The 110,593-nt window shown below is 64.5% G+C and carries 119 protein-coding genes (1 of these 119 running past the window's edge); 44 read left to right on the plus strand and 75 right to left on the minus strand.

Annotated elements, in window-relative coordinates:
* Positions 1 to 9: 9 nt before the first annotated feature.
* From I6E04_RS02335 to I6E04_RS02345, 3 genes are all read right to left on the minus strand, one after another.
* Positions 10 to 1,521, minus strand: coding sequence for a YfcC family protein (locus I6E04_RS02335; RefSeq protein ID WP_235421561.1), 1,512 nt, complete (start codon positions 1,519 to 1,521; stop codon positions 10 to 12).
* A 469-nt stretch (positions 1,522 to 1,990) separates the two neighbouring features.
* The gene (locus I6E04_RS02340) at positions 1,991 to 2,656 is read right to left on the minus strand and encodes a pentapeptide repeat-containing protein (RefSeq protein WP_235421562.1); all 666 of its coding nucleotides are present in this window, start codon (positions 2,654 to 2,656) and stop codon (positions 1,991 to 1,993) included.
* Positions 2,656 to 3,558, minus strand: coding sequence for a TIGR02452 family protein (locus I6E04_RS02345; protein ID WP_235421563.1), 903 nt, complete (start codon positions 3,556 to 3,558; stop codon positions 2,656 to 2,658). Before I6E04_RS02345 ends, I6E04_RS02340 begins: the two co-directional genes overlap by 1 nt.
* A 373-nt stretch (positions 3,559 to 3,931) precedes the next feature.
* Here I6E04_RS02345 and I6E04_RS02350 point away from each other — a divergent pair, with 373 nt between their 5' ends.
* The 7 genes from I6E04_RS02350 (at position 3,932) to I6E04_RS02380 (ending at position 10,271) form a co-directional block, all read left to right on the plus strand.
* Entirely contained in the window at positions 3,932 to 5,212 is a 1,281-nt protein-coding gene (locus tag I6E04_RS02350) for a glycosyltransferase family 4 protein (RefSeq protein WP_235421564.1), read from the plus strand.
* Between the two features lie 49 nt (positions 5,213 to 5,261).
* On the plus strand, positions 5,262 to 6,311 hold the full coding sequence (gene trpS / locus I6E04_RS02355) for a tryptophan--tRNA ligase (RefSeq protein WP_235421565.1): 1,050 nt from the start codon (positions 5,262 to 5,264) through the stop codon (positions 6,309 to 6,311).
* Between the two features lie 47 nt (positions 6,312 to 6,358).
* Positions 6,359 to 7,180 (plus strand): HAD-IIB family hydrolase, encoded by an 822-nt coding sequence (locus I6E04_RS02360; protein WP_235421566.1) that lies wholly within the window; start codon positions 6,359 to 6,361, stop codon positions 7,178 to 7,180.
* A 55-nt stretch (positions 7,181 to 7,235) separates the two neighbouring features.
* Positions 7,236 to 7,454 (plus strand): DUF6485 family protein, encoded by a 219-nt coding sequence (locus I6E04_RS02365; protein WP_235421567.1) that lies wholly within the window; start codon positions 7,236 to 7,238, stop codon positions 7,452 to 7,454.
* 342 nt (positions 7,455 to 7,796) lie between these two features.
* On the plus strand, positions 7,797 to 8,129 hold the full coding sequence (locus tag I6E04_RS02370) for an MGMT family protein (protein ID WP_235421568.1): 333 nt from the start codon (positions 7,797 to 7,799) through the stop codon (positions 8,127 to 8,129).
* Between the two features lie 197 nt (positions 8,130 to 8,326).
* The gene (locus I6E04_RS02375) at positions 8,327 to 9,841 is read left to right on the plus strand and encodes a Y-family DNA polymerase (RefSeq protein ID WP_235421569.1); all 1,515 of its coding nucleotides are present in this window, start codon (positions 8,327 to 8,329) and stop codon (positions 9,839 to 9,841) included.
* The gene (locus I6E04_RS02380; RefSeq protein ID WP_235421570.1) at positions 9,834 to 10,271 is read left to right on the plus strand and encodes a YolD-like family protein; all 438 of its coding nucleotides are present in this window, start codon (positions 9,834 to 9,836) and stop codon (positions 10,269 to 10,271) included. Before I6E04_RS02375 ends, I6E04_RS02380 begins: the two co-directional genes overlap by 8 nt.
* Positions 10,272 to 10,329: 58 nt before the next feature.
* On the opposite strand, the gene I6E04_RS02385 is transcribed toward I6E04_RS02380, so the two are convergent.
* The gene (locus I6E04_RS02385) at positions 10,330 to 10,716 is read right to left on the minus strand and encodes a heavy-metal-associated domain-containing protein (RefSeq protein ID WP_235421571.1); all 387 of its coding nucleotides are present in this window, start codon (positions 10,714 to 10,716) and stop codon (positions 10,330 to 10,332) included.
* Between the two features lie 169 nt (positions 10,717 to 10,885).
* On the opposite strand from I6E04_RS02385, the gene I6E04_RS02390 reads away from it, so the two are divergent.
* The 5 genes from I6E04_RS02390 (at position 10,886) to I6E04_RS02410 (ending at position 15,660) form a co-directional block, all read left to right on the plus strand.
* A complete protein-coding gene (locus tag I6E04_RS02390; RefSeq protein WP_235421572.1) occupies positions 10,886 to 11,563 on the plus strand; it encodes a DUF3793 family protein in 678 nt (225 codons plus the stop codon).
* Positions 11,564 to 11,604: 41 nt separating this feature from the next.
* Complete coding sequence (locus tag I6E04_RS02395; protein WP_235421573.1) at positions 11,605 to 12,024, plus strand: flavodoxin; 420 nt, start codon at positions 11,605 to 11,607, stop codon at positions 12,022 to 12,024.
* 219 nt (positions 12,025 to 12,243) lie between these two features.
* Positions 12,244 to 12,882 carry a lactate utilization protein gene (locus I6E04_RS02400; protein ID WP_235421574.1) on the plus strand — a complete coding sequence of 213 codons (639 nt, stop codon included), beginning with the start codon at positions 12,244 to 12,246 and terminating at the stop codon, positions 12,880 to 12,882.
* 55 nt (positions 12,883 to 12,937) lie between these two features.
* Positions 12,938 to 14,179: an iron-containing alcohol dehydrogenase gene (locus I6E04_RS02405; protein ID WP_235421575.1), complete on the plus strand. Its 1,242-nt coding sequence runs from the start codon at positions 12,938 to 12,940 to the stop codon at positions 14,177 to 14,179.
* Positions 14,180 to 14,421: 242 nt separating this feature from the next.
* Positions 14,422 to 15,660: a glycoside hydrolase family 3 protein gene (locus I6E04_RS02410; RefSeq protein ID WP_235421576.1), complete on the plus strand. Its 1,239-nt coding sequence runs from the start codon at positions 14,422 to 14,424 to the stop codon at positions 15,658 to 15,660.
* A gap of 18 nt (positions 15,661 to 15,678) precedes the next feature.
* On the opposite strand, the gene I6E04_RS02415 is transcribed toward I6E04_RS02410, so the two are convergent.
* From I6E04_RS02415 to I6E04_RS02425, 3 genes are all read right to left on the minus strand, one after another.
* A complete protein-coding gene (locus I6E04_RS02415; protein WP_235421577.1) occupies positions 15,679 to 16,551 on the minus strand; it encodes a deoxyribonuclease IV in 873 nt (290 codons plus the stop codon).
* 357 nt (positions 16,552 to 16,908) lie between these two features.
* On the minus strand, positions 16,909 to 17,280 hold the full coding sequence (locus tag I6E04_RS02420) for a methylated-DNA--[protein]-cysteine S-methyltransferase (protein WP_328225332.1): 372 nt from the start codon (positions 17,278 to 17,280) through the stop codon (positions 16,909 to 16,911).
* Positions 17,281 to 17,356: 76 nt separating this feature from the next.
* Positions 17,357 to 18,385 (minus strand): 3-deoxy-7-phosphoheptulonate synthase, encoded by a 1,029-nt coding sequence (locus I6E04_RS02425; protein WP_235421578.1) that lies wholly within the window; start codon positions 18,383 to 18,385, stop codon positions 17,357 to 17,359.
* Positions 18,386 to 18,569: 184 nt separating this feature from the next.
* Here I6E04_RS02425 and I6E04_RS02430 point away from each other — a divergent pair, with 184 nt between their 5' ends.
* Positions 18,570 to 18,851: a GNAT family N-acetyltransferase gene (locus tag I6E04_RS02430; RefSeq protein WP_235421579.1), complete on the plus strand. Its 282-nt coding sequence runs from the start codon at positions 18,570 to 18,572 to the stop codon at positions 18,849 to 18,851.
* A 584-nt stretch (positions 18,852 to 19,435) separates the two neighbouring features.
* Positions 19,436 to 20,659, plus strand: a complete 1,224-nt coding sequence (gene queA / locus I6E04_RS02435) for a tRNA preQ1(34) S-adenosylmethionine ribosyltransferase-isomerase QueA (RefSeq protein ID WP_235421580.1) — start codon at positions 19,436 to 19,438, stop codon at positions 20,657 to 20,659.
* Positions 20,660 to 20,754: 95 nt separating this feature from the next.
* On the opposite strand, the gene I6E04_RS02440 is transcribed toward queA, so the two are convergent.
* The 5 genes from I6E04_RS02440 to I6E04_RS02460 form a co-directional block, all read right to left on the minus strand.
* The gene (locus I6E04_RS02440; protein WP_235421581.1) at positions 20,755 to 22,365 is read right to left on the minus strand and encodes a peptide chain release factor 3; all 1,611 of its coding nucleotides are present in this window, start codon (positions 22,363 to 22,365) and stop codon (positions 20,755 to 20,757) included.
* A 159-nt stretch (positions 22,366 to 22,524) separates the two neighbouring features.
* Positions 22,525 to 22,968 (minus strand): hypothetical protein, encoded by a 444-nt coding sequence (locus tag I6E04_RS02445; protein ID WP_235421582.1) that lies wholly within the window; start codon positions 22,966 to 22,968, stop codon positions 22,525 to 22,527.
* Positions 22,920 to 23,231: an MFS transporter gene (locus I6E04_RS02450; RefSeq protein ID WP_235421583.1), complete on the minus strand. Its 312-nt coding sequence runs from the start codon at positions 23,229 to 23,231 to the stop codon at positions 22,920 to 22,922. Before I6E04_RS02450 ends, I6E04_RS02445 begins: the two co-directional genes overlap by 49 nt.
* Before the next feature lie 286 nt (positions 23,232 to 23,517).
* Positions 23,518 to 25,008 (minus strand): S10 family peptidase, encoded by a 1,491-nt coding sequence (locus I6E04_RS02455; protein WP_235421584.1) that lies wholly within the window; start codon positions 25,006 to 25,008, stop codon positions 23,518 to 23,520.
* Between the two features lie 196 nt (positions 25,009 to 25,204).
* A complete protein-coding gene (locus I6E04_RS02460; RefSeq protein WP_235421585.1) occupies positions 25,205 to 26,047 on the minus strand; it encodes a LysR family transcriptional regulator in 843 nt (280 codons plus the stop codon).
* A 147-nt stretch (positions 26,048 to 26,194) separates the two neighbouring features.
* Here I6E04_RS02460 and I6E04_RS02465 point away from each other — a divergent pair, with 147 nt between their 5' ends.
* Positions 26,195 to 27,103 carry an aldo/keto reductase gene (locus tag I6E04_RS02465; protein ID WP_235421586.1) on the plus strand — a complete coding sequence of 303 codons (909 nt, stop codon included), beginning with the start codon at positions 26,195 to 26,197 and terminating at the stop codon, positions 27,101 to 27,103.
* Positions 27,104 to 27,151: 48 nt separating this feature from the next.
* Positions 27,152 to 28,030 carry an aldo/keto reductase gene (locus tag I6E04_RS02470; RefSeq protein ID WP_235421587.1) on the plus strand — a complete coding sequence of 293 codons (879 nt, stop codon included), beginning with the start codon at positions 27,152 to 27,154 and terminating at the stop codon, positions 28,028 to 28,030.
* A 74-nt stretch (positions 28,031 to 28,104) separates the two neighbouring features.
* Here I6E04_RS02470 and I6E04_RS02475 read toward each other — a convergent pair whose 3' ends face one another.
* The 4 genes from I6E04_RS02475 to I6E04_RS02490 all read right to left on the minus strand — a co-directional run bounded on the left by I6E04_RS02475 (position 28,105) and on the right by I6E04_RS02490 (position 31,489).
* Positions 28,105 to 28,725 (minus strand): DNA-3-methyladenine glycosylase I, encoded by a 621-nt coding sequence (locus tag I6E04_RS02475; protein WP_235421588.1) that lies wholly within the window; start codon positions 28,723 to 28,725, stop codon positions 28,105 to 28,107.
* Positions 28,726 to 28,853: 128 nt separating this feature from the next.
* Entirely contained in the window at positions 28,854 to 29,654 is an 801-nt protein-coding gene (locus I6E04_RS02480) for a class I SAM-dependent methyltransferase (protein ID WP_235421589.1), read from the minus strand.
* Between the two features lie 93 nt (positions 29,655 to 29,747).
* Positions 29,748 to 30,194 (minus strand): GNAT family N-acetyltransferase, encoded by a 447-nt coding sequence (locus tag I6E04_RS02485; RefSeq protein WP_235421590.1) that lies wholly within the window; start codon positions 30,192 to 30,194, stop codon positions 29,748 to 29,750.
* Between the two features lie 59 nt (positions 30,195 to 30,253).
* Positions 30,254 to 31,489: an MFS transporter gene (locus tag I6E04_RS02490; protein WP_235421591.1), complete on the minus strand. Its 1,236-nt coding sequence runs from the start codon at positions 31,487 to 31,489 to the stop codon at positions 30,254 to 30,256.
* 117 nt (positions 31,490 to 31,606) lie between these two features.
* Between I6E04_RS02490 and I6E04_RS02495 the strand changes: the two genes are divergently transcribed.
* Positions 31,607 to 32,122, plus strand: a complete 516-nt coding sequence (locus tag I6E04_RS02495; RefSeq protein WP_235421592.1) for a nitroreductase family protein — start codon at positions 31,607 to 31,609, stop codon at positions 32,120 to 32,122.
* A gap of 60 nt (positions 32,123 to 32,182) precedes the next feature.
* On the opposite strand, the gene I6E04_RS02500 is transcribed toward I6E04_RS02495, so the two are convergent.
* The 3 genes from I6E04_RS02500 to I6E04_RS02510 form a co-directional block, all read right to left on the minus strand.
* Positions 32,183 to 33,610 carry an MFS transporter gene (locus I6E04_RS02500; RefSeq protein ID WP_235421593.1) on the minus strand — a complete coding sequence of 476 codons (1,428 nt, stop codon included), beginning with the start codon at positions 33,608 to 33,610 and terminating at the stop codon, positions 32,183 to 32,185.
* Positions 33,611 to 33,778: 168 nt separating this feature from the next.
* On the minus strand, positions 33,779 to 34,645 hold the full coding sequence (locus tag I6E04_RS02505; RefSeq protein ID WP_235421594.1) for a hypothetical protein: 867 nt from the start codon (positions 34,643 to 34,645) through the stop codon (positions 33,779 to 33,781).
* A 98-nt stretch (positions 34,646 to 34,743) separates the two neighbouring features.
* Positions 34,744 to 35,850, minus strand: coding sequence for an AI-2E family transporter (locus tag I6E04_RS02510; protein ID WP_235421595.1), 1,107 nt, complete (start codon positions 35,848 to 35,850; stop codon positions 34,744 to 34,746).
* A gap of 158 nt (positions 35,851 to 36,008) precedes the next feature.
* On the opposite strand from I6E04_RS02510, the gene I6E04_RS02515 reads away from it, so the two are divergent.
* Positions 36,009 to 37,133, plus strand: coding sequence for a hypothetical protein (locus I6E04_RS02515; protein ID WP_235421596.1), 1,125 nt, complete (start codon positions 36,009 to 36,011; stop codon positions 37,131 to 37,133).
* Between the two features lie 27 nt (positions 37,134 to 37,160).
* On the opposite strand, the gene I6E04_RS02520 is transcribed toward I6E04_RS02515, so the two are convergent.
* From I6E04_RS02520 to I6E04_RS02540, 5 genes are all read right to left on the minus strand, one after another.
* Entirely contained in the window at positions 37,161 to 38,066 is a 906-nt protein-coding gene (locus I6E04_RS02520; protein WP_235421597.1) for a sensor histidine kinase, read from the minus strand.
* 495 nt (positions 38,067 to 38,561) lie between these two features.
* Positions 38,562 to 39,446 (minus strand): hypothetical protein, encoded by an 885-nt coding sequence (locus tag I6E04_RS02525; protein WP_235421598.1) that lies wholly within the window; start codon positions 39,444 to 39,446, stop codon positions 38,562 to 38,564.
* A gap of 80 nt (positions 39,447 to 39,526) precedes the next feature.
* Positions 39,527 to 40,555 carry an ABC transporter ATP-binding protein gene (locus tag I6E04_RS02530; RefSeq protein WP_235421599.1) on the minus strand — a complete coding sequence of 343 codons (1,029 nt, stop codon included), beginning with the start codon at positions 40,553 to 40,555 and terminating at the stop codon, positions 39,527 to 39,529.
* A gap of 148 nt (positions 40,556 to 40,703) precedes the next feature.
* The gene (locus I6E04_RS02535; RefSeq protein WP_235421600.1) at positions 40,704 to 41,090 is read right to left on the minus strand and encodes a winged helix-turn-helix domain-containing protein; all 387 of its coding nucleotides are present in this window, start codon (positions 41,088 to 41,090) and stop codon (positions 40,704 to 40,706) included.
* Positions 41,033 to 41,431, minus strand: coding sequence for a response regulator transcription factor (locus I6E04_RS02540; protein WP_235421601.1), 399 nt, complete (start codon positions 41,429 to 41,431; stop codon positions 41,033 to 41,035). The genes I6E04_RS02535 and I6E04_RS02540 overlap by 58 nt, the downstream gene beginning before the upstream one ends.
* A gap of 170 nt (positions 41,432 to 41,601) precedes the next feature.
* On the opposite strand from I6E04_RS02540, the gene I6E04_RS02545 reads away from it, so the two are divergent.
* The gene (locus I6E04_RS02545; RefSeq protein ID WP_235421602.1) at positions 41,602 to 41,976 is read left to right on the plus strand and encodes a hypothetical protein; all 375 of its coding nucleotides are present in this window, start codon (positions 41,602 to 41,604) and stop codon (positions 41,974 to 41,976) included.
* A 30-nt stretch (positions 41,977 to 42,006) separates the two neighbouring features.
* On the opposite strand, the gene I6E04_RS02550 is transcribed toward I6E04_RS02545, so the two are convergent.
* Positions 42,007 to 42,816: an alpha/beta fold hydrolase gene (locus I6E04_RS02550; RefSeq protein WP_235421603.1), complete on the minus strand. Its 810-nt coding sequence runs from the start codon at positions 42,814 to 42,816 to the stop codon at positions 42,007 to 42,009.
* Between the two features lie 60 nt (positions 42,817 to 42,876).
* On the opposite strand from I6E04_RS02550, the gene I6E04_RS02555 reads away from it, so the two are divergent.
* From I6E04_RS02555 to I6E04_RS02575, 5 genes are all read left to right on the plus strand, one after another.
* Positions 42,877 to 43,368 (plus strand): GNAT family N-acetyltransferase, encoded by a 492-nt coding sequence (locus tag I6E04_RS02555; RefSeq protein WP_235421604.1) that lies wholly within the window; start codon positions 42,877 to 42,879, stop codon positions 43,366 to 43,368.
* Between the two features lie 250 nt (positions 43,369 to 43,618).
* A complete protein-coding gene (locus I6E04_RS02560) occupies positions 43,619 to 43,987 on the plus strand; it encodes a GntR family transcriptional regulator (protein ID WP_204618117.1) in 369 nt (122 codons plus the stop codon).
* A gap of 39 nt (positions 43,988 to 44,026) precedes the next feature.
* Positions 44,027 to 44,947: an ABC transporter ATP-binding protein gene (locus I6E04_RS02565; RefSeq protein WP_235421605.1), complete on the plus strand. Its 921-nt coding sequence runs from the start codon at positions 44,027 to 44,029 to the stop codon at positions 44,945 to 44,947.
* Positions 44,948 to 45,673, plus strand: coding sequence for an ABC-2 transporter permease (locus I6E04_RS02570; protein WP_235421606.1), 726 nt, complete (start codon positions 44,948 to 44,950; stop codon positions 45,671 to 45,673).
* A 543-nt stretch (positions 45,674 to 46,216) separates the two neighbouring features.
* Positions 46,217 to 46,513, plus strand: a complete 297-nt coding sequence (locus tag I6E04_RS02575) for a DUF2442 domain-containing protein (protein WP_235421607.1) — start codon at positions 46,217 to 46,219, stop codon at positions 46,511 to 46,513.
* A 257-nt stretch (positions 46,514 to 46,770) separates the two neighbouring features.
* On the opposite strand, the gene I6E04_RS02580 is transcribed toward I6E04_RS02575, so the two are convergent.
* The 15 genes from I6E04_RS02580 to I6E04_RS09930 all read right to left on the minus strand — a co-directional run bounded on the left by I6E04_RS02580 (position 46,771) and on the right by I6E04_RS09930 (position 59,126).
* Positions 46,771 to 47,154 (minus strand): hypothetical protein, encoded by a 384-nt coding sequence (locus I6E04_RS02580; RefSeq protein ID WP_235421608.1) that lies wholly within the window; start codon positions 47,152 to 47,154, stop codon positions 46,771 to 46,773.
* Between the two features lie 84 nt (positions 47,155 to 47,238).
* The gene (locus tag I6E04_RS02585) at positions 47,239 to 48,060 is read right to left on the minus strand and encodes a TipAS antibiotic-recognition domain-containing protein (RefSeq protein WP_235421609.1); all 822 of its coding nucleotides are present in this window, start codon (positions 48,058 to 48,060) and stop codon (positions 47,239 to 47,241) included.
* A 187-nt stretch (positions 48,061 to 48,247) separates the two neighbouring features.
* A complete protein-coding gene (locus I6E04_RS02590; protein WP_235421610.1) occupies positions 48,248 to 50,749 on the minus strand; it encodes a transglutaminase domain-containing protein in 2,502 nt (833 codons plus the stop codon).
* Between the two features lie 235 nt (positions 50,750 to 50,984).
* Complete coding sequence (locus I6E04_RS02595) at positions 50,985 to 51,329, minus strand: HigA family addiction module antitoxin (RefSeq protein ID WP_268830296.1); 345 nt, start codon at positions 51,327 to 51,329, stop codon at positions 50,985 to 50,987.
* Positions 51,304 to 51,582, minus strand: a complete 279-nt coding sequence (locus I6E04_RS02600) for a type II toxin-antitoxin system RelE/ParE family toxin (RefSeq protein WP_235421612.1) — start codon at positions 51,580 to 51,582, stop codon at positions 51,304 to 51,306. The genes I6E04_RS02595 and I6E04_RS02600 overlap by 26 nt, the downstream gene beginning before the upstream one ends.
* Before the next feature lie 222 nt (positions 51,583 to 51,804).
* A complete protein-coding gene (locus tag I6E04_RS02605) occupies positions 51,805 to 52,137 on the minus strand; it encodes a hypothetical protein (RefSeq protein WP_235421613.1) in 333 nt (110 codons plus the stop codon).
* Positions 52,138 to 52,140: 3 nt separating this feature from the next.
* Complete coding sequence (locus I6E04_RS02610) at positions 52,141 to 52,599, minus strand: helix-turn-helix transcriptional regulator (RefSeq protein WP_235421614.1); 459 nt, start codon at positions 52,597 to 52,599, stop codon at positions 52,141 to 52,143.
* A 248-nt stretch (positions 52,600 to 52,847) separates the two neighbouring features.
* Positions 52,848 to 53,630, minus strand: coding sequence for an ABC transporter permease (locus I6E04_RS02615; RefSeq protein WP_235421615.1), 783 nt, complete (start codon positions 53,628 to 53,630; stop codon positions 52,848 to 52,850).
* A gap of 9 nt (positions 53,631 to 53,639) precedes the next feature.
* Positions 53,640 to 54,476, minus strand: a complete 837-nt coding sequence (locus tag I6E04_RS02620; protein WP_235421616.1) for an ABC transporter permease — start codon at positions 54,474 to 54,476, stop codon at positions 53,640 to 53,642.
* Positions 54,469 to 55,443: an ABC transporter ATP-binding protein gene (locus I6E04_RS02625; RefSeq protein WP_235421617.1), complete on the minus strand. Its 975-nt coding sequence runs from the start codon at positions 55,441 to 55,443 to the stop codon at positions 54,469 to 54,471. Before I6E04_RS02625 ends, I6E04_RS02620 begins: the two co-directional genes overlap by 8 nt.
* A gap of 217 nt (positions 55,444 to 55,660) precedes the next feature.
* Complete coding sequence (locus tag I6E04_RS02630; RefSeq protein WP_235421618.1) at positions 55,661 to 56,608, minus strand: sensor histidine kinase; 948 nt, start codon at positions 56,606 to 56,608, stop codon at positions 55,661 to 55,663.
* A complete protein-coding gene (locus I6E04_RS02635; protein ID WP_235421619.1) occupies positions 56,605 to 57,360 on the minus strand; it encodes a response regulator transcription factor in 756 nt (251 codons plus the stop codon). Before I6E04_RS02635 ends, I6E04_RS02630 begins: the two co-directional genes overlap by 4 nt.
* Before the next feature lie 452 nt (positions 57,361 to 57,812).
* Positions 57,813 to 58,502, minus strand: coding sequence for an MFS transporter (locus I6E04_RS02640; protein WP_235421620.1), 690 nt, complete (start codon positions 58,500 to 58,502; stop codon positions 57,813 to 57,815).
* A complete protein-coding gene (locus I6E04_RS02645) occupies positions 58,427 to 58,894 on the minus strand; it encodes a DNA-3-methyladenine glycosylase I (RefSeq protein WP_235421621.1) in 468 nt (155 codons plus the stop codon). Before I6E04_RS02645 ends, I6E04_RS02640 begins: the two co-directional genes overlap by 76 nt.
* A gap of 85 nt (positions 58,895 to 58,979) precedes the next feature.
* Positions 58,980 to 59,126: a TipAS antibiotic-recognition domain-containing protein gene (locus I6E04_RS09930; RefSeq protein WP_289614661.1), complete on the minus strand. Its 147-nt coding sequence runs from the start codon at positions 59,124 to 59,126 to the stop codon at positions 58,980 to 58,982.
* Positions 59,127 to 59,313: 187 nt separating this feature from the next.
* On the opposite strand from I6E04_RS09930, the gene I6E04_RS02650 reads away from it, so the two are divergent.
* Positions 59,314 to 59,604 carry a DUF6110 family protein gene (locus I6E04_RS02650; protein WP_235421622.1) on the plus strand — a complete coding sequence of 97 codons (291 nt, stop codon included), beginning with the start codon at positions 59,314 to 59,316 and terminating at the stop codon, positions 59,602 to 59,604.
* An 8-nt stretch (positions 59,605 to 59,612) separates the two neighbouring features.
* Positions 59,613 to 61,688 (plus strand): heavy metal translocating P-type ATPase, encoded by a 2,076-nt coding sequence (locus I6E04_RS02655; protein ID WP_235421623.1) that lies wholly within the window; start codon positions 59,613 to 59,615, stop codon positions 61,686 to 61,688.
* A 128-nt stretch (positions 61,689 to 61,816) separates the two neighbouring features.
* On the opposite strand, the gene I6E04_RS02660 is transcribed toward I6E04_RS02655, so the two are convergent.
* The 3 genes from I6E04_RS02660 to I6E04_RS02670 are packed head-to-tail and all read right to left on the minus strand — an operon-like array spanning position 61,817 to position 66,163.
* Complete coding sequence (locus I6E04_RS02660; protein ID WP_328225336.1) at positions 61,817 to 62,578, minus strand: DUF6796 family protein; 762 nt, start codon at positions 62,576 to 62,578, stop codon at positions 61,817 to 61,819.
* Positions 62,579 to 62,593: 15 nt separating this feature from the next.
* Complete coding sequence (locus I6E04_RS02665; RefSeq protein WP_235421625.1) at positions 62,594 to 64,327, minus strand: ABC transporter ATP-binding protein; 1,734 nt, start codon at positions 64,325 to 64,327, stop codon at positions 62,594 to 62,596.
* A complete protein-coding gene (locus I6E04_RS02670; protein ID WP_235421626.1) occupies positions 64,328 to 66,163 on the minus strand; it encodes an ABC transporter ATP-binding protein in 1,836 nt (611 codons plus the stop codon). It abuts the gene before it with no gap.
* Between the two features lie 127 nt (positions 66,164 to 66,290).
* Between I6E04_RS02670 and I6E04_RS02675 the strand changes: the two genes are divergently transcribed.
* Both I6E04_RS02675 and I6E04_RS02680 read left to right on the plus strand, forming a co-directional pair.
* On the plus strand, positions 66,291 to 67,280 hold the full coding sequence (locus I6E04_RS02675; RefSeq protein WP_235421627.1) for a helix-turn-helix domain-containing protein: 990 nt from the start codon (positions 66,291 to 66,293) through the stop codon (positions 67,278 to 67,280).
* Positions 67,281 to 67,448: 168 nt separating this feature from the next.
* Positions 67,449 to 68,408 (plus strand): Fic family protein, encoded by a 960-nt coding sequence (locus tag I6E04_RS02680; protein WP_235421628.1) that lies wholly within the window; start codon positions 67,449 to 67,451, stop codon positions 68,406 to 68,408.
* 249 nt (positions 68,409 to 68,657) lie between these two features.
* Here the strand turns inward: I6E04_RS02680 and I6E04_RS02685 are convergent, their stop codons facing one another.
* The 7 genes from I6E04_RS02685 to I6E04_RS02715 form a co-directional block, all read right to left on the minus strand.
* Positions 68,658 to 69,050 (minus strand): MmcQ/YjbR family DNA-binding protein, encoded by a 393-nt coding sequence (locus tag I6E04_RS02685; RefSeq protein WP_235421629.1) that lies wholly within the window; start codon positions 69,048 to 69,050, stop codon positions 68,658 to 68,660.
* A 66-nt stretch (positions 69,051 to 69,116) separates the two neighbouring features.
* A complete protein-coding gene (locus tag I6E04_RS02690; protein ID WP_235421630.1) occupies positions 69,117 to 69,650 on the minus strand; it encodes a GNAT family N-acetyltransferase in 534 nt (177 codons plus the stop codon).
* Positions 69,651 to 69,840: 190 nt separating this feature from the next.
* Complete coding sequence (locus I6E04_RS02695) at positions 69,841 to 70,374, minus strand: methylated-DNA--[protein]-cysteine S-methyltransferase (protein ID WP_235421631.1); 534 nt, start codon at positions 70,372 to 70,374, stop codon at positions 69,841 to 69,843.
* Between the two features lie 2 nt (positions 70,375 to 70,376).
* Positions 70,377 to 70,736: an antibiotic biosynthesis monooxygenase family protein gene (locus I6E04_RS02700; protein ID WP_235421632.1), complete on the minus strand. Its 360-nt coding sequence runs from the start codon at positions 70,734 to 70,736 to the stop codon at positions 70,377 to 70,379.
* A gap of 55 nt (positions 70,737 to 70,791) precedes the next feature.
* The gene (locus I6E04_RS02705; RefSeq protein ID WP_235421633.1) at positions 70,792 to 71,121 is read right to left on the minus strand and encodes a nucleotidyltransferase family protein; all 330 of its coding nucleotides are present in this window, start codon (positions 71,119 to 71,121) and stop codon (positions 70,792 to 70,794) included.
* Between the two features lie 116 nt (positions 71,122 to 71,237).
* Positions 71,238 to 71,531: a hypothetical protein gene (locus I6E04_RS02710; RefSeq protein ID WP_235421634.1), complete on the minus strand. Its 294-nt coding sequence runs from the start codon at positions 71,529 to 71,531 to the stop codon at positions 71,238 to 71,240.
* Positions 71,510 to 72,064 (minus strand): helix-turn-helix transcriptional regulator, encoded by a 555-nt coding sequence (locus tag I6E04_RS02715; protein WP_235421813.1) that lies wholly within the window; start codon positions 72,062 to 72,064, stop codon positions 71,510 to 71,512. Before I6E04_RS02715 ends, I6E04_RS02710 begins: the two co-directional genes overlap by 22 nt.
* Before the next feature lie 253 nt (positions 72,065 to 72,317).
* Between I6E04_RS02715 and I6E04_RS02720 the strand changes: the two genes are divergently transcribed.
* From I6E04_RS02720 to I6E04_RS02730, 3 genes are read left to right on the plus strand one after another with little or no spacing between them, the layout of a single operon-like run.
* The gene (locus tag I6E04_RS02720) at positions 72,318 to 72,530 is read left to right on the plus strand and encodes a type II toxin-antitoxin system Y4mF family antitoxin (protein ID WP_235421635.1); all 213 of its coding nucleotides are present in this window, start codon (positions 72,318 to 72,320) and stop codon (positions 72,528 to 72,530) included.
* The gene (locus I6E04_RS02725; RefSeq protein WP_235421636.1) at positions 72,530 to 72,787 is read left to right on the plus strand and encodes a HipA N-terminal domain-containing protein; all 258 of its coding nucleotides are present in this window, start codon (positions 72,530 to 72,532) and stop codon (positions 72,785 to 72,787) included. The genes I6E04_RS02720 and I6E04_RS02725 overlap by 1 nt, the downstream gene beginning before the upstream one ends.
* On the plus strand, positions 72,788 to 73,816 hold the full coding sequence (locus I6E04_RS02730; RefSeq protein WP_235421637.1) for a HipA domain-containing protein: 1,029 nt from the start codon (positions 72,788 to 72,790) through the stop codon (positions 73,814 to 73,816).
* A gap of 18 nt (positions 73,817 to 73,834) precedes the next feature.
* On the opposite strand, the gene I6E04_RS02735 is transcribed toward I6E04_RS02730, so the two are convergent.
* From I6E04_RS02735 to I6E04_RS02745, 3 genes are all read right to left on the minus strand, one after another.
* Positions 73,835 to 75,184 carry an FtsX-like permease family protein gene (locus tag I6E04_RS02735; RefSeq protein WP_235421638.1) on the minus strand — a complete coding sequence of 450 codons (1,350 nt, stop codon included), beginning with the start codon at positions 75,182 to 75,184 and terminating at the stop codon, positions 73,835 to 73,837.
* 222 nt (positions 75,185 to 75,406) lie between these two features.
* Positions 75,407 to 76,270 carry an AraC family transcriptional regulator gene (locus tag I6E04_RS02740; RefSeq protein WP_235421639.1) on the minus strand — a complete coding sequence of 288 codons (864 nt, stop codon included), beginning with the start codon at positions 76,268 to 76,270 and terminating at the stop codon, positions 75,407 to 75,409.
* Between the two features lie 124 nt (positions 76,271 to 76,394).
* Positions 76,395 to 77,276 carry a DMT family transporter gene (locus tag I6E04_RS02745; protein ID WP_268830312.1) on the minus strand — a complete coding sequence of 294 codons (882 nt, stop codon included), beginning with the start codon at positions 77,274 to 77,276 and terminating at the stop codon, positions 76,395 to 76,397.
* Positions 77,277 to 77,417: 141 nt separating this feature from the next.
* Here I6E04_RS02745 and I6E04_RS02750 point away from each other — a divergent pair, with 141 nt between their 5' ends.
* Both I6E04_RS02750 and I6E04_RS02755 read left to right on the plus strand, forming a co-directional pair.
* Entirely contained in the window at positions 77,418 to 77,981 is a 564-nt protein-coding gene (locus tag I6E04_RS02750) for a TetR/AcrR family transcriptional regulator (protein WP_235421641.1), read from the plus strand.
* A 100-nt stretch (positions 77,982 to 78,081) separates the two neighbouring features.
* On the plus strand, positions 78,082 to 78,405 hold the full coding sequence (locus I6E04_RS02755) for a DMT family transporter (RefSeq protein ID WP_235421642.1): 324 nt from the start codon (positions 78,082 to 78,084) through the stop codon (positions 78,403 to 78,405).
* Between the two features lie 82 nt (positions 78,406 to 78,487).
* Here the strand turns inward: I6E04_RS02755 and I6E04_RS02760 are convergent, their stop codons facing one another.
* Together I6E04_RS02760 and I6E04_RS02765 are read right to left on the minus strand one after the other, a co-directional pair.
* Positions 78,488 to 80,176 carry a PH domain-containing protein gene (locus I6E04_RS02760; RefSeq protein ID WP_235421643.1) on the minus strand — a complete coding sequence of 563 codons (1,689 nt, stop codon included), beginning with the start codon at positions 80,174 to 80,176 and terminating at the stop codon, positions 78,488 to 78,490.
* Complete coding sequence (locus tag I6E04_RS02765; RefSeq protein ID WP_235421644.1) at positions 80,173 to 80,652, minus strand: PH domain-containing protein; 480 nt, start codon at positions 80,650 to 80,652, stop codon at positions 80,173 to 80,175. The genes I6E04_RS02760 and I6E04_RS02765 overlap by 4 nt, the downstream gene beginning before the upstream one ends.
* A gap of 207 nt (positions 80,653 to 80,859) precedes the next feature.
* Between I6E04_RS02765 and I6E04_RS02770 the strand changes: the two genes are divergently transcribed.
* The 4 genes from I6E04_RS02770 to I6E04_RS02785 all read left to right on the plus strand — a co-directional run bounded on the left by I6E04_RS02770 (position 80,860) and on the right by I6E04_RS02785 (position 83,378).
* A complete protein-coding gene (locus I6E04_RS02770) occupies positions 80,860 to 81,348 on the plus strand; it encodes a prolyl-tRNA synthetase associated domain-containing protein (RefSeq protein WP_235421645.1) in 489 nt (162 codons plus the stop codon).
* Positions 81,349 to 81,474: 126 nt separating this feature from the next.
* Positions 81,475 to 81,894: a hypothetical protein gene (locus I6E04_RS02775; protein WP_235421646.1), complete on the plus strand. Its 420-nt coding sequence runs from the start codon at positions 81,475 to 81,477 to the stop codon at positions 81,892 to 81,894.
* Positions 81,895 to 82,072: 178 nt separating this feature from the next.
* Positions 82,073 to 82,492: a helix-turn-helix domain-containing protein gene (locus tag I6E04_RS02780; protein ID WP_235421647.1), complete on the plus strand. Its 420-nt coding sequence runs from the start codon at positions 82,073 to 82,075 to the stop codon at positions 82,490 to 82,492.
* A gap of 151 nt (positions 82,493 to 82,643) precedes the next feature.
* On the plus strand, positions 82,644 to 83,378 hold the full coding sequence (locus I6E04_RS02785; protein ID WP_235421648.1) for a TVP38/TMEM64 family protein: 735 nt from the start codon (positions 82,644 to 82,646) through the stop codon (positions 83,376 to 83,378).
* Positions 83,379 to 83,403: 25 nt separating this feature from the next.
* On the opposite strand, the gene I6E04_RS02790 is transcribed toward I6E04_RS02785, so the two are convergent.
* Positions 83,404 to 84,009, minus strand: a complete 606-nt coding sequence (locus tag I6E04_RS02790) for a helix-turn-helix domain-containing protein (protein WP_235421649.1) — start codon at positions 84,007 to 84,009, stop codon at positions 83,404 to 83,406.
* A 182-nt stretch (positions 84,010 to 84,191) separates the two neighbouring features.
* Between I6E04_RS02790 and I6E04_RS02795 the strand changes: the two genes are divergently transcribed.
* The 3 genes from I6E04_RS02795 (at position 84,192) to I6E04_RS02805 (ending at position 85,678) form a co-directional block, all read left to right on the plus strand.
* Entirely contained in the window at positions 84,192 to 84,554 is a 363-nt protein-coding gene (locus tag I6E04_RS02795; protein ID WP_235421650.1) for a DUF2200 domain-containing protein, read from the plus strand.
* An 80-nt stretch (positions 84,555 to 84,634) separates the two neighbouring features.
* Positions 84,635 to 85,339 carry a DNA alkylation repair protein gene (locus I6E04_RS02800; RefSeq protein ID WP_235421651.1) on the plus strand — a complete coding sequence of 235 codons (705 nt, stop codon included), beginning with the start codon at positions 84,635 to 84,637 and terminating at the stop codon, positions 85,337 to 85,339.
* Positions 85,340 to 85,459: 120 nt separating this feature from the next.
* Positions 85,460 to 85,678: a helix-turn-helix transcriptional regulator gene (locus I6E04_RS02805; protein ID WP_235421652.1), complete on the plus strand. Its 219-nt coding sequence runs from the start codon at positions 85,460 to 85,462 to the stop codon at positions 85,676 to 85,678.
* Between the two features lie 13 nt (positions 85,679 to 85,691).
* Here the strand turns inward: I6E04_RS02805 and I6E04_RS02810 are convergent, their stop codons facing one another.
* The 4 genes from I6E04_RS02810 to I6E04_RS02825 all read right to left on the minus strand — a co-directional run bounded on the left by I6E04_RS02810 (position 85,692) and on the right by I6E04_RS02825 (position 88,284).
* Positions 85,692 to 86,363, minus strand: coding sequence for an alpha/beta hydrolase-fold protein (locus I6E04_RS02810; protein WP_235421653.1), 672 nt, complete (start codon positions 86,361 to 86,363; stop codon positions 85,692 to 85,694).
* A 2-nt stretch (positions 86,364 to 86,365) separates the two neighbouring features.
* Entirely contained in the window at positions 86,366 to 86,806 is a 441-nt protein-coding gene (locus I6E04_RS02815; protein ID WP_235421654.1) for a hypothetical protein, read from the minus strand.
* 240 nt (positions 86,807 to 87,046) lie between these two features.
* Positions 87,047 to 87,634 (minus strand): epoxyqueuosine reductase QueH, encoded by a 588-nt coding sequence (locus tag I6E04_RS02820; RefSeq protein WP_235421655.1) that lies wholly within the window; start codon positions 87,632 to 87,634, stop codon positions 87,047 to 87,049.
* The gene (locus tag I6E04_RS02825) at positions 87,631 to 88,284 is read right to left on the minus strand and encodes a DUF3267 domain-containing protein (RefSeq protein ID WP_235421656.1); all 654 of its coding nucleotides are present in this window, start codon (positions 88,282 to 88,284) and stop codon (positions 87,631 to 87,633) included. Before I6E04_RS02825 ends, I6E04_RS02820 begins: the two co-directional genes overlap by 4 nt.
* A gap of 230 nt (positions 88,285 to 88,514) precedes the next feature.
* Here I6E04_RS02825 and I6E04_RS02830 point away from each other — a divergent pair, with 230 nt between their 5' ends.
* Positions 88,515 to 90,578 (plus strand): class I tRNA ligase family protein, encoded by a 2,064-nt coding sequence (locus I6E04_RS02830; RefSeq protein ID WP_235421657.1) that lies wholly within the window; start codon positions 88,515 to 88,517, stop codon positions 90,576 to 90,578.
* A gap of 122 nt (positions 90,579 to 90,700) precedes the next feature.
* On the opposite strand, the gene I6E04_RS02835 is transcribed toward I6E04_RS02830, so the two are convergent.
* Positions 90,701 to 91,543: a putative RNA methyltransferase gene (locus I6E04_RS02835; protein ID WP_235421658.1), complete on the minus strand. Its 843-nt coding sequence runs from the start codon at positions 91,541 to 91,543 to the stop codon at positions 90,701 to 90,703.
* 301 nt (positions 91,544 to 91,844) lie between these two features.
* On the opposite strand from I6E04_RS02835, the gene I6E04_RS02840 reads away from it, so the two are divergent.
* Positions 91,845 to 92,402 carry a GNAT family N-acetyltransferase gene (locus tag I6E04_RS02840; RefSeq protein WP_235421659.1) on the plus strand — a complete coding sequence of 186 codons (558 nt, stop codon included), beginning with the start codon at positions 91,845 to 91,847 and terminating at the stop codon, positions 92,400 to 92,402.
* A 24-nt stretch (positions 92,403 to 92,426) separates the two neighbouring features.
* On the opposite strand, the gene I6E04_RS02845 is transcribed toward I6E04_RS02840, so the two are convergent.
* The 5 genes from I6E04_RS02845 to I6E04_RS02865 form a co-directional block, all read right to left on the minus strand.
* Positions 92,427 to 94,049, minus strand: coding sequence for an ABC1 kinase family protein (locus I6E04_RS02845; RefSeq protein ID WP_419179985.1), 1,623 nt, complete (start codon positions 94,047 to 94,049; stop codon positions 92,427 to 92,429).
* A gap of 155 nt (positions 94,050 to 94,204) precedes the next feature.
* Entirely contained in the window at positions 94,205 to 94,639 is a 435-nt protein-coding gene (locus tag I6E04_RS02850) for a hypothetical protein (protein ID WP_235421661.1), read from the minus strand.
* Positions 94,640 to 94,806: 167 nt separating this feature from the next.
* Complete coding sequence (locus tag I6E04_RS02855; protein ID WP_235421662.1) at positions 94,807 to 96,447, minus strand: C69 family dipeptidase; 1,641 nt, start codon at positions 96,445 to 96,447, stop codon at positions 94,807 to 94,809.
* Between the two features lie 141 nt (positions 96,448 to 96,588).
* Entirely contained in the window at positions 96,589 to 97,788 is a 1,200-nt protein-coding gene (locus I6E04_RS02860) for a sensor histidine kinase (protein WP_235421663.1), read from the minus strand.
* A 25-nt stretch (positions 97,789 to 97,813) separates the two neighbouring features.
* On the minus strand, positions 97,814 to 98,500 hold the full coding sequence (locus I6E04_RS02865; protein ID WP_235421664.1) for a response regulator transcription factor: 687 nt from the start codon (positions 98,498 to 98,500) through the stop codon (positions 97,814 to 97,816).
* A 215-nt stretch (positions 98,501 to 98,715) separates the two neighbouring features.
* On the opposite strand from I6E04_RS02865, the gene I6E04_RS02870 reads away from it, so the two are divergent.
* On the plus strand, positions 98,716 to 99,432 hold the full coding sequence (locus I6E04_RS02870) for a M15 family metallopeptidase (protein WP_235421665.1): 717 nt from the start codon (positions 98,716 to 98,718) through the stop codon (positions 99,430 to 99,432).
* Positions 99,433 to 99,713: 281 nt separating this feature from the next.
* On the opposite strand, the gene folD is transcribed toward I6E04_RS02870, so the two are convergent.
* From folD to I6E04_RS02915, 9 genes are all read right to left on the minus strand, one after another.
* Positions 99,714 to 100,571, minus strand: coding sequence for a bifunctional methylenetetrahydrofolate dehydrogenase/methenyltetrahydrofolate cyclohydrolase FolD (gene folD / locus I6E04_RS02875; protein WP_235421666.1), 858 nt, complete (start codon positions 100,569 to 100,571; stop codon positions 99,714 to 99,716).
* Between the two features lie 644 nt (positions 100,572 to 101,215).
* Positions 101,216 to 102,883 carry a formate--tetrahydrofolate ligase gene (locus I6E04_RS02880; protein WP_235421667.1) on the minus strand — a complete coding sequence of 556 codons (1,668 nt, stop codon included), beginning with the start codon at positions 102,881 to 102,883 and terminating at the stop codon, positions 101,216 to 101,218.
* A gap of 111 nt (positions 102,884 to 102,994) precedes the next feature.
* A complete protein-coding gene (gene ruvB, locus I6E04_RS02885) occupies positions 102,995 to 104,077 on the minus strand; it encodes a Holliday junction branch migration DNA helicase RuvB (protein ID WP_235421668.1) in 1,083 nt (360 codons plus the stop codon).
* Complete coding sequence (ruvA, locus tag I6E04_RS02890) at positions 104,077 to 104,697, minus strand: Holliday junction branch migration protein RuvA (protein WP_235421669.1); 621 nt, start codon at positions 104,695 to 104,697, stop codon at positions 104,077 to 104,079. Before ruvA ends, ruvB begins: the two co-directional genes overlap by 1 nt.
* Complete coding sequence (gene ruvC, locus I6E04_RS02895; RefSeq protein WP_235421670.1) at positions 104,694 to 105,218, minus strand: crossover junction endodeoxyribonuclease RuvC; 525 nt, start codon at positions 105,216 to 105,218, stop codon at positions 104,694 to 104,696. Before ruvC ends, ruvA begins: the two co-directional genes overlap by 4 nt.
* A gap of 127 nt (positions 105,219 to 105,345) precedes the next feature.
* A complete protein-coding gene (locus I6E04_RS02900; RefSeq protein WP_235421671.1) occupies positions 105,346 to 107,328 on the minus strand; it encodes a nitrilase-related carbon-nitrogen hydrolase in 1,983 nt (660 codons plus the stop codon).
* Between the two features lie 138 nt (positions 107,329 to 107,466).
* Entirely contained in the window at positions 107,467 to 107,826 is a 360-nt protein-coding gene (locus I6E04_RS02905; protein ID WP_235421672.1) for a desulfoferrodoxin family protein, read from the minus strand.
* Positions 107,827 to 107,930: 104 nt separating this feature from the next.
* Entirely contained in the window at positions 107,931 to 108,404 is a 474-nt protein-coding gene (locus I6E04_RS02910) for a universal stress protein (protein WP_235421673.1), read from the minus strand.
* A 136-nt stretch (positions 108,405 to 108,540) separates the two neighbouring features.
* Positions 108,541 to 109,338, minus strand: a complete 798-nt coding sequence (locus I6E04_RS02915; protein WP_235421674.1) for an ABC transporter ATP-binding protein — start codon at positions 109,336 to 109,338, stop codon at positions 108,541 to 108,543.
* A gap of 111 nt (positions 109,339 to 109,449) precedes the next feature.
* Between I6E04_RS02915 and ilvA the strand changes: the two genes are divergently transcribed.
* Positions 109,450 to 110,593: the 5' portion of a threonine ammonia-lyase gene (gene ilvA, locus I6E04_RS02920; protein WP_235421675.1), read on the plus strand. It continues 77 nt past the right edge of the window; 1,144 of the gene's 1,221 nt are visible here — the first part of the coding sequence; its start codon is at positions 109,450 to 109,452; its stop codon lies off the right edge, out of view.

The following is a 110,593-nucleotide window of genomic DNA, read 5'->3' on the forward strand; positions in this document are numbered from 1 at the left end:
GCGTGAACGTTACAGCACCATCAACGCACCGGTCGTGATGACGACGCTCGCCACCGCGATCACGATGATGGGCACGAGCGCCCACTTGAGCCAGGTGGGATACTGCACGCGTGCGAGCAGCAGGCCGGGCAGGAACACCGCCGTGGGGCTGAACAGGTTCGCCAGGCCGTTGGCAGCGCAGAAGATCGCGATGATGACCTCGGGCGGGAAGCCCAGGTTGGCGGCCAGGGGCCCGAGGATGGGCATAGAGATGGTCGCCAGGGCCGAGGTGGACGTGATGACCACGGACAGGCCCAGGTACACGAGATAGCACAGCGGACCGAAGACGAGCGCGCTCGTGCCGGCGAGGGCCGCCGACGCGTTGTCGAGGATCACGATGTCCAAACCGGTCTCGCCCATGAGGATCGAGATGGCGCGCGACAGGCCGACCATGAGGGCGACGCCGATCATGTCGCCGGCGCCGTCGAGGAAGCCGTCGACGATCTCGTTCTCATGCAGGCCGCCCAGGATGCCGATGATGATCGCCATGATGAAGAACCACACGGACGCGTCGTTGAAGTACCACTCACCGATGGGGTTGCCGGTGAGCAGGCCGCTCCACGGCATGACCGACCAGGCCTCGGCAGCCTCGTCGTAGACGCCACCGGCGGTGAAGATGGTCACGCCGAAGTCCTCCCAGGGGATGAAGCCGCAGATCATGACCACGAACGACAGGCCGAACAGCGCGAGCGCGATCTTGCGCTTGGGGGTGAACTCGAGCGTCTGGGTCGTGGCGGCGTCGGCGTCCTTGCCGTACGCCTCCTCGGCGGCCTTCTGCTCTTGCAGCGACAGGATGGTCGAACCCTTGTCACGACGCACGCGGTTGGCGTAGCGCAGGATGAAGAACAGGGCGATCGCATAGCTCACCACGGTGAGGATGAGGCCGAGACCGATCACGATGGCCTGGTTGGCCTCGATGCCCACGCTGGACAGCGAGTCGATGGCGACGCCCACCGCGAAGGGGTTGACCGTGGAGCCGAGGCAGCCCACGCCGGCGCCGAGCAGCACCGCGGCGCTCGCGACCATCGTGTCGAAGCCCGCCGCGAACAGCGTGGCCGACAGCAGGGCGTAAAACGGGATGGTCTCCTCGCAGAAGCCGTAGGTGGAGCCCATGACGGCGAAGACCGCCATGATGGCGGCGATGAGCACCGTCTCGTGACCGTGAAGCGCACGGACGAGCGCGGCGATACCGGCGTCGAGGGCGCCGAGCTTGTTCACGATGCCCAGGCAGCCGCCGAGCAGCAGCAGGAACAGCGAAACCTCGATACCGTCGAGGAAGCCCGAGATGGGCGACACGAGGATGTCGGACAGCGATGCCGCCGTGATGTCGGGAACGACCTGCGCCAGCAGGATCGTCGCCACGCCCACGAGCAGCGTGATGACGATGAGGATGGTGTACGAGGAGATCATGACCTTCTGTTCGGCCTGTTTCCCCTCGTTCGGCTCGAGCTCGATGTCCGAGCCGGTTTGGTTGGATGCCATACGAACCTCCGTTGGTTTTCCAATACAACGCGCATAATAGTACCGCGATTATGCATGTTGGGTCGCGAGAATAATGCGACACCCGATTATTTATGCGTAGCATTTGTGCTGCTACAACCTATCGTGGCGAATGGTAATGGCGCTTTTCCACGCTAAAGAATGCAAGGTCATATGCATATTTCCATGGGTTGGTTGGGGACGTGCTCGTTTCAACCCATCTCGTTTACGGTTGGTTGGGGACATGTTCGTTTCAACCATCGCGTTTACGGTTCGGTTTTGAGCGGATACCCCGAGTAGAAAGGCCCAGGAGTGCAGAAGACCTGCAGGTGGAGAGCTCGGTGCTTTGACGTCTACTCGGAAGAGCCCTCCAAAACCGAACCGTAAACGGGAACGTCGGAAACACCGGCTCAAAAACGGCGGCAAAGCACGCATGCGCATCCCCCGCGTCCCGTCGACAGCTCAAACGCCGTCAATCCTCGGCGATGCGGACACCCAATAGCTCGGCCAGGGCTAGCGCCTGCTCGGGGCTGACCGTGCAGCCGCGAAGCTCGCGGTAGTCGGCCGAAAGCACGGGCGCCGCAAACGTGCAGCTCGATACATCGATGCCGAAAAGCGGGGTACCGAACACATCGAGCCGCGTCAAGTCGCACCCGTCGAGCTCGACATGCTTGAGCTTGGCGCGCTGCATCGCCGCCTCGCAAAAACGCGTGCCGACCGCGCGCAGTCGGTCGATCGAGCTCTCGGACAGGTTCGCGTAGCTCAAATCGCACGATGAGAACAGCGTGCTCGCGATGCGTGCCTGCGCCAAGCTGAGTCCCGGCCCCGAACAGTCGACGACATCGACGCGGTTCAGCCATGCGCGGTCCATGGAGCAGCGGATAAAGCGACATCCGGAAAAGCGCACGTCGCGAAACGTGCAGCCCGAGAAGTCCACGCCCTCGAACAGGCAGCCGCGGAACAGCGCCGTCTCGAAGGTCGCCTCGTTCGCCTCCTCGTAGCACAGCTCGTGATCGCACAGCACGGTGTTGGACACCAAGGCGTCACCCTCGCCCATGCGGCCGCGCAGCTCGTCGATATCCATATGGAAGCCGAGCGTGTCGGGCACGCCGGCAAAGCCTCGGGGGGCACGACCCATTACAGGTACTTCCGCCAATCGTCCTCATCCTCATCGTCGTCCTGGACGACCTGCGCGGCAGCCGCAGCGCGCGCGGCCTGCGCCTCGGCGAACGACTGCTCGTTCTTGTCGGGGAACGCGGCGAACGCATGCTCGAAGCGCGCCAGGTTGTCGTCGTAGCGCGTCCGCGGAATGGCGAAGATGACCTCCTCGAGCGCATGCGTACCAGAGGCGAGCTCCTCGCGGAACATCTCGGCGACCATGCTCGCATCCCAGCCGAACACGCCGCAGCCGTACGCGCCCAGCACGGCCTTCTTCTTACCCTGGGCATCGATGAGGGCGAGCGCGAACGCGATGCGGTCACGCATCGTCTGCGTCAGCATCTCGTCGGAGACCTTGTAGTCGGCGCGGGCGCGGCGGGCGTTGGGCGCGGCGGCCACGATGACGTCGGCGTAGGCATGGATGCGGTCGCGGCCGAAGCGCACGGCGGGCACGACCAGCGCGCGGTTGCGGTACAGCTCGCAGTTGAGGTTGCGGCGGCGGTTCTCGGTGTACCAGTCGCCGAAGCGCTCGAGCACGTTATACAGGTAGGACTCGGTGCACAGGGCCTCCTCCTGCGCCATCGTGCCGCGGATGTAGCCGCCGCCGGGGTTCACGAACGAAGCGAAGTCGAGTACGGCCAGATCGCAGAACTCAGCGCGACCGCGGCCGTTTTCCAAGATGGCGGAGACGGCATCGGTCGCCATGATGCTGACCTTCGGCACGCAGCCCTCCTCGGGAGCAGCCGGCTGACGGTCGTAGCGCACCGTCCCCTCGAACGAGCGGTCGATCTCGCGCCCATAGCGGGCGGCCATCTGCTCGGTGTGCTTCTTGGCGGCGTCCGCACGCGCCATCTTGCGGGGGTTCCTGTTGCGCTCAGCCATAGTCCACGCTCCTTAGCCGTATGCCGTGCGAGCGGCTCATTCATAGTCGACATGATAGACGAAACGGACACGTCCCGCCCGCAGGAATACGGGGACCGGCGGCAAACGGACCGACACGCCGCAGACCTCCCCCATGTCCCATTTTTCTCCTGCCCCCTTTTGGGACATGTCGAACACCGCGCGCGGTCGCGCTCCCGCGGAATATCTGGTGTGACGGTGTTGCCGGCATGTTCTGCCGACGTGTCGCACAACCTTGTGTATCATGGGTTGGGTCGTCGCGGTCGGATGTACGGATGTACGGTCGAACCTGCCCGGAACCACCGCGCGGCATCGATCTGATGGACGTCTCGTACCTTTGGTGGAACGGTTGCACATGGATTTCGTCGTGCCCTACATATGCGTGGCGGCCGCCGCGTTCATCACCACCTTCGCGTGCGTGCCGCTCGCCAAGCGCCTCGCCATCCGCTTGGACGCCGTCGATTATCCTGCCAAACGCCGCATCAACAAGACGCCCATCCCCCGCATGGGCGGTGTCGCGGTCTTCGTGGGATTGGTCGTGGCCTTTATCGTGCAGCTGCTCGGCACGTGGCACCTGGGATGGCCGCCCGTCTTGATCTCGCACCCGAGCATGACCGTCAACTACCCCATGCTCGCCGTGTCCTTCCTGCTCATCTTTCTGACCGGCGCCATCGACGACGTGGTCTCGCTCAAGCCGCGCGTCAAGCTCGCCGGGCAGGTCCTGGCCGCCGCGGTCGCCGTCGCGGGCGGCACCGTGATCCACTCTATCGTCAACCCCATGGGCGGCGCGGACATCCAGCTCGGGTGGATCGGCTACCCGATCACCATCGTGTACCTGGTCGCCTACAGCAACATCATCAACCTCGTCGACGGCCTGGACGGCCTGGCATCGGGCATCTCGGCCATCGCCGGCCTCTCGATGTTCTCGTTCGCCGTGCTCGCGGGCCGCGTCGACGCCGCGGCGCTCGCCATCGCGCTCGTGGGCTGCTGTCTGGCGTTTCTGCGCTACAACTTCCATCCCGCCAGCATCTTCCTCGGCGACTCGGGATCGCTGCTGCTGGGCTTCGCCCTCGGGTCGATCTCGCTGCTGAACGTCTCGCGTACGGCAGCTCTCACCTCGCTCATCATCCCGCTCATCGTGGCGGGCGTCCCCATCCTGGACACGTTCGCCGCCATCGTGCGCCGCATGCGCGGACGCGTGAGCATCGGACAGGCGGACAAGGGCCACATCCAGCACCGTCTCATCCAGGAGGGCTACGACCAGCGCCAGGCGGTGCTGTTCATCTACGCGTGGTGCATCCTGCTGTCCGTCGGCGCTGCTCTGATCAACCAGGTCGCCGTGCCGTTCCGCGTGGCGATCTTCATCGTGCTCACGCTCTGCTCGATCGCCTTCGCCGTGCGCCTGCACCTGTTCGAGCCGGTGCTGCGCCACCACTACAACCCCAAGACGCACCAAGACGAGCTCGTCACCCCCGACGACCCCGCCTTTGCCGAGGAGGAGCGCGCCCAGCGCGAACTCAGGCGCGAACAGCGCGAGCAGTACCGCGAGATGGCCGAGAAGGTCCTGCATCCCACGCGCGGCGGCAAGCACGCGTCGCACGGCCATCGCGCACCCGACCGCAAGAAGCACCGGTAACACGCCTCTCACTCCCCCATCCGACCCATCCGTCAAAAGGAGATCGACTATGCCCAACGAACGCAGCTACGAAACCGCCCTCGAGCGCAGCGACAAGATCCGCGCCGACCTCACGGAGAACCCCGGCAAGTACACCATGCTGACCGGCGACCGCCCCACCGGCCGCCTGCACCTGGGGCATTACTTCGGCACGCTCAAGGGCCGCGTCGAGCTGCAGGACATGGGCGTCAAGACCAACGTCCTCATCGCCGACTACCAGGTCATCACCGACCGCGACACCACCGAGCACATCGCCGACAACGTGTACAACATGGTCATGGACTACCTCGCCTGCGGCATCGACCCCGACAAGACCATGATCTACGCGCATTCCGCCGTGCCGGCATGCAACCAGCTCATGCTGCCGTTCCTGTCGCTCGTCTCCGAGGCCGAGCTGCAGCGCAACCCCACGGTCAAGGCCGAGATGGAGGCCTCCGGCCATGAGCTCACCGGGCTTCTGCTCACCTACCCGGTGCACCAGGCCTGCGACATCCTGTTCTGCAAGGGCAACGTGGTGCCCGTCGGCCGCGACCAGCTGCCGCACATCGAGCTCACCCGCCTGATCGCCCGTAAGTTCAACAACCGCTACGGCAAGGTCTTCCCCGAGGTCGACGCCCTGCTGTCCGAGACGCCGCTTCTGCCCGGCCTCGACGGCCGCAAGATGAGCAAGTCCTACGGCAACGCCATCTCGATCTCGATGACGGCCGAGGAGACCGCCAAGCGCATCAAGAAGAGCCAGACCGACTCCGAGCGCATGATCACCTTCGATCCCGAGAACCGCCCCGGCGTGTCCGGCCTGCTGTCCACCGCCGCGATCTGCACCGGTCGCTCCGAGATCGAGATCGCCGAGGAGATCGGCATGGGCGGCTCCGGCCAGCTCAAGAAGTACGTGACCGAGGCCGTGAACACCTACTTCGCGCCCATCCGCGAGCGCCGTCACGAGTTCGAGAACAACCTCGACTACGTGAAGGACGTGCTCCACGAGGGCAACCGTCGCGCCAACGAGATCGCCGAGGCCACGCTCGCCGAGGTCCGCGAGGCCATGGGGATGGTCTACTGACGAAACCCGTCTTTCACGCGCCCCCGATACGCACCTGAGGAGGAACGATGTACCGACTCGTCGCTTCTGACATGGATGAGACGTTTCTGGGGGCGCAACATCGCGTGCCGCCCGCGAATATCGAGGCCCTCGTACGCATGCGCGAGCTCGGCATCCTGTTCGTGCCGAGCTCCGGGCGCCCCTACGGCTCCATCATGGACAGCCTGTCGAGCATCGATCCCGCGCTGCTCGAGGGGAGCTACGTCATCTCGTACAACGGCGGCTTCATCAACCGCGTCGGCGACCCCGAACCGCTGCTGCGCACCGTGATGGACCGTGCGAGCATCGAGCGGCTCTATCGCTACGCCGTCGCGCATCGCATCTGCATGCACGTCTACACCGAGAGCGGCACGATCTTCACGCAGTTCCTGAACGAGACCGAGCGCCGCTACGTCGCCAACCTGTCCGGTATCGTCGAGCTCGACGACACCCAGGACGCGCTCGAGCTCGCCGGCGACGAGGAGTTCCCCAAGATCATCTTCATGGATCCCGTGTTCGACCGCGCCAAGGAGCTCGGCGAGCGCCTGAGACCCACACTCGACCCGCAGCTCGTGGACATCACCCACTCCTCCAACCGCTACGTGGAGTTCGTCCCCCATGGCGTCGACAAGGGCACCGGCCTGGCCCATCTCGCCGACATGCTGGGCATCGGGATGGAGCAGACCGTGGGCGTGGGAGACTCAGCCAACGACCTCGCCATGATCCGTGCGGCGGGCCTGGGCGTCGGAGTCGCCAACGCCTCGGCCGACATCCTGCCGTTTTGCGACCTCGTCCTTGGCGCGTCCGCCGATGAGGGAGCCTTTTGCGAGCTGCTGGAGCATATCATCTAGATATCGGGACACCGACGAACCTACCTCCCCGCACACGTCTTGAAAGGAGCCGGTCATGTCCGAGGTACCGTTTTGCACCTGCACCGATCACGCCTGTCCCTGTCACCCGGTGAACCACGATCGGGGCTGCACGCCGTGCATCGCCAAGAACCTGCGGCAGCATGAGGTGCCCAGCTGCCTGTTCCGCGCCGTTTCGCCCGACAAGCTTCCCGAGGATGCCGACGACTGGTCATGGGAGAGCTTCGCGCGGCACGTCCAGGCCCATCTGGGATAGCCGCACGACCCGTTCCTTCGGTCCGCACCCCCCCGCCCGCGCATCACACACACGTGAAGGCGCCCGCCATCTGTCGGGATGACGGGCGCCTTCGAGACACAACGATGATCGCACAGAGGGGAGGGATGCAATCATGTGACGAAGGGAGGTCTATTTCATCGCCTGTACCTCCTGCTTCGTTGAGTTAACTATAGTGAACTATCCAGAGGGTGTATAGCGTTGCCGCGCGATTCACAGGCTCTCCATAAGTTAACCGACCGAAACTTATTCGCGAGTCTGACCGGCTTCCGAGGTCGTGCGCTGGCATAATGGAAGGTGCACCGCGCACCGAAAGGATTCCCCATGGGCGAGACATCACAACGAGACGGCTTCTTCTCGCGCGTCTACGAGACGGTCGAGCAGATCCCCGAGGGTTTCGTGGCGACGTACGGCCAGATCGCCAAGCTCGTCGGCGAGCCGCGGCGTGCCCGATACGTGGGATATGCCCTGCATGCGAACCCCCGTCCCGGCGAGATCCCCTGTCATCGCGTCGTCTTCGCCGACGGGCGCATCTGCGAGGGTTTCGCGTTCGGCGGACCCGAGGCGCAGCGCGCCCTGCTCGAAGACGAGGGCGTGGTCTTTCGCGACGACACGCACGTCGACCTTGCGATGAGCCGCTGGCCGGCGGGACTCTGAGCGCGGCTCGGACCATGCCGCGATTCTATGGAGAATCGCGCGCGGCCGAACGGCGCCGGCCTCCCCTCGCCTTCCCTACCGGCGGATACGAAAACGACCCGTACGTCCGCCTGCGCGTTTGACTTTTGTCCACGCGGCCCTCTATTATCGAACAAACGTTCCAGAACAGATGTTTGCTATCGAAGGAGGGTCGGGCCGTGAACGAGCGCAGCGACGGCAAAGTCTACCTATGCATCGACCTCAAGACGTTCTACGCGTCCGTGGAATGTGCCGATCGCGGGCGCGACACGCTGACCTGCAACCTCGTGGTGGCCGACCCCGACCGTGGACGCACGACCATCTGCCTGGCGGTATCCGCCGCCATGAAGAAGCTCGGCGTGCGCAATCGCTGTCGCGTGTTCGACATCCCGGAGAACATCGACTACATCATGGCCAAACCGCGCATGCGCCACTACATGGAGGTGTCGGCCAAGATCTACGGCATCTATCTGGAATACGTGAGTCCCGAGGACATCCACGTGTACTCCATCGACGAATGCTTCATCGACGCCACGCCCTACCTTTCGCTCTACCACACGACGGCACGTGCGTTCGCCCGGGAGCTCATGGATGCCGTGTTCGCCCGCTGCGGTATCCGCGCCACGGCGGGCATCGGGACCAATCTGTTCCTGGCCAAGGTGGCGCTCGACATCACGGCCAAGCACGTGGACGACGGCATCGGCTACCTCGATGAGGAGCTGTTCCGCCAGCAGATCTGGCGCCACCGCCCCATCACCGATATCTGGGGTATCGGCCCGGGCATCGCGGCGCGGCTCGCCAAGTACGGCGTGGCCGACCTCATGGGCGTGGCGGCGCTCGACGAGCGGATCTTGTACCGCGAGTTCGGCGTGAACGCGGAATACCTCATCGACCATGCCCACGGCGTGGAGCCCTGCACCATCGCCGAGATCCACGCGTACGTGCCCGAGGCGACCTCCATCACGAGCGGGCAGGTGCTGCCACGCAACTACAGCTACGACGAGGCGCGCACGGTGCTGCGCGAGATGGTGGACGCCTCGGTGCTCGACCTGGTGGCGAAGCACGCGGTATGCGACGGCATATCGCTGTATGTGGGGTATGCCAGCGACCAGCGCGACCTGGCGCGCCTGGGTGCGAGCGGCAGCGCGCGGATCACCGACAGCTGCGGCGTGGAGCATGCGAGCGACCATGGGTTGCTCCCCGATACCGTCAGTGCGCCCCATGGAGCGCAGGGCACCTCATCCTACAGCGCCGACGGCATACGCGCGCGGCAGGCCCTTCGCGACCCGGACGCCGCCTCGCCGAGCACCGTGTTCACCGGCGAGCACGGCAGGCGCACCGTCCGGGGACGCCGCGCCTATGGGTACGCCGAGGCCTCGCGCAAGCTGGGCGAGCGCACCAACTCCTTCAAGCGGCTCATGGCGCGCTTCGATGCGCTGTATACCGAGATCGTCGACCCCGCGCGGCCCATCAAGCGCGTGAACATAGGGTTCGGCGGCCTGCTGCCCGAGGAGTTCGCGACAGTCGACCTGTTCACCGACGTGCAGGCCGAGCAAAGCGAGCGCGATCTTGCCGACGCCATGCTCGCCGTGCGCGGCAAGTACGGCAAAAACGCCCTGCTGCGGGGCACGAGCTACAAACAGGGCGCCACGGGACGCGAACGCAACGAGCAGGTGGGAGGCCATCATGCCTGAGAACCCGAAAACGCGACGGATGGCGTCGCCCTGGGGAAACTTGGAGTTCACGCCGGTCGAACAGCCCGCGACGGTTCCGGGCGGTGCCTCGCGCGATCGGGCCACGCGGCGCGCCGACGGGCGACCGCGCGCGAGCCGTGCGGCCCAGTTCATGCCCTTCGCGGCGTTGACCGGCTACTACGACCTCGTGCGCGAGCAGGAGCGCATCGTGGAGCCCCGCCACGAGCTCACCGATGAGGAAGGCGAGGAGCTTTCGCGCGCCATCATGCAGATGCGCCGCGGCGACCTCGTGCGCATCACCTACTACGACCGCGGGGGATACAAGACGCGCGCCGGCGTCATCCGCGCCATCGAACCCGAGCGCCGTCGGCTGTATCTGGGGGACGACATGATCCCCTTCGACGACATCTGGAAGCTCTGGCGGCCCTGAGGCCGACGTCGCGGTCGCGGCGTCGTGGTCGCTGAAACGGGTGCGCGGGCGGCGGGTACTAAGGTCGCAGGACGCGGTACCCGGCGTCCCGCACGGCGGCCTCGTAGGCGGAGATATCGATCGGTTCCTTGGAGTGGATATGCGCGGTCTTCGTCGCGAGGTCGACCGTGGCCCACGTACCGGGCACGCTGTTGAGCGCATCGGCGACGGTGGCGGCGCATCCCTGGCAGCTCATGCCCGCGATGGAAAGCTCGACCTCGAACGGATAGCGCGACTCATCGACGTCGGCGGCTGCGGGCCCACGGTGTCGGCGAGCTGTCGCGCCGTCCGAGCAGCAGCTCTGTCCCCGCATCAGCCCTGCGAGCGCTCGGCGGACCCCCACCACCAGCCCGATGGACACGATAACGAACACGATGATGTTGCCCGGTGTGAAAACGTCCTCCATAGCGATCCCTTTCGCTCGATACGGACCTGATATGCGGCCCGGTTCCCTCACTATACTCCGAAATGCAAAAAATGTTTGCTGTGGGTTACTTTTTTCTTGACCCTGATCGTTTTCCGCTATAAGTTACTTGTGGTTAACTTGTTAGTCCGCATGCGCGTCAGGAGGCCGTATGACACGAACGATCGACACGCCCACCCTCGAGGGCGCACTCGTGCGTCACTGCTCCCCTACGCTCGCGGCTCTGAAACCGGCGAGCCTGTTCACGTTTCCGGGCAACTTCACCGAAGGGACGCATGGGGCGCGGAACAGGGCCGCGCTTCGCGACGCGGTCGATACATGCGCAGACCAGCTTGCACCCGCCACGATCGCGATCCGCGTCCTCGCATGGCGCGCCTGTGGAGCCTTGGTCTATGTATACCGACCGCAGGCGCTCGAAGCGTACCTGCGCGACCCACGGGCGACGAAAACGCTCGCGCGGCTCGGCTATGATACCGCTTCGCTCGAGAACAGCCTGCGCATGCTCGGCGAACAGCTGCAATCCATGCGGGAACCGAAGCGCACGAGGACGCGGACGGACAGCTCCGCCTGCCCCTGCACGAAGCGCGGATGCAGCTCGGGCTTTCCACACGAGCTGGGATTCTTCCTCGGCTATCCCTATGAGGACGTCATGGGATTCATCGAGCACCACGGGCGCGACTATCTGGCGGCGGGCCCCTGGAAGGTCTACGCGGACCTCGAAGGCGCACTGGCGACGTTCGAGCGCTTCCGGCGATGCGCGGCCGCCTACGCACGCGCCCATCAGCAGGGCTGCCGGCTCGCGCAACTCGCCGTCTCCCCCACACGGTAACCGTCCGACAGAGGGTCGGACTCGATAGAAAGGATCGATACATGAGCAAGATCGCAGTCGTCTTTTGGAGCGGAACCGGCAACACCGAGGCGATGGCGCAAGCCGTCGCCGACGGTGCGAGCGCCAAGAACGCCGAGGTCGACATCGTGCAGGCTTCCGATTTCGGTGCGGATGGCGTTGCCGGCTACGACGCCATCGCGTTCGGCTGCCCCGCCATGGGTGACGAGGAACTCGAGGGCGACGAGTTCCAGCCGATGTGGGACGACGTCAAGCCGGAACTTAGCGGCAAGACGATCGCCCTGTTCGGCTCCTACGACTGGGGCACGGGCGAATGGATGGATACGTGGAAGGACGACGCGGAGGAGGCCGGCGCCTCTATCGCCGGAACCGTCATCGCCAACAACGAGCCCGACGATGAGGCCATCTCCGCCTGCAACGACCTGGGGGCCTCCCTGGCGTAACCGGCTCTCGGCACGCCGCGAAAACCGGCGTGCTCCCCGACGGTACGCCAGCTTGGCACGATACGAATAGCATCGGGAATTGAGATTCGCCCTGTCGCCTCGACGCGGCAGGGCGAATCTCGTCGAGGAGCCACGATACGCGGTCCATCGCTTTGGGCATCCCGTCCGCCCATCGGGGGTACAATCGACTCGATGCACGCGCGAAAGAGAGGGGAACCCATGGAAGACACCAAGCACGCCTCGTACCGCACCACCGCGGCGACCGTCATCAAGAACCTCAAGCGTCGCAATATGGAGGGCTATTACTGCGAGACCTCCGAGGAAGCCGTCGAGCTCGTGCGCAGCATGATCCCGGAAGGCGACTCCATCACCTGGGGCGGCACCTCCACCTTCACCGAGACCGGCGTGAAAGCCGCACTCGAGCAGGGCAACTGGCGCATGATCGACCGCACGACGGCGACCACGCCCGAGGAGAAGCGCGAGATGTGGCGCGACCGCACCTCGGCAGATTGGTTCTTCATGAGCGCGAACGCGCTCACCGTCGACGGCGAGCTCGTGAACATCGACGGCAACTCCGACCGCCTGTCGCTGCTCCTCCATGGACCCGAGCACGTCATCGTCCTCGTGGGCATGAACAAGCTCGTCGCCGATGTCGACGCCGGCTTCAAGCGCGTTCGCACCATAGCCTGCCCGCTCAACGCCGCACGTCTCCATACGAACACGCCCTGCGAGGTCGCGGGTGTATGCTCCGAGTGCCATAGCGAGCGCTGCATGTGCTGCCAGATGGTCGTCACGCGCCATTCGCGTCACGAGGGGCGCATCAAGGTCATCCTCATCGGCGAGAGCCTCGGATACTAAGGTCGATGGCGGCATGGGCACCGGGCCCGCCGCCATGTAAGCGAAAGGAATCCTTGTGAACGATTTCAAGTTCTACTCCCCCACGCGCTTCGTCTTCGGTCGCGGCGTCACCGACCGCACCGGCGAGGAGATCGCGGCCCTTGGATGGAAGCGCGCCCTGATCGTTTACGGCCAGGGCTCCGTGGTCCGCACGGGCACCCTCGACCGCGTCAAGGCGTCGCTCGACGCGGCGGGCGTGGCCCACACCGAGCTCGGCGGCGTGCGCCCCAACCCCGAGATGGCCTCGGTGCGCGAGGGCATCGCGCTCGCCCGCGAATTCGACGCCGATGTCATCGTGCCCGTCGGTGGCGGTTCGGCCATGGACGCCGCGAAGGCCATCGCGCTCGGCGCGGTATACGACGGCGACGCGTGGGATTTCTGGCGCAAGCGCGCCACGCCGACCGACCGCCTGCCGCTCGCCTGCGTGGTCACCATCCCCGCGTCGGGTTCCGAGGCGTCCAACTCGTGCGTGATCAGCAACGACGAGGAACACCTCAAGTGCGGCCTCAACACCGACCTCAACCGTCCCGTGCTCGCCATCATGGACCCCGAGCTCACGTTCACGCTTCCCCCGTACCAGACGGCCGCCGGTGTCACCGACATGATCGCCCACATCATGGAGCGCTTCTTCTCGGGCCAGCCCGCGGTCCCCGTCACCGACAACATCGCGTGCGGCATGATCCGCGCGGTGATCGAGGCCGCCCCGCGCGTGATGGAGAACCCCGAGGACTACGACGCGCGCGCCAACATCATGTGGGTGGGAACGCTCGCCCACAACGGCCTGGCCGGCCTCGGCATGGGCGTGCCGGGCGGCCGTGACGGCGACTGGACCTGCCATGGCCTGGAGCACGAGCTGTCCGCGTTCGACACGACCATCACGCACGGCGCCGGCTTGGCGGTGATCTTCCCCGCATGGATGCGCTATGTGTGGCGCGAGCACCCCGAGCGCTTCTTGGAGTTCGGCAGCCAGGTTTTCGGCATCGAGCCGGTCGACCCCGAGGTCGACGACCTGTCCGATATCGACGAGGAGATCACCCCCGAGCGCGCCGTCGAGGATGCGGTCGAGGCCACCATCGACGAGCTGCAGGACTTTTTCGTCTCGCTCGGAATGCCGCGCACGCTGTCCGAGTTCGGCATGACCGAGGACGATATCGAGAAGCTCATGCCCGGCCTCACCATCAACCGCGGCGAGCTGTTCGGCTCCTTTAAGAAGCTGACGCTCGACGACGCCCGCGCCATCTACCGCAGCGCCCTGTAGGCGCCTGCCGGCGACAACCTGCTGATCTCGAGGGCCCGCCGATGCGGGCCCTCGTCGTTTTAGGTGCGCTCGGCCTGTCAAGGCGCGGCTACGCGGTCGGACGCGCGACCCATCCACGACCGAAAAACGCACCTGTTTAAGTAACAAATCGACATACAACGGTTGAAGGACTTGCCATCGGGTGGGTGCACATGGGATGCTAAGGCACAACCGTACTCGAATCGCAGAACCTGGGAGTCAGCATGTCAGCAACGAGCAAACCCATCACCCGCCGCGGCGTCCTCGCCGCCGGAACCGCCGCCGTGGCGCTGGGGCTGAGCGCATGCGGCGCATCTTCGTCCGATGGTTCGGAACCGCTGTTGGGCATCGAGCTGCCCGAGATATTCGACAAGCCGGGACAGCAGGCCGAGGAGGAGCCGTCCCGTGTCGAAAGCCTCCTGGCGACGATGACGCTCGAGCAGAAGGTGGCACAGCTGTTCTGCGTGACGCCCGAAGGGCTCACCGGCATCGATCAGGCGGTTGCCGCCGGGGACACGACCGCGGCGGCACTGGCGAACATCCCTGTGGGCGGCTTGGCGTATTTCGGCCAGAACATCATCGGCGAGCAGCAGCTTCGTGACATGCTGAGCGCAACCTACGAGCACGCTTGCGCCGCAGGTGCCGGCATCCCACCGTTTTTGTCGGTCGACGAGGAGGGCGGTCCGCTCGTCGCGCGCGTCGCCAACTCGGGATACTTCGACGTGCCGTCGTTCCCGAGCATGATCGAGATCGGTGCGACCCAGGACACCTCGAAGGCGGCCGAGGTCGGCGAGACGATCGGCACCTACCTTGCCGACATCGGTTTCAACCTCGACTTCGCACCCGATGCCGACGTGCTCACGAACCCCGACAACCCCGTGATCGGCGAGCGTTCCTTCGGCAGCGACCCCGACCTTGTCGCGCAGATGGTGGCGGCCGAGGTCGAGGCCATGCACGAGACCGGCGTGGCGCCGTGCGTCAAGCATTTCCCCGGCCACGGGGACACCGCCGGCGATTCCCATACCGGCGCCGTCTACACCGAGCGCACGCGAGAGGAGATCGAATCCTGCGAGTTCGAGCCGTTCCGTGCCGCCATCGACGCCGGTGTACCCCTCGTCATGGTCGGCCATATCGAGACGCCGAACTTCGCGGCGGACGGACTGCCCGCTTCGCTCTCCCCGACCATGATCGGGGATGTGCTGCGCGGCGATCTCGGTTTCGAGGGGACCATCATCTCCGACTCGTTCGCCATGGGCGCCATCACGCAGAACTACACCGCGGATGAGGCGGCCGTGCAGTTCTTCGCCGCCGGTGGCGACATGCTCCTCATGCCGGAAGACCTCCAGCTCGCCTACGACGGTGTCCTGGAGGCCGTGAGCGCGGGAACCCTGTCCGAGGAGCGTATCGACGAAAGCGTGATGCGCATCCTCACCGCCAAGGAAAACCTGGGGCTCCTCGACTAGGGAAAATAGGGACAGGCACTAATTTCCCACCTGGAGGGAGCGAAGGAGCTTGATCTCCTCCGCGTATCCCGGCAGCTCGTTGGGTGTCTCCAAGATGAACGGCAGGTCGCGCAGGGCAGGGTGCGACACGATGCGCGCAAGCACCTCGGGGCTGCCGCCGAGCTCGGGCGCCCCCAGGTAGCCCTCCCCGATCTTGGCGTGGCGATCCTTGTGGGCGCCGCGCGGATTCTTGGAATCGTTGATGTGCACGGCGTGGAGCCGCTCCAGCCCTATGACGCGATCGAGCTCGTCGAGAACGCCGTCCACGTCGTCGATGACGTCGTAGCCTGCATCGCTCACATGGCAGGTATCCAGGCACACGCCCAGGTGGTCGGCAAGTTGCGGCGCACGGTGGGCGACGCCGTCGATGATCGCCGCAAGTTCCTCGAACGAGCGGCCGACCTCGGTCCCCTTACCCGCCATCGTCTCGAGCAGCACGGTCGTGCGCTGCCCCTCGAACATCACGTGGCACAGGGTGTCGACGATGAGCTCGATGCCGCGCTCCGCCCCCTGACCCACATGTGCGCCGGGATGGAAGTTGTAGTAGTTGCCCGGCAGCACCTCCATACGTTGCAGGTCGTCGGCCATGGCCTCGAGCGCGAACTCGCGTGCACGCTCCTTTGCCGAGCAGGGGTTGTACGTGTAGGGCGCATGGGCGACGAGCGGGCCGAACGCATGGTCGTCTAAAATGCGCTGCAAGGCCGCCACATCGTCGAGATCGATCGCTTTGGCGTTGCCACCTCGCGGATTGCGCGTGAAGAAGGCGAACGTGTTCGCGCCGATGGAAAGGGCCGTCTCGCCCATGGCGGCGAACCCCTTGGACGTGGACAGATGGCAACCGATCGTGAGCATGGCGGACCCTTTCGCAGACGTTTTGGCGCACATCATTGTACGGCTGCCCGCGCCGCGACGGGCGATTCGACAGCGCTTTTCCGCATGTGGATAGATTAGTTCGCGCAACAGGTATTTTCTCAGGGATTGTGAATAGAAATCGCCGCGCAGCCGATTCCGAACGGACGGCACCGTTCTAGGGCGCGATTTTTCGGTCTCCCTTCCCCACCGCTCCGATACCCGTGAACAACGTCGCAGGAACCAACTGGGAAAACGACAGCGTTCTACCGCCGATGGGAAGATCGCACCGAAAAATCGCGCCCTAGACGTATACACGCCAAAATCGGACCGGATTCGCGCGGTCCGAAGGCGATGCGTCTAACGCCCGGCGCCCTCGAGCGCCAATAACGCCCGTTTGCGCTTCACCCCACCGGCGTATCCCGCGATCGAGCCATCTGTACCCAGCACGCGGTGGCAGGGCACGATAATCGATATGGGATTACGTCCGATGGCACCACCGACTGCCCGCGCCGAGGTGCGCGAACCGAAGCGGCGCTCGTATTCGCGCGCGAGCGCACCGTACGTCGTCGTGCGACCATAGGGGATCTCAAGCAGAAGCCGCCACACGCGCCGCTGGAACGGCGTGCCCATCAGATGGAGCGCGGGTAGCGGGAGCGGCGGCACGGCGGCAAAGTAGGAATCGAGCCATGCACATGCCGCGAGCAGCGCGCCGGCTCGCCTCTGACGCAAACGGCTCCGCATCGTCCATGGACATATCAAGCGGCTCCTCGCGCACGTTGCGGCACATGGGCGAACGCAGCCCGCGCTATACGCGGTCGGCGATCTCGAGCACCAGACGTTCGGTCTTCTCCCAGCCAAGGCACGCGTCGGTGATGGACTTGCCGTACACGCCACCGTCCACCGGCTGGTTGCCGTCCTCCAGGTAGCTCTCGACCATGAAGCCGCGCACGAGCTGGCCGATCGCCGGCGAGCGGCGGCAGGAGTCGAGCACCTCCTTCATGATGCGGATCTGCTCGAGCGGACGCTTGCCGGAGTTATCGTGGTTGCAGTCGATGATCGCCGCGGGGTTCACGAAATCGGCCTCGGTGTACTTGGTCGCCAGGCGCTCCAGGTACTCGTAGTGGTAATTCGGGTAGTTGAGCCCGTCCTCGCCGATGTAGCCGCGCAGCACCGCATGGGCGAGCTTGTTGCCCGTGGTCTCGACCTCCCAGTTGCGGAACAGGAAGGTCTGCGGCTGCTGGGCGGCATAGATGGAGTTGAGCATCACGTCGGTCGAACCGCCGGTGGGGTTCTTCATGCCCACGGGCATGGGAACGCCGGACGCCACGAGGCGGTGCTCCTGATTCTCGACCGAGCGGGCGCCGACCGCGATGTAGGCGAGCAGGTCGATGAGGTACTGGTAGTTGGAGGGATAGAGCATCTCGTCGGCCGTGAACATGCCGGTCTCCTCCACCACGCGCAGGTGCATGCGGCGGATGGCCTTGACGCCCTCGAGCAGGTTGGGCGCACCCTCGGGGTCGGGATTGTGCAGCAGGCCCTTGTAGCCGGTACCCTTCGTGCGCGGCTTGTTGGTGTAGACGCGCGGGACGATGACGAACCGGTCGCGCACGCGCTCGGCAAGCGCGGCCAGGCGCGAGGCGTACTCGAGCACCGAGTCCTCGCGGTCGGCCGAGCACGGCCCGATGATAAGCAAACGCCGGGAATCCTTGCCGGTGAGCACGTCGGCGACCTGCGCGTCGAACGCGGCCTTCTTTTCCGCCATCGAAGGCGAAAGCGGCATCTCCTCGCGGATCTCCTTGGGGATGGGCAGCAGGCGCTTGAACTTCATCGACATGGGCGGCTCCTCGGCATACCGGAAATAAAAGGGATAACGGCGATTATGACGGCAACCACGCTTGCCCGCAACAGCCGACCGCTCGCCTGTTTCGAGCACGTTACCGTATCACGCCGGCACCGGAGGAGCCGTGCCGACAGGGTACAACGGTGTGACCGACAGCTTTTGGAAAGGTTGGCAGGCTATGGATAACCCTCAGATCGAGATCCACTCGAACGCGGTCCAGTACGTCGACGCGCAGGGACGCGTGCTGGCAGAGGTCACGTTCCCGGTGCTCGACGGCGATATCGTCGAGATCAACCATACGTTCGTCGACACGTCGCTGCGCGGCCAGGGCATCGCCGGCAAGCTGCTCGAGCACGTAGCCGAGGAGCTTGAGGAGACGGGGCGCCGCGCGCACCCCACGTGCAGCTACGCCGTCTCCTGGTTCGAGAAGCACCCGGAGAAGGCCGCGCTGCTCGCGTAAGGCGCCGCCACGGCAAAGGAGGTGCCCGGCGCCGCACGCCGGGCACACACGAAGGGCGACCCCGCATCCCTGCGAGGTCGCCCTCTTGCTCTCTATTAGGGTGGACTCACCTTCGATCCTCTACCGGAGGAATGGGGACTATACGTGCCTTTGGGCGGCCCTGCGGTCCCTTCATCGGTCCCATCCGACATATCGTCGGGAAACCTTGCGCTCTGACCGGGCGCCACCGGAAAACCTAGCGGACCTCGGATACCTCGGAGCCGATCCCAAAGGCTTCCGCTATCTGCTCTGTGCCCATTGGACTCGCCTCCTTACCTCGGTCGCTTCCTCGTTGCGACTGCCTGTCTTTTCATTGCTATATATGCCCATCCACCCCCGTTTTATACAGTTCGGTGAAATTACGTCCGACGTTTTTTCACGCCGCACGCCAGCGGTGAGACGGTGCCTGCCGTTATTTCACGTCGGCCCATCGACCGTCGCGTACGTGATGATGGTGTCGGGGTCGGCCGCGCGCGAGTCTCTTGCGCTAGGATAGACGACGTTGCACGTTCGCCGCGCATCGCGGCTGGCGAAAGAGGATATCCATGCGCACCGACGATTTCGATTACAACCTCCCCGAGGAACTCATCGCCCAGGCTCCCGCCGAGCCGCGCGACAGCTGCCGCCTGCTCGTGCTCGACCGCCGCGGCACGGCACACGAGGGCGACGGACGCGTCGCGCTTGCGCACGGCGGCACCGTCGAGCACAAGATCTTCCGCGACATCATCGACTACATCGAGCCGGGCGACGTGCTCGTCATCAACAAGACCCGCGTCATGCCCGCACGCCTCATCGGCCGCAAGGCCAAGACGGGCGGCGTCGCCGAGACGCTGCTGCTGCGTCGCCGCGAGGACATCGATCCTCTCGGACACGTATGGGAATGCCTGGTCAACCCCGGCAAGCGCCTGAAACCCGGCGCGGTCATCGAGTACCGCGCGGGCGGCGCGCATGCGCCCGAATCGTCGCCGGTCGTGCTGACCGGCGAGGTCACCGATTTCGTGCCCGAGAGCCGCGGCGGCCGTCTCGTGCGCTTCACGCCGGCAGGCGAGGGCCCGACGGGCGAGTCCCGCACGCTCGACGAGGCGATCCATGCCGCGGGCCATGTCCCCCTGCCGCCCTACATCACCGATTACGCAGGCGACCCTGAGAAGTACCAGACCGTCTACGCCATGAAGGAGGAGCACTCCGCCGCGGCACCGACGGCGGGCCTGCACTTCACGCCCGAGCTCATGGAGCGCATCGAGGCCAAAGGCGCGCGCTTCGTCGCCGTCGAACTCGAGGTCGGTATCGACACGTTCCGCCTCGTGGAGGAGGACGACCCCACGCAGCACGTCATGCACACCGAGCGCTACCACGTGCCGGCCGAGGTCGTCGACGCCGTGCACGAGGCCAAGGCATCCGGCCATCGCGTCATCGCGGTGGGCACCACGGCGGTCCGCTCGCTCGAAAGCGCTTTCGATGCCGACGCGCCCGCGGCGAACCCGCCTGTGTGCGCACGCTACTTCGAGGGCCGCACGGACGGCGCCGACACCTTGCGCCGCGGCGACATCTGCGTGCGCGCCGACGCGACCACGAACCTCTACCTGATGCCCGGCTCGACCTACCACGTGGTCGACGCCCTCATCACGAACTTCCACGTGCCGCGCTCCACGCTCATGATGCTCGTCTCGGCCTTCGCCACGCGCGACCAGATCATGGACGCCTACGCCGAGGCCGTCTCGCAGCGCTACCGCTTCTTCAGCTTCGGCGATGCGATGCTCATCCAGTAAACATCGCGGCTTGCGCGCCTTATGAATACGCCGCCGGACCCATCGCGGGTCCGGCGGCGTTCTTTGTATGGCGAAACGGTGGAACAGGCTGGCACCTAGAACGTCACGTTGCCGAACTCCGACAGCTTGAGCGTCGGGTTGTGGTCGGTCGCCCAGTCGACGTTCCACGGGCTCGTGAACAGCAGGAGCTTGCCGCCGCGCATGTCCTCGACGCGCAGGGTGTCGCGCGTGAGGTTGAGGGCCGCCACATCCACCTCGCCCGGCTCGTTGGCGACCCAGCGGATATCCGTGTAGCCGAGCGGCTGGCGGCGCACCTCCACGCGGTACTCGCTTTTGAGGCGCTGCTCGAGCACGTCGAACTGCAGCGTGCCCACCACGCCCACGATGACGCTTTCCATGCCGGCGCCGAGCTCGCGGAAGATCTGGATGGCACCCTCTTGGGCGAGCTCCTCCATGCCCTTCACGAACTGCTTGCGCTTCATGGTGTCAACCTGGGACACACGCGCGAAGTGCTCGGGCGCGAACGTCGGGATACCGGAGAACTGCACGCGCTTCCTGCCGCTGCAGACGGTATCGCCGATGGAGAAGATGCCCGGATCGAACAGGCCCACGATGTCGCCGGCGAAGGCCTCGTCCACCGTAGCGCGGTCGTCGGCCATCATGGCGGTGCCGGTCGCGAGCTTGATCTTGCGGTTGCCCTGCACGTGGAAGGCGTCCATGCCGCGCTCGAACTTGCCCGAGCAGATGCGCAGGAAGGCGATGCGGTCGCGGTGGTTGCGGTCCATGTTGGCCTGGATCTTGAAGACGAAGCCGGAGAAGTCATCGGTCGGCTCCACGGGCTCGCCCGTGAGCGCATCGGTGTGGGCGGACGGCGCGGGCGCGAGGCGCAGGAAGTCCTTGAGGAAGGGCTCGACGCCGAAGTTGGTGAGCGCCGACCCGAAGAACACCGGGGACAGCTTGCCTGCGCGCACAGCCGCGAGGTCGAACTCGTCGGCGGCGCCGTCGAGCAGCTCGATGTCGTCCATGAGGTTGCGGTGGTTCTCGGCGCCGATGAGCTCGTCCAAGGCGGCGTCGCCCAGCTCCGCCTCGATCTCGTTCACCTTCTTGGAGGCGTTGGCGCGGCCGTCGCCCTCGAAGGCGAGCACGTGGCGGCTCGCGCGGTCGAAGACGCCGCGGAAGTTGCGACCCGAGCCGATCGGCCAGTTCATGGGGCACGTGCCGATGCCCAGCACGTTCTCGATCTCCTCCATGAGCTCGAAGGGATCGCGGATCTCGCGGTCGAGCTTGTTCACGAAGGTGAAGATGGGGATGCCGCGAAGCGCGCATACGCGGAACAGCTTGACGGTCTGCGCCTCGACGCCCTTGGCGCCGTCGATGACCATGACCGCGGCGTCGGCGGCCATGAGCGTGCGGTAGGTGTCCTCGGAGAAGTCCTGGTGGCCCGGGGTGTCGAGGATGTTCACGCAGCAGCCGCCGTAGGTGAACTGCAGCACCGAGGAGGTAACGGAGATGCCGCGCTGCTTTTCGATGTCCATCCAGTCGGACACCGCGTGCTTGGAGCTGCTCTTGCCCTTGACCGACCCGGCGGACTGGATGGTGCCGGTGTAGAGCAGGAGCTTCTCGGTGAGCGTGGTTTTACCCGCGTCCGGGTGCGAGATGATGGCGAAGGTGCGACGCGAAGCGATCTCGTCGGCGATGCTTGGCATGGATATCCCCCTTGCGTGCGATTGACCGTGGGTATTGTAGCCGCAAGCACCGCCGCGCGCGAATCCCTCACGCGAAAACCGCGGGTCCGCCCCGTTCGGAGCTCGCCGTGGGAAAATAGTGCCTGTCCCCATTTCCCCGTGGGAAATTGGGGACAGGCACTATTTTCCCACGCGGGCGGCGAGGACCGTGAGGACGGCGCCGGCAAGCGACAGCGCGGCGAACACGGAGAACGCGAACGCGAAGCCCTGACCGAATAGCTCCGCCCCGCCCTGCGCATAGGAGGCGATCGGACGACCCGCGAGTGCGCTCATGTGGCCGTACAGCAACGCCGTGCCGCCGGTCACGCCCACGGATATCCCCAGGTAGCGCACGAGCGACACCACGCTGCCGGCAAAGCCCAGGTGCTCGCGTCCGACCGAGCCCATGACGAGCGAGTTGTTGGGCGACTGGAACAGGCCGGTCCCGACCGCCATGACGAGCATGCCGCCCACGATGACGGCAAGCGGTGCCGTCGTCGGCAGGTATCCGGTACATGCGATGCCCACCGCATAGATCACCAGGCCCACGCAGCATGGCAGCGCGCTGCCGATACGATCGGACAACGTGCCGCGACGAGGGCAGGCAGGGTCGAGGAGAGACCGCACAGCGCAGAGCCCGCGGTAAAGAGCGCCACGCCGGCCTGAAACAGACGCACCTTGCCGAACGTGTCGCCCATACGCCCGAAGATGAGCACCGTGGCACAGCAGACCAGCAGGTAGACGGTCGACACCCATTGGATACCGGCGGCCGTCGCCGCAAGCTCGCGCTGCATGACGGGCAACGCGATGTTGACGATGCTGCTGTCGAGCGTGGACATGAACGTCATGGCACGACGGTGAGGGGAACCACCCATTTGTTGGGGTGACGAGCGTCGGTTGCGACTTGAGGGCGCACGCGAAACCTCCCAGGAGAGCGCGGACAGATCCACGCGCCTGGAAACGCGCCTCCTCGACGTGCAACGCCGGACGCTATCGCGGCGGACAGGGCAGCCGCGATGGGCCCGCCCATCATACCACCGACAAGATGGTGCCAGGTACAAACTTGTCGGCTGCGACAAGTTGGGGCCGTGTTCAATCTTGTCGCAAACCTGTCGAAGCGCCCGCTGGGCGAGGCTATCGCACGAACGCGGCGAGGTCGCGACCGAGGACCTCGAGCGTCGGCTCGTCGACGTACGCCATATGGCCGCAGCTGTAGAGCTTGAGCTCCACGCGCCGCTTGAGCTCTTCCGGCAAAAACAGGCACGACAGGTCGCGCACCACGTTCCAATACGGTGTGGCGGCGTCGTAGCGGCCGCCGATCACCAGCATGCGCATGGTCGGGTTGTGCTTGAGCGCCGCGGCGATGTCATAGGCAACGTTGGGCGCGGCCGCCCTCATGCCCGAGTCCGGGGCCGCATGCGAGCGATCCCACGTGATGCCGATCTTGGGGAAGTTGCTCAGCGGGTAGATCGGCGCGCCCGCGAACCCGATTTCCTGCAGATGCCGACGGAACGCCGCGTTCCACGCCGGCTCCACGGCATCGGAGGAGGCGTCGCTCATGATCGGCGTGGTCCCACCCAGCGACGTACAGGGCGCATGCGTGGTGAAGCGCGTGTCGAAGCGGCCCGTGACGAGCCCCTCGTCCGCCAGCAGCGTGCGGCGGAACGTGTCAAGATCGATACGCAGGTTGTTGCGCTCGATGATTTCCGCCGAAAGCCCGATGCGCTGCGACATCTCCGCCGCCAAGGAGGTTTTCTCCTCCGGCGTCAGGCGGTCGCCGCGCAGCAGCGCCGGTCCGTACACGCGCTCGGAGAAGTCCATCGCCTCGTCGAACCATGAGGCCTCGTCCGTGCCTTCGCCCGCCTTGCCGAAGTGGCGCGCGGTCGCCGCGTAGGTAGGAAACAGCCCCATGAAACCCAAGTCGGAGCCGGGCATCTTCTGGACCCAGTCGAACACCGACGAGAGCATGATGACACCGGTGACCGGTATGAAGCGTTCGGCAAGTACGCGCATGAGCACGGCGTTGCGGACCGTACCGTAGGACTCGCCGAACAGATAGACCGGATCGCCCCAACGGCCGTTATCGGTCAGCCACGCCGCGATCGCCCGTGCGAACGTGTCGGCATCGCCGTCGACGCTCCACATGTCCTGCGCGTGGGTATCCTCGGCGATCACCGAGTAGCCAGTGCCAAGCGCGTCGAGGAACACCAGGTCGCTTTGGCGCAGCAGCGTCGCAGGGTTGTCCTCGACACGGGGCGTTGCAGGCAGATGGTCCAGACCGTCGGTCACGACGCGACGAGGCCCGATGCCGCCCACGTTGATGGGGACCGACGCACTGCCCGGACCGCCGTTGTAGCAAAAGGTGACCGGGCGGACCGCGGCGTCCTGAGGTCGCTTTGCCACGTATGCCAGCGAGAACATCTTGCCCATGAGAGCGCCCGTGTCCGTGCGGACATCGATATAGCCCGCGGTGGCAGTGTAGTCGATATGCTCGCCTGCGCACTCCCACACCATGTCCGCGCTCGCCGCGTCAGGCAGGGGCAACCGACGCTCGGCATCAACCGTATACGCCACATCCGGCGTGCCCGCGCTCCCCTGCCGCTCGACACCCTGTTGCTCTGCCATGTCGGACCTCCTTGTAGATCGATCTGCTATCGACACCTTAACACCGATTCGGCGCAACGGCCCTTGCGATGAGATCGCCGCAGGTTTGGGAAAATGGGGACAGGCACTTTTTTCCCAAACCAAGTGGGAAAAAAGTGCCTGTCCCCATTTTCCCGGTGCCTGTCCCCATTTTCCCGGTGCCTGTCCCCATTTTCCCTTAGCTGGACTGGACCCAGGAGAACAGGCGCGCGGCGATGTCCGCCGCGTCGGCGCGAGCGACAAGGTGGAACACGGCATGGGCGCCTTCGTCCACGATGGGCACGACGGCACGACCGGGCACCGGATCGCTTTGAAAGGGGGCGTCGGTGATGAACGTGCAATATGGCGTCGAATAGGAGAGCTGCGTGAAGACCACGCGGTCGCGCTGCTCGATGTAGGTGGCGTCCGGAATTTCGCGGTCGACGATATCGCGCCAAAATCCGATCTCGGTCATGATGAGGAAAGTCTCGCCGGCAAGGTCGGCGAAGGTCACCTGGCGGCGCGCCGCGAGCGGGTGGTTCGGAGGCAGCGTCACCGAGAGGTTCTCGCGCATGAGCTCGCACGATACAAGACCCGGCCGATGTGGCGGGTCGAGCACGATGCCGAAGTCGAAAGCCCCCTCCACCACGCCGCGCCGCACTGCGTCCTCGTCGACGATCTCCGAGGTAAGCGTCTCGCGCGGAAAGCGCTCGACCATAAGCCCCGTCAAGCGCCACACGGGCGCCGGCGCCACCGACGCCACGCGCAGGGCGTGCGCGCGCTGGGCCGTAGCCGCCACCGCTTCGCGCATAAGGCGCTCGTCGCGCAACAGCTCGCGTGCCCAATCCACGGCAACACGGCCGACGTCGTTCAGCACGACGCGCCTGCCCTCGCGCTCGAACAGCGAGCAGCCGAGTTCCGTCTCGAGCCGCTGGATGGAGCGGCTGAGCGCCGGTTGCGATATATGCAGCTCCTCGGCCGCGGCGGACATGGTGCCTAGGCGCTCGATCGCCTCGAGCTGTCGCATCTGCTCAAGCTCCATTGCGCCCCCTCCTTCAAGTCGCCTGCTCAGTCATGTGTTATTTATGCGTTTAACGCATATAAATAGCGCCACTATGCATTGTACTTCTCAACGAATGTGCAGGACACTTGCATTGTAAGCAATACCGCGCAGAAAGGAATACCGCATATGGCTGCATCAGTTCCCACCTTTGCCCTCGCAAACGGACGTGCGATTCCCGCCATGGGCTTCGGCGTCTATATGATGAGCTCCGAGGAGGTGCGCGAGTATCTGCCCCAGGCGCTCGAACTCGGCTACCGCCACATCGATACGGCGAACGCCTACTTCAACGAGGTCGCCGTGGGCGAGGTCATCCGCGGCTGCGGCATTTCGCGCGAGGAGCTGTTCGTGACCACGAAACTCTTCCCGCAGAGTTACCCGTACGAGCAGTGCGCCGCCGACATCGACGCCACGCTCGCGCGCTTGGGCCTCGACTACGTCGACCTGCTGCTCTTCCACCAGCCCTATGGCGACTACGTCTCGGGCTGGCGCGCCATGGAGGAGGCAGTCGCCGCCGGCAAGGTTCGCGCCATCGGCCTCTCTAACTTCCCGGTGCACAAGATCGACGAGATCCTCGAGGTCGCGACCATCAAGCCCGCGGTACTGCAGGTCGAGATCAACCCCTACTGGAACCAGCACGAGCTCAAGGCGGCGATGGCCGAGAGCGGGCTTTCCGACATGGTGTACGAGGGCTGGTACCCCCTCGGCCACGGCGACGCCGCCCTGCTCGCCGAGCCCGTCTTTGCCGAACTCGCCGCTGCACATGGCAAGACGCCCGCGCAGATCGTCCTACGTTGGAGCTACCAGGAGGGCAACGTCACCTTCCCCAAGACGCTCAACCCCGCGCACATGGCCGAGAACCTCGACATCTTCGACTTCGAGCTGAGCGAGGCCGAAATGGCACGCATCGGTGCCCTGCCGCAGCGCCCCTACTACGAGGTGCCTGAGAAACCGCCCGCGTTCGTGCTGACGGTCAACGACTACAGCAAGCAGGCGACGTCCGGCCCCCGCTCGCCGATGCGACCGGACGGCGAGTAGCGGCGCCCGTACGATACGCGGCCCCGTTTCAGGAAGAAAGGATCACCCATGCTCTACAAGACCCTCAACAACGGCGTGAAGATGCCCGTGCTCGGCTTCGGCGTGTACCAGACGCCGCCGGAGGACACCGAGCGCTGCGTGGCGCAGGCGCTTGATGCCGGGTACCGCCTGATCGACACCGCACAGGCCTACGGCAACGAGGAGGGCGTCGGTGCCGCGGTGGCGGCCAGCGACGTCCCGCGCGACGAGATCTTCATCACATCCAAGATCTGGGTGTCGAACATGAACTACGAGCGCGCCGCCGCCTCGATCGACGAGACGCTCGCCAAGCTCGACACCGACTACATCGACCTCATGCTGCTCCATCAGATGATGGGCGACTATCCGGGCGCCTACCGCGCGATGGAGGACGCCTACCGCGCCGGCAAGATCCGCGCGGTCGGCGTGTCCAACTGCTACCCGGAGCGCCTCGTGGACCTCTGCGCGCTCGCCGCGGTGCCGCCCGCGGTGAACCAGATCGAGACACACCCGTTCCGCCCGCAACGCGAGGCGCATGAGCTGATGGAGCGGCTCGGCGTGGCGCACGAGGCCTGGGCACCGTTCGCCGAGGGGCAAAACGGCATCTTCACGAACGAGGCGCTCGCCGGCATCGCCGCCAAGCACGGCAAGACGCCTGCACAGGTCGTGCTGCGCTCGCTGCTGCAGCAGGATGTGATCGTCATCCCCAAGACCGTGCACGCCGAGCGGATGGCGGAAAACATCGACCTCTTCGACTTCGAACTCGACGCAGACGACATGGCCGCCATCGCCGCGCTGGAGGACCCCAGCTTCCCCAAGATCTTCGACCACTTCGATATCGATACCGTAAGCTGGCTCTTGAACGACCTCGTGAAGACCCAGCAGCTGGGCGGTGCCACCCTGTACTAGCGACAAGATGGGGCCGGGTACAAACTTGTCGGGCTTGATCGAAAGGGAGAATAGCGGCTGTCCCCATTCTCCCGCTAGCCGTAGTAGTGGATATCGCGCTCAAGGTAGCGACGGCGCGTGACCGTCGGGTTCGCGTCGCTGATCTGCCGGTAGCGCGGGCAGTCCTCGGCGTGGTCGTTGATGATGCCGCAGGCTTGCAGGTGCGAGTAGACGACCACCGGCCCCAGGTACTTGAAGCCGCGGCGCTTGAGATCTTTCGAGATCTTCGCCGAAAGCCCGTTGCTCACCGGAATGTAACCCTGGGCGTGTTTGTGGTAGAGGATCGTCTTATTATCCGAAAAGCCCCACAGGTAGGCCGAGAAGCTGCCGAACTGCTCGCGCACCTCGAGAAAGCGCCGCGCGTTGTCGATGATGGCCTCGACCTTGCGGCGCGACCGAATCATCCCCGGCGTCGCCAGGATGCGCTCGATGTCGCCCTCGCCGTACGCCGCTACGCGTTCGTAATCGAAGCCGTCGAAGCACCCGCGCAGAATCTCGCGCTTCTGCATCATCATGTTCCAGTTGAGCCCGCACTGCATGACCTCGAGCGAGAGGAATTCGAACTGCCCGACGTCGTCGTGCAGCGGCACGCCCCACTCCTCGTCGTGGTAACGGCGCGTGATCTCGCTCGATCTATCCCAATCGCAATAGGACATCGTCATCCTCCGACAAGATCGAGTCCGACAAGATTGTACCTGGCACCATCTTGTCCGGTCGGGTGGGAAAATAAGTGCCTGTCCCCATTTTCCCGCCTGGGAAAATGGGGACAGGCACTTATTTCCCGTTACTTCTCGGCGCAGGTGGCCCAGAAGGTGGGGATGTCGAGCTCATGCAGCCTGCCCTCGCCGTTCGTGTCCTCGTACAGGTCGAGCAGGCGGAAGCCCGCCTGGATCTGCCCGCGAATCTGCTCGTCGAGCGTGTGCGAGAACTGCATGCCCCACTCGGCGAGCTCGCCCTCAGGAATGAGCGAGGGGCTGCGCAGCGGATTGAACGGCAGAGCGCGCACGATGCGCTCCTCGTCATCATCCACCACGTAGTTGAAGCCGTTGTCGAGGCCGGCGAGCAGGCGTCCTCCCGGCGCCAGCACGCGGAAGCACTCGCGCCAGACCGGCAGGACCTCCTCGATGTAGCAGTTGGAGACCGGGTGGAAGATCAGGTCGAACTCTCCGTCCTCGAACGGCAGCGGACGCGTCATATCGGCGCGTACGCAGCGAATCTCATAGCCCTCGCGCTCCGCCATCGCCCGCTCCGAGGCGATCTGCTTCTCGGAGTAGTCGAGCACCGTGCATGCAGCGCCCATCGCGGCGAAAATCGGCATCTGCTGACCGCCGCCCGCCGCGAGGCCGAGCACGCGCTTGCCGCGCATGTCAGGGAAAAACCAGCTGCGCGGCACCTCGCGCGTCGCTGTGAGCAGCATGGACCAGTCACCCGCGAGTGCCGCCTCGTAGCGCTCGTGCGAGATGGGCGTTCCCCACTGCCAGCCGTCTTCAATCCACTGGTCGATGATCCGTGCGTTGAAGTCGGTATACGAGTCAGCGGGCACGGCTTCTTCCGCGCCCGTACCTCCGTGTTTCTGTAATCCCATATCCACTCCTTATGGCCGACAAGATGGGGCCGGGTTCGATCTTGTCGCGACAAGATGGGGTCAGGTTCGATCTTGTCGGGTTCGATCCCGTCGCTACCGGCGCATGAACAGCAGCGGGTACGGCGCACCCTCGCCGTCGGTGTCGGTGCGGCGGTAGGTCGTAAAGCCCATGCGCTCGTAGAACCCGACTGCCTGCGGGTTCTGCTCGTTAACGGAGACCTCGGTCGCCCCGTAGCCGGCAACCGCACGCTCAATCAGACTGCGGCCGATGCCCTGTCCGCAGCACGCAGCGGAGACGAAGAGCATCTCGATAAAGGAGCCGTCCATGCCGAGGAACCCGACCGGCTCGTCATCGCGCGTGCACACGAGCAGCGTGGGCACACCGGCAATGGCCTGCGGGACCATCGCGCCGATGCGCTCGACCTCGCCCTCCGGCAAAAAGTCGTGCGTCGCGCGGACGGATCCCTCCCATACCGCGACGAGCGCCTCCACAAGCTCGGACGTACGATCGACCGCTTCGATCTCAACGATACACAGCATAGACCTGCTTCTTTCAACAACAGGATGCGACAAGATTGAGCCCGGCCCCATCTTGTCGGTTACTCTTCAATCGTGCGGATGCTGGGGATCGCCCAAGTCGCCATAGCGAGCAGCGCCATGGCGATGCCCGCGCCCGCAAACCAGGCCGGCGCGCCCACGGCATCGGCGAACAGCGACGAGACCGTAAGTCCCACGGGCATCGCCCACGACATGATGGCGCCGTACAGACCGAACACGCGACCCAGGTACTCGGGAGGGATCTTCTCCTGCATGAGGGCGGTCTGCGGGCCGGAATAAAACGGCGAGCTCAGACCCATAAGGAAGCTCATCGCCAAAATCAGTAGGTAGCCATTTGCACCGAGTATGCCCGCCACGAACGTCGCCACGCCGTAGAGGGACGTGGCTGCCACCACGGTGAGCGCGCGGTTCTTGAAGCCGCCCGTCGAGGCGAGCAGCGCCGAGCCAGCAATCATGCCCACCGAGAACACGATCTCGGCCGTCGCGGCATCGGTCGTGGTGCCGCCGAAGTGATCGAGCGTCATGAGCGGGAAGAGCGCCGCAATGGGCGAGAACACGAGCGTGAACACGAATCCGCACCACAGCAGCGCGAACAGACCCCGATAGCCGCGCAACACGCGATATCCGGCAGCTGCCTCGCCAACGAGCGCACGGACCTGCGCTGCGATACCGATACGTCCCTCCCCCGACGGAGTCTGTGCCCCGCCCACGTCGAGCCGCGCTACAAGCACGGCCGCCGTGGCGAACAGCGCGCCGACAACATCGAGGGCAATCATGGCCGTAAGGCCCCACAGCGGGTAGATGACCGCCGCGATGGCCGCTCCCAGAATGTAGCCGCCCGACTGCACCGCCTGCGTGACGCCCGCCAAGCGAGTCAGGTACTCGGCCGGCGCCACGAGCGGCGTCAGCGCCTGGAACGCCGGTGTGTGGAAGGCGCTGCCAATGGCGCGGAAGAACAGCGCCACGATGACTACCCAAACCGGCAACGCGCCCGTCATCGATACGAGCGCCACGATGGCGCTCACCGCAGCGATGAACAGGTCAGCGCCGATGAGCACCCGCTTGAGCGGCAACCGATCCACGATGGCACCGGCGAAGGCACCGAACAGCGCCAGCGGCAGAAAGCCCGCAAGCGAAGCCAGCGACAGCATGCTTGCGGAATTGGTCGCAAGCGTGATGTGCCATATGAAGCCCATCTGCAAAAAGGAGCTCGTAAGCACCGAGACGAGCTCGCCGCCCCACACGCAGGCGAGCTTTGCCTGCCATGACCGATTCATCTGTGCCCTCCCTTTCAACTCGGAACACATCATATCCGATGTGCACACGACCAAAAGTGACCTGCCCCCCTTTTGGCTACAATCGAAGTGCCACCCCCATAAAGAAAGGAAGCGCATATGGAATTCAGCGATGTGATCAAGAACCGGTATTCCTGCAAGAAGTACGACACTGCGCGTCAGGTGACGCCCGAGCAGCTCACAGCAATCTTCGAGGCGGGTCGCGTGGCGCCCACGGCCAAGAATCTGCAGGAGCAGCACGTCTACGTGCTGCAGAGCGAGGCCGACCTCGCGCTCATCGACGAGCTCACCCCGTGCCGCTACGGCGCGCCGACGGTGCTCGTCGTGGCCTTCGACACGAAAAACGTCTACACCTACCCGGGCGACGAGCGCGATTCGGGCTTCGAGGACGCGGCGATCGTGGCGACACACATGATCCTCGCCGCCACGAACGAGGGCGTCGACAGCTGCTGGCTCAACCGCTTCGACCCGGCCGAGGCCAAGGCGAAACTCGGCCTGCCGGAAAACGAAGAAATCCTCATGCTGCTCGACCTGGGCTTTGCCGCCGAGGGCACAGGCCCGCTCGCGAACCACGCCAGCCGCAAGCCGCTCGAGGAAACCGTCACCTACCGCTAAATGACAAGAAGGGGCCAGGTCCAAACTTGTCGCGACAAGATCGTACCTGGCCCCAACTTGTCACCTCCGGTCTATCACCAGGGTGCGCACGAGCGAGATGACGAGCGCGACGGCGACGAGTGCCGCCAGCAGGTGGAACACCGTCGCCAAGCCGTGCATGAAGAGCTCGGGCCGGTCCGCCACGAAGCTCGACACGCGATAGCCCGCCTCGGCGCTCATGGTTCCGTACAGCACGCCCGTGGAGATGGTGATGCCGAGCGACTGGCCCAGGTAGCGCATGAGATTGCCGAGCGACCCCACGAAGCCGAGCATCTCGGGTTCAGCATGACCCATGATCAGCGAGTTGTTGGGACTCTGAAACATGGCGCTGCCAAGCGAGGTGAACATGAGCATGGGCACGATCCGCGCAATCGGCGTGTCGAGCGCGAGCGTCGAGAGCCCGAGCAGGCCAAGGGCGAAGACGACCTGTCCGGCAAGCGTCGGCTTGATGCAGCCGATCCTGTCGGACAGGGCGCCCGAGAGCGTGCCGATCGTCGCGTTAACAAGCGGATAGCACGCCATCACGAGGCCCGCCACACCGGGCTCGAGGCCAAGCGCGCTCTGCAGGTAGAACGGCATGATGATCGTCACGCCGGAGAGCCCCAAGAACACGAGCACCATCGCGATGAGGTCGATGTCGAAACTCGCGTTGTGAAAGACCCGCAGCTGCACGAGCGGCTCTGGCACGCGACGCTCCACCGCGATGAATGCCGCGGCCAGCGCCAGCCCGCCCGCGAGCATGCCGAACTCCAACGGACCGGCACCGCCCTCCATAAACGTGATAGCGGCGAACACGAGCAGGATGGCGGGCACGACGAGCAGCGCTCCCGGCACATCGAGCGCATGCTTCTCAACGGGTCGACGGTTGGGCAGCGCGAACGCTCCGATCGCAAACGACAAGATGCCAATGGGGATGTTGATCACGAAAATCGACTCCCAGGGGAACATCGATACCAGCACGCCGCCGACCGTGGGGCCCGCCATGGCACCGAGTGCCGTGAACGTTGCCACGAGACCCAGCGCGCGTCCGCGGCGTTCAGCGAAAAGCTCCGTGATGATGCCCTGGTTGTTGGCGAGGCTGCATGCCACGCCGAGCGCCTGCACCGCACGCGCCGCCACGAGCAAGGGCAGCGTCGACGACAGCGCGCAAAGCGCCGAGCCTGCCGTGAACAGCATGACGCCCGCCTGAAAGACGCGCGCCTTGCCGACCATATCGCCCAGTCTGCCGAACACGAGCAGAAACGCGCAGGTCACCACCAGAAACGCACTCGACACGAGCTGGATTTCGGTCGCCTCGACGCCGAGTTCCGCCTGCATGGTGGGCAACGCCACGTTGACGATGGTACCGTCGAGCACCTCCATGAAGGTCATGCAGAGGATAGCGAACAACGCCAGACCGCGGCGCGGCGTGCGTATAGGTTGGTTCCCGTCGGACAAGCGGTCGGTCATCGACCCCACCCCTTTCCATCACGACACACTGAGGCACCACTTTACCACCCTCTTTTGCTGCCGATAGGCATGCGTCATAGCGAAGCGGTGCGACCCCTGTCTCTCGCTTCCCGGCAACCTGCCGCGACAAGAATGAACCCGGCCCCATCTTGTCACGGTGCCATCTTGTCAGCGCGGGCGACGGCCGATGCGGAAACGCAGCTCGTCGTCGCGGCGCTCGACAAGACGACCGGTCGCCGCCAGTGCAAGCCACAGGCCCATGACCAGCAGGAACAGGCAGACCAAGCTGCCGAGCGAGCCCTCGACGACGTCGCGCGAGATGCCCTCGGGAAGGCGCTCCCATGCCACGCGCGAAAGCAGCACCGTCTGTAAGGCGAAAATCGAGATCAGCGCGCTTGCCAAATTGAGGGCGCGGACACCTTTCACCGCGAGCGTCTCGAGCCTGCGGGCGCGCGCCAAGTTGACGATCGCGAGCACGATCATGACGAAGGCGTAGCCCGCGTACCCGTAGATGAGCGCGCCGGGATAGACCGCCCCGCTCCCCTGCAGCACGAGCCGCGCGACTGTACCCGACATGGCCATGACCGCCAGCACGAGCACCACGCCAACTTGACGGCAGCGCCTGAGCGAGTCGATGGTCTCGAGGCGGTCCTCGGCGGCAACGCTCATGAGCGCCCCGGAGGCAAGATAGGATTTGCACATGTTGAGTACGGCCATCACGACGCCCACCGAGATCGTCCAGATCGAACGGGCGAAAAGTCCGGCGACGATGCTCACGACGGCGAATGCCACGTGCAGCGCGCCGATCAGCAGCCCGATCGTCATGGCGCGAGCTTCGGGGTTGTCGATGAGCGGATGGGGAACCACGCTGCGCACGACGGCGCCGACGCGCGAGACCCGACGAAACGTGACGGCACCGGCATGATCGGCGACGGGCACGCCGGCCAACCGGCACAGCAGACGCGACACGCGACGCTTAAGACGCGTGCGGAGGCGAGCGCGCACGCGACTATGCGTCTCGACGATGATGCGCACGTCGCACCTCCTCGCCTATCGGTTGGTTGGGGACGTGTTCGCCTCATCCCCTTCCCCATCGTCATCATACCCGCAACGTGCGGGCTCGCCGAGGCGCCCTACCGGGACGGCCCGGTGCCGTACACGTCGTTTCGCAGCAGGCGATAGGCGACCGCGGCCAGCGGCACGCCCACGAACATGCCTGCGATGCCGAATGCGCCGCCACCGACCGTCACCGCCGCGAGCACCCAGATTCCCGGCAGCTGGATGGACGAACCCACCACATGCGGATAGATCAGGTCGCCCTCGAGCTGCTGAAGCACCACGATGAAGATGAGGAAGATGAGCGCCTGCACGGGCGAGACCATCAGGATCAAAAACGCGCCGATCGCTCCGCTGATGAGCGCGCCGACGATGGGAATCAGCGCCATGAACGCCGTGAGCGCCCCGATCATGAGCGGATACGGCAACCCGAGGATGAACATACCCACCGCGCACAGCACGCCGAGCACGACCGCCTCGGTGCACTGGCCCACCAGGAATCGATGGAAGCAATCGTCCGCGATCCCGAGCACGTAGCGGACGCGCATGAGGACGTCGGCGCTCAGATAGCGCTCCATGATCAGGTCGCGCTGGACGGCAAGGCGCTCCTTGTTGAGCAGCACGAAAAGCGCGAAGATGACCCCGAGGAAAAACGTCGCCGTGCCGGAGACCACGCCCGACACCGCCCCGACCACACCGGACATGACCGCGCCGGCAAGATCGCTCACGTGCGACTTCCAATCGAAGGCCTCGAGCGACGCGTTCACGCTGTTCACCAGATCGGGCGTGATGAGGTCGCTCTCCTCGAGCCAATCGAACAGCGTGACGGTCGCCACGGGAACCTCGTCGATCAGCAGGCGCACGCAATCGATGAGCTGGGGCACCACGAGCCACAGCACCGCCGTGGCCACGACGACGAGCGTGAACAACGCCGCGATCAGGCTGATCGCCGGCCGCAGCCGGCATATGATGAGGCCGTCGTTTCCGGGCAGAAGATGCCGCTCGTAGAAGCTCATGAGGATGTTCAGCGGATACGCGAGCACGAGCCCGAGCACGAGCGGCGCCACCGCGCTCACGATCAGCCCGACGAAGCCGGCGATGTTCGGCCAGTAGTAGATGCCGAGGTACACCGCGAAAGCGGCAAGGGCGATCAGGGCGATCGTGCGTCCTGTCGGTTGGTTCATGAAACCCCCTCGCATGGGAAATAAGTGCCTGTCCCTATTTTCCCATAGCCGAGCGCGATGCAAGGCGGTACATATGCCGAATCGCTGCAACCGAAGCCGTCTGAACCGCCGCAGCGCAGCTATCATGCAAACAAGACGGCTCGCGCAAGGGGGACATCATGAACGAAAACGTCACGAGGAATGAGCGGCTGCTCATCCAGTGGTACTACGCCATGGTGCCGCTCGCGCAACGCGGTTTCAGGTACATCATCGTCGTGATGGCCGAATTCCTCTTGCTCAGCATGCTCGACGACCTCGTGTTCCACAATCCGGGCATGTACCTCGTCGGGCTCATCGCCATGCTCGCCATCGTGATCGCATTCACCTTCGTGAAGTGCTACGCCCTGCTCGCCTCCCGCGTGGACCTCAACAGGAAAACGTGGAACTCCGTCACCGGCAAGGCACGGGCGGCAAGGCGTCGCAAGACGGAAGTCGCCCAAGACGACGACTTGGACGACGGCAAGCGCCGCGCGAAAATCGGTCGGCGCGGAACGCAATCGGTCTTCACCTTCCGCGAGGACACCGACGGCCTCATGCGCGCCGCGTGGAGGATCGCCGAGCCCCTCGGCATACCGCTGCCCGACCCCAAGCGCTTCCGCCGGGTCGTCCTTGCCGCAGCCCTCGTCCTGCTCGCGGCCGTCTACGTGCCCCATTACATCGGACGTGCCGCGACCATGCAGCGGCAGACTGAGGTCGCAGCCCAGACGACGCGCGCGATCGCGGCATCGTTCGAGGAGGCCGGGCTCGACACCTTTGCGCCCGATCCTACCGACGAACATGAAAAGGTCAGCTACTACGTCACCGGCGATATCGTCGACGAGATGGGCACCGAAACCGGCTCCGTGCGGGTGGATGTCGACAACGCTGGCCGCGTCATCGAGGTTTGGTACTCGATCGACCTCGACCCTGCGGCAAGCGCCGCCGACAACCTTGCACGCATCGAAAGCGACCTTGCGCTCATGCACGGCGCGGTTGAGGCGGCCGAACCGGCGGCCCTTGTCCCCGGACTCGTGACCGCCGGCGAGCTGCCCCGGGAATTCGAGGACGCCTTCATTGCGGCAGACATGAAGGAGGGCTTCTCCCTCGACCACTACGACGTCGAATCCGCTATCGTCGATGACGCCGAGCTGCGTTTTATGTTCGTCGCCGGCGCCGAAGACACTTGGGACGGAAGCGACGAGTGCTATGTCTCGCTCACCGTCGAGGTTGACGACGAGTTTCTCATGGAGTCGCTTCCCCGGTAACGGGCACCGAAAAGGCGCTATCGGACGTTACCGGGACGCGCGCATGGCAAGCGTGATGGTAAGGATACCGTCCCTCACCTCGGCCGCGATGTCCATCCCCATGGCCCGGGCCAAGTTCGCACAGATCGCAAGCCCCAAACCGCTGCCGGCAGCGCCTCGTGTCGCATCCGCCTGGTAGAAGCGATCGAACAGCCGCGCCGCTTCGATGGACTCCGGATTCGCGACAGCGTTCGAAACGCTCAGCTCAACGCGATCGCCCTCGCGCCGTGCCGAAACCCTCGGGGCTGCCGAGCCGTGCCTCAGGGCATTCACCACGAGATTCGTGAGGACGCGAGCGAGCGCGTCGCGGTCTGCCTCGACGGCTGCAACGGTGTCTTCGAAGATAACCTGCGGCTCCCATCCTCGCTCCTCGAAGGTCGGATACTGCCCCAGCAAGACCTCCTCCACGAAGGGCTTGAGCGCCACGGGTTCCAGCGTGAGCGCAAGGTCCGGATCGGTCGACTTCGTGTAGGCGAAGAGCTGGTCGAGCAGCTCCGTCGTGGCGTCGATGCGCGCCGCCGCAGCGTCCAGATGCCGCGCACGCTGGACGGCATCCGCCTCGTCGCACGCAAGCTGCAGATAACCCTTAGCCCCCATGAGCGGCGTGCGGATGTCGTGGGAAAGCGCCGAGAGGTCACGTTGGAACTCCTGCTGATGTCGCAGCGCCTCGATATGCGCCTGCGCGCTGCGGTCGAGCTCGGTGTTGATAGCGTCCGCCAGATCCGTGACGCCCGGCGCGCCACCCGCCGTCACGCGCATGTTGCTCTGCGGGCCGCGCTCGCGCAGAAAGCGCGCGATGCGGCGCACCTCACCCACGTAACGTGCCCCGGCGAGCAACGATCCCATGCCCAACCCGATCACGACCAAGGCGATAGCGACCAGACCGGTATCCATGAACCCTCCCAACACATCGCCTTTTCGTTGCACCTGGTGCCATTGTGCCGAAAACGATCGGTTATGACCATCTGCCGATGTCATGACGCGGCGAACGGCGGACGATCCGGCGTCCGCATGGCGGCCTTACGTGACTCGCACGACTCAACATGGGCCCTTCCATCCCAATCTGGACAATCTGTTCAGATATGAAGGTCCAGGAGTGCGGCTGATCGCATCTGACCGCCAAAAGAGCCGTAAATATTGTCATGAGCCCTTTTGTTTTGGCCGTTCTGTATGATATGTCCGTTTGAATTCGCCATTTTTCTCATATGGACACCGTCATATCGAGCGCGAAGCCCCGCTTGGCGCCAGAGAAACCTTCATATCTGAACAAATTGTCCAGTCACAGCGGATACCCATCCCGCACATCCCAAAATCCCGGCAGCGGCCGCCCCGCAGACGCCACAGCATCCGCGGAGCGGCCGTAAAACGCCCGACAGGCGCGCATGCCATCTAGATATCGCGCTTGCGGGAGATGAAGAGCACGACGGCGCCCGCGGCGACGATCCAGATGATACCTGTGAGAACGGCCTGAATACCCGGGTCGACGGTAAAGGCACGGCTTGCCTCTCCCCAGATATCGATCGACGCGTTGAAGAACAGCTGCCCACCCTGGCTCAGGTTGTTGAGCGCGGTGGAGGGCATCCATGTGGCGAGCGTCTCGAAGACGGGTGCCAGCGGCTCGAGGAAGCGCAGCACACCGCCGGAAGAATACGCGAGACCCATGAGCATCTGCGGCACGACCGAAGCGGTGAAGCAGAAAGCGCCGATATAGCTCACCGGGCTCACGCGGGTCGCATACACAAGGATGAGCGAGCACGCGGAAAGCGCCCAGGTGTTGAGCCAAAAGCCCAGGAACCAGCCGATGACCTCGACGGGACCCTCCGACGCGGCGAACTCCGGATGACCCGCTGTCATGATCGGCAGAAACGCCAGCGCGACGACGGTGGCGAACAGGATGACCAGCGCGGACAGCACGCCCGCGAACAGCAGCTTGCCGACGATATATGAAAGCCTGCCCGAACGTGCCGAGAGCACGGACTTGATGTAGCCGCACTTGAACTCGGCCAGGGAATGCTCCACGACCATGAACGCCACGCAAAGCGGCACGAGGCCGTTCAGCATGTCGGCGAAATACACCGTGAGCGAGGTCTTGGTCACCACGTTGCCGATGGTGCTGCCGGTCATGTCGACATACATCTGGCTGTTCGCAAAGGCCACCAGGGCCATGACGATACCATAGGCGGCGAGGATCGCAATGCCGTACTGCCAAAAGCTACCGCGCAGGCCGCGCGGGCGGGTGATGCGGTACAGGTCGGATTTGATGAGGTTCAGCATGGTCTTACCTTCCTTTGCGGCGGGGGAACAAAGCGGGAACGAGTTCGACGAGCAGGTCGATCAGGCAGTCGAGCATCGTCCTACCTCCCTGCTCGCATATGCGATGGCGTGTAGGCAACCTGGCCGGCGCCGCCGTCCATAAGCTCCACGAAATAGTCCTCGATATCGCGCTCGAGCACCGAAAGCTCCAGTACCACCTGGTCGGCTTCGTGCAGGATGTGCGAGACATCCTCGACCGACGGCGCACCGGATGCCGCGGGGTCGGTCGCCGCACCGCCGAAAGCCGCGGTGGCACGACGTGCTCCCCCTCCGATCACGATGGCCTGATCGGGCTCCACGCGAAACGTCGAGGCCGGCAGGCGCTCCTCGAGGATCGCCAGTGCGCGGGCGGGGTCGGCTGTCCGCACGCGCACCGAGCTTCCGCAGGTGGCGTGCAGCTCCTCGTCGGTGAACTCGCGCACCATGCGACCGGCCGCGATGACGCCGAAGCGCGTGCACACGCGCATGAGCTGGTCGAGCACGTGGCTCGAGATGACGATGGTCACGCCGCGTTCCCGGTTGAGCCTCACGAGCGAGCGGCGCAGGTCGCGCGTGGTCTCGGGGTCCATGCCGTTGAACGGCTCGTCGAGCAGCAGCAGGTCGGGCGAGCCCACGAGCGCGAGCGCGAGGCCCAGGCGCTGCTTCATGCCCTGCGAGAACTTTTTGACCTTGCGCGCACCCGCCGCCTCGAGACCCACGAGCTGAAGCAGTTCGCCCACCCGCTCGCGTGGACGCACCACGCCCATCGCGAGCGCCTTCATCATGAGGTTCTCGCCTGCGGAGAAGTTGGGCATGACGCCCGGCTCCTCGATGAGCGCGCCGATGCGCGAGGACCCGCCCGAGAAGCTGCCGGCGCGACCAGCGCCCGTCTCGCCGCTGCCGAACAGCGCGAGCTCGCCTGAGGTCGGGGTCGTGAGGCCGGCGATCATCTTCATGGTCGTCGACTTGCCGGCGCCGTTCTTGCCGACGAAGCCGTAGATGTCGCCTTGGGCCACCTGCATATCCAGGTGGTCGACGGCAAAGGCCTTCCCGTATCGCTTGGTGAGGCCGCGGATATCGATCACGTTCATGGTTGCTCCCATCTGCTGCGTCCGCGGGCGGACCGCCGTTGTCGGCACCCGTTCCCGCTTGTCGCCTATGAGTATGGGAGGCGACCTTTGAGCATGTCTTATCTGAAGTTTAAGAAAGGTTAAAGGATGCGCGGCGAACCGCTTCCGATCAGCCTTCCTGCAGTTTGAAGCCCATGCCCCACACCGTCTTGATGTAGCTGTCGGTGCCGCTCGCCTTGAGTTTGGCGCGGATGTTGGACACGTGCACGTTCACCGTGTTGTCGTCGGCCGCGTACGGTTCGCCCCATGCCCGCTCAAACAGCTCCTGCTTGGAGAAGACACGCTTGGGATGGGAGATGAGCGCCTGGAGGATGTTGAACTCGATGCGCGTGAGCTCCACCGGCTCGCCCGCCACCGTAAACGTGCGCGCCTCCGGATCGAGTTCCCACGTGCGGAAACGCAACGCACTCGAAGACTCGCTGTTCGCCGTGCCGTCTGCTACGTCGCCACCCGTGCCGGCAAGCCCGCGATGCCGCAGCTGCACCTCGATGCGCACCACGAGCTCGTCAAGGTCGAACGGCTTGGTGAGGTAGTCGTCCGCCCCGAGCTTGAGCAGGTCGATGCGGTCGGAGGCCGCCGTGCCGCCGAGATGACGATGATAGGCACGCGCGCATCCCGCTCGCGGATGAGGGAGACGAGTTCCTCCCCGTTGAGACCCGGCAGCATGAGATCGGAGACCACAATGTCGAACGGGAACACGTCGCCGCTGGCGAGCAACCGCGCCTCGCTGCCGGAGAAGGCCTGGGTGCACTCCATGCCATGCCGCGCCAGATGCGTGGCGACGATCTGGTTGATATCGGCATCGTCCTCGACGAGCAACACGCGCACCGCGCCCATACCCAACTCCTCCATAACCATGAGAACGGCTCAGTTGTCACCATTTTGCCTCATGACCCAAAGCCATGACAGTGACAAGATTGTACCTGGCACCATCTTGTCGCCATCTTGTCGAGGCGTAAAATAACCCCTGGGGTATTTTTACATGTTGAACGCCGCGAAGGAGCACGATGATCGGCAAGACGCTGGAGAAAGCCGCGGCTGCTGGAGCTGCGACGATGTGGATCTGTCCCACCTGCGCGTGGGCCGACATGGGCCTTGTGCAGAAGACCACACCGGAGGGGACGATCGCCTACTTCGATTTCGACGGTATCGGCTACGCGCTCATCATCGTCATCGCGCTCGTTTTGATCTTCCGCGGGCAGCGCAAAGCGCTGAAGCGCATGGCTGCGGGTAAGCGGCGCGCCCGGCGCGGCGAAGCGGCCTCTGGAGAACCCGCCGACCCCGGCGCGGAAGCCCTTGCCGCCGTCGAACGCCTCAAGCAGGCCGAGCAGGCCGCCCGCGCACCCAAGAAGCGCGTCATGCGACACAAAACGGGAAAATAGGGACAGTCCCCATTTTCCCAACGCCAATCGTCACCCGATATCCGCGACGAATCGCTCGATCAGCATGTTCACATACTCCGGCGCATCGGTGTTGGCGTTATGACCCGCACCTTCGATCCATCTCATGGGAAGGCCCGTGCGCCTTTCCCATGCTCGGTTGTAGCGCTTGGCCGAACCCGCAGCGTCATGATCGCCGCACATGAGAAGTGCGGGGCAGTCGATTCGATACGGCCGATCCGCTAGTACGGCTTCTGCAAGTGCCCGGTAGCCGCAAACGGCAAGATCGATGTACTCCCGTTTAGAGTAATCGCTCATCATCTGACGCATCAGCTTCTGCCCGTACGCGCTGGTCGCACAACCGCGCGAGCCGATATCGAGCAGCATCTTCCAGGGAATCGACTGGTAGATTGCGCGCGTGTGCTTAAGCGCCCACAGCTCCGCCGCCGTGTAGTATGCGCGCTGCAACGGACAGGAATCGATGGAGATGAACCCGGCGGCCTCACCTGGATACAAATCGAGATACGCCTGCGCCACGTAGCCGCCCATCGACTGCCCGATGAGCACGGGTTGCGTGAATCCCTCACGCTGCAGGATCGCGCGCAGTAATTGGGCAAGATCGGCCATGCCCCATCCGAGCTTGAACGGTCGCGACGATCCATGCGAGGGAGGATCCCACACCAGACAGCTCATATGCGGTACGAAATGCTCGATCTGCTTGTCGAAAAGCCGATGGTCCGCTGTAAGTCCCGGAAGGAACACGAGTTGCGGCGCTTTCGCGCGACCGCATGACGTCCAATAGCGGACGATTCCGCCGTCGGCCGAAAACTCCTGCCCGAGCATGAACCTCTCCTATCGTGGGAAAATAGGGACAGTCCCCATTTTCCCACACAGGAGCACATCGTGAGTGACATCATCATCATCCGGCAGATCACGGCCGACGACGACGCGGCCATCGCTGCCATCATACGCGCGAATCTCGAGGCATACCGTCTGAACATCCCTGGGACGGCGTATTTCGACCCGGAGCTCGACCATCTGAGCACCTACTACGATGCCGCTCCAGACCGCCGCGCCTATTTCATACTGACCGATGCCGCAGGCACCGTGCTGGGCGGTGCCGGCCTAGCGGAGTTTTCCGGGTTGGACGCATGCGCCGAACTGCAGAAAATCTACCTGACAGATTCCACCAAGGGCAAGGGGCTGGGATATGCCCTCGCCCGTGCCGTAGAAACGCGTGCCCGCGAGCTCGGCTATCGCCGCCTCTACTTGGAAACCCACACCGCGCTCGACGCCGCCATCCACCTCTACGAGCGCCTCGGTTACCAGCGTATCGAGCAGCCTGTGCCCACCGTCCACACCACCATGGACCGTTTCTACCTCAAAGAGCTGTAACGGCAACCGACAACTTGGGGCCAGGTCCAATCTTGTCGCCCACGCGGGCGACAAGATTGGACCTGGCCCCAAGTTGTCGGTTGCACCTGTGTATAGGTGAGTATATACTGTGCTTGTCTGGTATATACACTATACCCAAGGGGATGCGATGCCGACGTCAGTCGCCTCCCCGCGCGTGCACGGGGACGCCCGTGGACGCGGCACCCCGGCTGAGGGACGCCTTGCCGGGCGGCACGAAAGGAAACCGATCTTGGAAATCATCATCTCGAACGCAAGCAGCAAGCCCATCTACGAGCAGATCACGGACAGCATCAAAACCGCGATCCTCTCGGGCGAGCTCGCTGAAGGCGAGCAGCTCCCCAGCATCCGAGCGCTCGCCAACAGCTTGCGCGTGAGCGCCATCACCACCAAACGCGCCTACGCCGACCTCGAGGCCGCCGGCTTCATCGAGACGGTGCAGGGCAAGGGCAGCTTCGTCGCCGGTGGCAACGCCGAGCTCATCCGCGAGGAGCAGCTCCGCCAAGTGGAGGCGCACATGGCCCGCGCGATCGACGCCGGCCGCGCCATGGGGCTCACCGACACCGAGCTCACCGAGATGTTCGCGCTCGAACTGGAATAGGCGCCCGCCGCAGGCGAACGCCGCAAGAAAGGACCGGCCATGTCAGCTATGGCATCCGATATCACCTCCGGCACACCCCTCATCGAGGCGCACGGACTCACCAAGCACTACCAGGACTTCTCGCTTCAAGGTGTCGACCTCACCGTGAATGAGGGCGAGATCGTGGGGTTCGTCGGCCAGAACGGCGCCGGCAAGTCCACGACCATCAAGGCGCTCCTGGGCCTTACCGCCCTCGACGGCGGCATCGCCCGCATCCTGGGCACCGACGTCAACGACCTCGCACACGGCACCGCCGCCGCGAGCATCAAGGAGCAGATCGGCGTCGTCTTCGATACCGTGTCGATGCCCGGCCACCTGTGCGTGGCGGACGTCGGCCGCGTGCACGCCCGCGCGTTCGGCCAGTGGAGCCAGCACGTATTCGACCAGCTCGTGCGCGAGTTCGGCCTTGCCCCCGACAAGCAGGTGAAGGACCTGTCGCGCGGTATGGGCATGAAGCTCAGCCTCGCGTGCGCCCTTTCCCACGGTGCCCGCCTGCTCGTGCTCGACGAGGCCACGGCAGGACTCGACCCCATGGCGCGCGACGAGATCCTCGACCGTCTGCGCACCTTTGTGGAGGAACCCGGTCGTGCCGTCCTCATGAGCAGCCACATCACGAGCGATCTCGAGAAGATCGCCGACCGCGTCCTGTGCATCGAGGACGGCCGCATCGTGTTCGACCTTGCCAAGGACGAGATCACCGACGAGATGGGTATCGCCCGTTGCCGTGTGGCGGAGTTCGAGGCGGTCGCCGCATCGGGCATCATCCCCGAGCGCGAGCTGCGCTACCGCAGGCACGACTACGGCATCGACCTGCTCGTTCCCGACCGCTTCGCGTTCGCGCGGCAGTTCCCGAACATCCCCGTCGACCACATGACCATCGACGACTACATGACGCTGACGCTGAAAGGTGGTGTGCGATAGATGAAGCGCGCATACCTGATTGAAATGACCGTTATCCGCGACTACGCCCGTCAGCTCTTCGGCCTGGGTATCTTCGTCGGCTTGTGCACGAGCCTGGGCATGCAGAGCATCGTCGCCATTCCCGGTGTGCTCACCTGCATGTACTTCATCATGGGGACCATCGCCGGCTCGGCATACGACGAGCAGAACAACTGGGGGCTTTACCGACTCACCATGCCCATCAGCCGCCGCGACGTGGTGCTCGGGCGCTACGGCGTCATCGTGACGCTCGGGCTTCTGGGCATGCTCGCGGGCTTCATCGCCACGATCGCGCTCTCGTTGATCGCCGGCGTGGTCCCGCTGCCGGGAGATCTCTCGAGCTCGCTCGGACTCACACGGGACAACGTGCAGGCGATGGTGTTCTCCTGCGCGGTCTGCACGATCATCGGCTCTGCCGTCGCGAGCATCGAGACGCCGGTCTATTTCCGCCTGGGCCAGACGAAGGCGACCCAGTGGATCCCGATGATCTCCGTGTTCCTGTTCATCGGCCCCATGGTCATCCTGGGTGCCACCGGCGGACTCGACAACTTCGCCGGTATCGCCGACGCGGTCCGGGGCCTGTTCGCCTTCATCGAAACGCCCGTCGGCGTGGTGACGAGCATGGCGGTCGCCATCGCGCTCGCGTGCATCATCCTCGGCATCTCCGCCGCCGTCTCGCTCAAGTTCTACGAGCAGCGCGAGCTGTAGCGACAAGTTGGGGCCAGGTACAATCTTGTCGCTGGGTTGGTTGGGGGACGTGTTCCATCCAACCCATTTAGTTCAGATAACACCGTCCGCCGTGCAGCCATCCGGTAAGCACGGCGGAAGCCTCTGACAAATTGGCCAGACTCAAACCTGTCGCCTCCGAAACTTCACCCGATGCCCTATGAATTCGATGCCGTCGAGACCGCCAACGGCAGTCGGTCCCCGACCGATTCCAGTCAATGTTTCCAATTTGCAGATAATGCAAATTACTCAACTGACCAGCCATATTCCAAAAGACATCACCAATAGGACGTGCGCCAACTTGCCAAGCCACAAGTTGGCGCCGGATTCAATTATGTCAGCCCCATCTCAGCGCAGCCCTCCCCTTGCACGAGACCCCGGCGCAACAATCGGGTACCATAAAACCAACAATCGTTCTTGCGTGGACGGAGCTGCATCGAGATGAGCTCATGCAGAACTGGGAACTCGTCGCCTCCGATCGACCGCTCCTTCAGATTCCACCGCTCATGCAGGAGGTAAAAGCACATGGAGTACATTCCCTCTGTGGTGCAGGCGATTCCTGGCGACAACCATACGGTCTTCGCCTACTTTTCCGATGGATCGATTCATCACGTCGACGTGAGCCCTCTTATCGCTCGAGGGGGAGTGTTTTCGCAACTGAATGACGAGAAGCTGCTCCGCGATACCCTTACCGTTCTTAACGATACTGTAGCTTGGGACATCTCCGGGAACAGGGATGAGACCACCTGCATCGATCTGGACCCTTGGAACATTTACGAGAATTCTCCCGTCGTCGCCGACCCTTTAGAGTTCGTCGCGTAAAGGAGCAGATTGGCTCCAAGTACCAGCTTGCCACCCTATCGGGGGCAGTTGTCGCATTATTTGAGACAACTGCCCCCGATGCCAAATACATGTGCATCAATCGAGACTGCAGGAGGTGGTAATATGCAGAAAATGCATATTACCACCTCTGACCAGCCATCTTCTGAACTTCAGTGTTGAGCGACAAGCCGGTATCAAGTGCACGCCCCGCCCCAATTCTCTTCGCGACAAGTTCGTGCCAAGTCCAACCCTGTCACCTACGCTGACGGCCTCAGCTTCGCCGCAAGCTCCGCGAAGTCCATGCGGCTCTGGGCGAAGGCGGTCATATCGAGGTTCAGCTGCTCGGCCCGCGTGAGAACATGCCGGTTGATGCACGCGTCAAGCTGGTCGTCCTCATCCGGAAGGGCGGAGGTCACGTTGCGGCACTCCATGAACGCACGGAAATAGCGGACTCCGAAGCGGCGCTGCGACACGGCGTCGGTGTGGATGCCGTCGGGGTTGCACGACAGCCCCTCGGCGGACACGAGATAGCACCTGGGCTCATCCTCGACGAACCGGCGCATCTCGTCGTTGATCTGCTCGTACTCCACGGCACTGAGACCGAATCCGCTTTTGCCCAGAAAACCGGGCAGCTCTCCCATCACGAAGACAAGTTGGTGCCAGGTACAAACTTGTCAGAAGGCGACAAGTTGGTGCCAGGTTCAAACTTGGCGCCCCGACACGGGTCACGCGCACGCGTAAATCGCGTCGCGCAGGAACTGTGCCGCTCCTGGCGCCACCTTCTCGTAGTAGGCGCGGAACCGTTCGTCGGAGACGTAGCCGTCCGCCAGGCCCTTGTGGGCCTCGGGCGTGTAGAGCCCATCCGGCCAGTACATGCGCAGCCAGTGGCCGTGCATCGCCACGAGCTTGCGCGCCTCCGGGCCCGCCGGGTCCCCCGTCTCCATCGCGCGGCGCAGCTGCTCGTTGATGGCGAGCTCGAGCTCGTCGGCCCGCAGGTGCGCTGCCTCGCCCATTGCCACGTACTTCTCGTTGGCGGCGTCCACCACCTCGTCGCCGTAGGCAGCACGAGCCTCCTCGCCGTAGGTCTCCTCGTTTTCGGCTACCTCACGCCAGCGCTTGAGGTGTGGCAGTAGCGTCGCCATGAGCGACACCGCCTCGTCGAGGGAGACGCCGAGGGCCTTGGCCTCCATGGGGGCCGTGGCCTCGATGAACTCGTCCATCGTCATGCCCTTGGCGGTGAAGTCGCCGTGGTCGTAGCAGTACTTGCAGAAGTCCGCGCTCTTGGAGCCGTCCGCCTCGGTGCCGTGCAGCTCCTCGTCGGGGATGGGCATACTGCAGCACTGGCAGTAGTAGCTCATGGGCATGTCGAAGAAGCGCTCGAGCGGCACGCCGAAGGTGACGCAGATGAGCTTGACCATGTCGATCCCGGGTGTCGTCTCACCTTGCTCCCAGCGACTTATCGCCTGCCGCGTCACGTAGAGTCGGCGCGCCATCTCTTCCTGCGTGATACCCGCCTCCTTGCGGATGGTCGCGATAGTGTCCTTCATGGGCATGGGGTCCTCCTTGCTCGGGGTTTGCCTCGGCTTCTCTTGCAAGCCCATTGTCCCGAGCAGCCCCGCGCCGCACAAGAAACAGCCTGTTGCGCGACCACCCACCTGCAAACGCGCGACATACCGCCCCGGTTATCGCGCACCCCCGATGCCCGCTTGCCCGTCCGCAAGCAGGGGGCTTCAATCAGGCCGAGAGCAGGCTTGGGTCGATGTAGTCGGAGAGCAGCGTGTCGGCCATCCAGGACGAATTGTACGAGCGGCCCTGGAGCGCCGGGTCGTCCTGGGCGAGCATCAGGTACTCGTCGGACGAGGTGGTGTTGGACTGGTCGCCCGGGTCGTTCCAGGTCGGGTCGACCACGACCCAGCTGCCGTCGATGTTCACGAGGTTCCAGGCGTGGTCGGTCGCGTAGACGCCGGGCTGCGGTGGCACGTTGCCGGACGCGTACACCGACTCGAGCCCGGCGCGGTCAGCGAGGAGCTTGAAGGTCTGCGCGTAGCCGGAGCAGATCGAGCCGCCGTCGAGGATGAGCGTGCGCACGGTGGACGGGTCCTGGGTCGCGGCGTCCATCGAGAAGCTCCCGGAGCTGATGGCGTCGTAGTTGTACCAGAGGTTCTCGGCGATGTAGTCGTTGATGGCGCGCACCTTCTCGGCGTCGGACATGCCGTCGTCGATGATATCCGCGACGATCTCGTCGGCCTTGTCGCTCACCTGCTGGCGCTGCTCGTTCAGGACGTCCTGGTCGTTGACTTGCTCCCACGGGGTCAGGCTGGTGACGGTGAGGAGCATCCTGCCGTCGCGGCGCGTCACCTGGTAGGTGGGGTTGCCGTTGAAGATGAGCGGGTTCTGGGCGCACGCCTCGAAGAGCGCGTCCGCGACGTTCGTGGTGCCGGCCGCGTTGGCGTAGTCGGTGACGTCGATGAAGGTGTTGCCCGCGAGCAGGTTGGCCGCGATGTAGCGCACGAGGTCGGAGGAGGCGTTGACCTCGTAGGGCACGTCGGGCATCGTAGTGGAGGGCTGCTGGCTCGCCTGGACGGCGTCCCAATCGATGCCGTCCTCGGCGTCGATGCGCGTGGGGATGCCCGACGGCGAGTTCTCGCGCTGGAGCTCGTCGAGCGCCTGCGTGGCCGCCTGCTTGACCGACTCGATACCGCCCGGCCAGTACGGTGCGAGCACGCCCAGCTCACCGGAGAGCGCGGTGCCCGGCACCGTGTAGGGGATCACGTACATGTCGACGTTGCCCGTGGTGAGGTGCTGCTCGTCCGGGCCGTACGTGAGGTGCTCGTTGTCGGTCCGCGCGTTGTCGTAGTCGAGCTGGAGGCGCTGGATGCCCACCGTGCCGTCGGCCATGGAGACGTACTCGAACAGGCGCCACTTCATGTAGCCCACCGGGTCGGTGGCCTGGTCGGGCTCGGTGTCCGATCCCTGGTATATGAGCGCGGTGTAGGTCGCCGAGTCAATCGGCATCCTGCCCAGGAGGTCGTTTATGTTCCGGAAGTCGAAGGGCGACTGCTCGTCGTCGGGGCCGACCGCGATGACCGAGACGGACGCGTCCTTGACGTGCTCGGCGTTGGGAACGTAGTCGGCGACCTCGAGGCCCTGCTGCCCGGCGGCGGCGTCCTGGCGGTTCTCGAGGATCTCGTCCTCGGATTCGCCGACGAGCAGCTCGTCGAAGCGGCTGTTCTGCTGGAAGGTCCCGGCGACGCCGTCGTCCTGCATCATTTGGTTGAACTCGGCGGAATCGGCGTCGTAGTCGGCCGTGTCGATCGAGGTGTCCTGCGTCGAGGCGAGCAGGTCGTAGATGTAGCGGTCGAGGGAGCTCGTCGACGTCTCGTCAACGGCCGACAGGTAGACCTCGTAGTGGTCGGCCCCCTCGACCGGGTCCCACGAGACCGAGAGCGTGCCGGTCCCGGTCACGCTGATCTGCACGTTATCCGGCTCGGCGAGCGCGTCCTCGTCCTTGTCGACGTCGTTGGCGACCGTGAAGTAGGTGACCTCGGGCTTGTCGAGCTTCTCGCCGTCCGAGCCTATGTAGCGGACCAGGTAGTAGCCGCCGAAGCCGTACCAGCGCCCGAGCGGGACGAACTCGTCGGACTCGGCATCGTCGAGGTGGAAGATGTCGATCGCGTCGGTGTCGTTGCCGTTCTCGTCGCGCACGCGGGGGTCGGCGGGCGACACGTAGAGGGCGTTCTCCCCGTCGTCGCTCTCGAACATCGAGACCGTCGTCGGGAACTCGTGCGAGAACGAGCTGTCGGTGTAGACGCGCACGGCGTCGTAGGGGTTCGTGTTGCCGATCTGGTCGAAGCTGTCGAAGGTCATGTCGATGCCGTCGTCGAGCGGGAACTCGAACTCATAGCAGTCGTCGAGGTCGAGCTGGGCCTCCTGCAGGCTGTACTTATCGGGGTCGAGGGCGCTGTAGTACGCCGGCCCGCCCGACGCTCCCGCGCCGCCACCGGAGCCACCGGAACCGCCCGAGACCATGGGGAGGACGACGAAAATGCCGAGCGCGGCGACCAGCACGACCACGACCGCTACCGCCACGGCGATCGGCAACACGCGCCGCTTGGGGCCAGGGGGCGTCGGAGATGCGGGCGCCTTGTCGGAGCTGGGGTCGTCGAGCTTGGCTCCGCACGCCGGGCAAAATCTCGCATCGTCGGAGATGGGCTGGTTGCAGTGAGGGCAGAGCATGTTGCCTCCCTAGGTCGTCTGGCTGTTCCCATTGTATTCCGCCGTCGCGAGCTCCCCCGCGTGTTTTGGAAACCTTTACGCAGCGTTCCGCATGGGAAGCAGACACCCTACTCGCAGATATGGCGAACGTAATGGCATCGCCACGATATGGGTACCGGGAGAGCCTTACCTCTATACCCGCATCACGATCAGGCACGGATTGCGTCGCGCAGGATACGGGCGCCGAATCGGCCCATTAGAGAACAGCGGCAACCTGCGACCAGGGCTTGATCTTCTTAAGCTCAGGCTCTAGCTTACGCCGAGCAGCCTCGATGTCGTATGCCGCCTGAGCGCGAAGCCAGTATCCATCAGAGAGCCCGAAGAAGCGGCACAGCCGAAGATCGGTGTCCGCGGTAACAGAGCGCCGTCCTAGCACGATCTGTCCGATGCGCTGCGCAGGGATGCCCGTCTCCTTCGCTAGGCGATACTGGGAGATTCCCATGGGGTCAAGAAACTCTTCTTTAAGGAGCTCCCCCGGAGTAACAGGGGTAAGCAAGCTGTCGCTCTTCCGTTGCTCAGTGATAGTCGACGATCTCGACATCTTCGACACCTCCCTCGACCCAGCGGAAGCAGATTCTGTACTGGTCGTTGATGCGAATGCTGTACTGTCCATCCCTATCACCCGCCAACGCTTCCAATCGATTTCCCGGAGGAACACGCAAATCCGAGAGCAGCTGCGCAACCTGTAGCTGCCGCACCTTGCGCAGGGCAACGCGCTCGAATGCCGCAAACCGCGGTACGCGGAACCCATTGGCAAGTCTCTCCGCATCCGCATCTTTGAACGACCGTATCATAGTATCGCCTCGCGTTACTAGTGTCAATAGCGCGTTCATAGTATAGAACATATGTTCGTCTATATCAAGAAACGAGATACTCCATGATGCGATGCCTGCGCATGCCCGGCTTCCGTCCTGCCCTTCGGACGCGTACGAAGGTGCGGAGCTGATGCATTACCTTGTGATTATGAGAATCCGGCACCAGGTACTGGATCCTCGCTGGAAGCGCTCTCGGTGCACCTACTCCTCGATGCTGGAGATGCCCTCCAAGCGCACGGCAACGAACTGCGTGCCATCTCCCTGCTTGAACGGGCGCTCCACGAGCACCCACTCGTCATCCACATCGACAACGGTCCCGTCGAGCACCGCAGAGCCGACGGCGGGATTGGCTTCGTCGAGCATGAGCTTGCACGAGGTGCCCCGCCGCCGCTTGAGCTGCTCGCGCAAGCCGCTCGAAAGAGCACCCTCGCGCGCTGCCAGGCGGCGCAGGTCGCGCTTCGTGGGCATCCACACATAGAGTGCGATGACGAAGCCGAAGGTCAGCATGGTGATGACTTGGTAAAACGTATCCATGGCTCACACTCCCGTCGTCGCGATGCCGTCGATATCGCGCAGGTCGATCAGGCGGACGACACGCTCCTCATCGACCTTGAGCGACCCCAGGCGAGGGCGCTTGACCGTGCAGGCCACGCGCAGCCAGCCATCGGAAACGTCGAGCACCTCGGCGTCGAGCAGGGCGCTCCCATCACCCGCGTACGCCACCGTGACCGTGCGACCAATGAACGCGCGCGGCACATGGATGTCGCACGTGCGCCTCTGCCCGCCCGAGCTCACCACGTCCACCTCGTCGCTCACCAAATCGTCCAAGGTGACACCGTAAAGCCGGGCGAGCTCCGCGGCCTTGTCGAGCGCGGGCGACCCCTGACCCAGCTCCCAGTTGCTGATCGTTTGACGCGACGTACCGATGGCAGACGCCACCTCTTGCTGGCTCATGCCGGCTCGGCGTCGGAGCGCCGCGAGCTTATCGCCGATCATGCCCGCCTCCTTGCGTAGGGAAGCCTGTATCACCAGCTATTGTTCCTCATGTTGGGGCTTAGCGCGAGCAAATTCCTTGGGCAATGCCGCAAATGACCTTGGCGATGCCGTCGGGGACCGAGCAGCATCCCCAGCTGCCATATGGCATCGCGCCCCTCAGCTCCGTTGACCTGACCACCTTGATCGAGGCAAACGCCCTGCAGGATGGGTTCGCCAGCACGTTACGCGACGGGGATGCCTGCGCGGGCCTACCGCGCGCGCCGGCCGCGCGAGACGCGTTGGCGACCGCTCCGTGCCTTGCCACCACCGTCGGGAACCGAGCAGCAGGCGATCGCTACCGTCACCGCCACGCACACGGCAAGCACCGCCGCGCCGACGACCGGGTTATACGAAACGATGCCCGACCCATCGATTGGCACGTAACCGATGAGTCCAAACGCTGCCGAGGGCGGGTACACGTCGGCGAGGTTTTGACCAGCGACGAAGATGCCCACAAAGCCGTAGCAGAAGGCAACGAGCACCCCGATGAAGAACTTGCCGCGCCACCGGGCAAAGAGCGCGATGATAGGCGCGAGCGCCAGGAACTGCAGCGCATTCAAGCCGATGATCTGCGCCGCCCCGCGCACGAGCGTCGCCGCCGTGAAATCCGCCGGATGCACCCATGCAACCGACAACGTCACCGAGCACAGGAGGCTAAACACCCCGAACGCGATGGCGGCGAGCCATGCAACAACGAGCTTCGCGGCAAGCAGGCGCCGCCAGCTCACCGGAACGCAGAAGAGCGATTTCAGCGTATCGTCCGTATACTCGCGATCGATGATGAAGCCGCCGATGAGCGTGACGGTGAACGGCATGATGTAGGAGAAGTTTGCCCAGATAAGGTTCGAGACGTAATCGGCGTAGGTGCACGCCCCGTCAAAAAGGCTCGTCGAGGCCGCATACGCCGCACCCAGCACCACGGTCACCGCGCCGAACCACAACACGTTGTAACGCTTGAGCTTCATGAACTCGCACAGAATGAGCGCACCCATGTGAACCTCCTACTCCCGCGCCCGACCATAGAGCCACACCGCAGCGGCGCAACATATAGCGCCTTCGGCAACGAGCAGCACTGCGGCCACGACGGGCGAAAACGGCAGCGCCAACAGCTCACCGAGATACCCCAGAAACGATGCGTGCTGCACCACGCCGAGAAACCAAGTTCCCACGAGCGGCACGGGTAGGAGCGCGAGCGGCATGGGCACGCCCCGGATGTTCACGTACCAGATCATCCACCCGATGAGCGCGTAGAGTACGATCGCGATGATGGTGAACACGTAGCCGCGGTTCATCGCAACGAGCACCACGATCACGGGCAGCGTCGCGAGGAAGATCAGCACACCCACCCCGAAGGCGAGCGCGCACGCAAGCGACACGTCGGAGTAGACGTTGACGATGAGTCCGCCCACGAGCGATCCCGCGAGGTTCATGAGCGAGTAGGCCATCGACAGGATGAAGATGCATATAAGCTTCGCCGCAAGCAGCCGCGAGCGCGAAATAGGCACGGCGAGCAGGTTCTTCATGGTGCCATTGTCCTCCTCTTGGAAGAAGAGCATCACCGCCACCACACCGAGCACCGCCGGATGGAAGAGCAGCTCGCTGAAATACACGTTTGCTGAGAAGAGCTGCAAGAAGACCTGCTGGTCGCGCGACATGACCGCCGTGAGCGGCAACGGGAAGAGGAGCGCCAGCGCGAGCACCGCAAGCACGAGCTTCTTGCGCTTGAGCTTGGCGAACTCGCAGGCTACGAGCGTGGCGATGCCCGACGCCGAGACAGGCGTGCGATACGGGTTGGCAACTGTCGGGCGCCCTGTGCCACTTGAACGCGTGCTAGGCAATGCCCTCACCTCCCGTGACCCGCTTGAAGTAATCCTCGAGCGTCGCTTCGTAGAGCGTCACCTCGCGTACGCCCACAGCCTCGGCGACGAGCTCCGCCACGAGCGACTCCACGGCGAGCGTCGTGTCGAACACGCGAATCTCGCCATCGCGCAAGATGCGGTAGGCACCCGCCGCAACATGCCGGTCGAGCACGAGCGCCGCGCGCCCCGTATCGCCCACCTTGAGACGCAGGTAGCGGGTGTTCTTCTCCTCAAGATCGCCCAGGCTCTCCTCCTCAAGCAGATGACCGTGGTCGATGATGCCGATATCGTCGGCCAGAAGCTCGATCTCGGAGAGGATGTGACTCGACACGATGATGGTCTTGCCCTGCTCGGTGGAGAGCCGCTTGATGAACGCGCGCACCTCGGCGATGCCGATGGGATCAAGACCGTTGATAGGTTCGTCCAAGATGAGCAGCTCCGGATCGTGCATGATGGCGAGCGCGATGGCAAGCCGCTGCTTCATGCCGAGCGAATACTGGCTGAAAAGCTTCTTGTCGCGGTAGGGCAGCCCCACGACCTCGAGCGCCCGCATCACCGCATCGGGTCCGGGGATGCCGCGCAGCCGCGCGAAGATGCGCAGGTTCTCGGTACCGGTGAGATTGGGGTAGAACCCCGGGCTCTCGATGAGCGAGCCCACACGCGGCAGCACCTCCGCGGCATGGCTGGGCATCGAGAGCCCGAACACCTTCGCCTCCCCCGCCGTGGGCGACGTGAGCCCCAAGAGCACCTTCATCGTGGTGGTCTTGCCCGCGCCGTTGCGACCGAGCAGCCCGTAGATGCGCCCACGCCGCACGTGCAGGTCGATGCCATCGACCGAGCGCTGCTCGCCGTAGACCTTCGTAAGCCCGTGCGTCTCGATCACCAGGTCGTTCGCCGCTTTAAACCGACGGCCACTCGAAGCCACCCGTCGTGCATGCTGTGCCATACAAACCTCCTTGTCACGCATCTGTGCGTACAAGAAGATTCTCGGGCACCGGTCTTACGGCAACCTTGCGGAGAAACGCATGCAAGCTAACGCTTTTGAAAGGTTGGGCGCTTTCGACCGAGCTTCCCGGCATGCAGGGTGCGCGTTGACGGATGCATTCCGCGCGGCACCCACGCGCGGCACGGTAACATCGAACGTCGCGTTCGCCCTGCGGAGCTCAACCGCGCGGCGTCTCAGGTAGATGCGGGAGCACGATGCGAAACGTCGTACCCTTCCCTACGCAGCTCGCAACCATGATGTCGCCGCCTCCGGCGCGCGCGAGTTCGCGGGCGATGGAAAGACCGAGACCCGAGCCCGACCGTCGCGATGCATCGGCTGTGTAGAGCCTCTCAAAAATGTGCGCGCAGTCATGCGGCGCGATGCCGACGCCATCATCTGCGACCTGAATCGTTACAAGGCCGGCGCCCGCGCGCTGCAACGAGACCGTCACTTGGCGCGCCCGCGCATGCTCGAGCGCGTTGCCCAGCACGTTCGAGACGATCCGTTCGAGGGCGCGCGCATCCGCCAGAGCGCAGCACGGGCCATCAGGGATGTCTGCCACCAGCTCAACCCCCGCTTCCTCGAAGCGCACGACCCAGCCCGCCAGAATGCGCCGCACCTCCTCGGCAACGTCGAACTCCGCAACGGCAAGCGGAAACTCACCCGCCTCCAGCCGGCAATACTCGAAGAGCTCGTCGGTATACCGTTTGAGGTCGCGCGCCTTGGCAACCGCCGTTGCCACATAGGCACCAGCATCCGTGCCGAGCTCGCCCGCAAAGCGCCGCTCGAGCGCATCGAGGTAGCCTATGAGCGAGGTAAGCGGCGTGCGCACATCGTGCGACAAACTTGCCATCACACGCTGGCCTGCAGCCTCATGCCGCGCCAGCTCCGTCAAACGCTGCTCGTAGCTCGCCACCACCCCGTTAGCGGCAAAGACCGCTGGCGCCAGCACGTCACCGGGGCGGGCCAGAAGGCGACGGTTGCCGTTGCCCACGGCGACCTCTGCAAGCGTAGCGGCGAGCGCCTTCGCCTGCTGATGCGCCCGATACAGGCACGCCGCAAGCACCGCAGTCGCCGTTGCCAGCAGAGCGCACAGGGCGCCGAGCGCCCACGCAAGCGGCGTCACCGGCCTCGCCCCTCGCCGGAAGGAAGAACCGCAACGCGTGCCGTGCGGGCAAACCGGTACCCGATGCCGCGCAGCGTCTCGATCGCGTCGGGCACGCCCGCGCCTGCGAGCGCGCGACGCAGTCGGCTCACCGCAACCGTCACCACCTCGCCATCGACCTGCGCTTCGTCTCCCCACACCGCATCGAGCAGCTGCGCCTTGGTTCGCACGACGCCGGGATGCGCCGCAAGCGTGATGAGCACGTCGAACTCGCGGCGCGTGAGGGCGAGCTCCGTCCCGCCCACCGCAACGCGGCGGCGCGCTGGGTCGACCACAAGGCCCGCTTCCGCAGGCTGCCCATGAAAGGACGCCGCAGCCCCCAGCGTGCGCCAACCCGCATAGCGGCGCACCAAGGCGTAGACGCGCGCGAGAAACTCGTCGGGGTAAAACGGCTTCATGAGGTAGTCATCTGCCCCGGCGCGCAGCATCCGCACCAAGAGGTCGTGCTCGTCGCGCGCGGTCAAGATGAGCACCGGCACGTCGCTTACCTGTCGAATCCGTTCGAGCACCTGCTCGCCGGACAGCCCGGGCAGCATCATATCGAGGACAACGAGCTGGAACTCCCGCCCCGCAAGCGCGGCAAGTCCTTCCTCACCGCAGGAGCTGCGCACAGCGCCAAACCCCTCGCGCGCAAGCTCATCGGCGAGCAGGCGCGTCAGGTCCCCATCATCGTCGATCAGCAATACCCGATACTGCGATACGCTCTCAATCATCACGCGCCCCCAGAAGCATCGTCACAGCCGCCTGAGTCAAGCATACCCCGTAAACCTTGCGACAACCTTACGCGGAGCGCTTGAACCCTAGCAGCAGGTACCAGATTCCCAAGGTGTGACATTCCGTCAAACCAAGCGGATTCGAGCCACCGTGCATGAGCAGCTCGCCTGAGGCGGTGCAGGGCGTACGCCGTGCCGTCGAAGAGCATCATCGATATGCCGAATGCTTGGAATCATCCATGTGATCACGGCAAGCACAACCATCGACGTCCCCGCGCCCACAAACCAAGCCGGAGCCCCAACGACATCTGCAAAAAGCGATGATCCGGCGAGGCCGAGCGGCAGCGCCCATGACATGATGGCTCCGTACAGGCCAAATACGCGGCCGAGAAACTCGGGCGGTATCTTCTCCTGCATGAGCGCCGTTTGCGGGCCGGAATAAAATGGCGAGCTCAGTCCCATGAGGAAGCTCGCAACAAGAAAGAGCAGAAACCCGATCGCACCGAGCATGCCCACCCCGAGCGTCGCCGCCCCATAGAGAGCCGTCGTCGCCACCACCGTAAGCGTGCGGTTCTTGAACCCGCCCCATGAGGCAAGCGTGCGGAGCCCACGATCATTCCTACCGAGAACACGATCTCCGCCGTCGCTACATCGCCGGTGGTACCACCGAAGTAATCGAGCGTCATGATGGGAAAGAGCGCGGAGATGGGTGAGAGCACGAGCGTGAAGGCAAATCCGCTCCACAGAAGCGCGAATAGACCGCGGTAGCAGCGCAAGACGCGATAGCCCGCAGCCGTCTCGGAGGCGAGGGAGCGCGCTTGGGCGAGTAGGCCGACCGCATCGGAAGATACCCCGGTGGAACCATCTGCCGCCGCCCCGCCCACATCGAGCCGCGCCGCGACAATCGCTGCGGTGGCGAACAGCGCGCCCGCCACATCGAACGCGATCATGGCGGTGAGTCCCCATAGCGGGTAGATGATCGCCGCAATCGCCGTTCCCAAGATGTAGCCGCCCGACTGAACCGCCTGCGTCACGCCCGCGAGCCGCGTGAGGTGCTCGGGCGGAGCTAGGAGCGGCGTAAGCGCCTGGAATGCCGGCGTGTGAAACGCGTTGCCAATGGCGCGGAAGAAAAGCGCCACCATGACCACCCGTTATAGAGAATCGTCTTGCCGTCCGAGAAGCCCCAGAGGTACGCGTCGAAGCTGCCGAACTCCGCGCGCACGCGCTGGAAGCAGCAAGCGTTGTTGATGATGGCCTCGATCTTGCGGCGTGAGCGGATCATCCCCGGTGTCGCAAGGATTCGCTCGACGTCCTCCGAGCCAAACGCCGCGACGGTGTCAAAGTCAAAGCCCGCAAAGCACGTACGAAACACCTCGCGCTTGAGCAGCATCATGGTCCAATTGAGACCGCACTGAATAACCTCGAGCGAGAGGAACTCGAACTGCCCGCGGTCGTCGTGCAGGGGCACGCCCCACTCCTCATCGTGGTAGCGCAGGCAGAGCTCGTCGACGGTATCCCAATCGCAATAGGACATGCTCTCCCCCGTTCTTACCGATTGGCATCAAATCCATTATCTGACACGGAGGGAGGTTTCGACCAGAAGAGGTTCGAACGCACCATCATGCGCATGCATGGATGGCATCCCGAAGGAACTGCGCCGCGCCCGGCCCCACCTTCTCGTAGTAGGCGCGGAAACCGTACTCGAGTTTCTCGAGAAAGCCGGTCTCGAGGTAAATCGAAGTCGACGGACCGACATCACCTTCCATCCAGCATGAGTCGAGTTAACGGCTCTGGACGAAACCCGGTTCCGACTCGGCACCAACATGTTCCCGCACGCATCCTTGCGGAGAAATCCGTTCCCAGAAAACCCCTTTCTTTCTCAGAAAAGTGAGCTAAAGTAAACTTGGATTTGTTTAAGTCGGTGTACTTTTGGTACACACGAAGGGAGCCGCAATGAGCGCATTGAAATTGCTCAAAGGGACGCATGGTCTGTTGCTGGGGGCAGGCGTGGTTATCGGATCGGTCGGCATCAAGATGCTGACGAGTGACTCCGCCAAACGCGTCTACGTCAAAGCCGTCGCCGCAGGAATGCGCGCCAAGCACGCATGCGAGGACACATTCGAGAGTGCACGCGCCGAGGTGGACGATATCGTCGCCGAAGCGGCCTACCTCAACGAGACCGCCTACGGTTCCGAAGCAGAGTCGGACGTCGAATCCGGCGAGCCTGCCCCCACGGAAGCGTAAACAAGACCGTGAGGTACACCATAGACCACGAGCTGCCGCGACGAGTACGGCTGACCCTTGCCGACCGCGTCTCCGTATCCGACGCTGCCGTCTTGGAGCCGATGCTCGCGTCTTGGGCCGACGTGGAGCGCGTTCGCGTCTATCCGCGCATACGCTCCGTTGCCATCTGGTGCCGCAGCGAACTAGCAAAAGCCGCCCTGCTCGGAAGGCTTGATGCGCTCACGCCCGCGCAGCTTGACGCCGCACGTGCCCAGACGTCGGGCACCTTGCCACCCGTCGATACGCCCGTCGTCCGCAACATCGCCCGCCTTGCCGGTGCCCACCTCTTGCGACGCTGGTTCATGCCTCCCGCGCTCCGGACAATCTGGGCAGCCATGCACTACCTTGGGTTTTTGCGCGCGGGACTGGCGTCACTCGCTCGCGGCAAGCTCGACGTACCGGTGCTCGACGCCTCGGCGATAGGCCTTTCGTTCGTCAAGCGTGACCCCAAAACCGCCGCGAGCACCATGTTCCTGCTCGATCTGGGCGATGCGCTCGAGGAGGCGACCCGCGCGAAATCCGAGCACGAGCTCATTCGCTCGCTTATGGCGATCCCCCAGAACGCGCGGCGTCTAGAGGATGGCGAAGAGGTCATCGTGCCCGCGCAGAGCCTCCGCGCGGGCGACCTCGTCGTGGCGCGCACCGGTATGCCGGTGTGCGTGGACGGCGTGGTGGAGCACGGCTTCGCCCTTATCAACCAAGCGGCGCTCACCGGTGAGCCGCTCGCCGTGGAGCGCACTGTTGGCGACGACGTCTTCGCCGGAACCGCGGTGGAGGAAGGCGAGATCCTCATCCGCGTGGGCGCCGAGCCCGCCTCGACCAAACTGCGCTCCATCGTAAGCCTCGTCGAGGCGTCCGAAGCGCTCAAAAGCGGGGTGCAGACGCGCCGCGAAAACCTCGCTGACCGCTTCGTGCCATGGAACTTCCTGCTCGCGGGCATCGTCGCGGCAACGACCCGCAGCCTCACCAAGTCCTCCGCCGCCCTCATGGTCGACTACTCGTGCGCGCTCAAGCTGACCTCGTCCATCAGCGTGCTCGCGGCCATGCGGCAAAGCGCGCAGGAGGGTATGACCGTGAAGGGGGCCAAGCACTTCGAGGCGATCGCCGCCGCCGACACCATCGTGTTCGACAAGACGGGTACGCTCACCGAGGCCACGCCGCGTGTGGCGCAGGTGCTCGCCTTGGAGCCCCACTGGACGCAAGACGAGGTTCTGCGCGTATCCGCCTGCTTGGAAGAGCATTTCCCCCATCCTGTGGCGCGTGCCGTAGTTGCCGCCGCGGCGGCACGCAGCCTCGAGCACCGTGAACGCCATGCCGAAGTTGCCTACATCGTGGCACACGGCATCGCCTCCGAGCTCGATGGCAAGCGCATCGTCATCGGGAGCAGGCATTTCGTGATGGAAGACGAGCACATCGGCGTCTCTCCCGAGACGGAAGAACTCGTCGAGCGCGAGCTCGAGGGCCTCTCCCCGCTCTACCTTGCTCAAGACGGCAAACTGGTAGGCGCCATCGGCATCGAGGACCCCCTGAAGTCCGGCGCATCCGAGGCGGTCGCCGCCCTGCGCGCGCAGGGCATACGCCACGTCATCATGCTCACCGGCGACAACGAGCGCACCGCCGCCCGCATCTCCGCCGAAGCGGGCATCACGGAGTTTCGCGCCAACCTCCTTCCCGAGGACAAGCACGCCTATGTGGAGGAGCTCGTGCGCCAGGGACGACACGTGATCATGGTGGGCGACGGCGTCAACGACGCCCCGGCGCTTTCAGCCTCCGATGTCGGCATCGCCATGGGCACAGGCACCGCCATCGCCCAGGAGGTAGCCGACATCACGCTCGCAACGGGCGACCTGAGTGCCGTCGTGCGCCTCCGCGAGCTGAGCTGCGCGCTCATGGGCCGCCTCGACCGCTCGTTCGCCGCCATCATGGGAATCAACTCCGCCCTGCTTGCAGCGGGTATCGCCGGCATCATCCAGCCCCAGACCTCCGCGCTGCTGCACAACGGGAGCACCATCGCGCTCGCCGCAAAGAGCGCTTGCCGGCTCTAAGCACAAGCATTTACCCCGTCCCACCAAACGCCCGGTCGCGCGCATGACACATAGCGTCATACGTGCGACCGGGCCATTCTGAAAGCTTCCCGGAGAACAGCTCGATGCGGAATTGAGGGCGGGGCGCCTCACGAACCGGCAGCCATCAAGAAGAAGAGCATCGCGGCGAACATGATGGTGAAGACCAGGTTGCTCCATCCGCCGAAAAGCACGCAGCGCGCCGGCTGCGGCACGTGCATCCACACGAGCCCGAAAAACGACATGACAATGGGCGTGAAGACCACGAACCATGCCGGAAACACCGTCTGCCCCAGCACGATGGCAATACCGAGCACAACAAAACCGAGGTACATCGGGGCGGTGGCTAGTCGCATGATGAGCATGATGTTGGAAGAAACCTCGTCATAGAGATCCTCGCGCCCCGCCCTGGCGATAATGGGGAGATAGACGTACTGCGCGTGATAGGCGCCCCCGCAGACGAGCGCGAAGGCGAGCAGCGCCGCGGCGATCCAGACAAGCCATGCATACGCGCCCTGGGCCGTGAAGGGAAGCGCTGCGAAGCCCGCAACATAGAGCGCCGCGGCAACGGGGCCGAGCGCACCCCCCGCTTTGATACGGCCGGCGGGCATATCGCGCATGATGCGCATATACGGCCTAAGCGAGCCGTCCATATCATACGTTCCGGTCGTGAAGTAAAGCAGCATATCGCCTGCGAACATCAAAAGCGAAGCGACGAAGCCGAGAACCAAAAGCAGGTGCAACAAGGGCATGGCGCCTCCTACCGCGAGAGCTCGCGCTCCTCTAGAGTAAGTCAAGCCTAACATACATCGGAAAACATGCGGGTTCTGGACGTCATCGAATCCCGCAACGTTCAGAACCCGCGCATTCATTGAGCGATGGCCCGCCTACAGCGCCCAGCTCGCGCTCTCGGTCTGCAGGCGCACCATACGGGCGAAAAGTCCGTCGCGCGCCAGGAGCTCCGCGGGACTCCCCTGCTCGGCCACGCGGCCGCCTTCGAGCACCACGATCTTGTCCGCCGCCTGAACCGTGCGCATGCGGTGGGCGATCACGATGACGGTCTTGCCGGCGAGCAACCGGGAGAGCGCCTCCTGGACCTTCGTCTCGTTCTCAACATCCAAGCTCGCCGTCGCCTCGTCGAGCAACACGATCGGCGCATCCTTGAGCAGCGCGCGGGCGATGGAGATGCGCTGCCGCTCACCACCGGAGAGCTTGGAGCCGTTCTCACCGATCATCGTGTCGTAGCCTTCCGGCAGCCTGCTCACGAACTCGTCGCAATTGGCGGCACGGGCGGCAGCCAGCACCTCCTCGTCGGTGGCGCCACGCCTACCCAGGCGGATATTGCCCATCACCGTATCGTCGAAGAGCAGCACGTCTTGGAAGACCACGGCAAAATCGCGCAGCAGGACCTCCGGGTCTATGGTAGCCACATCCACACCGCCAACGGTGACACGACCCGCATCGGCATCCCACAGGCGCGCCGCCAGACGCGCGCAGGTGGACTTGCCGGAACCGGAGGGCCCCACGAGCGCCGTGACCTCGCCCTCGCGCGCGGTAAACGTCACGTCGTCGAGCACCTTCTCGCCGCCGCCGTAGGAGAACGACACGTCCTCGAAGCGGATGTCATGGCCTGCCGGATCATAGGCCTCCGAGCCCTGCGCGAGCGGCTCCTCGAAAAAGCTCTTCATGCGCGCCGCCGCCGTCTTTGCCGAGAAAAGCTCCGCGATGAGCATGAGGCACTGGTCGAAAGGCGCGTAGATGCGACTCACCACGATGAGGAAGGCGAACAGCGTCATGAACGTGCAGGAGCCCTCCAGGATGAAGGCGGCGCCGGCGAGAACCGTCGTCGCAAGGCCCAGACGCAACACGATCTGCGCGCCGTTCACGCAGACGCCGCAGGCGATCTCGGAGCGGGCCGCCTGACGCTCGGCGGCGTCTACGTCGGCGTGGATGTGCTCGAGGTAGCGGTCCTCCTGGTTGGTGGCCCGCACCTCACGCACGCACTCGAGCGCCTCCTGGATGTCCTCAGAGGTGGCAAGGCCGCGCATGCGCGTCTTCTCCATCATGGGCTGAAGCGTGCGGCGCGCGCCGAACAGGATCGCCAGACCCACCGGGCAGCTCCACAGCGACGCCACCGCGAGCCGCCAATCGAACGCAAAAAGCCCCACCGCTGCCACGACGAGCGTGACGTAGGCTCCGTAGAGCTCGGGCAACACGTGGCTGTAGGCGTGCTCGGTGGTCTTGACGTCGGTCATGAGGGTCTCGGTGAGGTCCGCCAGGTCGCGGCGGCCGAAGAAACCCAGGGGCAGCTTGCGCAGGCGCTCCGCCAGGCCGATGCGCTGCCGGCCGCTCTCCTTGTAGATGACGCCGTACTGGTAGTAGTAGGCCCAGTACTCGGTCACGAAGAGCACGACGGCGAAGACCGCGACGGCAAGCACGTAGGGTGCCGACGCGGGCAGTGGTGCGCCTTGCGTAAGGTGCGCCACGAGCGCCTCCATAAGCTGATAGATGATGCCCACCCCGCCGAAGATGACGAGATTCGAGGCCGCCGTCCACACGGTACCGAGCTTGACGTTGTGCATGCCCTCGTCGGTGAGGGCGTATTTCTCCTGGATACTCATCTACTCCACCTCCTGGGCACTCGTGATGCGCCAGCTCACGGACCGCTCGTAGTCCGCCCACATGCGGGCGTACAGGCCGCCTGCGCGCAGCAGCTCGTCATGCGTGCCCTGCTCGACCACGCGGCCGGCGTCCAGCACCACGATCTTGTCGGCGTTCCGCACCGTGGAGAGACGGTGGGCGATCATGAGCACCGTGCGGGGCTCGCCATCGCGTCCACGTGCAAGCCGCCTGAAGGCCGCCTGGATCTTGACCTCGTTCTCAGGATCGGCGAAGGCGGTCGCCTCGTCGAGCACCACGATGGGCGCGTCCTTCAAAATCGCGCGGGCGATCATGAGGCGCTGCACCTCGCCTCCGGAAAGATGTGCTCCGCCGGTGCCCACAAGCGTGTCGACGCCCTGCGGTAGCTTTTCCAGAATGTCGGAGCACTGGGCCGCCTCGAGAGCGGCGAGCACCTCGTCGCGCGTCGCTTCGGGGCGCGCAGCGCGCACGTTTTCCAGCACCGTTTGCTTGAACGGCCTGTTCGCCTGAAATACGAACGCCACGCGGTCCATGAGGTCATGCGGATCCATATCGCGCACGTCCACGCCGCCGAGCTCAACACGCCCAGAGCTGACATCCCAGAAGCGCGGGACAAGGCTCGCCGCCGTGGTCTTGCCGCCGCCGGAGGGCCCCACGAGCGCCACGGTGGCGCCCGCCGGAACATCGAAGCTCACGCGATAGAGCGCGGGCGCCTCCGCGCCCTCGTAGGTGAAGGAGACGTCCGCGAAGCGGATAGCGTTGCCCTGGGGCGTGCAGGGGTGCGCGGGCGCCGAGATGACGGGCGCGGCGAGCACCTCCTCCACGCGGGAGACCGCGTCAGCTGCGGACTGGAAGGCCTCGGACATGAACATCACGCGCGTGACCGCGGTGGGGATCACCGCCGCGAAGATCGCGTAGAACGCGAAGTTAGCGACGAAGCGCGCGAAGTCCCCCTCGCCCGGGGCGAGCAGAATCGCCGCGGGCACAAGGAAGATTGCGACGCCGTTGATGACCGTGAGCGAGAGCGACTGCGGCGTCTGGCACCATTTGACCGCATAGTCCTGCGCGAGGCGGGTGAACTCGTCGATGGCGTCGTGAAACGCCTTGAACGAATAGACTGTCTGCTGGAACACCTTGACCACGGGGATGCCGCGCACGTATTCGGTGCCTGTCTTGTTCATCTTGACGAGCGACTCCATGTAGCGCGTCATGAAGTCCATGCCGCGACCGCCCATCATGTAGAAGATGCAGCCGAGCGAAACGACCACCGACGCCAGGCACGCAAGACCGAGCCGCCAATCGAACACGAAGAACAGGGCCAGCATGCCGAGGATCATGGCCACGGACCCCGCCGTATCCGGCAGCTTGTGGGCGAGCAGGCCCTCGGTCTCCGCGGCGCAGCCGTCCACGACACGTCGCAGCGCGCCGCTCGCATGGGTATCGAAATACCCCAAGCTCGCGTGCATGAGGTGGTCCGTGGTGCGTTTGCGCATGTTGGACGCGCAGCGGAACGCCGCGAGATGCGTGCACATGAGTCCCGCGAAGTACAGCAGGATACTCGCGACCGAAAGCCCGAACGCCCACCAGCCGTAGACGGCGATTCCCGTGGCGGCGCTCCAGTCGGGCGCCACGGCTATCAGGTCGCGCGCCACGAGCCAGATGCAGATGTACGGACCGAAGCTTATGAGCATCGACGCCGCCGAGAGCGCGCACCCGATGTAGGTGAGCGCGCGGCGCGGGCCTGCGAACGAAAGCAGCCGTCCGATGGCGCCCTTGCTGCGCGCGTTACCCGCGGTGGCAGCCTGCGAATCAGACATATCGTCCCCCTAACCTATCGGTTTCTTGATTGGCAATCCCGTGCACCGTATCATGTTGTACGTACTGTGTTAGTCTTGGTTAACTGCAATGAGACGAACTCGCAAAAGGGGTGGACGTTTCCTCAAGATGATCGGCGTGAAGGACATGCCCCGTGAGCTCATCGCGCTCTTCGAACCGCAAGCGGAGCAACTTGGCATACAGCTCGAACAACATGGCGGCATCTGGACGGGAGCCGCCACAGGCGGTGCCGCGCGCGGGACGATGTGGCTCCACGCGCCCTCACCGTACTGCCTCGTGCTCAGCCACGACGTCACGCCATGCAACGACATGCCCCTGTTCGAAGGGTCGTTAGGGCCCTACGCCTGCGTCTGCATGCTGGGCGAGGACGCGCTCGCCTGCTCGAAGGACTGCGGCCTTGCCATCAGGCCCATCGGACGCGCGCTCCACGGTTGTCACACGCTGACCGAGCTTGCCACGTTCGTCGAGCTCGAGCCCCGCTCGCTATCAAGCAGCTTGGTTGCGGGGCATACGTATCGCTCGCAATCCATTATCATGCTGCCCGAATTCTTCGACGAGCTGGACCGGCGCTACCCCGGGGAGTACCGGGGGCTCTTCCCCCTGTTCGACGGGGCATGGGGTGCAGCCGCCGAGCGCGCCATCAGACGCGCCCTCGCCGACATACCCGCACGCCCTCCCCTTCATCCCGGCGGCGAACTGGGACTCCTGTCGACCGTCACCGCCCTGATTTCCTCGCTTTCGGCGGACCGCCCCCCTGCTGCTGCCGAACCCGAAACGGAAGCGCTCGCGCTGCGCGCACAGGAACTCATTTCCGAGGCAATCGAAGCAGGCAATGCGCCGCCATCCATCGATAGCGTGGCGAAGAGACTGTATGTAAGCCGCTCCCGACTCTGCGAGACGTTCCGGCACGTGACCGGGCAGAGCATGGGTTCATACGGTCGGCAGCTAAGGCTGGAGCGCGCTTGCCGTCTCCTCGAGGACGAACGTCTCACTATCGGTGAGGTCGCAGGGCTTCTCGGCTACCCGACTCCATCCGCGTTCTGCCACGCATTCTCGAGCGCCATGGGGACATCTCCGCAAAAGTGGAGAGAGTCCTGAGTGTCGTCGAGCAGAAAGCGCCCACGCCCTTCCTCATCTGAATGACAGACGCACTTGAGCGTTTCTGAATACATGAGCGCCATCATCTGTAATGGCACAGCAGCTTCACCCAGCTCAAATCGTTTTACCGCCATTGGCGGTATAATAGTGGCGGTAAAAGGAGGAAGCATGGCCTATACGCCACCCTTTGAGCTAACAACTGAAATCAGCAACCTTTGCCTTGAAATCGCTGAACTTGTTGGGGCGCTCCATCCGAACTCTGAGCTCAGCACCAACCCGACGCTGCATCGGAAGCTTCGAATTCGCACCATCCGCTCGTCGCTCATGATCGAAGGAAACACGCTCTCAGAGGAAGCAGTGACCGCCATCATGGACGGTAGGCGTGCGCTCGGTCCCGCCAAGGACATCCTCGAGGTCGAAAACGCCCAGCGCGCCTACGCTTTGGCACCCACACTCGACCCCTACCGTGTGGACGACCTGCTTCATGCGCATCGCATCATGATGGAAGGGCTTGTCGAGGGCGCCGGGTGCTTCCGCGCAAATAACGTCGGCGTTTTCGATGGGGACGATCTTATCCACGCGGGGACACCGGCGAGCTATGTTCCCAACGTCATCGCCGACCTCTTCGAATGGCTCTCCTCAACCGACCTCCATCCGCTACTCTCCTCCTGTATCTTTCATTACGAATTCGAGTTCATACACCCGTTCGCCGACGGAAACGGCAGAACGGGCAGGTTGTGGCACACGATGCTTCTGGCCCGGTGGCGACCCGTACTCGCATGGCTGCCCATCGAAAGCGTCATCCGAGAACGTCAGCAAGGTTACTACGCAGCGCTCTCCCAATCGAACCGCGACGGTTCATCGGAGGCGTTCGTGTTGTTCATGCTGGATATTATCCGTGACACGCTGCTTCCCTTCGCACATCCGGGCGGAAAAGCGGATATACAGAGACGACAGGCGCTCTCTTTCTTCGCAGAAAACTCGACGGGAACGGTCTCCGAACTGGCAGAGGCACTCGGTTGCTCCAAGCGCTCAGCCGAGCGCATCGTGGCAAAACTGCGTAAAGACGGCCTGCTTGAACGCGAGGGCGGCGCGCGTGGCGGCAAGTGGATCGTCTTAAAGGATTAAGACGGGCGCCTCTTCAGGCGGTTCTTCAAAACTAGCGACTCTCTTATGGGCGCCTCATCCCTCGACCGCATCCGCGCCATTCCTATCGAGGATTGCATCGACGAGACCGCCCCGAAGTGGTGAGCATGTGGCGTAGCCTATTTCGTCGATGCCACCCCCATCACTGTTGATGGCAAGCAATTCCAAGACACCGTCAAGGTCGTTCGCATGTGGACGCTTTACAAGGGCATCCGGTAGGGGCACCGTTCCTCATGCTGGCAGCCCGCTAGCAACCTCCCGCCGCACGCGCTTGGGCAGCTTGGCGAAGACCAGCTCGTAGCTCATATCGCAGAGGTCGAGCACCAGATCTTCCGGCAGATCGGCATCAAGATCGACCGAAATCCACGTGCGCCCGTCGGAATAGTAGCCGGGAAGCACCGCCTCTGGATACTCGGCGCGCAGCTCGCAAATGCGGTCGGGATCGCACTTGAGCGACAGCAGACGGCGCCCCGCGTAGGGCGGCTTCGCATCGGGCGAGGCGGTGAACTCGCAGGCGAACTGCCTGCCGCCCACCCAGTACACCATCCAGCCCCACTTCTCGTGGAAGGCCTTGGTTGCGCCGGGGCGCGAGAGCAGGCGGGCATCTATGCGCGAGAGATCCATAGCGCGTCTCCTTCGGCTGGACTCACGCCCCGATTATACCGGGCGTGCCGCCGGCCCCGACGTACCCTATGGGATATGAAGGCGGTCGGAGCTCGGACGAAGGGCTCCCCCTTGGGCGCTCTCGTCACGCCCGCCGAGCGGGAGCGTCATCACGGCCTCCCCGTCGTCGCCAGAGACCTCTTGAAAGCCAAGTCGCTCGTAGAGGCGCGCGGCGGGGTTGGAGCGCTGCACCGAGAGCGACAGCGCGGGGTAGCCGAGCTCTGAGCACCGCTCGATGAGGGAGGAGAGCAGGGCGGTCCCCACCCCGCGGCCGCGATGGCCCGATAGGACGGAGACGGCGAGCTCCGGCACGCCGTCCCCCGCGAAGCCGTAGCCGCGCATGAGGCGCGCCCAGGCCGCTCCCACGACCTCGCCGCCCTCCTCGGCGCAGACGGCAACGTCGCCGGTTCGACCGAAACCCTCGACGTAGGCGCGCAGCGCCGGGTCCGCGGTCACGGAGCGCGGCGGGCGCGGCTCGCCCGGCTCGGTGTGGATCGCCTGGTACAGGAACTCTTCCAGCAGCCCGTACTCACCGGGCAGCATCTCCCTGATTCTCGACATACCTGTCCTCCCATCCGATAGCGAAAGCGTTAGGCGTCATCGGCTAGAGATCCGTCGTCATGCGCGCCTCCTCAAGAAAGGGCGGCTGCTTCGCCTGGATTGGACGCGGACATTAGCTCGTCTCGCTACCTGCCAGCTGCTTATCTCGACACCTTTTGAGCGCTTCGGCGAGAGCAGGAGTTTCCCTGGTTTATAAGGCGGTTCCTTTTTTTGGCATGAAAAAGGATTCCATATCCGCCTTTTCCAGCTGCAGCAGTTTTATCTTTTTATCTATTCCCCCCGCGTAACCTGTTAGGCTGCCATTTGTGCCTACGACACGATGGCACGGAACAATGATTGAAATTTCATTGTGACCTACCGCGCCGCCCACGGCCTGTGCTGACATACGCGATACCCCTCTCTTAGCGGCGATCTGCTTTGCAATCTCCCCGTATGTCATCGTCTGGCCGTACGGAATGGTACAGAGGATCTCCCATACCTCATTTTGAAAGTCTGTGCCTGTGAAATGTAGCGGTACGGTAAAGTCCGGCTCTTTTCCCGAAAAGTAAATGTCCAGCCACTGTTTTCCTTTTTCAAAAAGGGGAATTTCCTTTTCCTCGTGTTCTTTATCCAGATGAAGCGCGAAGTATTTCTGTCCCTCGAACCATAATCCGGTTAAGCCGATGTCATCTGCGGCTAAAAGAATATCGCCAATGGGGGAACAATAATGGCTGGTGTACTGCATTATCAACCCTCTATTTTAAAATACTGATTAGAGTCCTGCGGCGCCTGCGCTCGCTCCGTGTCCGTGTAGGAACGGATTTCCGAGCAGACGGTAATTTTATAGCTTTCAAACAGTTTTTCCCGCCCCTCTTTCTGGCTCATACGGTGCTGCATGACGTTCCGCCAGCGCTCTACGGCTGCCTCGTCCGTCCACACATTCATGGACAACAGCTTGCCGTCCTCGTTCAGACTGGAAAACCGTTCTGCCCGGATAAAGCCCTCAAATCCGGCAAGCATTGGTTTCAACATAGCCGCAAGGTCAAGGTATTTCTTCATTCCGGCCTTTGTAGGCTTCACCTCAAACAAAACAACAATATTCGCCATTTCTTACTTCCTCCTGTTCTTTTTCGGTGCATAGTCTTTCATGCCGGGGATTGCTCTACAACATGCGCGCGATGGTTCTTAGATCACGCTCAGCCCGCTTCATACAAGAGCACCTCTCGTCCTTGATAGCGTCATGGAAGCTTGGTCGCATCTGATGCGGCTTTACGCTCACGACATCGACATCGCATCCGAGCTGTCGCTGCAACGCCAACTGAATTTCGTACAGTGCCCCATAGGTCATCCCGCTTCCGCAGAGAAGGCGCACATCGGCATCGCTATCAGGAATCTGGCCCCGTACGTAGGAGTCGAAGACATACGCCTCTTTGACGTCAAAATCTTTCAGGAGGTTCGAAAAAGCCGCTTGGATGGCATCGCGAGTTGTCATCGACCCCCTTCCTAGCAGCATTGTACCCGCGCGCCCCGCTCGGCACCCGGCAACAGTTTTACAGCAACACTGCCCAAACGACTAGACAAGCGCTTGGGCGCGAAGCAGCGAGGCGCCTACCCGCGGCGTTTCCCCCGACCGATCACCCAGAACGCGAGGAACGAGATCGCAACACCCACGACGGCGATCCATCTGCGCAGCGTGACGGGGCTGCCCATCGTGGCGCTAAGGATGACAACGCCCGCGACCCAGAGCGCCGGCAGGACAGCCGCCGTCCACATCGAGCGCGTGTACCGACCCAGCATCTGCGCCGCCGCCAAAGCAGCAGCGCCGCCGACAGCTGCCGCAAGCCCGGTGAAATCCTGCACGTCTATCAGTAAGCCGCCTATCACCAGCACGCCAATACCCACGGTGAGCCCCACGAAGACCTGGAGCACCAGTCGCATGGCGTTGGCGGAGGCGCTCTCCCGCGCCGCCTCCACGGGGTCGCCTGACGCCGCGCCCAAAAGCTCTGCCGCGCTCTTGGCCTCCCGGTTCCCCCACCACGCCGCGCGACGAGGGTGACCACCGAAGACGCCAGCACCAGCACCGCTAGCAACAAGCGCAGCGCCGAATCCAGGTAGTCTCTCCCTGCCGTCGCCATAAAGGCGAGCACGGCGATGACGGTGACCTCGACCGCTCCCAGCGCTATCGCAAAGGCCTTCCTCTGCTGCTCGCCCTTCTCCACCATCTCGCGCATCCCGTCCACGTCCCCTCTCACCAGCTCGTCGATCGTGGTGCCGAAGAGGTTCGCGAGCAGGAGCATGCTCTGGACGTCGGGCAGGGTCCTGCCAGTCTCCCAGCGGCTCACCGTGACGCGGCTCACGTAGAGCCTCCGCGCGAGCTCCCCCTGGGAGAGGCCGAGCGCCCGTCTGCGCTCCCCGATCTGGTTACCGACGTCCATACACACCCGTCCGATCCTCAGCGATCTATCCGACGCCTCAGACGTAGACGAATGGCGCCCAAGATGCAGCAAAAAGTGCTTTACAGGACTGTTGAACTGGGGTTTCTCAGAATGCCAGCAGTCGCTCCCCTCCGACGGCCCGGTTGGCCTCGCCCATCGGGCAGATCGATTCCGCATAAATATGCGTACGCATACATTCTGGCCCGATAGCTGGTTGCTTTATGCGTACGCATAATCGTCGAAGGAGGGAGCCATGCGCGTCACCACCATGGCGGAACTCGGCGTCCTCATCCGAGAGGAGCGGCTGCGCCAAAAGCTCACGCAGATCGACCTTGCGGGAATCTCGGGCGTCGGCATCACCTTTATATCTCAGCTTGAAAACGGTAAAGAGACCGCTGAGATGGGCCGCGTGATCAGGGTCCTCACCATGCTCGGCATCGACCTTTATGCGGAACGGAGGAGCTGATGGCCGACATCGTCGTAGCACGGCTCTCATACGACACGCCGCGCATCGTGGGCACCTTGTACGAAAACGGAACCTCATTCACCTATAGCAAACACTACCTTTCCCAACGAGATGCCGTCCCGCTCTCACTTTCCCTCCCCTTGCGCGACGATCCCTTCGATGTATCGGAGCTGCGCCTCTATTTCGAGGGCCTTGTCGCAGAAGGCATGGCGCGCCGTGCACTTGCGGAAACGCTGCAGGTAGCCGAAGAGGACTAGGTGGCGATACTCGCTCACTGCGGACGGGAATGCATCGGAGACGTTCTCGTCTGGTACACGGACGATGAGCCCGCACCCACCGAACTTGGCTACAGCCCACTTGCGCTAGACGAGCTGGCAGGCATCGTACGGGGGCTACCCGAGTCCTCCGCGGAAAACGCCTCCTCCCGGCTCTCCCTCGCGGGCACTCAGAACAAAATCGGACTCGCCCATAATCCAAATCTGGATTTCGAACACGGCTGGCTCCGACCCAAAGGCCTTGCCGCGACCACCCACCTCCTCAAAACAAGCTATCTGCGCGATCTTTCGGAAATCGAATATCTCTGCATGAGCGCAGCAGCCGGGTGCGGCATCGCTGTCGCGAGAACGCATCTTCTCGCCCTGCCCACGCCGACGCTCGCCGTGGAGAGATTCGACCGAAACGCCAACGTGGTCGGCGGCGTCCTGCGAGTGGAGCGCCGGCACCAAGAGGACCTGGCCCAAGCGCTCTCGCTGACCCCTGGATCGAAGTACGCCGAACTCCCCGGTGGCAGCGCTGCCTCCATCGCGCGGCTCATCAGATCGAAAAGCGTGCGCCCCGCACGTGACCTTGCGCAATTCGCGCGCACCCTTCTCTTCTGCTATGCGATAGGAAACTGCGACGCACACCTCAAGAACTACTCCATCATCCTTGAGGCGTCCAAGCGCGACGGAGAGCCCCTCATCGCGCTCACGCCGGTATATGACCTCGTCTCCACCACGCGCTACCCTCGATTCTCGCGCGAGCTCGCTATGGCAATCGGTGGCGTGCGCGCCATCGATGACGTCGACCCCGCCGCACTGACAAATCTCGCGAACGATTTGGGCATCACCAAAGCCGCGTTGCAGAAAATCGCACGCGACATCCTCGACAACGCGGCCGGCGCAATCGGCGCCGCGGGAGATGGTGCGTATGGTCCCGTGTTCGACTCCACGCCCTATGTCGCAGATGACCTTGTTGAGGAGATGGGCCCGCGTCTCGAGGTACTCGACACGTTTTGCATCGGATAGGCCACCCGGGAACGCGCCCTACACCTCTGCCTGGCAGACCCGCATGCACAGCAGGCAGTAGACGACCAAGACGCAGAGCGTAAAGGCCAGGGTGCCTCCGGCCAGGGGCAGGAAACCCTCCGCCCCGGTCATGACCGAGAGCACGCCGATAAGAACGAAGCCGAAGATGCAGTGCGCGCATGCGATCGCCGTCGGCAGCGCGAAGCTCGCTCCCACCTGGACGCGCACCGAGGCGCGGCGCATGCCCTCCGGCGCCCCGAGCACCGCGAGTGTCCGGTACGAGCACCCGGCCTCGGATGCCTGGGCGAGCTGCTGCAGGGCGAGCACCGCGGCCGCGGCGACGAGAAACGCCGCGCCGTAGAACACGCAGGAGTAGGCGACGGGCAGCAGGGCCTGGGCGCTCTGCCCGAGAGAGCCGGCGCGCATGCCGACGCTGAACGCGAGCCCCGCGAGCGTCATGCACATCGACGCCGCCAGAAGCACGCACTCGGCCGCCATGGCCATGGCGCCGCTTTCGGTACGGGCCTCGAGCTGACGCACCGTGAACGGCGTGACGCCCGCCCAGTAGCGCTCGGGACGCCGCCGCAGCCGTTCGGGCACGGTTGCATACAGGACGCGGATGAGGAAGTAGGACCCGAACAGCGCGACGAAGCCCATGGGGATGATGAAGACGATGAAGTAGCCTGGTTGGAGCAGGCACACGCCCCATACGAGCGCGAGAAGGATCGCGGCGGCAATCTTCTGGACGCGAAGCGACCGGACGCCGGCGAGGCGCCGCTTTTCGGGAACCTTGTCGGCGTGGATCAGCTCGACGATGGGACGCTTGCACACGCCGCGCACCGACGCCACCGCCGCGATGGCGCTGATGACGATAAACGAGCAGGCGCACTGCGCTGCCGATGCGAACGAGAACACGAGGGCGGGGCGCCAGGGCGCCCCGAACACGAACGCCGCCACGAGCGAGAACACCGGCGAGAGCAGCCAGCCCAGAAAAAGCCCGCACGCGAGCGCGACCGTCCCGACGAGCGTACACTCGACGGCGAGCACGGCCGCCACTCCGCGAGGTTCGAGACCCACGATCAGGTAGAGCCCGAACTCCCGCTTGCGCCTGCGCAGCAAAAACGCGTTGGCGTAACCCAAAAGGAAGCAGAATATGACGTCGATGAACACGGCGAACGCCTGGAGCACTTCGCCCGCTTTCGCAAACGATGCGCGCTGGTCAAGCGTGAGGTCGAGGGCGAGCAGGTAGTCGGTCGAGGCTAGAAACGAATACAGCAGGCAGGAGGCGAACGCAAGCGTGGCGAAGTAGATCGAGAAATCGCGGACGCTGCGCCGAACATTGCCGCGGGCAAGCTTGATGGTGAGCATGGAACCCTTCCGTCGTACGGGGTGTTGCCACCATTTTCCGCGGCGGCCAAAGGGCGTGCCATCGATTCGGCTTACATGTGGCTTACGTCTGTGTAAGGTTGGTCCCCGTTGAAGCGACAAGATGGTGCCAGGTTCAATCTTGTCGACAAGATTGAACCTGGCACCATCTTGTCGCTTGGAATGCGCCGGCCACGCGTCCACCGAGAGGACGAACCCATGTCCTTACGTGTCCTTTCTTCGCACGGGCACCCAGATCTCGCTGTATGCCGTGCCGTCATCGCGCACGTCGCAGAACGAGAACATGCGGAAGCCGTCGAGTTCATAGGGCGCCTCGGCGAGCCACTCAGCGTAGACGCGCGCCGTCGCCTGCTGCATGGTCTTGGGATGCGGCCCGTCGTTGGGGAACACCGCCCAGGTGAGCGCCGGCACCTCCACGACGGAAAGCCCTTCTCCCGCCTCCGTCGCGGTGGTAAGCACGCCGATCAGGTGCGTGAGCGAGCCCGACTCCTCCTGGAAGTCGGTATCGGAGTTCCATGACGCGTTGACCACGCGGCGCGGCTCCAGATTCTGAAGGCGATGCAGCTCCTCGCGCTGCGCCGAGGTGATTCCGCGTGCAAGCTCTGCGATGGCGGGGTTCTCGCCCTCGAACCGCATGGGGACGCTGGCCATGACCCCGGCGAAGCGAAACGCGGGCATGTCGCAGATGCGGTATTCCATGAGGTTGCCTCCTTTGACGGCGATCTCGATATGCAGAGGAGAGCGCATGCGCGAACCCAAAACGGCCACATCCGAGGGTAGGACCCCACCCCAAGCGCGAAAAGCCCGCGAGAAGCCCTCGACGGACTCGTAGCCGTAGCGAAACGCCACCTCGGTGACGCTCGCGCCCGCCATGAGGCCGGACGCAGCCGCGGAAAGGCGTCGCTCCCGAATGTAGCGCGCCGGGCTCATCCCGCAGATGAGCAGGAACGCCGCGCGCAGCTGATCTGTGGAAACTCCAATTGCGCGAGCGACCTCATCGGCCGAAGGCGCATCGGTAAGGCTGCGCTCGATGTAGTCGATCGCCCACTGAAGATACGAATCCGGCACGCTCCACCTCCTCAGAGCCATTGTAGGGAACTGAATCCCCACTGCGCCCGATGAATCCCTCCACGTTTGGTCGGATAGACTCACCTCAAATGAGTTGGATGGAACACGTCCCCAACCAACCTCGTTATTTTTCTCGAGGGGCGACAAGCCACGTGCCGAGCAACATGAGCAAGAGCGCGAGAGCGAATGACGGCACAAGCGGCGTGCGGAACAACGCGAACGCCAGCGCGCTGCCGATAAACGGGTTCACCGCGTAGAACGCACTGGTGCGCGCTGCGCCCAGATCGCGCTGGGCTCGAACGTAACAGGCAATCGACAGCCCGTACGCGACAAAACCCAGCAGAAGCACGAGCACCGCGTCGATAAACACCGGCATCGCATCGCCCGCGCAAAGCGCCACGACGAGCGCTCCCGTGCCCGAACCCCAGCCCTTGATGATGACGATGTGAACGGGATCGCACCCCGACAATCTGTTCGTGCAGTTGTTCTCGATGCCCCAGCACACGCATGCCGCGAGCGTCAGGAGGGAGCCGACGGAGAACCCCCATGCATCCGCATCCCACGACAAAAGGACGCACGCCAGGGTAATGGCGCCGATGCCCGCCGCCGTGCGCGCCGCCACCCGCTCACCGAACGCCAGGCGGGCGATAAGGGCGGTCGCGACGATCTCGAAGTTGTTCAGCAGCGACACGCTTTCCGCCGATGAGCGGGAGAGGCCCGCCATGAGCAGCAAAGGGGCAGCGATGTCGAGCGCGACCATCGCCGCCGCATACGGGATATCGGCACGCTCAAGCGGTCTCCCACGCGCTGCCGCCTTATCACCTCGCATGGCACGCGCAAACGCCAACACCGTCATGCCGGCACCTGCCCCCAGATACAACAGCGCCGCCAGCATGTTCGGCGCGATATCCGCAAGCAGCACTTTGGAAAACGGCGTGCTCAGCGCATAGAGCACCGCGGCGGCGAGGGCGGCAGCAACGCTTCGTCCCGCGCGGCCAGCTCCCATATGCCACCCCCCTGTTTCCGAACAAACTGTTCTATAGTTACGATACCGTCCGATAGCGACGGCGCTGCGGGACACCTCGCCGTGGGTGTCCCGTACCGAACAATTCGCCCGATATGTACCGTATCGTCGTAAGGACCGCCTATGGATCGCAGATTCGACCGAACCGAACGTGCTATCGCGAAAGCCTTTACCGAGCTCCTTTGCACCTCGAGCTACGCATCGATCACCACCTCTGAGATCATCGAACGCGCAGGTATAGGACGAAGCACGTTCTATGCGCACCACCACGGCAAAGACGACGTCCTGCGCGCCGTCGTCCAATCGATCTGCGACCATGTCCTCTCGCCGGTCGGTCCGGAGTCCGGACACGACTTCAGCGGCCACCATACAAGCGAGGCGCTCATCGAGCACACGCTCCTCCACCTTCGCGAACGCGAATCGGGCATACGCGCCCTCGTCTTCAGCGATAGCGCCGACGTGCTCGCGCGCTGCCTGCGCGAGCAGCTCGTCGTGCATATCGAGGACATGCTCCCCCACGCGCTTTCAGGAAACGCGGGAAGGATGGATCGGACATTCGTGGTGAAGTTCCTGGCAGGCAGCTTCCTCGATACCGCCCTGCGGTGGGCGCGCGACGGATTCGCCGAGAGCCCGCTGCGCATCGCCGAGCAATACCTGCTGGCGGTGCGGCCGATGTTTCGGGAATGACAACAGCGAGGCATGCTAAGATGGCTTCGACCCAACGGGGTCTCTGACGAGGGCAGCCGTACCAGAATCGCAAAGACGGCGCACGATCTGGGAGGTTGCCATGGATTGGGTCATTCTTGTTGTGTCGGGTGCGATGGAAGCCGTGTGGGCCCAAGCGCTCGACCGCTCCGAGGGCTTCTCGCAGCCCGTCCCCACGGTCATATTCCTTATCGCGGTCGCGGCGAGCATGTTCGGACTCAGCCACGCCGCCCGCACGATCCCGCTGGGCACCGCCTACGCCGTCTGGGTCGCCATCGGGGCCGCACTCACGGTCGCGTGGAGCGTCCTTACGGGAGCCGAGCCGTTCTCGTGGGCAAAGCTCCTGCTCATCACGGGCCTCATTGCGTGCGTCATCGGCCTCAAGCTGGTCGGCGAGGCGTACTGAAACGACGGGAATGGGTTGAACGGAACACGTCCCCAACCAACCCATTTGAACGGAACACGTCCCCAACCAACCCCTTTGTCGGTTACCCGCGCGGACGATACCAGGTGAGAAGCTCGTCCGCAGCGTCGGCGGGCAGGTCGCGCAGAGAGAGACCGCCGGCTTCACTTGCCGCGGTGCGCGCGGAGAGCGTCGCCACGCCGGAGCGGCGCTGGAAGGGATTGGCGCGAACCTCCATGTGCTGCAGACGGGTGCGCGGGGCAATCACGGTGAGCCGCGTGAGCCCGCCGGTGACGAGCACCAGCTCGCGAGCGGTATGCCCGTAGCGTGCCGCACCCCAGGCGCGCAGCGCATCGAACACAAGGCCCGCAAGCAACGCCACGCTCAGCAGCACCGCTGCCACGAGCAATGGCTCCAGCAGCCACTCCACACTCGCAAGCAGTTCGGAGAGACCGAACAGCCAGTGCACACCGAAAAAGATCGCCGTCGCGAACGGCCACCAAATCGCGGCGCGCACCACGGCGCGGCGGCGCGCGACGGGTCCCAAGCGCTCCAGCTTCACGCCGTCCAGCACGCCCGCATACTCCGGAAGCACCTGGGCAAGAAACGCATCGATCTCGTCCATGCGGATGAACGGATGCAGAAGCGCGGCGCCGGCGGGCTCGCCATCCGTCTCCCCCGGAGTGGAGACCACCTGCGCCGAGACCTCGGCATACCCGATGAGCTGGCGGATGATGCCCTGCCGCACCACCACGTACTGCACGCGCCCCGTCGCGAGCGCGCGCGACGAGCGGGAGAGCAAGCCGTGCTCCACCACAACGCGGTCGGCATAGCGCTCGACGCGATACCCCGCGTACCGCACGAGGTTGGCAGCAAACGAGACGGCTGCGCCCAAAAGCAGCGCGATGGCGAGAAACGCCAGGACCACGGGCACAACCACCGGGGCGATGCCCGCCACGAGCTCGTTGCCCCTGCCGACGACATCGAGCAGCCCCCACTCGATCAGCTGGTTGGCCCCGTTGACGAGAAGGACCACGAGCGCGACGGCCTGACCGCCCGCGCTCATCTGGGACGCCGCGGCAAGCGCGAGCTCGCGGCCCGTAAGCGAGAAGGTAGCGAGCGGGCGCTCCGGGGCGGTAGCGCTCTCGGTCGCAGCCTCCTTTTCGCCCTCCCCGCCTTGATCGGCGGCGGCGCGCTTACGGCGGAAGAGCTCCGCACGCAGGGCATCGGCCTCCCCCGCGCGAAGACCGGAGATCTTGGAGGCATCGCCCTCCGAGGCGGCAGCGCCCGTGTCGAGGTCGAGGGACATAAGGCCGAAAACGCGGTCGACTAGCGACGAGTTCATCGAGACCGTGTGGATATGCTCGTAGGGAATCGTAAGGCTGTGCCGATTGAGGATACCCCGGCACAGGCGAACGCCCTCCGCTGTGAGCTCCCACGTTCTCGCGCGCCAGATGACAAAACTCACCAGCAGGCACACCACGAAGATGCCCGCAGCGGCCAAGACAAGTTTGAGAAGGACGGAGAGGTCTCCGGCGAAGAAGTCGCCTGCCAGACCGAACGCCGCGAGCATGACCAGGCCGGATGCCATCTTGAACGCCTCAACAGGCACCGAGAGCGGATTGGCGCGATGCACGCCGAGAAGCGCCTCCGGAGTGGCGTCGGCTTCTTCGAAGAGCGAGCGCTCCGGAACGGCAAGCTGCTCAAGCTCCCTCTCCAAGCTATCGACGTCAACACCCGGCGAGCACGGCGCATCCTTCTTGTCCACGCTCACACGTCCTCCTTGGCGAGACGCGCGAGCTCGGCCACGCGGTCGCGCAGCTCGTTGGCGTCTGTCTCCGCAAGGCCGGGGATCTCGAAGCTCTCGCCGGCGGTGGAGATGGTCACCGTGGCCAGGCCGTGCGCACGAAGGATGGGACCCTGCTTGGTCTGCACGTGCTGGACACGCACGAGGGGCACGAGCACGCGCTTCTTGGTGAAGACACCGTGGTAGAGGTCCACGTCGGTGGGCGTGACGTCGTAGCGCCAGGTGGCCATCTCCACGCGCGGCGAAATCAACAGGTCGCCCACGCAGATCAGCTCGACGATGCCGGCCACTAGGTAGACCCAGAATACGTCACCGCCCAGATGGCGTACGATGAACCAGGCGGCAACCGCCAGCACGGCGACCACGGCGATACCGATGATGTCGGAGATGCACCACACGCGCAGCATGCGCGGATCGAGGCGGTGTGACGGCAAGCTGTTCACAAGACTCCTTCGGTCGTATGGATGGAACCATTCTCGCACACACTGCCGCACAGACCAACGGATGGGATGTCCGCCCCCCAGCGCCTCCGACGGTCGATTGTCCGGAACGCATGCGGCGCATCAACGTACAATAACCCCAGAGGTTTTCGACATGCTGGACGGGTTGAACGGAGCACGTCCCCAACCAACCCTTAGAGGGGAGGCGCCATGTACGGAAAAGCGGAGACGCTGCAGTTGCTCGATCGAGAAGACATCGGCTACGAGTTCTACGAGCACGCCGCGGTCTTCACCGTGGCGGATGCCATTGCCGCGGATATCCCCCACAGCGAGTTCGGCGCCAAGAACCTGTTCCTACGTGATGATAAGCACCGCGCGTACTACCTCGTCGTCTTACCGGATCAGAAAGGCGTTTCCCTCCGCGAAATCCAAGAGCGCCTGAGATCACGGCGCCTCTCGTTTGCGAGCGACCGAGACCTGGCAACGATGCTCGGCCTCATCCCCGGGTCGGTCACGCCGCTCGGCGTACTCAACGATGTCGAACACCGCGTGGAAGTCATCATCGATCGGGAGCTCGTCAACACTGGACGCGTGGCCGTGCACCCCTGCGATAACACCGCAACGGTTCTTCTTGCCACGAGTGATCTCATCAAGCTGCTGCGGCGGCACGGCTCCACGGTGCGCGTGGTAGCCCTGTAGCCGCTCGGTCTACTATCCCAGGAGTTTCGGCTAAAGCCTCTGGCATCGTGAATAAACGCCAGACGCTTTTTCACATGCTTGAACGGGGTATCCTCCAACTAAGCACGCTTTTAGGAGGTGGCCACGATGAAGATGGGGATGTGGATTGAACGCGCCGGTCGGGCACTGTCGATCGCGATTGTTATCTATCTGCTTCTTTGGCTGGCATGCATCCTCTGGTTCTGGTTGGGCATGCCGTTTTCCGGCGGTGGGATCTTCGCCTACACGCTGCTCGTATACTACATCACGCTGCCCGCAGCCTCCGCCGTTGTCTGCTCGCTCGCGGGCTGGCGCACAGAGGCTGGAAAGGCACGCCTCCTCGCGCCGCTTGCCGGTGCATTGCTCTACGTTGCCGCTCTGTTGCTCACGTTCAGTTTATCTTCCGCCCTGGGTCTCGCAAACATAGCGCCCGTCGGTCTCGCGGCTTTCCTCGCGGGCCTTGCGCCCGGCATGATCGGCTTCGCTTGCGGGTGGGCACTGCGGCGATTCCGGGATAGCCGGCGCTGATGGCGACAAGTTAGTACCTGGTACCAACTTGTCGCCTGACAGCATCTTGTCGCACCATTTTGCCGCTCAACTGGGACTCTACTGGCGGTCGAGTACACTAAACCAGCTGTCGGTTGAGTGCGCTGCCCTCCCGTGAAACGATGGGCTCGCCACACACGCCACCAGGAAAGGACCGATCATGACCGCACAGAGCTTCGGCGCCACCATCGCAGCCCTTCGCAAGCAGAAGGGCATGACGCAGCTTGAACTCGCCCGCCAGATGGGCGTGACCGACAAAGCCGTCTCCAAGTGGGAACGGGATCTCTCGTTTCCGGACGTCGCCTCGCTGCCCAAGCTGGCGGAGGTGCTCGGCACCTCCGTCGACGAGCTGCTTGAGGTAAAGAGCGCCGCGCAGGAGGAGCCCGACGCCCCAACCACGAAGGTCCCCGCCCTCGTCGAGCTTGTGCTCAAAGCCGTCGCGCTCGCCATGGGCGTCGGCGTCACCGCCCTCACCATCATGGACGAGATCGAGCCACGCCACGCGTTCTGCCTGCTCGGCATCGGCCTTGCCTGTCTGGCGCTCGTTTTGCTGTCCCACACCGACGAGACGGACGAGTGACAAGCTTGCGCCACCTTGCCACGCACACGGTAAGTTTGCACCTGGCACCATCTTGTCATGACGCAATCTTGTCACCATCTTGTCAAAACGTTGACGAATTGTAGATTTCCGCTCCTTAACCTCTTGCAATGACCGGGAAGGGAGTGGATCCATGATGAGTCCGAACGAATGCACCGCCACCAGCGTCAGCCCGGTGGGCGACAACACCGATCCTCGCACCGTCGCAAGCAGGAAACCCATGCTCGCCGCCATGATCGTAGGAGCGCTCATCCTTGCTGCCACCGTCGTGCTCGCCCCCTCCCTCTGGACGTTTTTCTCTAACGGAGGAGCGGTCCGCACATGGGTCGACTCACAGGGCGTCCTCGCTCCCGCCGCCATGGCAGCGCTCGTCGTAGCGCAGATCGTGGTCGCCATCCTGCCCGGCGAGCCGGTCGAACTTGCCGCCGGCTACCTGTTCGGATTCTTCGAGGGTACCGTCATCTGCCTTGTCGGAGGCCTTATCGGCACCCTCGGCGTGACCGTGCTCGTCAAGGTATTCGGCCTGCGTGCCGTACGGACGTTCTTCTCGGAAGAACAGCTCGCGAGTATTTCATGGCTGCGCGACTCGAAGCGCTTCGAGCTCATCATGCTCATCGTGTTTTTAATCCCCGGCACGCCCAAAGACGTGCTCACCTATGCCGCGGGACTCACCGCGTGCCCTTGGTGGCGCATCGCAGCCATCGGCACGGTGGGCAGGATCCCCTCGATCGTGACCTCGACACTCGCCGCCGGCTTCGCATCCGAAGGATCCTGGACGGCTGCCGGTATCACGCTGATCGCAACCGGCATCATCGTCGCGGGCGGCGCGGTCGCGTACCGCGCCCTCAGTCGGCGCGCGGCGCGGTGACAAGTTTGTACCTGGCACCATCTTGTCACGCAGGGCGCTCGCGACGCGGCGTGCGGACGCGGAACAGCCCGTGTCGGTTGCAGTACGCGAAGATCGCGCCTGACATCCCCACGCGAATGCGCGCGGCCGCCTCCTGCTCCGGATAGAGCTTCGCGAGCGTGATGCCGCCCGTGTTCACGTAGGCGATGAAGCTGATGAAGTGATCTTTGGTCATGGGATGGTCGAGCGTGATGTACCACTCGTCCTCGATGCGCTCCACCGCGATCGCATGGTCGTCATCCGGCTCCTCCGCCTCGCAGGGTGCCAGTTGCACGCCGCAGCACGAAAACGATCCCTCGCCCAGCGCGTGGATCACGTTGCCGCAGACGGGACACACGTAGAACTTGGAGCGCATGAGGTTCGCCGCACGGTTGGCGTTTTGCCGCACATCGCCCGTCAACAGCTCGGCAACCGAGACGCCGAGCGCGGCGGACAGCGGCTCCACAAGCGAGATGTCGGGCAGGCCGCGCCCGGATTCCCACTTGGACACCGCCTTGTCCGTCACGCCGATGGCGTCGGCAAGCGCTCGCTGCGTGAGCCCGCGCTGCTCGCGAAGGGTCTTGATGGTATCGCCGGTCAGATAGGTCGCCATGATGGGTCCTTTCGCTGGTATGCGGCGCGGTCGGTGCGCCCCTCGATCAACCACAGTATGCGGCGACGCGGTGGCATGCGCCACCTACGGACCGTAGGGCCGCGGCATCGGCGACGAGCATGCGAACCCGCAACACGCTATCATGGACCCGATATGTCCCGCTCCCGCGGAAAGGCTACGCCATGCCTCACAAAACCATCCCCGAGATGTCGTTCCCCCAGATCTACCCCCTGCTTGTGGCGAAAGCCGAGCGGAAGGGCCGTACCAAAGCGGAGGTGGACGAGATCATCTGTTGGCTGACCGGCTACGACGAGGCGGCGCTCGACAACCTGCTCGAACGTGACATCACCTACGCGGAGTTCTTCGGCAGCGCGCCGGCGCTGAATCCCGACCGCTCGCTCATCACCGGCAAAATCTGCGGCGTCGATGTCGCGACCATCGAGGATCCGGTCGAACAGAACGCGCGCTACCTCGACAAACTCGTCGACGAGCTCGCGCGCGGACGCGCGATGGAAAAGATCCTACGCCGGTCCTCGGCATCGTGACGATGTCCGAAACGTCCGTCGCATCGCATCGATGCGATGCGCGTGGATACGGTGCCGATGCGCCTTCGAGGGAGCCGATGATGCCCGATATGACGAACCGAATCGAACGCGAGCTCGCAGCGATCGCCGACCCTGCATACCGGGCGTTCCAGGCAAAGCTCGTGCCCACCGTCGATGCCGTGCGCATCCTCGGCGTGCGCACGCCCGCGCTTCGCGCATATACCAAGCGGCTCGTCCGTGAGCGCGAAGGCGACGCCCGCTCGTTTCTCGCCGAGCTCCCCCATGCGACCTACGACGCGAATAATCTGCATGGCGAGCTGATCGGTCGAATGGCGCAGACGCCCGAGGAGGCGTTCGCGCTGCTCGACGCCTTCCTCCCCTTCGTCGACAACTGGGCGACCTGCGACCTCATCCGCATCCCCGCCTTCAAACGCAATCTGCCCCCGGTGCTCGACAAAATCCGTTCATGGACCGCCTCCGACCACGAATACACGGTCCGTTTCGGCGTGGTCCAGCTTATGACCCTCTTTTTGGACGACGCCTTCGACCCCGAGCAGCTCGCCATCGTCGCCGCCATCGATCGTGAGGAGTACTACATCAATATGGCACGCGCTTGGTACTTCTCGTTCGCGTTAATCAAGCAGCCCAGCGCGACGCTACCTCTCTTTGAACGAAGGCCGATCGCCCTCGACGCGTGGACGCACAACAAGGCGCTCCAAAAGGCCCGGGAAAGCCGCCGCATCTCCCCTGAGCGGAAGGCATATCTGCAATCGCTCAAGGTATAACGTTAAATTTGAAAACAGAAGCACAAAAGATGTTTGCCTATACGGCAAAGCTGGCTACACTGGACATGCAACGCCCGCCTACCCTCGCCAGCCATTTCGATACGTCGGGAGAAGCCGTCTATGAAATCTCGTATCAGAGAGCTGCGGCACCGCTACGGCATCAGCCAAACCGAGCTCGCCGAAGCTGTAGGTACAACACGTCAGACCATCATCTCGATCGAGGCAGAGCGCTTCACCACGTCCCTCCCGACGGCATACAAGATCTCGCATTTCTTCGCCCTGACCATCGAGGAGGTTTTCGATTTCTCGGAGATCGACCGGGAACTGTGGGAGGAGTGAGCGCCACCGCGCATCATGCCAAGAACGACTCGAGCGCGGCAAGACCGGTCTCGAAGCGCTCGCGATGATGCTGCATGTGGTTGCCCGGACCGAGCGAGCATGTCACCTCGCAGCCCCGTTCGCGCAGGATCTCCGCGCACGCTTCCATGTTGTCCTGCACGCCGCGCATGATCGGCGCGCCGGCCTTGGGTTCCTTTTTGCCCAACGAGAAGAACGCGTGCTTACCCGTGCCGTCAAACGGAAGGTCGCGCAGGTAGTCGACAAAGCCTTCGTACCACAGCGAGCCCGACAGGCACGCGCACGCCGAAAAGATCCGGTCGCCCGTGAACGCATAGAGGGCGAACAGGCCGCCGAGCGAATAGCCGCAGATCGCACGATGCGCAGGCCGACGCGCCCCGGTCTGAGCCTCCACGAGGGGCACGACCGTCTCGCGGAGCTCGGTAAGCGTCGCCGCCGCCTTGCCGCCGAAGCGCGGGGCGCCCCGACGCAGAGCGGCGGCTTCCCACGGGGTCAACGCGTCGTTCCAGGTGCGGACGGGAACGCTCACCACCGTCGCCGCCCTGCCGCGCGCCATGGCGGCAAGACCCGCCGGATGGTCCGGGGAGTCGATGACGTAGATGACGGGCGAGGTATCGCCCGCGTTTCCGCGATACACCTCGACGCCGGTGATATCGATATAGCCCATAGCTATCGCCCCATTCGCGTTCGCAACGCCCGAACACCGCTGACAGCAAGGCTGCCGCCCACCTTCGCCACCGCGACGACACCGCGTCCCGTCGCCGCAGCGACCTTGCGGGCAACGATCGGCGCCTCCTGCGCCGCTGTCTGCGCAGCACGAGCCGTCCGCTCTTTCGCGGCGGCCCCTGCGCGTGCGGCGGCGGCATCGAGACGCTGCTCGATGCGAGTCGCCTCGCGTCCCGAGAAATTCCGCTGGCCCTTACTCGTAAGCGCCGCCCCACCGGCGATCGCGGCCACTCCCGGTCCCGGCAAAATGCACATGGGAACACCGACGGCGATCAGGGCCGCGCCGGCAGTCATCTGGGCGGCTCCCTTGGCTTTCCTGCCGATCGGCACCGACGCGTCGGCGGCGCTCCGATTGTCGGAGGAACGATTCCTTTTCGGGTTCATGGCACATCTCCGCTGAGGCAAGCTGACTGTCATTGCATCACCTATACCCATAGACGAGCGCATCCGAGCGGGTGTCGGCAAAATCGGGAAAGACGGAACATCCCGGAAACACTTTTCGAACGTCCAAGCGGACGGAGATGGGCGCTGAGTATCCATGTCATGCGATGCCGAATCGCGCAAAAACGGACAGCGTCTCGGTGCGCCGCAGCCCTTCGTAGCGATCCGACAACGTTCAAACAGCTACTTCGCTTGACGCTTGGCCGCGCGTCGTTCATCACGCATGCGAATCCGGTCGAGCGCCGCCTCCGCCGCGGAAAAACGGCATCCGCAGTAGTTCTGCCGATACATGCCGAGCTCACGCGAGCGACGGGTCGCCTCCGGATACCACGGACGGAAATCCCGGATGACCGGCGTGAGCCCATGGGCGGCAGCCAATCGCGCGAGCACGTCGTTACACACATCGAACAGCTGATACGGGGAGACGGCGAGCGTCGTGGCGACATACTCGAACCCTCGAGCCTCGGCCACCTGCACCGCCTCGGCAAGACGCAGCGCGTAGCAGGCACGGCAGCGCCGCTCCCGCTCGCGCGCGCCGATGGGTGCCACGCCGCGCTCCCATGCGACGTAATCCTCATCCGCCTCGATAAGCGGGATGCCGTTGTCGGCGGTCCAGCGCCTCAGCTCGGCCAAGCGCCGCTCATGCTCCTCGGCGGGTTGGATGTTCGGATTCGTCCAGCATATCGTGGGCTCGAACCCCTCTTCGACCAGCATGCGGACCGGCTCCAGCGAGCATGGCGCGCAGCAGGCATGCAGCAGCAAGCGGGTCATCGGGCACCTCCCCTTTTCGGGTTGAACTCGTCCCCATCCAACGCGTCATCGAAGAAGCGGACGCCCCAGTCGGTATCCTCGCAGTACGCGATACGGCGATCGCGGACGATCGCCTCAACATATCCCCAGTCGCCCGTACATCCCGACAGGTGCAAGACGGCCAGCGTGTACCACAGCACCGGCCAGGCGCTCGCCGACGATGCCGCAAGCAAACCGATCGTCAACACGACCGTCGGCCCGAGAACGATCACCAGGTAGTGGCGGCGGCGGTAGACGATACCCTCCGCGCAGGCATATAGCATGCCGGCTTTCCAGTTGGCGCCGAACGTCACCCGCGAGCCCCGCGGGGCGAACAGCAAAAAAAGCAGCCCGTGCACAAGCTCGTGGACACCGAGGGAGATGAAGCAGCCCACGGCCCCGAGGAGCAGCCACAGGGTGGAAGGCGGCAACCCGAACGGTCGAGGCCCGGTCCCCTCGATGAACACCGCACCGAGCTCGGAACCCGCAAGACCGATGCGCCCTGGGACATCCAGCGCGAACCATGCGATTCCCAACACGACGCCGACGGCGACCGTCGCGATCGATCGGTTCGTCATGCGCTTGAGAAACGCCTTGTCCTCGAAGGTATGTATGCTGGAGATCTCGTTCATGGCTCACAGCATACACGGATTGCGGCCTGCACGCGAAGCCCGGGCTCCACCCGACGCGAAAAGCGGATAACCGGCACGCGAGCCGCGCGGGCAACGCGGCGGCGGCATCGCCGAATTATGCTCTTTGCGGCCCATACCTGCACGGTCACGCTCATATGCGATAATGGGGAATCGCATGCGCGGCACCGCGCACACTACCGAAACCCGACCGAGAGCGACAAGGAGCCCCCATGGCAGCCAAGCTCAGCAAAGATTCCCGTCCGTCGTGGCCCCGCCGCGCCGTCGTCACCGCGGGCATGCCCTATGGCAACAAGAACCTGCACTTCGGCCACGTGGGCGGCGTGTTCGTCCCCGCGGACTTCTTCGCGCGCTTTTTGCGCGACCGTCTGGGTAGGCAAAACGTGATCTTCGTGTCGGGCACCGACTGCTACGGCTCCCCCATCATGGAGGGCCACCGCAAGCTGCAGGAGTCCTGCGGCTCCGACTGCACACTCACCGATTACGTGCAGGCCAACCACGACCTGCAGCAGGCCACGATCGACGCCTTCGAGATGCAGCTCGACCTGTTCGGCGGCTCCGCGCTGCCCCCCGCGGCCCCCATCCATAACCGGATGACCGCCGAGGTCATCGAGCGCCTGAACGAGCAGGGCGTGCTCCACAAGCGCTCCACGCTGCAGTTCTTCGATGCGCAGGCCGGCCAGTTCCTCAACGGCCGCCAGGTCATCGGCCGCTGCCCCATCCAGGGCTGCAAGTCCGAGAAGGCCTACGCCGACGAGTGCGACCTCGGGCACCAGTACGAGCCCGAGGAGCTCATCGCCCCCAAGTCCGCCCTCACCGGCGAGACGCCCGAGCTGCGCCCCGTGGACAACATCTACTTCGACCTGCCGGCCTACCTCGACTTCTTGAAGGACTACACCGCCAAGCTCACCGCCGACGAGACGGTGCGTCCCGTGGTGTCCAAGACCATGGAGGAATGGCTGCTGCCCGCGCAGATCTACATCCAGAACAAGTTCCGCGAGGCCTTCGACGCCATCGAGGACCAGCTGCCCGACCACACCGTGACCGAGGCGGAAGGCAACAAGAGCTCCTTCACCGTCACCTTCCCCAGCTGGGAGGAGCGCGACGCGGCGCATGCCGTGCTCGCCGCCGGCGGGGTGCGTTTCCGCTCCGGCAAGGCGCTCGTGCCGTTCCGTATCACCGGCAATATCGAGTGGGGCGTGCCCGTGCCCGACGAGTGCGGCTGCCATGGCCTCACCTGCTGGGTGTGGCCCGAGAGCCTGTGGGCGCCCATCAGCTTCACGCGTACGGTGCTCGCCGAGGCCGAGGCCGCCGGCATGACGGATCGCTACGCCAGCGCCGACTGGCACGACTGGTGGTGCAGCCCCGAGGCGCACGCCTACCAGTTCATCGGCCAGGACAACATCTACTTCTACGGCATCGCGCAGACCGCGCTGTGGGAAGCGCTCGGCTGCCACATGGAGCAGTCGACGCTCGTGGCCAACTACCACGTGCTCTACATGGGCAAAAAGGCGAGCTCCAGCTCCCAGACCCCGCCGCCTCCCGCCTCGGAGCTGCTCGAGCACTACACCGCCGAGCAGCTGCGCGCGCACTTCCTGTCGCTCGGCCTGGGCGAAAAGCCGGTGAGCTTCTCGCCGAAGGCCTACGACACGCGCGAGACCGGCAAGAACCCCGACGACACCCCGCTGCTCGCGCGCGACGACAAGCGCGTCATCGATCCGGTGCTGAAGGAGGGTGCGCTGCTCACCGGCGTGTTCAACCGCTTGGCACGCTCCTGCTTCTACGGCGTGGCGCCCAAGGAGGGCGATGAGGCCGCCTACCGCAACGGCTGTATCCCTGCGGGCACGCCCGATTCCGATGTGATCGACGCCTCTGAGCAGGCCATCCTCGCGTTCGAGCGGGCCATGCACACCTTCGAGTTCCACCACGCGCTCGGCGTGTGCGACACCTACCTGCGCGCCGCCAACAAGCGCTGGAGCGATGCAAGCAAGGCCGCCAAAAACGCCGGGAACGACGCCGCGATGGCGCAGGCACTCGTCAACACCTTCCACGAGCTGCGCGTGGCGACCGTCCTCATGCACGGCATCGTGCCCGCAGGCTGCGAGCTCATCTGCGAGCACTTTGCCATCGACCCGGATACGTTCTTCTCGTGGGACCACATCTTCGACACCTGCGACGAGCTCGTTGCGAGCTTGGGCGAGCAGCCCGGATGCCACCGCGTGGTCCCGCTGCCGCCGCGCTTCGACTTCTTCGAGAAGCACCCGAGCCAGCAGTAGCGCCCCTGCCGCCGCGCTCCCAGCCAGCAACGGCGCGCTCCCCTATCCGGCCTCAACAGACCGCCCCGCCGCGACATGCCATCATGGCAGCCGCTGCGGGGCGATCCGCTTAGAGGTATCCGTCATGCGTCGGCATGCCCCGCACGGGCGACGAGCAGCTCTGCGTCGACGGTGACACGGCGGATCCGGTCGTGCGGCAGCTGCGTGTCGTCCACCCCGAAGAGCAGCGGGGTCATGCGCAGCAGATCGGCCACCTGGTCGGGCGCAACATCGCAGGTGGCGCAGGCGCGCACGCGCCGTTCGAGGACCATATGGCGCTCGAAATGCTCGACGACCCGCCGGTTCGAATGGTGCGCATGGCGCAGGCGCTCGCCCGCGAGCTCACGCAGCTCGATCATGTGCCTGGGGCCCGGCACGATCTTGACGAGCATCCCATCCGCGGAAAGCGCACGCGTGAACTCGGCGTAGTTTGCCGGCGTGAAGATGTTGAGGATGCACCCGAGCGCGCCGTCGCGCACAGGAAGGTTCGCCACGTCCGAGACGAACCAGCACACGCGATTGCCCCCACGCGCGGCGCGAAGAATCGCATCGCGGGAGGTGTCGAGTCCGATGATGGACACGTCGACGCCTTCAGCCAGGGCCTTAGCATAGTACCCCTCACCGCAACCCGCATCGAGCATGGGGCCGGCAAGGTTCCTTGAGGCGAGCACGTCCTCGAGCGCCTCGAGAACGTGGCCGTAGAATCCCGCCGCAAGGATCTTCGACCGGGCATCGAAGAAGCCCGCATCGTACTCGTCGCGCACGGCACGGCGCATGAGGTTGACATAGCCCTTGGCGGCGATATCGAAGCCATGGCCCTCCTCGCACCGAAGGCTCGCGTCGCGCACGTGCATCCGCGCGCCGCACAGCGGGCAGCGCAGCAACTCGGCGACACCGGCGAACTTCTCGATACGCGCGGGATTCATCGGACGCACCAACCTTTCGCATGCGATATGAAACGAAAACGGTCTCGCCGCGTCTGGGCCATAAGACCGAACAGTCCCTCCCAACCAAGGGCCACCTGTCGATTATGGCATGAAACGAAACGGACGGACGGGGCCGGCGAGCGCCCGCACGAGCGCGTCATGCCGCAGGCCCCCACGTCGCGCGTGTCGAGGTTTTGCAGGGACAGGCGCGCTCTGGTCCCGTGCGGGCGCTTGGGGCATAATCGAGAAGTTTTGTTGGCAACAAGATGTCGGTTTCGTCCGGCGGGTGGAAGGATCAGGTATGGCGAGCATGCTGCAGGTACGCCCAGCGCGCGCGGAGGAGGCCGAGCGCGTGGCGGAGATTCTCGAGGACGGTAAGCGCACAATCGCCCAATTCGGCATCGAGCAGTGGCAGCATGGCTACCCGAACATCGAGAGCGTGAAGGCCGATATCGCCACCGGCTCGTGCTATGTGGCAGAGGACGCCGATGGTGCGCTCGTGGGAACGCTGGCGCTGCTTTCCGGCATCGATCCGGAATACTGCCGCGCACGCATCGCCTGGCTGACGGACAACCCGTGCGAGCAGGACGGCGAGACCCCGTATCTTGCCATCCACCGCAGCGCCACCGCCGCCGAGGCGCTCGGGCGCGGCGTCATGGGCGCCATGTTCACCGCAGCCGAGCAGATCGCCCACGACCGCGGCGCCTTGAGCATCCGCATCGATACCCATCCGGGCAACCGCGCCATGCGCTCGTTTCTTACCAAACAGGGGTTCACCGAGCTCAAAGCCTTCGACCTCACGCAGAAAGGCGGCACCGAGACGGATCTCACCCGCATCGCCTACGAGAAGCTCGTGTAGGCGCCAAGCGGCCGCCCATCTCCCCTATTCGTGTTTGCCGTGCGAGTTGCGCCAGATCTCGCGACCGAGGGCCAGCGCAAGCACGAGCGCTGACAGATACCCCAAAAACCCGATGACCGGGATACCGAAGATGACCGGCTCGATCTTGGCGTAATAGACCACCGACGAGCCGATGAACAGGCCCGCGATCACGATGGCCATGGACATGCGGTCCACGATGCCGCCCACGCGCCGCAGCACGCGTTCGCTGCCGAGCACCTGCGTGTTGATCTTGAGCTGTCCGCGCGTGAGCATGCGCGAGGCGAGCCCGAGTTGATCGGCGGCCTCGAGCAGCCCGCGGGTCGCACGCACCGATGCGTGCGCCAGCTCCTCGGCCGTCTCCGCCGCGCGCGTGAAGCTGCTCTTCTCGTTTTTGATATGGGCCGAGATGATCTCGACCATGTTCACGTCGGGCATGTATTCGGAAAGCAGGCCCTCGAGCGTCACCATGCCGCGGGCGAACATCGTCACCACGCTCGGCAGCTCAACGTCGTTTTTGCGCGCCAGGCTCACGAGCGACGTCAAGAACTCACCGATATCGAGGTCCTTAAGGTCCAGGCCGGCGAAATCCGCGACGATGAAGTCCAGGTCGGACAAGAACGTCGAGTGGTCGAGCTCGGACGAATCGCCGCGCGTCACCGCGAAGCGCATCAGGGAATCCTTGAGCTTGGGCACGTCGTTTTCGGCCACGGAGAAGATGATGTCCTTCACGATCGCACGGTCGTGGCTGGACATGCGCCCCACCATACCAAGATCGATGAAGTAGATCACGTTCTCCTTGCAGATGATGTTGCCCGCATGCGGATCGGCATGGAAAAAGCCGTCGTCGAGCACCTGCGTGGAGTAGTCCTCCACGATGCGCGCGCCGAGCTTCTCAAGATCGTAGCCCGCCGCGACGAGCGCCTCGGGGTCGGCGATGGAGATACCGTCGATGTAGTCCATGACGACGACATGCTCGGTGCACAGCTCCAGATAGGAGCGCGGGCACGAGATCCCGCGCGTGTCCTTATGGAACGCATGGAAGTCGCTCAGGTTGCGAGCCTCCATGACGAAGTTCGTCTCCTCGCGGAAGGACTGCCACAGCTCCTCGACGACCCCGTGCAGGTCCACGAACTGATCGGTCTTGACGAAATGCGATGCGGTCCGCACGATGGAGCGCATGATGTCGATATCCTGCGCCATCACCTGCTGCGCGCCGGGACGCTGGACCTTGATGGCGACCTCCTCGCCCGTGAGCAGGCGCGCCCGATGGACCTGTGCGAGCGATGCGCTGCCGAGCGGCTTGCGATCGATCCATTCGAACACCTCGGCCGTCTTGCGGCCGTATTCGGCCTCCAGGCAATCACGGATCACCCAAAACGGCACGGGCTCCACATCGGTGCGCAGGCGACGCAGCTCGTCGCAGAAACGCTGGGGCAAGATCTCGGACCGGTTGGCCAGGATCTGCCCCATCTTGACGAACATGGGGCCGAGCTCCTCGAGCATGCGACGCAGACGCACGGGCGTCAGGTCGTGCCACGCCTCGTACTTGCGCACGATGGCGAAGATCTCCGCGATGCGCTTGCGACGGCCCTTGGCGGTCAGCTGGTACTCCTCCGTGGGAGCCATGACCTCGGGCTCGTCGGGGACGACGTCCTTGGCGCGCGGACGGCGATGAAGGCCGTGCGCGATGAGCTCCTCCTCGTTATCGAAGACGAGCGTGTCATCGGGATCGAGTCGATCGCGTCGCGTGCTGTTCGGGGTGTCGGCTGCCATGATGCGTGCTACTCGGTCGCCTGCTCATCCTCGGCGGCGGACTCGGCGGCGTCGGTCTCGACCTCGACGGCCTCGACCTTGACGCTGACCGTCGCGTCATCGACTTTGTCCACGAGTTCGGTCACGTGGCTCACGAACTCCGCGCGCTCGGCTTTGCTCATGGGTCGTACGCGCGCCAAGATCAGCTCGTCCAGAATGCGCTCGGCGACCGATTCGCCCTGATTGCTCAAGCGATCGGTCACATCGCTGAACATGCCGCCGGCGCGCTCGAACACATCGGACATCGAGCGGGCGAAATCCGGCGTCTCGGCATCGGCACGGACCTCCTCGCCCTTGGCGGAGAGGCTGTCGAGCACCTCCTTGCCCTTCTCGGCGGTCAGCGCCGCGGCGCCGAAGCCGATGTTCACCATGTTGTTGACGATCTTCTCGAACGAGGTAGCCATCGCGGTCTCCTTTGCGTGGGTCAGACGACATTTCTACCCTTGTACCCACATCCTAGCACGCCGCAGCGTCACGGTTCCCAATCGCTCGGCACCGCAACGATACGGTGACGGGCGCGGATGAACGGGTTTTCCGTTCATCCGCGCCCGCGCATCGGAATACAAGGCGATTAGTTATCCGACATGGAGAAGGCGTTCTTCATCGCCAGGCTCGTGGTGTGCAGCACGCGGCCGAGCAGCGCATCGGTCTCGCGCCGCAGGTCGTCGGCCATACGCTGGTTGGCCGCCTCGAGCGCCGCGGGAACCTCCGCCGCGGGCAGATCGGCCACCGCCGCGTCGGTCTCGCGCAGCAGCTTGTGGGCAAGGCCGCCGATCTTTTGACGATAGCGGTCGATATGCGCCGCATTGTCGTGGAACCGCGCGTCGGCGAGCGCGGCGATGATGCGGTTCTCCCAGTAGAAGCTCTCGCTCGTCACGCGCGCGGTCGTGTTCTCGAGATACTCCGGCATCGTCTCCACGTTGCCGTAAAGCGGCACGAGCGCGTTGAACGCGTTGCAGCCGAACGCCATCCACTGCACGCAGGCGTGCTCCGGCGCGACATAGGGACGGACCTGCAGCACGGCGAGCTGCCCGTTGCGGTTGATGCCGATGGGACGGTACGCCCGGCGCGAGGCATCGTTGCCGCGGCGTCCGTAGGGGTCGAACGGCGTGCCCTGGTAGTGGGAGGACAGCACGTACTTCACGTCCTCGATGGTCACCTTGCGCTCGGGCACGCGGCTCCACGGGATATCGTCGGCCTCGGGGCCGTAGGCGGCATGCGGACCGTCCCACTCGTCGTGCGGGTTCAGGCAGCGCTGCATGTACCAGGCGCGCGGCGTGTTGTACACATGGTCGGAATCCGAATGCGAACCGAACGCCTCGCGCGGGTTGAAGATATCGCCCGACAGGATGCCGTCACGGATATCGGCGAACAGGTCGCCGAAGCCGTCCTCATGATCTTGATCGTCCTCGTCGTCATCGAAGGGCTCATCCGGCATGTCGGCGTAGATCTCATCCAGCATGTCGTCGAGGGCGGCCGGCCGCATCATGGTGAGGTTGAGGTGGTTGTCCTCCATCCACGTGCGCAGATCGGCGCTCGCCATGTGCTCGACCTGCTCGCCCTCGGCATCCGAAAGGTCGAAGTAATCGATACCCAGCTGATTGGGCATGGTCACGTAGGCGTCGTCGGGCACGCGCTTGGCGATCCAATGGTGGCCGCCGACGGTCTCGAGCCACCAGATCTCGTCGACATCCGAAAACGCGATGCCGTTCATCTCGTAGGTGCCATAGCGCTCGAGCAGGGCGCCCAAGCGCTCCACGCCCTCGCGGGCGGAGCGGATATAGGGCAGCACGACGGTGACGAGGTCCTCCTCGCCCAAGCCGCCGGGAACGGCGGGCACGTAGCCTTCCTCGCCCTCCTTGCCCTGCGCGGGTACGTACTCCACGAGCGGGTCCGCGCCCAGCACGCGATCGTTGCTCGTGATGGTCTCGGTCGCCGACATGCCGACGTTCGCCTCGTTGAAGCCCGCCTCCGCCCAGATGCCGTGCCCCGGCAATGCGTCCGGCACGCTCGTGTAGCGCATGGGATCGTCGGGCAGCTCGATGGTCAGATGCGATTCGACGCTCGTGTAGACGCGCGGCTGGTCCTCGGGATGCACCACCGCCATCCGCTTGGGTTCGAACTGCCCGCCCGGGGAGTCCTCGTTGCGCGCGACGATCGTCGACCCGTCGTAACTCGCGTTCCTTCCCACCAGAATGGTCGTGCAGGGCATGGGCTCCTCCTTCGCGTCACGCGCGCCGCCACGGCGGCGCACCGATATGGCCTATCGCCCCTCAGTGTACCCGTTTGCGTTCGTCGGAACGCCCCGGATGCCGCGGGGACCGAGAAAGCCCTCCGGCGGCCGAATCGCGAACTAGCCCTCCGCCGGAACGCGGATCGTGAGCGTCGTCACGCCGCCCGCGCTTTGCGCGCGGACCGTTCCCCCATGCGCCTCGACGATCTCGCGCGCGATCGCCAGGCCGAGCCCTGCGCCGCCGACACCTCGCGCCGATTCCTCGCGATAGAACCGCTCGAAAATCCGTTCGAGATGCGCCGGCGCGATCTCCTTGCCGGTATCGGTCACCGTGAACACGATCCCATCCCCATCGCGCACCACCTTGCAAAGCACCTCGCTCCCCTCGCGTGCGAACGCGATGCCGTTGCGGATGATATTCGAAAGGGCGCGCGCCATCTTCTTGGGGTCGATGAACGCCTCGATACCCTCGGGAGCATCGACGACGAGCTCGACGTTTCGGTCCCGAGCCTGCACGAACAGCTCATCGGCGACTTGCTCGACGAACAGACGGGTATCGATGAGCTCACGCTCGATGGGGATGGCACTCAGGTTGTAGCGCGTGATCTCGAAGAACTCGTCCATCATCCCGTCGAGCGATCGCGCCTTGTCGAGGGCATTATGCGCGTAGCGGCCACGCGCCTCCAAGGGCAGGTCGGGATTCTCGGCAAGAAGCGCGAGATATCCCACGATCGAGGTGAGAGGCGTCTTGATATCGTGGGCGAGATACGCCACCAGCTCGTTTTTCCGCGATTCAGCTGCCTGGGCCGCCCGCACCTGAAGCTTTTCCCGCTCACCGAGCAGTTCGAGTTCGCGCTGCACGGAAGACAGCTCGTCGGATAGCTTCGACGCGTCGTCACCTTCGGCCATCCGCTCGATCGCGTGTGTCAGCTGATCCACGATCGCCGCCGCGTCGACACACGAGACGGACAAGACGATCACGAGCCCGATGATGTAGGCGGACCAAATCACCGGTCCTTTGATGATGCCGACCACGAAATGGTAATCGGTCAAATCCCGAAACGTCGCGACGCCGTTTACCCGCATGCCTTCTTGAAACTGATTGCCGAATAACCTCATGTAGTCGGCGGTCGCTTCCGGAACATCGACCCATGGCGCCGTGACATCCGCGATAAAAGCCGACAGGGCATCGCCCACAAGCAGGCGCGCCGCTGCAACGAGCAATATGAACAGTATGGTGTAGCAGGCGATTCGGACGAACATACGACGCATGAGCACACGACGTGTCCGAATTCCCTGCATGGTCTTCATGCGTTCCATGGACGCGCACCGTCCTTCCACGCCCTTACGGCGCGATCTTGTATCCCACACCCCACACCGTCTCGATGAACACCTGATCCGAATCGATAGCGGCGAGCTTGGTGCGCAGGTGGCGGATGTGGACCATCACGGAGTTGGAACTCGGCGCCAGGTACTTCTCGCCCCATACCGCCTCGTATAGCTTGCGCGTCGCCACCGGACGGCCCTGCGCCCGCAGCAGCAACGCCAGCATATCGAACTCCTTGGGCGTGAGTGAAAGCCGCACGTCGTGCAAGCGCGCGACATGCGCGGATACATCGACCTCGATGCCGCGGCACGCAAGCAGCTGCGACGGCACGCCGCCCTCCCGCGCATACGAGGCGCGACGCAGACACGACCGTACGCGCGCCGCGAGCTCGCGCGGCATGAACGGCTTGACCACGTAGTCGTCGGCTCCCGTCATAAGGCCGGCAACCTTATCGGCTTCCTCGTCTTTCGCGGATAGGAAGATGATGGGGACGCGCGAGACGGCTCGGACGCGCGAGCACAGCTCGAACCCGTCCATACCGGGCATCATGATATCCAGCACCAAAAGATCGAATGACCGCTCCCGAAACAGCGACCACGCCTCGTCGCCCGCATACGCCTCGACGATCTCCACGTCATCGGCGCGAAGCGTATCGGCGACAAGCCGCGCGATGACGGGATCGTCGTCCACGACCAATATGTTCATGCGTCCTTCGGTTCCCATGCCCCCATTGTAACGTTCCACCGATGCGGGCCCCATACGTCGCTCAAGAGATAAGGATTCGATAAGGTTCCGCACGAAACGGTAAGGAATCGACATGGGACGCATAAGGCGCGATGCCCATACGGTGATTCGTATGAAGCCGATCGGCTTCACCCCTCAAGGCGCAGGGGCCCAGCCGCCAAACGGGAGCTCCCAGCATGAACGCATCACCGCATACAGCCCGACGCAGCCAGCACGCCTCGACTCAGCGGGGCGGACGCACCGTTCCCGCAATCGCACGGCTGCTCGTCGTGGCGGCAGCGATCCTCTGTCTTGCCACGCTCTGGCTCCTTCACCGCGCGATCACGACACCCGAAACCGTCGACCTTGCCGCCACCGAATGGAACCTCGTCTTGGTGAACAAGGATCACGCGCTCCCCTTCGGCTTCTCAGTCGACACCGTGGAGATGCCCGGCGGTGAGCGCGTCGATGCACGGATAGCCGACAGCCTGAGCGCCCTGCTCGAAGACGCCGAGACGGCGGGCTTCCATCCCTTCATCCGATCCGGTTTCCGGACGCGCGAACAGCAGGAGGAGATCTTGGACCAGCGTATCGAGGAATACGAAGCGGAAGGGTATCCCTCATCCGCCGCGCGCGGGGAGGCCCTTTCGTGGGTGGCGGAGCCGGGAACGAGCGAACACGAACTCGGGCTCGCCGTGGACATCAACGACGCGTACGGTGACGATGGGCTCTACGATTGGCTGCGGGATAACGCCCCTGCCTACGGCTTCATCCAACGCTACCCACCGGACAAAAGCGACATCACGCACATCTCGCACGAACCATGGCACTACCGCTACGTGGGCACGAAAGCCGCTGCCATCATCTACCGGAACAACCTCACCCTGGAAGAATACCTGGCACAAACCCCATAGCAGGCGCCGACACCGCATCGGCAACGTTTTTCAGATACAGCGCCCCTGAGGTCACCGCCTCGCGAATCCGCAAAACGGGAGAAGCCATCTGAACATGACGGGGCCCTCCTTCCTTATCGTCCTGAACGATCCCGCAGCAAAGCGAGGACCAGCGAGGGATGATAAGGGAGGAGGGCCGAAACATGCGGGATGCCCGATATCCGTACCCCCTAAGCGATCTCCCGCAGCGAAACGAGGACTGAGCGAAAGGGATGCGGATACCGGGCACCCTGCCAAGCGCGCTACAACCCGTTTTGCAGCTTCGCGGCCAAGACCACGTTGCTCATCAACATGGCGCGCGTCATGGGGCCCACGCCACCGGGCACCGGCGTGATGGCTCCGGCGACGGGCTCGGCCGAGGCGAAGTCGACGTCACCGCAAAGCTTGCCGGCATCGTCGCGATCCATGCCCACGTCGATGACCGTGGCGCCCGGCTTGATCCACGTCCCCTTGACCATCTTGGGCACGCCGCAGGCAGCGACCAAGATGTCCGCACTCTGGCAGATGCGGGCGAGCTCATGCGGATCGGTGCGGGAATGCGCCACCGAGATCGTCGCATGCCGTGCGAGCAGCATGAGCGACATCGGCTTGCCCACGATCGAGGAACGCCCGACGATGACGGCGTTCTTGCCCGCCGGATCGATCCCGTACTCGTCGAGCATCTCCATAATGCCCGCCGGCGTGCAGGGACGAAGCCCGGGCAGGTCGCGCACGAGACGCCCCATGTTCATGGGATGGAACCCGTCGACATCCTTATCGGGATCGATCGCGGCGACGACCGCCTCGGTGCCCAGATGCGCGGGCAGCGGCATCTGGACGAGGATGCCCGCGACCTCGGAATCGGCGTTCAGGCGCTCGACCAGCGCCATGAGTTCTTCCTGCGTCGTCTCGGCAGGCAGCTTGTAATCGTACGAACGGATGCCGCACTGCTCGCAATCGCGTAGCTTGGAGCGCACGTAGGTGGCCGAAGCCTGATCGTCGCCCACCAGCACCACGGCAAGGCCGCAGGCAATACCACGCCCGGCGAGCTGGGCGACCTCGACCGCCGCGCGCTCGCGCACCTTGGCCGCAAGCGTCTTACCATCGATTATCGTCGCCATGCACATGTCCTTTCGCCGGTATTCGAAGTGAACCCTTAGCCTACTACGAAACGCACCGCGCCGCCGCCCCGAGGACAAATGGATACAAAGCACGAAACCGAACGTGCCCGCAAACCGCAAACTCCAGGGATTTCGTCTCCCCCATCGTATCCCCAGCAAAACACCGAAGTGTCATCTTTCCAGCACGATAGGATGTGACGTCACGTTGCCGATGTCGCGCTCCGAGATCTCCCTTCCAATCGTCGGTCCGACACCTCGCGGTCGGCGGATCCTCTATGCCATCTTGTTAAAAATGCAGTTTTCAGGGGTTTGGATTCGAGAGCCCCCTATGGATGTACACGGTATTTTGTTTTTGCACTATTTTTCGCTACTGTTCTCATTTGGGCAAAAATCTGGAGAGCAAAACCCCCGAAAAGTGCAAATTCAGCAAGATGGCCCAGCGAGTCGGCAAGGGAAAACCTCCACAGCGCAAACGCATGCCACGGCCACGCACTGCAACCATACGGAAACCCGTGCCCATGACCGTGCTAAGAACGGACGACGATCGAGCGAAACCCCTCAAACCCGAATCCTGCACAGCAAAAGCGGCCCGGACGGAAGGATCCGTTCGGGCCGCGATCGAATCAAACCGTTGAAGCAGCGGTTTAGAACAGGCCGGAGATCACGCCGTTATCGTCGACGTCGATGTTCTCGGCCGCCGGGACCTTAGGCAGGCCGGGCATCGTGAGGACCTGACCGGTGAGCGCCACCACGAAGTGCGCGCCAGCGGACACCTTGAGCTCGCGCACCGTGATGCGGAAGCCCGTCGGCGCACCGAGGACCTTGTCCTGGTCGGTGAAGGAGTACTGGGTCTTGGCGATGCAGACCGGCAGGTTGCCGAAGCCGTCCGCGCGGAGCTGCGCGAGCTGCTTTTTGGCAGCCGGGGTGAAGTCGACGCCGTCGGCACGGTAGACCTTCGTCGCCACGGCTTCGATGGCCTCGGCGATATCGGTTCCGTCCTCGTAGGAGAAACGGAAGTCGTTGGGCTCGTTCACGAGGCGCATGACCTCTTCGGCGAGCTCGAGCGCACCCTCGCCGCCCTTCGCCCACACCTCGGAGAGCTTGACGTTGACGCCGAGCTTCTTGCACTCGTCCTCGATGAGGGCGAGCTCGGCCTCGGTATCGGACGGGAAGCGGTTGATGGCGACCACGCAGGGCAGGCCGTACACGCTCTGGATGTTGTCGACATGACGGAGCAGGTTGGGCAGACCGGCGCGCAGGGCATCGAGGTTCTCGTCGTTGAGGTCGGCCTTCGCCACGCCGCCGTTGTACTTGAGGGCACGCGCGGTGGCGACGATGACGACGGCATCGGGCTTAAGCCCGGTCATGCGGCACTTGATGTCGAGGAACTTCTCGGCACCCAGGTCGGCGCCGAACCCGGCCTCGGTGATCGCGATATCGCCGAAGCGCATGGCCATGCGCGTGGCCATGATGGAGTTGCAGCCATGGGCGATGTTAGCGAACGGACCGCCGTGCACGAAGGCGGGCGTGTGCTCGAGCGTCTGCACCAAATTGGGCTTCAACGCATCCTTGAGCAGTGCCGCCATGGCGCCCTGGGCCTTGAGTTCGGAAGCGCGGACGGGACGGCCGTCGTAGGTGTAGCCGACGACGATCTCGCCCAAGCGGGTCTTGAGGTCGGAGATGGAAGTGGACAGGCACAGGATCGCCATGATCTCGGACGCGACGGTGATGTCGAAGCCGTCCTCGCGGGGCACGCCCTGCGCGCGGCCGCCCAGACCATCGACGATGTGGCGCAGCTGGCGATCGTTCATATCGACCGCGCGCTTCCACGTGATGCGCTTGGGGTCGATCCCCAAGGCGTTACCCTGCTGGATATGGTTGTCGAGCATCGCGGCAAGCAGGTTGTTGGCCGCTCCGATGGCATGGAAGTCTCCGGTGAAATGAAGGTTGATGTCCTCCATCGGGATGACCTGGGCCCAACCGCCACCCGCGGCACCGCCCTTGACGCCGAACACGGGACCGAGGGAGGGTTCACGCAGCGCGACCGCGCTCTTGACGCCGCGACGGCGCAGGCCGTCGGCGAGACCGATGGTGGTCGTGGTCTTGCCCTCGCCGGCAGGCGTCGGGTTGATGGCGGTCACCAGCACGAGCTTTGCCGTATGGTCGGTCTTCTCGTTGAGCAGCGAGTAGTCGACCTTCGCCTTATCGAATCCGTACGGGATCAGATGCTTCTCGTCCACACCCGCCTCGCGAGCGACCTCGAGAATCGGCAAGGGCTCGACGGAATGGGCGATCTCGATGTCCGACAACATGGTGTACCTCCCTGAAGCACGTTGCAAAACCAACCTACAGCATACAACGAACACGACCGGTTGCGGGCAACCTCGCCCGCAACCGGTCGAAAACGCCATGGGGAGCCGTCGTCACCCCTCAGCGGGAGGCTCGACACCCAGATGCTCGAACGCCACGGAGGTGGCGATGCGACCCTGCGGCGTGCGCACGATCAGGCCGCGCTGCAACAGATACGGTTCGTACACATCCTCGAGGGTGTTCGGATCCTCGCCGACCGCGCTCGCGAGCGTGGTGAGGCCGACGGGACGACCGCGAAACGTCTTGACGAGCGTTTCGAGGATACGGATGTCCATCCAGTCGAGGCCGAGCTCGTCGATCTCGAAGAACTCGAGCGCCTCGCGCGTGATCGGCTCGTCGATCGGCCCGCTGCCACGCACCTGCGCATAGTCGCGCACGCGCTTGAGCAGGCGGTTGGCCAGGCGCGGCGTACCGCGCGAGCGGGAGGCGATCTCACGCGCGGAGTCGCGGTCGATCTGCACGCCCAGAATCGTCGCCGAGCGGATCACGATCTCGGCGAGGTCCTCGATGGAATAGTAGTCGAGGCGGAACGAGATGCCGAAGCGGTCGCGCAGAGGACCCGTCAGCATGCCGGAGCGCGTCGTCGCGCCCACGAGCGTGAAGCGCGGGATATCGAGACGGATCGAACGCGCCGCCGGTCCCTTGCCGATCACGATATCGAGGGCGAAATCCTCCATCGCCGGATAGAGGATCTCCTCGACCGAGCGGTTCAGACGATGGATCTCGTCGATGAACAGGACATCGCCCGGTTGAAGGTTGGTAAGGATCGCCGCGAGGTCGCCCGTGCGCGCGATCGCCGGACCGGAGGTCGTCTTGATCTGCGCACCCATCTCGTTGGCGACGACCGTGGCGAGCGTCGTCTTGCCCAGACCGGGAGGTCCCGAGAAGATCACGTGGTCCAGACACTCCCCGCGGCTCTGCGCCGCCTCGATGAGGATGCGCAGGCTCTGCCGGATATGGTCCTGACCACAGTAGTCGTCCAGACGCTGGGGGCGCAAGGTGCGCTCGACGTCCAGATCCTCCGACGTCAGGTCGCCGGTGACGAAGCGGCCGGTCTCGCGACCCGACGTCGCCGGTGTCCGACGCGACGACGCGGCGTCCGCCCACAGGTCGACCGATTCATCTGCTTCCCACATCATGCATCCATTCCGAGACGTTTCAGCGCGGCGCCCAGCAGCTCCTCGACGCGCATGCCGACACCATCATAGCCGTCGAGCGCGAGCTCGGCCTCCTGGGGACTGAAGCCCATCGAAAGCAACGCGGCGCGGGCGTCATCGAGCGAGGAGGGCTCGGGCGCGCCGGCGAGCGGCAGCTGGCCCGCAGCGGGGATATCGGCCGAGAGCAGCCCGTGGTCTTTGGCGAACACGCTTTTGAGCTCGAGGATGAGACGCTGGGCGGTCTTTTTTCCCACGCCGGGCACCTTCGCCATCCCCTTGGCGTCCTCCGCCATCACCACGGTATAGAGCTGCGGAACCGAGAAGGTCGTGAGCACCGCGAGCGCCAGACGCGGACCCACGCCCGAGACGGCGACGAGGCGGTCGAACATGGTCCGCTCGTCCCTGGTCGCAAACCCGAACAGCGTCATGGCGTCCTCGCGCACCTGCAGCCTGCAAAACAGCCTGCAGTCCTCGCCGAGCGCGGGCAGCGAGGCCGCCGTCGCGCCCGAGATGCCGAGTTCGAACCCGACGCCGCCGACATCGAGCACCGCCACGCTCGGCGTCGCCTCGACCAGCGTTCCGTGGAGCAAGGTGATCATGAGTAGCCGTTCCCCCTCTTTTGGACATAGGTTCCGCCGCTCAGCACACCCGTCCTGCGCAGATGGGCATGGCAGACCGCGCACGCCAGCGCGTCGGCGGCGTGGTCGGGGCGCGGGTCGTGATCGAGATGCAGCAGGTTGCGAACCATGAAGATGACCTGTCCCTTATCCGCGGCGCCGGTGCCGACCACCGCCTGCTTGATCTGCATGGGGGTGTACTCGCCCACCTCGACGCCGGCAAGCGACACGGCGACGAGCGCCGCACCGCGGGCATGCGCGGTCGGGATGGCCGAGCGCGCATTCGCGCCGAAGTAGATGCTCTCGATGGCGGCCTCCTGCGGTCGATAGCGCTCGACCACGGCGGTCAGATCGTCTGCGATGTGACGCAGGCGAACGGGCAGATCGCTTCCGGCGGAGGTCTGGATGCAGCCGTAGGCGCGACAGCGGACCTCGCCCGCCCGCTCCTCTATGATGCCCCAGCCGGTATTCGCGAGCCCCGGGTCGATACCCAAGATGACCACCCGTTCACCTCCTTGCGTCATGTGCGAACATTTGTTCTACTATACCAAGGAAGCCGGTCGCCCGCAAGCCCGCGGCGGACATCCGCATATCGCCATAACGAGCCCCGTCCGACTCGAGACCGACGCCTCAGTTCTGCGAGAAGAACGGATAGTGGTGCGGCGGCATGCCCGGGGTCTGACGCCCCCCGTCCGGAACGTCATCGTGCTCCGAGAGGTGCAAGAGGGCCTCGCGAAGTTGGTTCTCGAAGCGCTCGGCGTTCTCGCGCATGCGCTGCTGGCCCTCCTCGCTCGCCAGCTCCGCGCGCTGCTCGGGCGTCAGCCCCAGCAGGTCGCCGAGCAGACCGAGGATCTCCCCGCGGACGCGCAGGCCGCGCTCGGCGCCACGCGTCTCGAGACGCCCCATCTCCTCGCGCGCGACATCCACGACGCGCTCGGGTGCGGCGCCCCGCCTGCCGAGGTCGGACCATGCGAGCGATGGCGGCCAGATGCGCTCGGCGAAGGCCCGTGCCGAGACGATCGGGGCGAGCGGCAGCGAGCGACGGTAGCCCTCTCCCTGGCGGACGACCAACAGCAGCAACGCGAGCGCATCGGGCGACTGGTGCGCCAGGGGCTGATCGTCGAACGAACAGTTCCGATCGACATGCGCCTCGAGCGCATCGTCGATCTGCGCCGGCTCCAAGGCGGCGAGGGTCGCCGCCACGCGCGCCGCGCGCGACGGGTCGTCGTCGAACGTCGACACGATCTCGGAGACGATGCGCACCATATGGTCCTCGACCGCCGAGAGCGACACCGTCGACACGGAAAGCACCGGCGAGATCCGATTGCGGTAGCGCGCCAGGAATTCGAGCGCCGTGAGATAGATGTCGCCGAACGGTGCGCACACCGTCCTCGGCGTGCTCGCCGCGAGCAACGAGGCGGGAGCGAGCGCCGCATCGGTCTTGGTGATGGATGACAGCACGCACGCATCGAGCTCATGGGCGATGTCGGCAAGATACAACGCGTTGATGCCCAGACGGAGCCTGCCCACGTCGCGCGCGGGGACATCGCGGTCCATCCAACGCGACACGTCCTCGTGCTCACGCTCGACCAGCTGGATATTGAGGGTCGCGGCAAGCGCGCGGACACGCTCGACGCGTTCGCGCTCGCGCGTCTCCTGCTGCGGGGTGAACACGTCGGAGCGGCCGAACCCCATGCCCACGACGTTGCGCGGACCCAAGGCGTCGACGGCAAGCGCCGCGAGCAACGAGGTGGGAAGATCACCCTCGAGTGGAACGACGACGCGGGTGAACCCACGGGCGGCGACCGTGTCGCGCACGAAGATGCGAAGCGCCTCCCAGAGCCATTCCTCGCGCTGGAACCGGGGCAGCCGCTGCGTGTCGAGCGACTCACCCATCTCGCCGCGTCGGACCTCCTGGACGACCATGCCCTCCTCGAAGCACGGGGCGGCGGCCATCACACGGCCGCCGTCGTCCATCACGAACGACCCGCCGGTGTAGACCGTTTCGTCGAACGAGCCGACCGGAACCATGCTCGCAAGCCAGATGCCGGCGTGGGCGACGTCGTCCGCATAGTGACCGTCCGCCACCGAGGCGACCGCGCAGGTCTCCTCGTTGCTGATGTCGAACCCCGTCGTCTGGAAGTAGATCATGAGGTCGCACCCGCGAGGCAGCTGGGCGATATCGCGGGCGAAATCGAACGTGACGGCGATACGGGTGCCCGCGAGCTCGAACACGACCGGCTCCCACATGCTCGCCTCGACCCGATCGTCGCGAAGGCCCATGAGCGTCCGCAGCGGGATGACGCGACCCTCACGCAGCAGGAACGCCTCGGCGAGCGGAACCTGCTCCACCGAGACGACGGCGGGCACCAGACACGCCACCCCCCGCTCCTCCACCTTGGCGGCGAGCTCGCGCAGCGACCGGATCAGGTCATGCTCGAAATCGGCGTACTCGATGAGCGTCGTCGGCTGCACGCCGGTGAACAGCGGAGCCGGGACACAGAGCAGCTGGGCACCGGCGTCGGCCGCGAGCGCCGCCTGGTCGGCGATGCGCGAGCAGATGCCCTCGATGTCGCCTAAGCGCATATCGATCTGTGCCAGAGCAAGTTTCATCGCGTTTCCCCTCGGTAGGTCCGTCCCGTCACATGATAGCGGCACGGACGATGCGGCGCGCGCTCGTTCGCGCGGCACACGAAAGGGCCGTCCGCGTCGCCGCGGACGGCCCGAGAGCATGACGGACGGCTACCGTCCCTAGAACTTCGCGCTCCACAGCCCGTGCAGGTTGCAATACGCGTACACGGTACCGGACTTCACGCCGCCGGCGAAAAACGTCACCGGGGTCTGACCGGGCTTGAGGTGATGGATCTCCAGACGGTCATCGGCCTCGAGCGCCACCCATTCGATGTGGTGCGCCTCCTCCATGGGATGCTCGACCTCGCCCACCTGGACGTGGATGATGTGCCCGTCACGCTGCAAGTCGACGGCGGGAACGTGCTTCTCGGTCGCGGCGTCGACGGTGTTGGGCTCGAGGGCGGTGAAGCCCTCGGGGGCCGCAACGCCGTTCAAGCTCGCGAGAAAACCGCCATCGCCGTCGGTATAGAAGGTAGCCATAACGTACTCCTTACGCTGTGATCATCAGATACTGCCCTATTATGCCCAGCGGAGCGATTCGCATACACGGGACGGCACCGCGCCTCAGCGGATCGGGACGTTCGCTATTTGACGGTGAGGACCGGGACGTCGACGGAGCGGAGCACGCCGAAGCTCACGCTGCCGAGCATGCCGCGCAGGGCACCCAGGCCGCGGCGACCCATGACGACCAGGTCGATCCCGTGGGTCGTCACGTACTCGGCGATGCCGTCCACCGCGGAGCCGGAGAGCACCGCCGACACCTCGACCTTGCAGCACGCGCCGTCGCGGGCGGCCTCCGCCACGCGCTCCATCTCGTTGCGCGAGCGCTGAACGATCGAGCTGATCATGGCGTCGTAGCCTTCACTGCTACCGGCGTTGAAGGGGTCGTCGAACGCCCCTCCGGCGAGCGTGGGTACCGGAACCGCCCCCGTCGAGACGATCATGACCACATGCACCGTGGCTTCGGGGTTGTCCCCCACCATGCCGAGAGCGGTGTGCAGGGCACTCTTCGCGTGCTCGGACTCGTCGTAGGGAACCAGAACGTTCTTGAACAACATGGTCTGCTCCTTTCCCATGACGGACGACTTACTGCGTATATACCCGTTCGCGACGTGTCGCGGCGACGCGCGGGCCAAACGCGGGTAGTACAGCCGAACGGAACGAAAGGGCAGGTGAACGGATGCAGGCGACGCCTCAGTACCGACCGCGCAGCGAGTACCAGCCGTCGCGCTCGTCGACCGCGAGCGGCACGCCGAACAGCTCGCTCATGGTCGCGCTGTCGAGCAGCTCCTCCTTGGGCCCGTCGGCGAAGACCTCGGCATCCTTGATGAGCAGCACGCGCCCGATCGCCGGGATGATGTCCTCGGGATAGTGCGTGACGAGCACCACCGAGCGCCCTTCGTCGGCAAGCATCCGCATGGTATCGCGCACGTGGTACATGCCCTGCGGATCGAGCCCGGTGCACGGCTCGTCGAAGATCAGGATGCGCGGATCGCTCATGAGCTCGCGCGCCACGAGCACGCGGCGCACCTGGCCGGTGGAAAGGGTCATCACGTCGCGGTCGGCGAGCTCGGCGATGCCCAGGCGATCGAGCGCATCGAGCGCACGGGCGCGGGCGTCGTCGTCGGCCTCCACATGACGCGGCAGACCGAGCGTACCGAACAACCCACCGCACACGATATCGGCGACGGGCAGATGCACGCGGACCTGGTCTTGCATCGTGGCGCTCACGATGCCGAGCGCCTGCTTGATATCGGACAGCAGCGGACGGGCCTGCCCGCGGAAGCGCACCGGCGGCTCTTCGCGATGCAGGGGGAACACCTCGCGGGTGAGCAGCTGGATGAACGTGGACTTGCCGGCGCCGTTGGGCCCGAGCAGGGCGACGTGCTCGCCCTCGGCCAGATCGAAGCGATCGACGTGCAGGATCGTGCGGCCGGCGCGAACCACCTGCGCGTCGCGCAGCGAGAACAGCGGCGGGGTCGTTGTAGCCAAGATGCCCTCGATTCCTCGATAACGATGCCCCTCGGGTATCGTCTCCCTCGTTTTTTGCTATGCTACTTTACCATGCGAAAGCACGACGACACGCGGGAAAGAAGGCGCACCATGGCGGACATGCTCACACTCGACGCATTCGAGGAGGCCTCCGAGAAGGTCAAGGAGGTCACCCAGAAGACCGAGCTCATCGAAAGCCCCCACTTCTCGCAGATGACGGGCAACCGGGTGTACCTCAAGCCCGAGAACATGCAGCGCACGGGCGCCTACAAGGTGCGCGGCGCGTACTACAAGATCTCGACGCTCACGCCCGAGGAGCTCGGGCGCGGCATCATCACCGCGAGCGCCGGCAACCATGCCCAAGGTGTCGCCTTCGCCGCGACGCGCGCGGGCGCCAAGTCGGTCGTCGTCATGCCCACCACCACGCCGCTCATCAAAGTGGAGCGCACCAAGGGCTACGGCGCCGAGGTCATCCTGCACGGCGACGTGTACGACGAGGCATGCGAGCACGCCCTGCGTCTGGCCGAGGAGCACGGCTACACCTTCATCCACCCCTTCAACGACCCGGTCGTCTCGACCGGCCAGGGCACGATCGCCATGGAGATCGTCCAGGAGCTGCCGCTCGTCGACACCATCCTCGTGCCCGTCGGTGGCGGCGGCCTGGCCTGCGGCGTGGCGACCTTCGCCAAGCTCTACAACCCCAAGATCCGCGTGATCGGCGTGGAGCCGGCGGGCGCACCGTCGCTGTCCGCCGCGCTGGACGCCGGACGCCCCGTGAAGATCCCCGGCGCCAACACCATCGCCGACGGCACCGCCGTGCTCGAGGTGGGCGACAAGGTCTTCCCCTACCTGCAGCAGAACCTCGACGACGTCATCTGCGTACCCGATGACGAGCTCATCGTGTCGTTCCTCGACATGGTGGAGAACCACAAGATGATCGTCGAGAACTCGGGCCTGCTCACCGTGGCCGCCTTGAAGCACCTGCCCGCCGAGAACCGCCGCATCGTCTCGATCCTGTCGGGCGGCAACATGGACGTCATCACCATGAGCTCCGTGGTGCAGCACGGCCTGATCCAGCGCGACCGCATCTTCACCGTGAGCGTGCTTCTGCCCGACCGTCCCGGCATGCTCGTGCGCGTGGCCAACGCCATCGCCGAGCAGAACGGCAACGTCATCAAGCTCGAGCACAACCAGTTCGTGAGCACGAACCGCAACGCGGCGGTGGAGCTGCGCGTGACCATCGAGGCCTACGGCA

The sequence above is a fragment of the Collinsella tanakaei genome, assembly GCF_021531055.1.
Classification (GTDB): Bacteria; Actinomycetota; Coriobacteriia; order Coriobacteriales; family Coriobacteriaceae; genus Collinsella; species Collinsella tanakaei_B.

What these genes read in the sequence shown, in the direction of transcription:
- I6E04_RS02810 (WP_235421653.1), bottom strand. Translation starts at nt 86,363, where the DNA reads ATGGGCTATATCGATATCACCGGCGTCGAGGTGTATCGCGGAAACGCG.
- I6E04_RS02615 (WP_235421615.1), bottom strand. Translation starts at nt 53,630, where the DNA reads ATGGGTGCGCTCATTCTGTGCGAGTTCATGAAGCTCAAGCGTTACAAC.
- I6E04_RS02345 (WP_235421563.1), bottom strand. Translation starts at nt 3,558, where the DNA reads ATGGCTGAGCGCAACAGGAACCCCCGCAAGATGGCGCGTGCGGACGCC.
- I6E04_RS02910 (WP_235421673.1), bottom strand. Translation starts at nt 108,404, where the DNA reads ATGTTGTTCAAGAACGTTCTGGTTCCCTACGACGAGTCCGAGCACGCG.
- I6E04_RS02880 (WP_235421667.1), bottom strand. Translation starts at nt 102,883, where the DNA reads ATGTTGTCGGACATCGAGATCGCCCATTCCGTCGAGCCCTTGCCGATT.
- I6E04_RS09930 (WP_289614661.1), bottom strand. Translation starts at nt 59,126, where the DNA reads ATGGAAGGTGATGTCGGTCCGTCGACTTCGATTTACCTCGAGACCGGC.
- ruvB (WP_235421668.1), bottom strand. Translation starts at nt 104,077, where the DNA reads ATGTGGGAAGCAGATGAATCGGTCGACCTGTGGGCGGACGCCGCGTCG.
- I6E04_RS02580 (WP_235421608.1), bottom strand. Translation starts at nt 47,154, where the DNA reads ATGGGAGAGCTGCCCGGTTTTCTGGGCAAAAGCGGATTCGGTCTCAGT.
- I6E04_RS02440 (WP_235421581.1), bottom strand. Translation starts at nt 22,365, where the DNA reads ATGCCAAGCATCGCCGACGAGATCGCTTCGCGTCGCACCTTCGCCATC.
- I6E04_RS02480 (WP_235421589.1), bottom strand. Translation starts at nt 29,654, where the DNA reads ATGGGATTACAGAAACACGGAGGTACGGGCGCGGAAGAAGCCGTGCCC.
- I6E04_RS02860 (WP_235421663.1), bottom strand. Translation starts at nt 97,788, where the DNA reads ATGGAACGCATGAAGACCATGCAGGGAATTCGGACACGTCGTGTGCTC.
- I6E04_RS02845 (WP_419179985.1), bottom strand. Translation starts at nt 94,049, where the DNA reads ATGGCTCCCACGGAGGAGTACCAGCTGACCGCCAAGGGCCGTCGCAAG.
- I6E04_RS02800 (WP_235421651.1), top strand. Translation starts at nt 84,635, where the DNA reads ATGCCCGATATGACGAACCGAATCGAACGCGAGCTCGCAGCGATCGCC.
- I6E04_RS02685 (WP_235421629.1), bottom strand. Translation starts at nt 69,050, where the DNA reads ATGGATCTCTCGCGCATAGATGCCCGCCTGCTCTCGCGCCCCGGCGCA.
- I6E04_RS02680 (WP_235421628.1), top strand. Translation starts at nt 67,449, where the DNA reads ATGGCCTATACGCCACCCTTTGAGCTAACAACTGAAATCAGCAACCTT.
- I6E04_RS02350 (WP_235421564.1), top strand. Translation starts at nt 3,932, where the DNA reads ATGGATTTCGTCGTGCCCTACATATGCGTGGCGGCCGCCGCGTTCATC.
- ruvA (WP_235421669.1), bottom strand. Translation starts at nt 104,697, where the DNA reads ATGATCACCTTGCTCCACGGAACGCTGGTCGAGGCGACGCCGAGCGTG.
- I6E04_RS02360 (WP_235421566.1), top strand. Translation starts at nt 6,359, where the DNA reads ATGTACCGACTCGTCGCTTCTGACATGGATGAGACGTTTCTGGGGGCG.
- I6E04_RS02640 (WP_235421620.1), bottom strand. Translation starts at nt 58,502, where the DNA reads ATGGTGGCGCTTTTCTTCCGCGCCATTGGCAACGCGTTTCACACGCCG.
- I6E04_RS02785 (WP_235421648.1), top strand. Translation starts at nt 82,644, where the DNA reads ATGATGAGTCCGAACGAATGCACCGCCACCAGCGTCAGCCCGGTGGGC.
- I6E04_RS02550 (WP_235421603.1), bottom strand. Translation starts at nt 42,816, where the DNA reads ATGCTCGGGCAGGAGTTTTCGGCCGACGGCGGAATCGTCCGCTATTGG.
- I6E04_RS02900 (WP_235421671.1), bottom strand. Translation starts at nt 107,328, where the DNA reads ATGAAACTTGCTCTGGCACAGATCGATATGCGCTTAGGCGACATCGAG.
- I6E04_RS02850 (WP_235421661.1), bottom strand. Translation starts at nt 94,639, where the DNA reads ATGGCTACCTCGTTCGAGAAGATCGTCAACAACATGGTGAACATCGGC.
- I6E04_RS02585 (WP_235421609.1), bottom strand. Translation starts at nt 48,060, where the DNA reads ATGAAGGACACTATCGCGACCATCCGCAAGGAGGCGGGTATCACGCAG.
- I6E04_RS02780 (WP_235421647.1), top strand. Translation starts at nt 82,073, where the DNA reads ATGACCGCACAGAGCTTCGGCGCCACCATCGCAGCCCTTCGCAAGCAG.
- I6E04_RS02820 (WP_235421655.1), bottom strand. Translation starts at nt 87,634, where the DNA reads ATGACCCGCTTGCTGCTGCATGCCTGCTGCGCGCCATGCTCGCTGGAG.
- I6E04_RS02725 (WP_235421636.1), top strand. Translation starts at nt 72,530, where the DNA reads ATGGCCGACATCGTCGTAGCACGGCTCTCATACGACACGCCGCGCATC.
- I6E04_RS02610 (WP_235421614.1), bottom strand. Translation starts at nt 52,599, where the DNA reads ATGATCGGCGATAAGCTCGCGGCGCTCCGACGCCGAGCCGGCATGAGC.
- I6E04_RS02600 (WP_235421612.1), bottom strand. Translation starts at nt 51,582, where the DNA reads ATGATACGGTCGTTCAAAGATGCGGATGCGGAGAGACTTGCCAATGGG.
- I6E04_RS02400 (WP_235421574.1), top strand. Translation starts at nt 12,244, where the DNA reads ATGGAAGACACCAAGCACGCCTCGTACCGCACCACCGCGGCGACCGTC.
- I6E04_RS02865 (WP_235421664.1), bottom strand. Translation starts at nt 98,500, where the DNA reads ATGAACATATTGGTCGTGGACGACGATCCCGTCATCGCGCGGCTTGTC.
- I6E04_RS02645 (WP_235421621.1), bottom strand. Translation starts at nt 58,894, where the DNA reads ATGTCCTATTGCGATTGGGATACCGTCGACGAGCTCTGCCTGCGCTAC.
- I6E04_RS02825 (WP_235421656.1), bottom strand. Translation starts at nt 88,284, where the DNA reads ATGAACGAGATCTCCAGCATACATACCTTCGAGGACAAGGCGTTTCTC.
- I6E04_RS02650 (WP_235421622.1), top strand. Translation starts at nt 59,314, where the DNA reads ATGAGCGCATTGAAATTGCTCAAAGGGACGCATGGTCTGTTGCTGGGG.
- I6E04_RS02750 (WP_235421641.1), top strand. Translation starts at nt 77,418, where the DNA reads ATGGATCGCAGATTCGACCGAACCGAACGTGCTATCGCGAAAGCCTTT.
- I6E04_RS02525 (WP_235421598.1), bottom strand. Translation starts at nt 39,446, where the DNA reads ATGCTGAACCTCATCAAATCCGACCTGTACCGCATCACCCGCCCGCGC.
- I6E04_RS02455 (WP_235421584.1), bottom strand. Translation starts at nt 25,008, where the DNA reads ATGGCAGAGCAACAGGGTGTCGAGCGGCAGGGGAGCGCGGGCACGCCG.
- I6E04_RS02665 (WP_235421625.1), bottom strand. Translation starts at nt 64,327, where the DNA reads ATGAGTATCCAGGAGAAATACGCCCTCACCGACGAGGGCATGCACAAC.
- I6E04_RS02670 (WP_235421626.1), bottom strand. Translation starts at nt 66,163, where the DNA reads ATGTCTGATTCGCAGGCTGCCACCGCGGGTAACGCGCGCAGCAAGGGC.
- I6E04_RS02835 (WP_235421658.1), bottom strand. Translation starts at nt 91,543, where the DNA reads ATGAATCCCGCGCGTATCGAGAAGTTCGCCGGTGTCGCCGAGTTGCTG.
- I6E04_RS02515 (WP_235421596.1), top strand. Translation starts at nt 36,009, where the DNA reads ATGAACGAAAACGTCACGAGGAATGAGCGGCTGCTCATCCAGTGGTAC.
- I6E04_RS02660 (WP_328225336.1), bottom strand. Translation starts at nt 62,578, where the DNA reads ATGAATGCGCGGGTTCTGAACGTTGCGGGATTCGATGACGTCCAGAAC.
- I6E04_RS02575 (WP_235421607.1), top strand. Translation starts at nt 46,217, where the DNA reads ATGGAGTACATTCCCTCTGTGGTGCAGGCGATTCCTGGCGACAACCAT.
- I6E04_RS02530 (WP_235421599.1), bottom strand. Translation starts at nt 40,555, where the DNA reads ATGAACGTGATCGATATCCGCGGCCTCACCAAGCGATACGGGAAGGCC.
- I6E04_RS02675 (WP_235421627.1), top strand. Translation starts at nt 66,291, where the DNA reads ATGATCGGCGTGAAGGACATGCCCCGTGAGCTCATCGCGCTCTTCGAA.
- I6E04_RS02460 (WP_235421585.1), bottom strand. Translation starts at nt 26,047, where the DNA reads ATGGAGCTTGAGCAGATGCGACAGCTCGAGGCGATCGAGCGCCTAGGC.
- I6E04_RS02695 (WP_235421631.1), bottom strand. Translation starts at nt 70,374, where the DNA reads ATGCAGTACACCAGCCATTATTGTTCCCCCATTGGCGATATTCTTTTA.
- I6E04_RS02395 (WP_235421573.1), top strand. Translation starts at nt 11,605, where the DNA reads ATGAGCAAGATCGCAGTCGTCTTTTGGAGCGGAACCGGCAACACCGAG.
- I6E04_RS02385 (WP_235421571.1), bottom strand. Translation starts at nt 10,716, where the DNA reads ATGGAGGACGTTTTCACACCGGGCAACATCATCGTGTTCGTTATCGTG.
- I6E04_RS02415 (WP_235421577.1), bottom strand. Translation starts at nt 16,551, where the DNA reads ATGCTCACGATCGGTTGCCATCTGTCCACGTCCAAGGGGTTCGCCGCC.
- I6E04_RS02795 (WP_235421650.1), top strand. Translation starts at nt 84,192, where the DNA reads ATGCCTCACAAAACCATCCCCGAGATGTCGTTCCCCCAGATCTACCCC.
- I6E04_RS02830 (WP_235421657.1), top strand. Translation starts at nt 88,515, where the DNA reads ATGGCAGCCAAGCTCAGCAAAGATTCCCGTCCGTCGTGGCCCCGCCGC.
- I6E04_RS02365 (WP_235421567.1), top strand. Translation starts at nt 7,236, where the DNA reads ATGTCCGAGGTACCGTTTTGCACCTGCACCGATCACGCCTGTCCCTGT.
- I6E04_RS02490 (WP_235421591.1), bottom strand. Translation starts at nt 31,489, where the DNA reads ATGAATCGGTCATGGCAGGCAAAGCTCGCCTGCGTGTGGGGCGGCGAG.
- I6E04_RS02500 (WP_235421593.1), bottom strand. Translation starts at nt 33,610, where the DNA reads ATGACCGACCGCTTGTCCGACGGGAACCAACCTATACGCACGCCGCGC.
- I6E04_RS02590 (WP_235421610.1), bottom strand. Translation starts at nt 50,749, where the DNA reads ATGCTCTGCCCTCACTGCAACCAGCCCATCTCCGACGATGCGAGATTT.
- I6E04_RS02720 (WP_235421635.1), top strand. Translation starts at nt 72,318, where the DNA reads ATGCGCGTCACCACCATGGCGGAACTCGGCGTCCTCATCCGAGAGGAG.
- I6E04_RS02340 (WP_235421562.1), bottom strand. Translation starts at nt 2,656, where the DNA reads ATGGGTCGTGCCCCCCGAGGCTTTGCCGGCGTGCCCGACACGCTCGGC.
- trpS (WP_235421565.1), top strand. Translation starts at nt 5,262, where the DNA reads ATGCCCAACGAACGCAGCTACGAAACCGCCCTCGAGCGCAGCGACAAG.
- I6E04_RS02465 (WP_235421586.1), top strand. Translation starts at nt 26,195, where the DNA reads ATGGCTGCATCAGTTCCCACCTTTGCCCTCGCAAACGGACGTGCGATT.
- I6E04_RS02705 (WP_235421633.1), bottom strand. Translation starts at nt 71,121, where the DNA reads ATGACAACTCGCGATGCCATCCAAGCGGCTTTTTCGAACCTCCTGAAA.
- I6E04_RS02495 (WP_235421592.1), top strand. Translation starts at nt 31,607, where the DNA reads ATGGAATTCAGCGATGTGATCAAGAACCGGTATTCCTGCAAGAAGTAC.
- I6E04_RS02390 (WP_235421572.1), top strand. Translation starts at nt 10,886, where the DNA reads ATGACACGAACGATCGACACGCCCACCCTCGAGGGCGCACTCGTGCGT.
- I6E04_RS02745 (WP_268830312.1), bottom strand. Translation starts at nt 77,276, where the DNA reads ATGGGAGCTGGCCGCGCGGGACGAAGCGTTGCTGCCGCCCTCGCCGCC.
- I6E04_RS02335 (WP_235421561.1), bottom strand. Translation starts at nt 1,521, where the DNA reads ATGGCATCCAACCAAACCGGCTCGGACATCGAGCTCGAGCCGAACGAG.
- queA (WP_235421580.1), top strand. Translation starts at nt 19,436, where the DNA reads ATGCGCACCGACGATTTCGATTACAACCTCCCCGAGGAACTCATCGCC.
- I6E04_RS02450 (WP_235421583.1), bottom strand. Translation starts at nt 23,231, where the DNA reads ATGACGTTCATGTCCACGCTCGACAGCAGCATCGTCAACATCGCGTTG.
- I6E04_RS02510 (WP_235421595.1), bottom strand. Translation starts at nt 35,850, where the DNA reads ATGAACCAACCGACAGGACGCACGATCGCCCTGATCGCCCTTGCCGCT.
- I6E04_RS02540 (WP_235421601.1), bottom strand. Translation starts at nt 41,431, where the DNA reads ATGGGCGCGGTGCGCGTGTTGCTCGTCGAGGACGATGCCGATATCAAC.
- I6E04_RS02545 (WP_235421602.1), top strand. Translation starts at nt 41,602, where the DNA reads ATGATCGGCAAGACGCTGGAGAAAGCCGCGGCTGCTGGAGCTGCGACG.
- I6E04_RS02815 (WP_235421654.1), bottom strand. Translation starts at nt 86,806, where the DNA reads ATGAACCCGAAAAGGAATCGTTCCTCCGACAATCGGAGCGCCGCCGAC.
- I6E04_RS02520 (WP_235421597.1), bottom strand. Translation starts at nt 38,066, where the DNA reads ATGGATACCGGTCTGGTCGCTATCGCCTTGGTCGTGATCGGGTTGGGC.
- I6E04_RS02855 (WP_235421662.1), bottom strand. Translation starts at nt 96,447, where the DNA reads ATGCCCTGCACGACCATTCTGGTGGGAAGGAACGCGAGTTACGACGGG.
- I6E04_RS02840 (WP_235421659.1), top strand. Translation starts at nt 91,845, where the DNA reads ATGGCGAGCATGCTGCAGGTACGCCCAGCGCGCGCGGAGGAGGCCGAG.
- I6E04_RS02485 (WP_235421590.1), bottom strand. Translation starts at nt 30,194, where the DNA reads ATGCTGTGTATCGTTGAGATCGAAGCGGTCGATCGTACGTCCGAGCTT.
- I6E04_RS02475 (WP_235421588.1), bottom strand. Translation starts at nt 28,725, where the DNA reads ATGTCCTATTGCGATTGGGATAGATCGAGCGAGATCACGCGCCGTTAC.
- I6E04_RS02430 (WP_235421579.1), top strand. Translation starts at nt 18,570, where the DNA reads ATGGATAACCCTCAGATCGAGATCCACTCGAACGCGGTCCAGTACGTC.
- folD (WP_235421666.1), bottom strand. Translation starts at nt 100,571, where the DNA reads ATGGCGACGATAATCGATGGTAAGACGCTTGCGGCCAAGGTGCGCGAG.
- I6E04_RS02870 (WP_235421665.1), top strand. Translation starts at nt 98,716, where the DNA reads ATGAACGCATCACCGCATACAGCCCGACGCAGCCAGCACGCCTCGACT.
- I6E04_RS02805 (WP_235421652.1), top strand. Translation starts at nt 85,460, where the DNA reads ATGAAATCTCGTATCAGAGAGCTGCGGCACCGCTACGGCATCAGCCAA.
- I6E04_RS02410 (WP_235421576.1), top strand. Translation starts at nt 14,422, where the DNA reads ATGTCAGCAACGAGCAAACCCATCACCCGCCGCGGCGTCCTCGCCGCC.
- I6E04_RS02425 (WP_235421578.1), bottom strand. Translation starts at nt 18,385, where the DNA reads ATGTCGATGAAGTTCAAGCGCCTGCTGCCCATCCCCAAGGAGATCCGC.
- I6E04_RS02570 (WP_235421606.1), top strand. Translation starts at nt 44,948, where the DNA reads ATGAAGCGCGCATACCTGATTGAAATGACCGTTATCCGCGACTACGCC.
- I6E04_RS02470 (WP_235421587.1), top strand. Translation starts at nt 27,152, where the DNA reads ATGCTCTACAAGACCCTCAACAACGGCGTGAAGATGCCCGTGCTCGGC.
- I6E04_RS02625 (WP_235421617.1), bottom strand. Translation starts at nt 55,443, where the DNA reads ATGGCACAGCATGCACGACGGGTGGCTTCGAGTGGCCGTCGGTTTAAA.
- I6E04_RS02595 (WP_268830296.1), bottom strand. Translation starts at nt 51,329, where the DNA reads ATGTCGAGATCGTCGACTATCACTGAGCAACGGAAGAGCGACAGCTTG.
- I6E04_RS02755 (WP_235421642.1), top strand. Translation starts at nt 78,082, where the DNA reads ATGGATTGGGTCATTCTTGTTGTGTCGGGTGCGATGGAAGCCGTGTGG.
- I6E04_RS02735 (WP_235421638.1), bottom strand. Translation starts at nt 75,184, where the DNA reads ATGCTCACCATCAAGCTTGCCCGCGGCAATGTTCGGCGCAGCGTCCGC.
- I6E04_RS02790 (WP_235421649.1), bottom strand. Translation starts at nt 84,009, where the DNA reads ATGGCGACCTATCTGACCGGCGATACCATCAAGACCCTTCGCGAGCAG.
- I6E04_RS02635 (WP_235421619.1), bottom strand. Translation starts at nt 57,360, where the DNA reads ATGATTGAGAGCGTATCGCAGTATCGGGTATTGCTGATCGACGATGAT.
- I6E04_RS02605 (WP_235421613.1), bottom strand. Translation starts at nt 52,137, where the DNA reads ATGGATACGTTTTACCAAGTCATCACCATGCTGACCTTCGGCTTCGTC.
- I6E04_RS02905 (WP_235421672.1), bottom strand. Translation starts at nt 107,826, where the DNA reads ATGGCTACCTTCTATACCGACGGCGATGGCGGTTTTCTCGCGAGCTTG.
- I6E04_RS02715 (WP_235421813.1), bottom strand. Translation starts at nt 72,064, where the DNA reads ATGGACGTCGGTAACCAGATCGGGGAGCGCAGACGGGCGCTCGGCCTC.
- I6E04_RS02690 (WP_235421630.1), bottom strand. Translation starts at nt 69,650, where the DNA reads ATGTCGAGAATCAGGGAGATGCTGCCCGGTGAGTACGGGCTGCTGGAA.
- I6E04_RS02770 (WP_235421645.1), top strand. Translation starts at nt 80,860, where the DNA reads ATGTACGGAAAAGCGGAGACGCTGCAGTTGCTCGATCGAGAAGACATC.
- I6E04_RS02380 (WP_235421570.1), top strand. Translation starts at nt 9,834, where the DNA reads ATGCCTGAGAACCCGAAAACGCGACGGATGGCGTCGCCCTGGGGAAAC.
- I6E04_RS02565 (WP_235421605.1), top strand. Translation starts at nt 44,027, where the DNA reads ATGTCAGCTATGGCATCCGATATCACCTCCGGCACACCCCTCATCGAG.
- I6E04_RS02775 (WP_235421646.1), top strand. Translation starts at nt 81,475, where the DNA reads ATGAAGATGGGGATGTGGATTGAACGCGCCGGTCGGGCACTGTCGATC.
- I6E04_RS02700 (WP_235421632.1), bottom strand. Translation starts at nt 70,736, where the DNA reads ATGGCGAATATTGTTGTTTTGTTTGAGGTGAAGCCTACAAAGGCCGGA.
- I6E04_RS02370 (WP_235421568.1), top strand. Translation starts at nt 7,797, where the DNA reads ATGGGCGAGACATCACAACGAGACGGCTTCTTCTCGCGCGTCTACGAG.